The sequence below is a fragment of the Agromyces sp. ISL-38 genome (assembly GCF_018613935.1).
Classification (GTDB): Bacteria; Actinomycetota; Actinomycetes; order Actinomycetales; family Microbacteriaceae; genus Agromyces.
On sequence record NZ_JAGGPF010000010.1, the window covers coordinates 457,821 to 573,163 of the forward strand.

Genomic DNA, 115,343 nt, shown 5'->3' on the forward strand with positions numbered 1-115,343 from the left:
GTCTGCATCCACACCTCGGCGCGCGAGCCGTGATCGGGATACTCGGCATGCGCCACGGGTTCGAAGCGCAGTTCGAGTCCCTCGCCGTCGGGTCCGCGCCAGGCGATCGATCCGGTGGCGTCGGCGAAGCCCCGCTTTCCGATCACGTCCTGCACGGGGACCTCGACATGTCCGTCGACCCGCCTCGTGGCGAGCGTGCCGTGATGGTCCCCGAGGTCGATCGGCTCGAGCCTGCCCTTGACCGCGACGACGACCGCCGCGTCCTGCGCTCTCGCGCCGGCGTCGATGTCGACCTGGCAGACTTCCCACGGCGCCCACCGCACGGGACGGTCCGACGCATTCGTCAGCGCGAGCGTCTCGACGAACTCGGCTCCCGCGTGCGGGATCTCGAACCGTCGCTCGATGCGCAGGCCCGTGCGCGGGTCGTCCGCGCTCGTGAGGCTCAACAGCAGGCCATCGTCGGTCGGCGACTCGCGCCAGGCGTACTCACCGGAGTCGAGCACCGCGTCGGGCGGCCCCTGCCACTGATCCGCCCCGTTCCAGCCCTGCGGCGCGGGCCACGACTTCGAGCCGCCGACGTTGGCCCAGCTCGCGAAGGTGCCGTCGACGACAGGCCATGACGACATCGGCACGACTGTTCGCGACTCGTCGTCGAGCAGGGCCGGGTTGTGCCAGAGCAACTCGCGCCCGTCGACGCGCAGGGAGATGAGCCGTCCGCCGATCGTCGGCAGGAAGACGAGCCGCAGACGGTCGTTCGCCACCGCGTGCAGGGGCAGAGCCGGATCGCCGGAGTCGAGCGTGCGGCTGAGCATCCCCTCAGGCTACGAGCGGTCGGGCGAGCGCGGAATCGGCGATCTCACGACGGACCTGTACGATTCGACGACGATGTCGTCGCCGATCTCCAGCCCCGCGTTCACCAGGCGGTCGCGGCACGCTCCCACCTCGAGCCTCGGCCTGAGCTAGGTCGAGGCAGTCCCGACGACGAGACGGAGGGCGTGCTCGACGACTTCCCGAGGGCCGTCGTGCTCGGCGAGCCGGGCGGCGAGTCGCTTCGCGTTCGCGCGGTAGTAGGCATCCGTCGACACTCGTCGCCAGGCCCGCAGCACCGACCGTGCCGACGGCCGGCCGGTGCGGAGGTCGACGCCCGCGCCCGCCCACGCCACGCGTGCAGCCACCTCGGGCTTGTCGAGGTCGCCACCTGCCACGATGAGCGGGATTCCGGCGGCGAGGGCGGCGAGCACTCCGCCCCAGCCGCCGTTGGTGATGACGACCTCGGTTCGGGGGAGCAGCGCGTCGTAGGGCACGACGCCTGCGACGCGCGCGTTCGGCGGCGCCGGGAACGGCAGGCTCGGATCGGCCGCCCGGCCGGTGGCGGCGACGAGCTGCACCTGCTGGCGGCCGAGCGCGCCGAAGGTCGGTTCGATGAGATCGTGCGGGTCGACGTTCTGCGTGCCCTGCGTGACGTGCACGACGGGCATCGCGGATGCCTCGACGTCGCCCCACCACGAGGGAAGCTGCGCGTCGCCATGACGCGGGCGAGTGAGCTCGCCGACGAACACGACGTGCGTCGCGAGGTCGGAGCGGGCGAACTCGAGCTCCGCAACACCGCTGGCGCACACGAGCATGGGCGAGTAGCACGCCTCATCGAACGTGAGCGAGTTCTGCCGGAGCCCCGCGCGACGGCGCTCGTCGGCGTACGCGCGCTGGATGCGGCTGCTGCCCACGCGCGCGAGCGCTCGCAGTGCGCGATCCCGCAGCCGTCCGATCGGTCCCGTCGCCGGGGTGAGCCCGAACATCGGCGGTGGAAGGTCGCGGCTCGGGATCGCGAGCGGCACGATGCTGACGGTGACCCATGGAGTGCCGGTCAGCTCCGATGCGAAGTGGCTGCCGAGGCTCAGGCCGTCGGCGACGATGACGTCCCACGGCTGCTCGTCGAACGCCGCCACGAGATCGGCGGCCTGGTCGGCGCCCGTGCGCACGAAGAGGTGCTCGACGTTCGCGAGCATCTGACGTGGCCCCTTCCTGCCGCGGAGCACGGGGAACGTCGCCGCGAGATCGTGCTCGTCGAAGTCGGCTGCCGCCCGCCACGGCACGACCCGCGCCCCGAGCGCGGCGAAACGCGACGCGTGCGCGGAGCCCGTGTACACGCGCACGCCGTGGCCCGCCTCGATGAACGCCTCTGCCACGGCGGCCATGGGCGCGACGTGCCCGTGGAACGGCATCACGGCGATCATCACTTCGGCCATGGTCGATTCGATCACGTGCGACAGCCGAGGCGACAGCCCCAGTGCTGGCCTCACTCCGGTCCCAGTACTCGCCCCTGTGCCGGCTGCGTGGCAGCCCTCTCCGGATTCCCGCGCCCACCCTGATCTGGCGGCCGAGCGCTGGCGATTCACTGGTTGACGGTGCAGAACGCGGCATCCCGACCACAACCCGTGAACCGCTCTGGAAGGAGCACCCGACCATGTCATCCATCCCCGCCCCGACTCCCGGCCTGCAGCCCGTCGGCCCCCGTCCCGTCCCCGTCAGCCCGATCGCGGTGCGCGAGCGCCTCACCGCGGCCGAGGCGATGCTGAAGTCGCTGCTCGAGCGCTGGAGTGCCCCCGCGCTCCGCATCGCCCTCGGCACGGTGTTCGTCGTCTTCGGCGTCCTCAAGTTCTTCCCCGGTGTCAGCCCGGTCGAGTCGCTCGTCACCGCGACCTGGGGAGTGCTGACCTTCGGCGTCGTCGGCGGGCAGCTGGCCCTCGTGCTGACGGCGACCATCGAGACCGTCGCCGGCCTCGCCCTCATCTCGGGCGTCTTCGCGCGCTTCGGCCTCGTGATGCTCGCCGTCGCATTCGTCGGCATCTTCTCGCCGCTCGTGTTCTTCCCCGCCGAACTGTTCGCCGACGGGGGACCGACGCTGCTCGGACAGTACGTGATGAAGAACATCGTGCTCGTCGCGGCGGCACTCGTCGTCGCCTCGCGCGTGCTCCACGGACCGTCGCGATCCTCGAATCCGTCGTGATGATCGCGGTTCCCCGTGAACCCGACGGGAGGGCGAGGCGCAGAGCGTCTCGCCCTTCTGCATGTCCGGGCGGGCCACGGCGACGCTGGTATGATCGGAGGCACTGACAACCTTGAAGCCCGTCCTGTGAGGCGGAGAAGGGAGTCCGCATGGCTGTGCGCATCGTGCTACAGCAAGCTGACCTCGACCGGGCGCTCACTCGCATCGCCCATGAGATCCTCGAGTCCAACCGCGGAGCCGATGGCCTCGTGCTCCTCGGCATTCCGACCCGCGGGGTCGTGCTCGCCGAACGGCTCGCCGCGATCGTCGGCCGTATCGCGGCATCCGACATCCCATCCGGCGCCCTCGACGTCACGATGTATCGCGACGACCTCGGCCGCAACCCCGTGCGTGCGCCGCACCCGACGGCTGTTCCCGAGGGCGGCATCGACGGCAAGACCGTCGTGCTCGTCGACGACGTGCTCTACTCGGGCCGCACCATCCGCGCGGCCTTCGACGCGCTCGCCGACCTCGGGCGTGCTCGCGCGGTGCGCCTCGCGGTCCTGGTCGATCGCGGTCACCGCGAGTTCCCGATCCGAGCCGACTTCGTGGGCAAGAACCTGCCGAGCTCGGCGCGCGAGCGCATCAACGTGCGGCTCGCCGAGATCGACGGCGACGACGCCGTCACGATCGACGGGCGCGACGACTGATGCGGCACCTCCTGAGCACCCGCGATCTCGAACGCCCGGAGGCGATCGGCCTGCTCGACGTGGCCGAGGACATGGCCGCCGTGCAGGAGCGCGAGGTGAAGAAGCTCCCGACGCTCCGCGGCAAGACCGTCGTGAACCTCTTCTTCGAGGACTCCACGCGCACGCGCATCTCCTTCGAGGCCGCGGCGAAGCGCCTCTCGGCCGACGTCATCAACTTCAGCGCGAAGGGCTCGAGCGTCTCGAAGGGCGAGAGCCTGAAGGACACCGCGCAGACCCTCCAGGCGATGGGCGCCGACGGCGTCGTGATCCGGCACCACGCCTCGGGGGCGCCGCAGACGCTCGCCACGAGCGGCTGGATCGACGCGGGCGTCGTGAACGCCGGCGACGGCACGCACGAGCATCCGACCCAGGCGCTCCTCGACGCGTTCACCCTCCGGCGCCGCCTGCACGGGCCGGCCTCGCGCGGGCGCGGCCTCGACGGCACCCGAGTCGTGATCGTCGGCGACATCCTGCACTCCCGCGTCGCGCGATCGAACGTGTGGCTGCTCACGACGCTCGGCGCCGAGGTCGAGCTCGTCGGCCCCCCGACCCTCATGCCCGTCGACACGAGTGCATGGCCGGCACGGATCGGCTACGACCTCGACGCCGCGCTTCATGAGGTGCCCGACGCCGTCATGATGCTGCGCATCCAAGCCGAGCGCATGAAGGCCGCGTACTTCCCGAACAGTCGCGAGTATGCGCGCACCTGGGGTCTCGACGACGCCAGGTTCGACCGGTTGCCCCCGACTACGATGGTCATGCACCCGGGCCCGATGAACCGCGGGCTGGAGATCGCCGCCCGCGCCGCAGATTCGCCGCAATCCACGGTGCGCGAGCAGGTCGCGAACGGAGTATCAGTGAGAATGGCCGCCCTCTATCTCCTGTTGTCGGGCGAACGGGGGGAGTCGTGATGCGCGAGTCCCACCTGATCACCGGCGCGACGCTGCCGAACGGCGAGCGCGCCGACATCCTCCTCGAGAACGGCCTCATCGCGAAGGTCGGAACGGTGACGGATGCCGCCGGCGCGACGATCGTCGACGGCGACGGGCTCATCGCCCTGCCCGGGCTCGTCGACCTGCACACGCACTTGCGCGAACCCGGCTACGAGCAGAGCGAGACGGTGCTCACCGGCACGCAAGCCGCCGCAGCGGGCGGGTTCACGGCGGTCTTCGCGATGGCGAACACGTTCCCGGTCGCCGACACGGCGGGCGTCGTGGAGCAGGAGGCGAGCCTCGGCCGCGCCGCCGGCTACGCGACCGTTCAGCCCATCGGCGCGGTCACGGTCGGCCTCCAGGGTGCCGAACTCGCCGAGCTCGGCGCCATGGCCCGCTCCCGGGCGAACGTGCGCGTCTTCTCCGACGACGGCTTCTGCGTCTCCGACCCGCTGCTCATGCGCCGCGCGCTCGAGTACGTCAAGGCCTTCGACGGGGTCATCGCCCAGCACGCCCAGGAGCCGCGCCTCACCGAGGGCGCGCAGATGAACGAAGGCGCCCTCTCGGGCGAGCTCGGCCTCACGGGCTGGCCTGCCGTGGCCGAGGAGTCGATCATCGCCCGCGACGTGCTCCTCGCCGAGCACGTCGGCAGCCGCCTGCACGTGTGCCACGTCTCGACCGCGGGCTCGGTCGAGGTGATCCGCTGGGCGAAGGCGCGCGGCATCGACGTGACGGCTGAGGTCACGCCGCATCACCTGCTGCTCACCGAAGACCTCGTGGCGGGCTACGACCCCCGCTTCAAGGTGAATCCGCCGCTGCGGCGCACCGAAGACGTGCAGGCGCTGCGCGCCGGCCTCGCCGACGGCACGATCGACATCGTCGCGACCGACCATGCACCGCACCCGGTCGAAGCCAAGGAGAGCGAGTGGGACGCCGCCGCGAACGGCATGGTGGGCCTCGAGTCCGCTCTCGCCGTCGTGCACGCCGCGGTCGTCGAGACGGGCCTCATGGGCTGGGCGGATGTCGCGCGAGTGCTCTCCGAGGCGCCGGCCCGCATCGGTCGCCTCCGCGGTCACGGCGGCGCGCTCGTCGCCGGTGCGCGGGGTGAGCTCACGCTCTACGACCCGAATGCGGCATCCGCGTTCGATCTCGATCGCCTCGCCGGCCGGAGCACCAACTCGCCGTACCTCGGGCGAACCCTGCCGGGCGCGGTCGTCGCGACGTTCCACGCGGGGTACCCGACCTATCTCGACGGAGCACTGCGACCCGCCGACGAGGTGGCCCAGCGCGCCGCCGAAGCGCCGGAGGACTCCCATGGATAAGTGGATCGGCGCGATCGTCTCCCTCGCCATCGTCTCCCTCGCCGTCTGGCTGATGTACCGCTCCTGGCGTCGCCGCACCGTGCGCGACGAGTCGCTGTCGGCCTACCCGGTTCCGGTGAGCCACGCCGAGCCGCTCCTCGAGACCGAGGTGCTGTACGTCGCGACGACCCCCATCGGCGAGCCGCTCGAACGGCTCGCGGTGCAGGGGCTCGCGTACCGAGGCTCCGCGCGGATCGAGGTGCTGCCCGAGGGCCTCATCCTCCGCATCGCGGGGGAGTCGACGAGCTTCATCCCCGCCGACCGGCTGGCCGGCGCCGAGCTGGCGAGCTACGCGATCGACCGCGGTGTGGAGCCCGAGGGCCTCATCGCCGTCACCTGGATCGCCAGCGAGCGCGCCATCGAGGCGCCGCCACGCGTCGACAGCTACCTCCGGGCCAGGTATCCGGGCGACCCGGCCAGGATCATCCAGGCCATCAACGACATCGCCGCCGCGCCCGCCGCGTCGCGGCCGAAGCAGAACCAAGAGAGTGAGGCCTCGGATGACTGAGACCACCACCACCGCGACCACCGCGCGCACGAGCGAGCCCGCCGTGCTCGTGCTCGAAGACGGACGCCGCTTCGAGGGGCGTGCCTACGGGGCACGCGGACGCACGCTCGGCGAGGCCGTCTTCGCCACCGGCATGACCGGCTACCAGGAGACCCTCACCGACCCGTCGTACGCCGACCAGATCGTCATGATGACGGCGCCGCACATCGGCAACACCGGCATGAACGATGAAGACATGGAGTCCGCCCGCATCTGGGTCGCCGGCTTCATCGTGCGCGACCCCTCCCGCGTGGTCTCGAACTTCCGCTCGCAGCGGAGCCTCGACGACGACCTCGCCGAGGCGGGCGTCGTCGGCATCAGCGGCATCGACACCCGCGCGGTCACCCGACACCTCCGCTCGGCGGGTGCGATGCGTTCCGGCATCTTCTCCGGAGAGGATGCCGCGCTCACGGCGGGCGAGCAGCTCGACCTCGTGCGCGGCGCCGCCGAGATGACCGGGCGCAACCTCTCGGGCACCGTCTCGACCCAGGAGCCCTACACGCTCGCCGCGGAAGGCGAGCGGGTCGGGTCGGTCGCGGTGCTCGACCTCGGGGTGAAGACCTCGACGCTCCGCTTCCTCGCCCAGCGCGGCTTCGACGTGCACGTGGTGCCGCAGTCGATCACGGCCGAGGAGGTGCTCGCCATGGCCCCCGACGCGCTGTTCTTCTCGAACGGGCCCGGCGACCCCGGGGCATCCGATCGCCATGTCGACCTGCTGCGCACGACGCTGCGCGCGGGCCTGCCCTACTTCGGCATCTGCTTCGGCAACCAGCTGCTGGGCCGTGCACTCGGCTTCGGCACCTACAAGCTGCCCTTCGGCCACCGCGGCATCAACCAGCCAGTGCTCGACAAGGCCACCGGCCGCGTCGAGATCACGTCGCACAACCACGGCTTCGCGGTCGACGCGCCCATCGAGGGCGTGAGCGACTCGAGTGAGGGGTTCGGCCGCGTCGAGGTGAGCCACTACGACCTGAACGACAATGTGGTCGAGGGCCTCAGCTGCCTCGACATCCCGGCGTTCTCGGTGCAGTACCACCCCGAATCGGCCGCCGGGCCACACGACGCCAACTACCTGTTCGACCGATTCCGCGACATGGTGCTCGCCAGCAAGGAGACCGAAGTCTGATGCCCAAGCGCGACGACATCAACAGCGTCCTCGTCATCGGCTCGGGTCCGATCGTCATCGGCCAGGCGGCCGAGTTCGACTACTCGGGCACGCAGGCGTGCCGGGTGCTCCGGGCCGAGGGCGTGCGCGTCATCCTCGTGAACCCGAACCCGGCCACGATCATGACCGACCCCGACTTCGCCGACGCGACGTACATCGAGCCGATCACGCCCGACATCATCGAGTCGATCATCATCAAGGAGCGACCTGACGCGGTGCTGCCGACGCTCGGCGGCCAGACGGCGCTGAACGCCGCGATCGCACTGCACGACGCGGGCATCCTCGAGAAGCACGGCGTCGAGCTCATCGGCGCCAAGGTCGAGGCGATCCGCAAGGGCGAAGACCGCCAGCTCTTCAAGGACCTCGTGATCGAGGCCGGCGCGGAGGTCGCCCGCTCCCACGTCGCGAAGACGCTCGATGAGGCCAAGGCGTTCGCGCAAGACCTCGGCTACCCCCTCGTGGTGCGCCCGTCCTTCACGATGGGCGGACTCGGCTCGGGCTTCGCGTACACCGAGGAAGACCTCGTGCGGTACGTGACGCAGGGCCTGCACGACTCGCCGACCACCGAGGTGCTGCTCGAGGAGTCGATCCTCGGCTGGAAGGAGTACGAGCTCGAGCTCATGCGCGACATGCACGACAACACGGTCGTCGTCTGCTCGATCGAGAACGTCGACCCCGTCGGGGTGCACACCGGCGACTCCATCACCGTCGCGCCCGCGCTCACCCTCACCGACCGCGAATACCAGCAACTGCGCGATATCGGCATCGACATCATCCGCGCCGTCGGTGTCGACACCGGCGGCTGCAACATCCAGTTCGCGATCGACCCCGCCGACGGGCGCATCATCGTCATCGAGATGAACCCGCGGGTGTCGCGTTCGTCGGCGCTCGCCTCGAAGGCCACCGGATTCCCGATCGCGAAGATCGCCGCGAAGCTCGCGATCGGCTACCGGCTCGACGAGATCCCGAACGACATCACGCGTGTCACGCCCGCGAGCTTCGAGCCGACGCTCGACTACGTCGTGGTGAAGGTGCCCCGCTTCGCGTTCGAGAAGTTCCCCGCCGCCGATCCCACCCTCACGACGACCATGAAGTCGGTCGGCGAGGCCATGGCGATCGGCCGCAACTTCTCGACGGCGCTGCAGAAGGCGCTCCGCTCGCTCGAGAAGCGCGGCTCCTCGTTCCACTGGGGCGACGAGGAACGCAGCGCGGCCGAGCTCGTCGAGGCATCCAGCATCCCGACCGACGGGCGCATCGTGCTCGTGCAGCAGGCACTGCGCAAGGGCGCCACGGTCGCAGAGCTCTTCGAGGCGACGAAGATCGATCCCTGGTTCCTCGACCAGATCGTGCTGATCAACGAGGTGGCCGAGACGGTCGCCTCCGCCGAGAACCTCGACACCGACCTCCTCATCCTCGCGAAGGACCACGGCTTCTCCGACGCGCAGATCGGCCAGCTCCGCGGCTTCGGCGAAGCAGACGCACGCGAGGTGCGCCACATCCTCGGCATCCGCCCGGTCTACAAGACCGTCGACACGTGCGCGGGGGAGTTCCCGGCGCTCACGCCCTACCACTACTCGAGCTACGACCTCGAGACCGAGGTCGAGCCCTCCGACCGCCGCAAGGTCGTCATCCTCGGCTCGGGGCCGAACCGCATCGGCCAGGGCGTCGAGTTCGACTACTCGTGCGTGCACGCGTCGTTCGCGCTCTCGGCCGCGGGCTTCGAGACGATCATGATCAACTGCAACCCCGAGACCGTCTCGACCGACTACGACACGAGCGACCGGCTCTACTTCGAGCCGCTCACGCTCGAAGACGTGCTCGAGGTGATCCACGCCGAGTCGCAGTCCGGCGAGCTCGTCGGCGTCGTCGTGCAGCTCGGCGGCCAGACCGCACTCGGCCTCGCGAAGGGCATCGAGGCGGCGGGCATCCCGATCCTCGGCACGAGCCCCGACGCGATCGACCTCGCCGAGGAACGCGGGCTGTTCTCCGGCATCCTCGACGCGGCGGGCCTGCTCGCCCCGAAGAACGGCACCGCGATCGACGTCGCCGGTGCCGTGCACGTCGCCGAGGGGATCGGCTACCCGGTGCTCGTGCGGCCGAGCTACGTGCTCGGCGGCCGCGGCATGGAGATCGTCTATGACTCCGCCTCGCTCGCCGACTACTTCGTGCGCATCGAGGGCCAGGGCATCGTCGGCCCGACGCATCCGCTGCTCGTCGACCGCTTCCTCGACGACGCGATCGAGATCGACGTCGACGCGCTCTACGACGGCACCGACCTCTACATCGGCGGCGTCATGGAGCACATCGAGGAAGCCGGCATCCATTCCGGCGACTCGAGTTGCACGCTCCCGCCCGTGACGCTCGGCCGCGCCGAGGTCGACCGGGTGCGCGAGGCGACCCGCGGCATCGCCGAGGGGATCGGCGTGCGGGGCCTGCTCAACGTCCAGTTCGCCGTCGCGGCCGGCGTGCTCTACGTGCTCGAGGCGAACCCCCGGGCGAGCCGCACCGTTCCCTTCGTCTCGAAGGCACTCGGCATCCCGCTCGCGAAGGCGGCCTCACGCGTCATGGTCGGCGCCACGATCGCCGAGCTCATCGACGAGGGCATGCTCCCCGCGTCAGACGGGTCTCGAGTGCCGCTCGATGCACCGGTGTCCGTGAAGGAGGCCGTGCTGCCGTTCCACCGCTTCCGCACCCGCGAGGGCATCATGGTCGACTCCGTGCTCGGCCCCGAGATGCGTTCGACGGGCGAGGTCATGGGCATCGACAAGGACTTCCCGACGGCGTTCGCGAAGAGCCAGCTCGCCGCATACGGCGGCATGCCGCTCTCGGGCACGGTCTTCGTGTCGGTCTCCGACCGCGACAAACGGGCGATCATCCTGCCGGTGCTCCGCCTGAAGCAGCTCGGCTACGAGATCGCGGCGACCGAGGGCACCGCTGAGGTGCTGCGCCGCAACGGCATCGAGGCGGGCGTCGTGCTGAAATTCAGCGACAAGCCCTCGCCCGACGCGGCATCCGTCGTGGAGCTGATCCACCGGGGTGAGATCGACGTCGTGGTGAACACGCCGAGCGGCCGATCGGCACGTGCCGACGGCTACGAGATCCGCGCCGCGGCCGTGGCATCCGACATCCCGCTGTTCACGACCATCGCCGAGCTCTCGGCCGCGGTCGCATCGCTCGACGCGGTGCGCACCGGATTCGAGGTCACGAGCCTGCAGGAGTACCAGGCCCGGCGGGAGGCGCACGTATGAGCGGCCCGACGTCGTTCGGCGATCGACTCGACGCGATCTTCGCGATCCGCGGGCGGCTCTGCGTCGGCATCGACCCGCACGCCTCGCTCCTGGCCGAGTGGGGGCAGTCCGACTCCGCCGACGGCGTGCGCGAGTTCGGCCTGCGGGTCGTCGAGGCCGCCGCGAACCACACCGGCATCGTGAAGCCGCAGGTCGCCTTCTTCGAACGCCACGGTGCGGCGGGCTACGCGGCGCTCGAGCGGGTTATCCGCGAAGCGCGCGCCGCCGGGCTCCTCGTGATCGCCGACGTGAAGCGCGGCGACATCGGCTCGAGCGTCGAGGCCTACGGCGAGGCGTGGCTGCGTCCGGGCTCCCCGCTCGAGGCCGACGCGATGACGATCAGCGCCTACCAGGGCCTCGGCTCGATCGAGTCCGTGCTCGTCGCCGCCGAGTCCGCGGACAAGGGGCTCTTCGTGCTCGCCGCGACGTCGAATCCCGAGGCTGCCGCCATTCAGCGCGCAGTGCTCCAGCAGTCGAGCCGTGCCGGATCCACGGTCGCGCAGGCGATCACCTCCGGCGTCATCGCATGGAACGAGGGACGAGCGGATGCCGCGACCCGGTCGTTCGGCTCGGTCGGCGTCGTGCTCGGCGCCACGAACGAGCTCGCCCTCGCCGGCATCGACACCGAATCGGAGCCCTCGCGGCCAGGACTCCCGGTGCTCGCGCCGGGCTTCGGGTACCAGGGCGCCGAGCTCTCCGACTTCCGCAGGATCTACGGGTCGCTCGGAGCGGGCGTGATCGTGAGCGAGTCGCGCTCGATCCTCGGCGCAGGCCCTGACGGCATCGCCGACGCGATTGCGCGTCGCGTCGACGAGGTCGGAGCCGCGAGTGCCTGAGCGGGTATCGGTATCACCGTCGTCGCCGCCCGAGGTCGATCGCGTCGCCGCATCCCGCGCCGCGGTGGCGGCACGTCGCGCCCGAGCGGCCGTGAAGGCCGACGTCGCGAGCGCGGCGCGGAGCCCGCTCGACGTGCTGCGCGTGGCGTACGAATCGCCGGAGGGCGTCGAGGGGCGCTTGCGCGTGAGCGAGTTCCTCACGTCGATCCCGGCGATCGGCGCGACGAAGAGCGCGCGCATCATGCATGAGTTGCAGATCTCCACGTCGAAGCGGCTCGGCGGCCTCGGTCGCCTGCAGCGCAAGCGGCTTCGCGAGTTCGTCGCCGACTGGGTGGCCGCGCATGGCGGCACCGGCGACCGGCTCGTCGTGCTCGCCGGCCCCACTGCCGTGGGCAAGGGCACCGTCGCCTCCTACATCCGGCGGCACCATCCCGAGGTGCGGCTCTCGGTCTCGGCGACCACGCGCGCGCCCCGGCCCGGCGAGGTCGAAGGCGAGAGCTACATCTTCGTCGACGACGCCGAGTTCGACCGCATGATCGCGGCCGGCGAGTTGCTCGAGTGGGCCACGGTGCACAACGCGTCGCGGTACGGCACGCCGCGTGCGGCCGTCGAGCGGGCCATCGCCGCGGGCAACAGCGTGCTGCTCGAGATCGACATCCAGGGTGCGCGTTCCGTGCGCCGGGCCATGCCCGACGCCACGCTCGTGTTCCTGCTCCCGCCGAGCTGGGAGGAACTCGTGCGCCGCCTCGTCGGCCGGGGCACCGAGAGCCCCGCCGAACAGCAGCGCCGGCTCGAGACCGCGAAGGTCGAATTGGCGGCCGTCGACGAGTTCGATCACCAGGTGGTCAACCACGACGTCGCCGATGCCGCCCAGAAGGTCGTAGACTTGATGAGACCTCGCAAGGGTCGGCGTTGAGCTGCCCTCGCCACGACTTTTCGCGCACCGAGGGTGCGCACCCCACGATCAAGGAGTCACTCCATGGCTGAGAAGCTGTCCGGAATCATCGACCCGCCCATCGACGACCTGCTGTCGAAGGTCGACTCGAAGTACCAGCTCGTCATCTTCGCGTCGAAGCGCGCGCGCCAGATCAACGACTACTACGCAGACCTGCACGAGGGCAGCCTGTTCGACAACGTCGGCCCGCTCGTGGACTCCTCGATCGACGACAAGCCCCTCTCGGTCGCACTGCACGAGATCAACGAAGACAAGCTCCGGCTCCGCCCGATCGCCGACTGAGCCGGGGGTCCGATGTCGCCGCTCAACATCGTCGTCGGCATCACCGGGGGCATTGCGGCGTACAAGGCCGTGGGCGTCGTGCGTGCGCTCGTGCTCGCCGGTCACGACGTGCACGTCGTCCCGACCGAGGGTGCGCTCCGCTTCGTCGGGCGCCCCACCCTCGAGGCGATCTCCCGCAACCCGGTTCACACAGACCTCTACGAGGGCGTCGCCGAGGTGCGGCACGTGGCCATCGGCCAGGCTGCCGACCTCATCGTGATCGCGCCGGCGACCGCGAACACCATCGCCAAGCTCGCGACCGGCCTCGCCGACGACCTGCTCGGCAACACGGTGCTCGCGAGCGAGGCGCCCGTCGTCATCGCGCCGGCGATGCACACCGAGATGTGGCGGCATCCTGCCACGAGGGCGAACATCGCCACGCTCCGGTCTCGCGGCGTCACCGTCGTCGGCCCGGCCGTGGGCCAGCTCACCGGCAGCGACAGCGGCCCTGGCCGCATGGCGGAGCCGGAGGTCATCGTCGCAGCCGCGCTCGACCGGGTCGCGGCATCCGCTTCCGCCGCGGCGCATCACCCCACCGGCGATCTCGGGGGGCGGCGAGTCGTCGTCTCGGCCGGCGGCACGCGCGAGCCGCTCGACCCCGTGCGCTTCCTCGGCAACCGGTCGAGCGGCAAGCAGGGCATCGCGATCGCCGAGGCGGCGCGATCACGAGGAGCCGAGGTCATCCTCATCGCCGCGAACCTCGAGGTCGCCGATCCCGAGGGGTGCGATCTGCGCCGGGTCTCGACTGCGCTCGAGCTCCGCGACGAGGTCGTGGCCGCCGCGCAGGGCGCCGATGTCGTCGTGATGGCCGCTGCCGTCGCCGACTACCGGCCGGTGAGCGTGAGCGACGCGAAGATCAAGAAGGACACGAGCGATGCCGGCCTCACGCTCGAGCTCGTGCGCAACCCCGACATCCTCGCCGGCCTCGGCAGCGAGCCGCACCCCGGAACCCTCCTTGTCGGATTCGCCGCCGAGACCGAGCCCGACGACGAACATCTCGTCGCACTCGGGCGCGCCAAGCGCGAGGCGAAGGGCGCCGACCTGCTCGTCGTGAACCGCGTCGGATGGAACGAGGGGTTCGCGAGCGACGAGAACGCGGTCGTCGTGATCGGCGCGAACGGCGACGTCGTCACACGAGCACACGGAACGAAACTGTCGGTGGCGCACGACATCCTCGACGTGGTTGTCTCAGAGCTGACGACCACGGCGCGAGCCGCGACGACACCGAAGGAACCCGAGCCCACATGAGCGCACTCCGCCTCTTCACGTCCGAGTCCGTCACCGAGGGCCATCCCGACAAGATCTGCGACCAGGTCTCCGACTCGATCCTCGACGCGCTGCTCACGGTCGATCCGCACAGCCGCGTCGCCGTCGAGACGCTCGTCACCACGGGTCTCGTGCACGTGGCGGGCGAAGTGACGACATCGGGCTACGTCGAGATCCCGGCGATCGTGCGTGAACGCGTGACCTCGATCGGCTACAACTCCTCCGACGTGTGGTTCGACGGTCGTTCGTGCGGCGTCTCGGTGTCGATCGGCGGACAGTCGCCCGACATCGCGCAAGGCGTCGACCGCGCCTTCGAGGCTCGCGAGCGTGCGAGCATCGACGCGCTCGACCTGCAGGGCGCCGGCGACCAGGGCATCATGTTCGGCTACGCCACGCGTGAGACCCCCGAGCTCATGCCCGTGCCGATCTGGCTCGCGCACCGGCTCGCCGAGCGGCTCGCCGCCGTTCGCAAGGCCGGTGAGCTCGACTACCTCCGGCCCGACGGCAAGACCCAGGTCACCGTCGGATACGAGGGCCAGGTCCCTCGCACGATCGAGACGGTCGTGCTGTCGACCCAGCACTCGCCGAGCGTGTCGACCGAGCAGTTGCGCGCCGAGGTCGAGGAGCTCGTGATCCGGCCCGTGCTCGACCTGGTCGAGCTCTCTCGGCCCGAGCTCGCGGTGCTCATCAACCCCACCGGCCGGTTCGAGATCGGCGGCCCCCAGGGCGATGCCGGCCTCACGGGCCGCAAGATCATCATCGACACCTACGGCGGCGCGAGCCGGCACGGCGGCGGCGCGTTCAGCGGGAAAGACCCGTCGAAGGTCGACCGCTCCGGGGCCTACGCCATGCGCTGGGTCGCGAAGAACGCCGTCGCCGCGGGCCTCGCCGATCGCCTCGAGGTGCAGGTCGCGTACGCCATCGGCAAGGCCACTCCGGTCGGCCTCTACGTCGAGACGTTCGGCACCGCGCACGTTCCCGAAGAGCGCATCATCGCCGCGATCCGCGAGGTGTTCGACCTGCGCCCCGCAGCGATCATCCGCGATCTCGACCTGCTCCGGCCCATCTACGCGCAGACCGCGACCTACGGGCACTTCGGCCGCGAGCTTCCCGACTTCACCTGGGAGCTGCTCGACCGCGTCGACGACCTGCGCACCGTCGCCGGGCTCTGACGGTGCCGGGCGGCCCGATCGCCAGGGTGCTCGTCGACTCGCCGCTGCCGCAGCTCGACCAGCTCTTCGACTATCACGTGCCCGATCGACTCCGCGACGCGGCCCGGGCCGGCGTGCGCGTGCGCGTTCCGCTCCGATCGGGGGGCCGCATCGCCAACGGCTGGCTCGTCGAGCTCGCCGAGTCGAGCGAGTACACGGGCACGCTGAGCGAGATCGAAGACGTCGTCTCCGAGGTGCCGCTCCTCACACCCGAGGTGTGGGCGCTCGTGCGCGCTGCGGCCGATCGTGCCGCAGGCAATGCGAGCGACATCCTCCGCATCGCCGTGCCGAACCGGTACGTGCGCGTCGAGCGCACCTGGCGGGCAGCGGAATCCGACCCCGGCGAGCTTCCGACGGCGGTCGCCCCGATCGGGGGATACGAGGCGGGTCGCGTCGAGGGGGGCATCGACGGCGGCGAACGGATGGCGCTCGCGGCCGACCCGCGACCGGTGCGCCTCCCCTCGGGCGAATGGGTCGGCGCGTGGGCCGTGACGCTCGCGCACGCCGCGGCGTACACGCTCGCGGGCGACCGGTCGAGCCTGCTCATCGTTCCCGACTACCGCGACCAGGAGCAGCTGCAGGCCGCTCTCGCCGCCTTCGTCGATTCCCGCCGGGTGCTGCGCACCGACGCCCGGCAGGCGGGCGGAGAGCGGTTCCGCTCCTTCCTCGAGTCCACGGGCGCGCATGCCCGTATCATCATCGGCAACCGCTCGACGATCTACGCGCCGGCCGCACGGCTCGGCCTCATCGCCTTCTGGGACGACGGCGACAGCCTCCAGAACGAGCCGCTCGCGCCGGGCGTGCATCCGCGTGACGCGGCGCTCATCCGGCAGGGGCAGTCCGGAGCGGCGCTGTGCTTCCTCGGCCACACTCGCAGCGTCGAGGTCGAGCGGCTCGTCGAGATCGGCTGGGTGCGTGCGATTGCCGCCGTGAAGCCCGTGCGGCCACGAGTCATCCCGACCGAGCAGCAGGCCAACCCCGAGCCCGGCTCGGCTCGCATCCCGTCCGCGGCCTGGCGACAGGCGCAGGAGGCCGTGCGCGAGGGCCCGGTGCTCGTGCAGGTGGCACGGCCCGGTCATGCGCCGCTCCTCGTCTGCGACCGCTGCCGCGAGCCGGCGCGGTGCAACGCGTGCGGCGGTGCGATCACGGTGCCCCGCAGCGGCGGCGACGCCCGGTGCGTGCTGTGCGGAACGAGCGCGAGCGGCTGGCGCTGCACGGTGTGCGAGGCGACGAAGCTCCGCGCGGCCACCGTAGGGGCGAGTCGTACCGCCGAGGAGCTCGGACGAGCGTTCCCCCGAGCGCGCGTGTTCCTCTCCGACGGTGAACACCCGCTCCTGCGGGTCGGCGCCGAGTCCGCGCTCGTCGTCGCCACACGAGGGGCCGAGCCCATCGCCGACGGCGGCTACCGTGCCGTGCTCCTCCTCGACGGCGAGCGGATGCTGCTGCGCGAGTCGCTCCGCGTCGCTGAAGACTGCCTGCGCTGGTGGTCGAACGCGACCGCCCTCGCCGCGCCGGGCGCCCCGGTCTTCCTCGTGGGGGTCGCGGGCGCTCTCGCGACCGCGCTCTCCACATGGCGGCAGGCGGAGTGGGCGGCCACCGAACTCGAGTCGCGGCGGTCCCTGCGCTTCCCACCCTCGGTTCGCGTCGCGAGCGTGACGGCACCACCCGCCGCCGTGGCCCGTGCGCTCGACCAGGCACGCGCAGCCGCCGACGAGGTCGACGCACTCGGCCCGACGGCGTTCGGCGATGGGCTCGAGCGGGCGATCGTGCGGTTCGACTACTCCGCAGGAGCCGCGGTCGCCAAGGCGCTCCGCGCTGAGATGATCCGCGCGGCCACCGAACGCCGGCGCCCGGTCGGCGGGCGCCCACCGAAGCGTCCTCCCGTGCTGCGGGTGCGGTTCGACGACCCCGACGTGCCGTAATCGCCGGTGGTGCGCCGGGCGAGCGGCGAGCTGCCGCATCCGAGTCGGCGACAATGGAGTGTGCAGAACCTTCGCCTCGTCTTCGCCGGCACTCCGGCCGCCGCCGTCCCGGCGCTCGAACGCCTCGCTGCGAGCGATCATGAGCTCGTGGGCGTCGTGACGAGGCCGCCTGCGCCGCTCGGACGGAAGCGGGTGCTCACGCCGTCGCCGGTCGCGCAGGCGGCCGAGCGGCTCGGGCTGCCCGTCATCGAGGCCGCACGGCTCGATGCCGCGCCGACCGCAGCGATCGAGGCGCTCCGTCCCGATCTCGGAGTCATCGTCGCCTACGGCGGATTCGTGCGCGAACCGCTGCTCTCCGCGCCGGCCCACGGCTGGGTGAACCTGCACTTCTCATTGCTGCCCGCATGGCGCGGCGCCGCGCCCGTGCAGCACGCACTCATCGCCGGCGACGCCCGGACCGGGGCATCCGTGTTCCGGCTCGTGCCCGAACTGGACGCGGGCGACGTGTTCGCGATGCGGCCGCGCGCGATCGACGGCAGCGAGACCTCGGGCGAACTCCTCGACGATCTCGCGGTGTCGGGTGCCGAGCTGCTCACCGAGGTGGTCGACGCCATCGCCGCCGGCACCGCGATCGCGACCGCCCAATCAGGAGAGCCGAGCTTCGCTCCCAAGCTCACGATCGACGACGCGCGCCTCGACTGGAGGCGCCCGGCTGCAGAGGTGCTCGCCCGGTACCGCGGCGTGACGCCCGAGCCCGGGGCCTGGACGACCCTCGACGAGCAACGGCTGAAGGTGCTCGAGCTCGCGACTATCACCGATGCCGCGGATGCCGCGACGTTGCCGCCCGGCATGATCGCGATGCGCGGTCGTCGGGTGCTGATCGGCACCGGCAGCGCGCCGCTCGAGCTCCGGCGCGTGCAGCCGTCAGGACGCACCGCGATGGCCGCCGCCGACTGGTGGCGCGGCGCCGCCCGCGAAGAGGCGGTCGCGCGATGAGCGGCGGCGCACGATCGAACTCACGCGGCGGGGGAACGGAGCGCGTCTCGCCGGCGCGCCGCGTCGCTTTCGAGGTGCTCGAGGCCGTGCGGGCCGACGAGGCCTATGCGAACCTCCTGCTGCCCACGCGCATCAGCCGGGCCGGCCTGAATCGCGCCGACGCGGCCTTCGCGACTGAGCTCACCTATGGCACCCTGCGCATGATGGGCTTCTACGATCTCGTCATCGAGCTCGCGGCCGACCGGCCCACCGAGCGCATCGACCCGGGAGTGCTCGACGTGCTGCGACTCGGGGTGCACCAGTTGCTCGCGACCCGGGTGCCGACGCACGCGGCGGTCTACGAGCAAGTGGCACTGGCCCGCAAGGTCGCCCCGAAGGCCGCGGGGTTCGCGAACGCCGTGCTGCGCACCGTGTCGCGCACGTCGGCCGAATCCTGGCGTGAACTCGTCGCCGAGGGGGCCGCCGACGGCGACGACCGGCTCGCCCGGCTCTCGAGCCACCCCGCGTGGATCGTGCGCGCCTTCCGCACCGCGCTCGCCCGCGAGGGTCGCGAGTCCGAGCTCGAGGCGCTCCTCGAGGCCGACAACGACTCACCACGGGTCAATCTCGCGGTGCTTCCGGGCCTCGAGGGCGGCCGCGAGGGCGACCGCGACGGCAACGGCGAAGAGGCCGAGTCGGATGACGGCGCCATGCTCGAGCCCGACCGCTACTCGCCGATCGGCGCGGTCACCGATGACCCGATCGGTGTCGCGCGAGCATCAGGCGGCCGCATCCGCGTGCAGGACGAGGGCTCGCAGCTCGCGGCGCTCGCCCTCACTCGTGCGGCTCCCATCGCGCCGGGGGAGCGCTGGCTCGACCTCTGCGCCGGCCCGGGCGGCAAGACCGCCGTGCTCGCCGCCGAGGCGCTCGCCGGTGGCGCGAGCGTCGTTGCGAACGAGGCGGTGCCGGCGCGCGCAGACCTCGTGCGGAACGCGATCGCCGGAGTGCCGATCGAGGTCGACGTGCGGGTCGGCGACGGCCGCGATCTCGACCTCACGGCCCTCGGCGCTCCCGGCGGCTTCGACCGCATCCTCCTCGACGCCCCGTGCACCGGCCTCGGCGCCCTCCGTCGCCGGCCCGAGGCGCGATGGCGCAAGTCGCCGGCGGATGTCGCCGAGCTCACGAAGCTCCAGGGCGACCTGTTCGACGCCGCGGTCGGTGCGCTCGCGCCCGGCGGAATCCTCGCGTACGTCACATGCTCCCCGCACACCGCCGAGACGCACGGCACGCTCGGCGCGGCGCTCGCCCGGAGCGACGAGCGCGTCGAGCAGCTCGACACGCGAGCAGTGGTCGAGGCGTTGTCGCGGCATCCGCTCGACCTCGCCGGAGACTCCGCCACAGTGCAGCTCTGGCCGCACCGGCACGGCACCGATGCGATGTTCATCGCCCTCGTCCGGCGCACCGGCGCCGATGCCGCCGTCGCCGATCGATAGGGTGAAACCATGACGACGCGGATCAACCCGAGCATCCTCGCTGCCGACTTCGCGAACTTCGAGCGCGAGCTCGGTCGCATCGCGAGCGCCGACCTCGTGCACGTCGACATCATGGACAACCACTTCGTGCCGAACCTCACGTTCGGCCTGCCGATGGTCGAACGCCTCCAACAGGTCTCGCCGATTCCGCTCGACGTGCACCTCATGATCGACGATCCCGAGCGCTGGGCACCCGGGTATGCCGAGGCGGGCGCGTTCTCCGTGACGTTCCATGTTGAGGCGACGGCCGATCCGGTCGGGCTCGCCCGGCGACTCCGCGGGCTCGGCGCGCGCGCCGGCATCGCCCTGAAGCCGGACACCGCGGTGGAGCCGTACCTCGAGCTGCTGCCCGAGTTCGACCAGGTGCTCGTGATGACCGTCGAGCCGGGCTTCGGCGGCCAGTCATTCCGGCCCGAGACGATGCCCAAGCTCGAGCTCGTCGCCGACTCGGTGCGCGCAGCCGGCCTCGACGTGTGGCTGCAGGTCGACGGCGGCATCTCGCTCGAGACGATCGCCGTCGCCGCCGCGGCGGGTGCGAACACCTTCGTCGCCGGATCGGCCGTCTTCGGTGCGGATTCACCGGCCGAGCAGATCGAGGCGCTGCGCCGGGCTGCGTCCGTTCACCCTCACGTGCACCGGTAGCCTATACGGGTGAAGACATTCGACGACCTCTTCGTCGAGCTCAGCGAGAAGGCCCGCACCCGCCCAGCGGGGTCCGGCACGGTGCGCGAGCTCGATGCGGGCGTGCACGCCATCGGCAAGAAGATCGTCGAGGAGGCCGCAGAGGTCTGGATGGCCGCCGAGTACCAGAGCGACGACGAGACGGCTGAGGAGATCTCCCAGCTCGTCTACCACCTGCAGGTGCTCATGCTCGCGAAGGGCCTCACGACCGCCGACGTGTACCGACATCTCTGATCACGCTCATGACCGATCAGTACCGTCGACACGAAAGTCAGGGAATGCTCCGAATCGCCGTGCCCAACAAGGGCTCGCTCGCCGAGACCGCCGCGCAGATGTTGTGGGAGGCCGGGTACACCGGTCGCCGCGATCCGCGCGACCTGCACACCGCCGATCCGCGGAACGGGGTGGAGTTCTTCTACCTCCGCCCCCGTGACATCGCCACCTATGTGGGGTCGGGCGCGCTCGACGTCGGCATCACGGGCCGCGACCTCCTGCTCGATTCCGGATCGGATGCCGCCGAGATCGCCTCGCTCGGATTCGGCGACTCCACGTTCCGCTTCGCGGGGCCGGCGGGCGACTTCACCGAGCTCGCCGAGCTCGACGGCGTGCGGGTCGCCACGAGCTATCCCGGCCTCGTCGGCGGGTTCCTCGCGGGCCACGGCGTGACCGCGAATCTCGTCAAGCTCGACGGAGCGGTCGAGTCGGCCGTGCGACTCGGTGTCGCCGACGCCGTCGCCGACGTGGTCTCCACCGGCTCCACGCTCCGCCAGGCGGGCCTCGAGATATTCGGCCCGGTCATCCTCGAGTCCGAGGCCGTGCTCATCGGCTCCGGCGTCGAGCGGCCGGGCACCGACACCCTCGTGCGCCGCCTCCAGGGCGTCCTCGTCGCCCGCCAGTACGTGCTCCTCGATTACGACGTGCCGGTCGAGCACCTCGAACGCGCGACCGCCGTGGCGCCCGGGTTCGAGTCGCCGACGGTGTCGCCACTGCACGATCCGGAGTGGGTGGCCGTCCGCGTCATGGTCCCGCGCATCGACATGAACCACGTCATGGACGAGCTCTATTCGCTCGGCGCACGGGCGATCCTCGTGAGCGCGATCCACGCGGCACGGTTGTGAGGTGACCCGATGTCGCTTGCCGTCCGCGTGATCCCGTGCCTCGACGTGGCTGCCGGCCGCGTCGTCAAGGGCGTGAACTTCCAGAACCTCCGCGACGCCGGAGACCCCGTCGAGCTCGCCGCCCGGTACGCCGAGCAGGGCGCCGATGAGCTTACGTTCCTCGACGTCACCGCGACCGTCGACGACCGTTCCACGACCTACGACATGGTGCAGCGCGTGGCCGAGCAGGTGTTCATCCCGCTCACGGTGGGCGGCGGCATCCGCTCGGTCGACGATGTTGCGCGCCTGCAGGGGCACGGCGCCGACAAGATCGGCGTGAACAGCGCCGCGATCGCCAGGCCGCCGCTCATCGGCGAGATCGCCGATCGCTTCGGCGCGCAGGTGCTCGTGCTCTCCCTCGACGTGAAGCGATCGCAGCGCACTCCGTCGGGCTTCGTCGTGACGACGCACGGCGGCCGCACCGAGACCGACCTCGACGCCCTCGAATGGGCGCGACTGGGCATCGAGCTCGGCGCCGGCGAGCTGCTCGTCAACTCGATCGACGCCGACGGCACGAAGGCCGGGTTCGACCTCGAGCTCACCGCGCTCATGCACGAGCTCGCGAGCGTCCCCGTGATCGCCTCGGGCGGCGCCGGACGGGTTGCCGACTTCGCGCCGGCGATCGCAGCCGGCGCCGACGCGGTGCTCGCGGCATCCGTGTTCCACAACGGCGAGGTGACGATCGGCGAGGTCAAGGCCGCCCTCGCCGCCGACGGAAGGATCGTGCGATGAGCGAGCCCGGCGACGAGGAACTCGAGCGCGACGAAGAGCCATGGACCGACGGTGCGACGGCGATCGACCGTGCGGCGTTCACCGCCGACGGGCTGCTCCCGGCGATCATCCAGCAGTGGGACACGGGTGAGGTGCTCATGCTCGGCTGGATGGACCGCGAGGCGATGCGCCGCACCCTCACCGAGGGGCGAGTGAGCTTCTGGTCACGTTCGCGCCAGGAATACTGGCGCAAGGGCGACACCTCCGGACACGTGCAGTACGTGCGCTCCGCGGCGCTCGATTGCGACGCCGACACGTTGCTCGTGCAGGTCGAGCAGGTCGGCGCGGCATGTCACACGGGCACCCGGCGCTGCTTCGACGGCGACCCAATCGCGGTCGTCCAGGGCTTCCCGCCGGCAGACTGACGACGAGGAGAGACCGTTGGCCGACGCCACCACCAGTTTCGAGGACTTCACCGCGCTCCTGGCCGGGCGGCGGGTCGTGCCCGTCGTGCGTGAGCTCTTCGCCGATGGCGAGACACCCGTGGGCATCTACCGCAAGCTCGCAGGCGGCCGGCCCGGCACCTTCCTCCTCGAGTCCGCCGAGCAGGGCGGCATCTGGTCGAGGTACTCGTTCGTCGGCGTCTCGTCGTACGGGGTGCTCACCCAGCGCGACGACGACGTCGAGTGGCTCGACTACGGACTCCCGGCCGAGCGCGCGCTCGGTGATGCTGCCGGCCTTGCACCTCTCGCCGCCCTCGAGGCGCTCTACGAGCGGTGGCGCACCGAGGATGTCCCGGGCGCGCCTCCGCTGACCGGAGGGCTCGTGGGCTTCATCGGCTGGGAGGCGATCCGCCAGATCGAGCGCCTGCCGAACCGGCCCCCAGCGGAGTTCTCGATGCCGGGACAGGCGTTCGCCTTCGTCTCCGAGCTCGTCGTCATCGACCATCGCACCGGCACCGTGCAACTCATCGCCTCAGTCCTCAACGACGACGTCGAGGCTCCCGAGCGACTGTGGGCCGACGCGCAGGAGCGCCTCGACCGGATGCAGCGCGACCTCTCGCGGCCCTCGGAGGCGTGGCTCGCCGAGATCGACCTGACCCGCGCCGCCGAGCCGGTGCACCGCACCGAGAAGGCCGACTTCCTCGCCGCCGTCGAGCGCTCGAAGGAGTACATCCGCGACGGCGACATCTTCCAGGTGGTCATCTCGCAGCGCTTCGAGCAGGAGGCCACGGCGCATCCGATCGACGTGTACCGCGTGCTCCGCAGCCTGAACCCGAGCCCCTACATGTACCTGCTGCACCTCGAGGACACGGCGGGGGAGTCATACTGGATCGTCGGCTCGTCGCCCGAGGCGCTCGTGAAGGTGCAAGACAGGCGGGTGTTCACGCACCCGATCGCCGGATCGAAGCCGCGCGGGGCGACACCCGAAGAAGACGCCGACCTCGAAGCCGAGCTCATCGCCGACCCGAAGGAGCAGGCCGAGCACCTCATGCTCGTCGACCTCGCGCGCAACGACCTCGCGAAGGTGTGCACGGCCGGGTCGGTCGAAGTGACCGAGTTCATGCGCGTCGAGCGGTTCAGCCACATCATGCACCTCGTCTCGTCGGTCGAGGGCGACCTCTCACCCGGTGCGAACGCCGTCGACGTGTTCCGGGCCGCCTTCCCGGCCGGCACGCTCTCGGGCGCGCCGAAACCACGGGCCCTCGAGATCATCGACGAGCTCGAACCCGCCCAACGAGGCCTCTACGGGGGAGTGGTGGGCTACTTCGGGTTCGGCGGAGACGCCGACCTCGCGATCGCCATCCGCACTGCCACCATCGCCGGCGGCGTCGCGCGGGTGCAGGCCGGCGGCGGGCTCGTGGCCGACTCCGACCCCGAGTCCGAGTTCCGCGAGTCGCAGAACAAGGCCGCAGCGCCGCTGCGTGCGGTCGCGGTGGCCAATGCCATGCGACGGGTCGAGTCGTGAACGCATCGCGCATGAAGTCGCCCGCGATCATCGCGACGATCGTCGGCGCAGGCCTCACGCTGCTCTCGTGGAGCCAGAACTGGTTCGACCTCCGCATCGCCGACGGGGCAGTGGCCGGCACGATCGCCGAGGCCATCCCGGTCGCCGGGAGCGTCGCGTCGCCCGCCCTCGCGGCCCTCGCACTCGCCGGGCTCGCCCTCGTCGCCGCGCTCGCGCTCGCCGGCCCCGGCATCCGCGTGGTGCTCGGCGTGCTCGAGGTGGTGCTCGGCGCGTGTATCGTGTTCGCCGCGTGGGTCTCGATCGGCGACCCGGTCGCCGCCGTGTCGCCGGCGGTGACGGATGCCACGGGCGTCTCGGGCGCCGGGCCGACCGCCGAGCTCGTGGCATCCGTGACCGCATCGGCCTGGCCCGCTGCGGCGATCGCGGGCGGCGTGCTCGTGGTGATCGCGGGCGTCGTCGTGCTCGCGACGGGCCACACATGGCCCGCCTCCTCACGCCGTTACCGCGGCGTTCGACTCGCCGAGGCCGACGACCACGCCGAACCCACGGCGCGCGCGGCCTCGGATCGCGCCATCGACGACTGGGACGAGCTCAGTCGCGGCGACGACCCCACGGGGTGATCCGGCGCCGCCCGAACCGGGCGGCATGCCTCGTCCGGTGCGGATCGCGAGCGACGGTCCCCCGTTCCCTGCGGGAAGTCCGTGCCCGGTAGACTTGCCGTCGAATCTTGCAACGAAGGAGCATCATGAGCATTGAGACCGACGATCCCGGCCACGGACACTCGCCCGCGGCGTGGACCTCTGTCACGATCATGCTCATCGCGTTCGTGGTCGGCACGGTCTCCTTCTTCCTCGACGTGCAGTGGCTCGTGTGGGCTTCTGCGGTGCTGCTCGTCATCGGTCTCGTGGTCGGCTGGGTTCTCGCGCGCGCCGGCTACGGCGTCGGCGGCGAGAAGGTCACCACGAAGGTGCACTGAGTCGTGCTCTCCGAACTGACCGCGAACGCGGTCGCCGACTCACTCGTGCGCCGCGAGACGCGCCCCCTTGCCGAGGTCGAAGCCGCCGCGCTCGCGCGCCCGGCCGCCCTCGATGCGCTGGAGGCGCTCCGGCCGTCGTCGCACGTGAAGGTGATCGCCGAGATCAAGCGATCGAGCCCCTCGCGCGGCTCGCTTGCGGCGATCGGCGATCCCGCAGCGCTCGCTCGCAGCTACGAGCTCGGCGGTGCCAGCGCGATCAGCGTGCTCACAGAGGGGCGTAAGTTCGGCGGATCGCTCGACGACCTCGAAGCGGTGCGCGCGGCCGTGGCCCTTCCCATCCTGCGCAAGGACTTCATCGCGACGCCCTACCAGGTGTTCGAGGCGCGCGCCGCCGGCGCCGACCTCGTGCTCCTCATCGTCGCGGCCCTCGACGATCGTGAGCTCCGCGAGCTCTACGACCTCATCGTCGAACTCGGCATGACGCCGCTCGTCGAGACCCACTCGGCCGAGGAGCTCGATCGTGCCGCGGCGCTCGGCGCCCGGCTCATCGGCGTGAACGCCCGGGATCTCTCGAGCTTCGAACTCGATCGCGACCTGTTCGGCCGGCTCGCCGGCCGATTCCCTGAGGGCGCGATCCGCGTGGCGGAGTCCGCGGTGAAGGCGGCCGAAGACGTCGCCCACTATCGCGCAGCGGGCGCCGACGTCGTGCTCATCGGCGAGGCGCTCGTCACGGGCGACCCGATTGCCAATCTCTCAGCTTTCCTGGCGGTGTGACATGGCGCTCAGAGCGCAGACCGGTCCGTACTTCGGCGACTTCGGCGGGCGTTTCGTTCCCGAATCGCTCATTGCAGCGCTCGACGAGCTCGGCGAGGCCTACGACCTCGCGAAGCTCGACCCCGGATTCGGAGCCGAGCTCGCCGAACTGGGCCGCAGCTACACGGGGCGCCCGTCGATCATCACCGAGGTGCCGCGATTCGCCGCGCACGCCGGCGGTGCCCGCGTCATCCTGAAGCGCGAAGACCTGAACCACACGGGCTCGCACAAGATCAACAACGTGCTCGGCCAGGCGCTGCTCACGAAGCGCATCGGCAAGACCCGCGTGATCGCCGAGACCGGCGCCGGCCAGCACGGCGTCGCGACCGCCACGGCCGCCGCGCTCTTCGGCCTCGACTGCGTGATCTACATGGGTGAGGTCGACACCGAGCGCCAGGCGCTGAACGTCGCCCGCATGCGCCTGCTCGGCGCCGAGGTCGTCGCGGTGAAGGCCGGCTCGCGCACCCTGAAAGACGCGATCAACGAGGCCATGCGCGACTGGGTCACGAACGTCGCCACCACCAACTACATCTTCGGCACCGTCGCCGGTCCGCACCCGTTCCCCGAGATGGTGCGCGACTTCCAGAAGATCATCGGCGAAGAGGCCCGCCAGCAGGTCCTCGACCTCACGGGTGCGCTCCCGACCGCGGTCGCCGCGTGCGTCGGCGGCGGCTCGAACGCGATCGGCATCTTCCACGCGTTCCTCGACGACGCCGACGTCGCGCTCTACGGCTTCGAGGCCGGCGGCGAGGGTGTCGACACCGAACGCCACGCCGCGACCATCACGCGCGGCCGCCCGGGCGTGCTGCACGGCGCCCGCAGCTACCTCCTGCAAGACGACGACGGCCAGACGATCGAGTCGCACTCGATCTCAGCCGGCCTCGACTATCCGGGCGTCGGCCCGGAGCACTCCTGGCTCTCGGCGATCGGGCGGGCGACCTACCGGCCGGTGACGGATGCCGCTGCGATGAACGCGCTCCGGCTGCTCACCCGAACCGAGGGCATCATCCCCGCGATCGAGTCGGCGCACGCGCTCGCGGGCACCCTCGAGCTCGGCCGCGAGCTCGGCCCCGAGGCGACGATCCTCGTGAACCTCTCGGGCCGCGGCGATAAAGACATGGACACCGCCGCGACCTACTTCGAGCTCTACGACCAGGAGAACCCCAAGTGAGAACCGCGGGCCCCGTCATCCGCCGGCGCAACGACGAGGCGAATGGCGCGCTCATCGGCTACCTGCCGGTCGGGTTCCCAACCCTCGACGAGAGCGTGGAGGCTGCCGTCGCGCTCGTCGAGAACGGCGTCGACGTGCTCGAGCTCGGACTTCCGTATTCCGATCCCGTCATGGACGGCCCCGTCATCCAGGCTGCGACCCAACAGGCGCTCGCCAACGGATTCCGGCTCACGCATGGATTCGAGGCGGTGCGCCGCATCACCGAGCGCACGGATGCCCCGGTGCTCATCATGACCTATTGGAACCCCGTCGTGCAGTACGGCGTCGACCGGTTCGCCGACGATCTGGTAGCCGCCGGGGGAGCGGGGCTCATCACGCCCGACCTCATTCCCGACGAAGCCGGCGATTGGATCGCCGCCGCGGAGCGCACCGGTCTCGACCGAGTGTTCCTCGCCGCGCCCACGTCGAGCGATGCCCGCATCCGGCAGGCCGTCGACGCGAGCCGCGGCTTCGTCTACGCGGTGTCGACGATGGGCATCACCGGAGCCCGCACCGACATCGACCAGGCGGCGCGGCAGCTCGTCGCACGCCTCTCCGACGCCGGCGCCCCGGCGAGTTGCGTCGGTCTCGGCATCTCCACCGCGGCCCAAGTGGCCGAGGTGCTCGAGTACGCCGACGGGGCGATCGTCGGCTCGGCACTCGTGAACGCGCTCGCGACGGGCGGCGTTCCGGCGGCCGGGGCGCTCGCGGCCGAGCTCGCGCGCGGCACGCGTCCGAGTGAAGTACGCTGACTGAGGCCCTCGTGGCCGTCGGATCCATGAGGAAAGGCAGCAGCCCGCCGTGATCGCAGCGTTCAGCATTCCGAGCCCTGACTGGGACGGCTTCGAGATCCCAGTGCCGTGGGGCACGCTTCCGATCCGCGCCTACGCGCTCTGCATCCTGCTCGGCATCATCCTCGCGACGATCATGACCTCGCGTCGCCTCACGAAGCGCGGCGCGGAGCCGGGCATCGTGCTCGACATCGTGCTCTGGGCGGTGCCGCTCGGCATCGTCGGCGCGCGGCTCTACCACGTGCTCACGCACCCTGGTGACTACTTCTACGAGGGCGCGAACGTCTGGAATCCGTTCGAGCACGGTGCGATCTGGAATATCTGGGAGGGCGGCAACGCCATCTACGGCTCGCTCATCGGCGGAGCGATCGGCGCGTACATCGGATGCCGCATGACCGGCATCCGCTTCTGGTCGTTCGCCGACGCCCTCGCCCCTGGCCTCCTGCTCGCGCAAGCCACGGGCCGGCTCGGCAACTGGTTCAACCACGAGCTGTTCGGCTCGCCGACCGACCTGCCGTGGGGCCTCGAGATCTCCTCCGACAACGCCGCCTTCCCTGCTGGGCTCGAAGACGGCACGCTGTTCCACCCGACCTTCCTCTACGAGATCGTCTGGAACCTCGCCGGCGTCGCACTCATCCTCTTCCTCGAGCGAAAGATCAACCTGCGCTGGGGCAAGGCGTTCGCCGTCTACCTCATCTGGTACGGCCTCGGACGCTCCGTCTTCGAGTCGATCCGCGTCGACCCGAGCGAGATGTTCCTCGGCGTCCGGGTCAACGTGTGGGCGTCGTTCGCGGCCATCCTGCTCGGCATCGTCATCTTCCTGCTGCAGCGCCGACGGCACACCGGTGACGAGCCGACGCCCTACGAACCGGGCCGTGAATGGAAGGGCGCCGACGCTGAGGTAGACTCGGACGAAACCGAGTCCGACTCCGACTCTCTCGACGATGACGTCGAGGGCGGGAACGACACGGGCGAGACCGCAGCCACAAGCTCGAGCCGGTCAACCTCACCATAGGACGCCCATTCACCACGTTCACCGAACGCGACGCCGCACCATGCGCCGCGACATCCCCTTGCAGGGCCGACGACGTCCCCCGCTGACAACTAGTTGATGAGGACGGTCCAAGTGTCGCTCACCCCACCCTTCTCGAGGTTCGGCTCCGTTCCCGCCGCGCAGGGCATGTACGACCCTGCCGACGAGAAGGACGCCTGCGGCCTTGCGATGGTTGCGACCCTTCGCGGCACGGCGGGCCATGACATCATCACGACCGCGCTCGACGCGCTCCGCCACCTCGAGCACCGTGGCGCCGTCGGATCCGACGCCGGCACCGGTGACGGCGCGGGCATCGTCACGCAAGTGCCCGACGCGTTCCTGCGCGCCGTCGTGCCCTTCCCCCTGCCTGCTGCCGGCGCCTACGCGGTCGGCAATGCCTTCCTCCCCGTCGACCCGACGTCGCGCAGCGCGGTCAAGCAGCGCGTGCAGGAGATCGCTGCATCCGAGGGCCTCTCGGTCATCGGATGGCGCGAGGTGCCGGTGCGGCCCGATGAGCTCGGCACGCTCGCTCGCGCCGCGATGCCCGTCGTGCAGCAGCTGTTCGTGCAGTCGTCGGCGACGACGTCGACGGGGGAGCACCGCGAGGGCATCGCCCTCGATCGGCTCGCGTTCCGCTTCCGCAAGCGGGCCGAGCGTGAGCTCGAGCTCTACTTCGCGTCGCTGTCGTGCCGAACCCTCGTCTACAAGGGCATGGTCACGACGCTCCAGCTCGAGCCGTTCTACCCCGATCTGTCCGACGAGCGGTTCGCCTCGAAGCTCGCGCTCGTGCACTCGCGCTACTCCACGAACACCTTCCCGTCGTGGCCGCTCGCGCAGCCGTTCCGCATGATCGCGCACAACGGCGAGATCAACACGATCCAGGGCAACCGCAACTGGATGCGCGCCCGCCAGTCGCAGCTCGAGTCGCAGCTGCTCGGCGACCTCGCGCCCATCCTGCCGATCGTGACGCCCGGGGCGAGTGACTCGGCGTCCTTCGACGAGGTCGTCGAGCTCCTGACCCTGTCGGGACGCAGCCTTCCCCACGCGATCATGATGATGGTGCCCGAGGCGTGGGAGAACCAGACCGAGATCGCCCCGGCCCGTCGCGCCTTCTACGAGTACCACTCGATGCTCATGGAGCCGTGGGACGGCCCGGCGGCGATCGTGTTCACCGACGGCTCCCTCGTCGGTGCGACGCTCGACCGCAACGGGCTCCGCCCCGGGCGCTACGTCGTCACCGACGACGGGCTCGTGGTGCTCGCGAGCGAGATCGGCGTGCTCGACATCGAGCAGAGCCGAATCGTTCGGAAGGGCCGACTGCAGCCAGGGCGCATGTTCCTCGTCGACACCGAGGCGGGGCGCCTCATCGAAGACGACGAGATCAAGGCCGAGCTCGCCGCATCCGAGCCATGGGACGACTGGCTCGAAGAGGGCCGCATCCGGCTCACCGAGCTTCCCGAGCGCGAGCACATCGTGCACCCGCCGGCATCCGTCACCCGGCGGCAGCGCACCTTCGGCTACACCGAGGAGGAGGTCAAGATCCTGCTCGCGCCGATGGCGCGCACCGGACAGGAGCCCCTCGGTGCGATGGGATCCGACACGCCGATCGCCGTGCTCTCCGAGCGCCCGCGACTGCTGTTCGACTACTTCACGCAGCAGTTCGCGCAGGTCACGAACCCGCCGCTCGACTCCATTCGCGAAGCGGTCGTCACCTCGCTCGGCTCGTCGCTCGGCCCCGAACGCAACCTGCTCACGGCCGGGCCCGACCATGCCCGCCAGGTGTCCCTCGACTTCCCCGTCATCGACAACGACGAACTCGCGAAGATCGTGCACATCGATCCGCGCGTCGGCTCGTCGACGACGAAGTCCCTGAAGGGCCTCTACCGCGTCGACGACGGCCCCGAGGCGATGCGGGCGCGGCTCGACGCGCTCTGCGCCGAGGTCGACGAGGCGATCGACGAGGGCGCGTCCTTCATCGTGCTGAGCGATCGCGACTCCACGAAGGACCTCGCGCCGATCCCGTCGTTGCTCATGCTCTCGGCCGTGCACCACCACCTGATCCGGTCCGAGAACCGCATGAAGGTCGGGCTCGTCGTCGAGGCCGGCGATGTGCGCGAGGTGCATCACGTGGCACTGCTCGTCGGCTTCGGGGCATCCGCCGTCAACCCCTACCTCGCGATGGAGACATGCGAAGACCTCGTGCGGTCCGGCGTCATCACGGGCGTGACCCCCGAGCAGGCCGTTCGCAACGTCATCAAGGCGCTCGGCAAGGGCGTGCTGAAGATCATGTCGAAGATGGGCATCTCGACGATCTCGTCGTATGCCGGCGCGCAGGCGTTCGAGGCAGTCGGCCTCTCGCAGGAGTTCATCGACGAGTACTTCACCGGCACGACCTCGAAGCTCGGCGGCATCGGCATCGACGTCGTCGCGGCAGAGAACCTCGACCGGCACGCCGCTGCGTACCCGCAAGACGCCGCGGTGCGCGCACACGAGCGGCTTCGCACCGGTGGCGAGTACCAGTGGCGTCGCGACGGCTCGCCGCACCTCTTCAACCCCGAGACGGTCTTCCGCCTGCAGCACTCGACCCGCAATCGCCGGTACGACGTGTTCCGCGAGTACACCTCGATGGTCGACTCGCAGGCCGAGGAGCTCATGACGCTGCGCGGCATGTTCGCGCTGCGCACCGGCACCAGGCCGGCAGTGCCGATCGACGAGGTGGAATCGGTCGAGTCCATCGTGAAGCGGTTCTCGACCGGAGCGATGAGCTACGGCTCCATCTCGCAAGAGGCGCACGAATCGCTCGCGATCGCGATGAACCGGCTCGGCGCGAAGTCGAACACCGGTGAGGGCGGCGAAGATCTCGACCGGCTGCTCGACCCCGAGCGCCGCAGTGCGATCAAGCAAGTGGCGTCGGGCCGCTTCGGTGTCACGAGCATGTACCTCACGCACGCCGACGACATCCAGATCAAGCTCGCCCAAGGTGCGAAGCCCGGTGAGGGCGGCCAGCTGCCGCCCACCAAGGTCTACCCGTGGGTCGCGCGCACCCGTCACGCGACCGCCGGGGTCGGGCTCATCTCGCCGCCGCCGCACCACGACATCTACTCGATCGAAGACCTGAAGCAGCTCATCTTCGACTTGAAGCGGGCCAACCCCAAGGCGCGCATCCACACGAAGCTCGTGAGCCAGTCGGGCATCGGCGCCGTCGCTGCAGGTGTCGCGAAGGCGCTCTCCGACGTCATCCTCGTTTCCGGGCACGACGGCGGCACGGGTGCGAGCCCGCTGAATTCGCTCAAGCACGCGGGCACGCCCTGGGAGCTCGGCCTCGCCGAGACGCAGCAGACGCTCATGCTCAACGGCATGCGCGACCGCGTCGTCGTGCAGGTCGACGGCCAGCTGAAGACCGGCCGCGACGTCATCATCGGCGCGCTGCTCGGCGCAGAGGAGTTCGGGTTCGCCACGGCTCCGCTCGTCGTGCAGGGCTGCGTCATGATGCGCGTGTGCCACCTCGACACCTGCCCGGTGGGTGTCGCGACGCAGAACCCCGAGCTCCGCAAGCGGTTCAGCGGCAAGCCCGAGTTCGTCGTGAATTTCTTCGAGTTCATCGCCCAGGAGGTGCGCGAGTACCTCGCAGCGCTCGGCTACCGCAGCATCGACGAGATCATCGGGCGCCGCGAGCTGCTCGACATCGACCGCGCCGTGTCGCACTGGAAGGCCTCGGGGCTCGACCTGTCCCCGGTGCTCGTCGGTCCCGACTTCGCGGAGTCGGAGCCCCGCCGGAACGGCCGGTCGCAAGACCACGAGCTCGACGAGCACTTCGACAACGAGCTCATCCGCCGCAGCCAGATCGTGATCGACGGCGGCGGGAACGTGCAGATCGAACTGCCGATCAAGAACACCGAGCGCGCGGTCGGAACGATGCTCGGCCATGAGGTCACGGTGCGTCGCGGCGAGCACGGGCTGCCCCCGGGTTCGATCGACGTCACGCTCACCGGCTCGGCAGGGCAGTCGTTCGGCGCGTTTCTGCCGAGCGGCATCACCCTGCGCCTCGAGGGCGACTCCAACGACTACGTCGGCAAAGGCCTGTCGGGCGGTCAGCTCGTGCTGCGTCCTTCGCGCGACAGCGGCTTCGTCGCCGAGCACAACGTCATCGCCGGCAACGTCATCGGATACGGCGCCACACAAGGGAGCATGTTCATCCGCGGCATCGTCGGTGAACGGTTCCTCGTGCGCAACTCCGGTGCGACCGCGGTCGTCGAGGGCGTCGGCGATCACGCGCTCGAATACATGACCGGCGGACTCGCGCTCATCCTCGGCGAGACCGGCCGCAATCTCGGTGCCGGCATGTCGGGCGGCACCGCATACGTGCTCGGGTTGCGAGAGGGCCGGGTGAACCGCGAATCGCTCACGAGCGGCGAGCTCGAGTTGCTGCCGCTCGGCAGCGCTGACCGCGAGATCGTGCGCGACCTGCTCGAGCAGCACCTCGAGACCACCGACTCCGCGGTCGCGGCGCAGCTCCTCGCCGAGGGCGACGCGGCGCTCGATCGCTTCACGAAGGTGCTGCCGCGCGACTACGCGGCCGTGCTCCGTACCCGACAGAGCGCCGTCGACGAGGGGCTCGACCCCGACGGCGACGTCGTCTGGACAAGAATTCTGGAGGTGACAGGTGGCTGAATCGACGGTCGTCTCGACCCCGACTGTGCCCATGAACCGCATGGAGGTGACGGGTGGCTGACCCGAAGGGCTTTCTGAAGGTCACCGAGCGTGAGTTGCCCAAGCGGCGGCCCGTTCCGGTGCGCATCATGGACTGGAAAGAGGTCTATGAACAGGGCGACCCCGCCCAGCTCCGCCGACAGGCCGGCCGCTGCATGGACTGCGGCATCCCGTTCTGCCACCAGGGCTGCCCGCTCGGAAACCTCATCCCCGAGTGGAACGACCTCACGTGGCGCGGTGAAGGGCGGGCCGCGATCGAGCGGCTGCACGCGACGAACAACTTCCCCGAGTTCACGGGCCGGCTGTGCCCGGCGCCGTGCGAGTCGGCATGCGTGCTCGCCATCAACCAGCCGGCGGTGACGATCAAGCAGGTCGAAGTGTCGATCATCGACGAGGCGTTCGGCAACGGCTGGGTGCAGCCGCAGCCGCCCGGCCGGCTCACCGGCAAGACGGTGGCGGTCGTCGGCTCTGGCCCGGCCGGACTCGCGGCGGCCCAGCAGCTCACTCGTGCCGGTCACACGGTCGCCGTCTTCGAGCGCGACGACCGCATCGGCGGCCTGCTGCGCTACGGCATCCCCGACTTCAAGATGGAGAAGAAGCACATCGACCAGCGTCTCGCGCAGATGACGGCCGAGGGCACCCGGTTCCGTGCCGGCGTCGACATCGGCGTGGACATCACGTGGGAGCAGCTCCGCGCGCGCTATGACGCCGTGGTGGTCGCGACGGGTGCGATGGTGCCTCGCGACCTGCCGATCCCGGGTCGCGACCTGCCCGGCGTGCACTTCGCCATGGACTACCTCACGCAGTCCAACCGCCACCTCGCGGGCGACAACGTGTTCGACCAGATCACCGCAGAGGGCAAGCACGTCGTCGTCCTCGGCGGCGGCGACACCGGCGCCGACTGCATCGGCACGGCACACCGGCAGGGTGCGCTCTCGGTCACGAACCTCGCGATCGGCAAGGAGCCGAGCGCGGTTCGCCCGCCCGAGCAGCCCTGGCCGATGCACCCGACGATCTTCGAGGTCCAGAGCGCCCACGAGGAGGGCGGCAACCGCCATTACCTCGTCTCGACCGTCGAGTTCGTCTCGAACGACGTGGGCGAGCTGCGGGCGATCCGCGTCGCCGAGACCGAGTACCTCGACGGGCGCCGGGTGCCCAAGGCCGGCACCGAGCGTGAGATCCCCGCCGACCTCGTGCTCCTCGCCCTCGGATTCACGGGCCCCGAGACCCGCACGCTCGACGAGCAGTTGCAGCTTCCGGTCACCGACCGGGGCAACATCGCCCGTGACGACGACTACGCCACGGCGCAGCCGGGAGTGTTCGTCGCCGGCGACGCCGGCCGCGGCCAGTCGCTCATCGTGTGGGCGATCGCCGAGGGTCGCGCTGCGGCATCCGCCGTCGACCGGTACCTTGAAGGCGAGACCCTGCTGCCGAGCCCCATCCCCGCGACGGCTCGCGCGTTCTCCATCTGAACCCCGACGCGCCGCACGGCGCGCCCCGACCCCCGAACCAGCGCTTCGGCGCGGAACACCAGGAGCACAACCACATGAGACGAGCGAAGATCGTCGCCACCCTCGGCCCGGCGACGTCGAGCTACGAACAGATCCGGGCGATCATCGATGCGGGCGTCGACGTCGCTCGCATGAACCTGAGCCACGGCACCTACGACGTGCACGAGGGGGTCTACCAGAACATCAGGAAGGCCGCGAACGACTCGGGCCGGGCGGTTGCCGTGCTCGTCGACCTGCAGGGGCCGAAGATCCGGCTCGGCAAGTTCGAGGGCGGGCCGTACGAGCTCGCTGAGGGCGACACCTTCAAGATCACGACCGACGACATCGTCGGCACGAGGGAGATCGTCAGCACGACCTACAAGGGCCTGCCCGACGACGTGAGCGCGGGCGACTTCCTCCTCATCGACGACGGCAAGGTTCGCGTCGAGGTGCTCGAGACCGATGGCACCGTCGTCACCACCCGCGTCGTGGTGGCCGGCCCCGTGTCGAACAACAAGGGCATCAACCTCCCGGGTGTCGCGGTCAACGTTCCCGCACTCTCCGAGAAGGACGAGGACGATCTCCGCTGGGGCCTCGAGCTCGGCGCCGACCTCATCGCCCTGTCGTTCGTGCGGAACGCCACCGACATCACACGCGTGCACGAGATCATGGACGAGGTCGGCCGGCGAGTGCCGGTCATCGCGAAGATCGAGAAGCCGCAGGCCGTCGACGCGCTCGAGGAGATCGCCGAGGCGTTCGACTCGATCATGGTGGCTCGAGGCGACCTCGGCGTCGAGCTCCCGCTCGAGGCCGTGCCGATCGTGCAGAAGCGAGCGGTCGAGATCGCCCGTCGCCTTGCGAAGCCCGTCATCGTGGCAACGCAGATGCTCGAGTCGATGATCCACAGCCCGGTGCCCACCCGCGCCGAGACCTCGGATGTCGCCAACGCCGTGCTCGATGGCGCGGACGCCGTGATGCTCTCCGGTGAGACGAGCGTCGGCGACTATCCCGTGATCACAGTGCAGACCATGGCGCGCATCGTCGAGTCGACCGAAGAGCATGGTCTCGATCGCATCCTGCCGCTCGGCACGAAGCCGCGCACCCAGGCCGGCGCGATCACCCTCGCCGCCGTCGAGGTCGCCGACTTCGTCGGGGCGAAGTATCTGTGCGTGTTCACCGAGACGGGGGAGTCGGTTCGACGGATGTCCCGCATCCGTTCCGTCATCCCGATCCTGGCGTTCACGCCCGACCCCGCCATCCGGCGCCGCATGGCGCTGAACTGGGGCGTCGAGTCGTTCGTCGTCGACCGCGTGACCCACACCGACCAGATGGTCGGACAGGTCGACGATGTGCTCGCGAAGACCGGCAAGGCGGCCAAGGGCGAGAAGGTCGTCATCATCTCGGGTTCCCCTCCCGGAATCCCGGGCACCACCAACGACGTGCGCGTGCACGTCGTCGGCGACGTGCTCTAGGCTGCAGCCCGTCGGGCCCGGCATCCCACGGGGTGCCGGGCCCGACTCATGTCAGAATGCGGCTATGACCGTCGAGTTCGAATGCCGCACTCGCCTGCCGCTCAGCGTGCAGGAGGCATTCGACCGGTCGAGGAGCATCGACGCGCACACGGCGTCGATGGCCGCCTCGCGCGAGCGCGCTGTCGCGGGCGTCACCTCGGGTCTCATCGGCCTCGACCAGGAGGTGACGTGGCGCGCCTGGCACTTAGGCCTGCCGATCCGCATGACGAGCCGGATCACGCGGATGTCGCCGCCCGACGTGTTCGTCGACGAGCAGGTGAGGGGACCGTTCCGGTCGTTCCGCCATGAGCACCGGTTCGTGCCCGATCACGACGGTGGCACCATCATGATCGACCGGGTGCGGCTCGTGGCGCCGTTGGGAGTGCTCGGACGGGTTGCAGAGCTCGTCGTCGGCCCGTACCTGCAGCGTCTCATCGAGCGGCGCAACGCGTTCCTCCGCGACGCGACCGCGGGCTGAGCGCACTCGCGGGTCGGCATCGGGTGCCGGTGGTGGGGGTCGAACCCACACGCCCTTTCGGGCAAAGCATTTTGAGTGCTCCGCGTCTGCCATTCCGCCACACCGGCCAAGGGCCCTGCTCAGAATACCGTAGGCTTTCCTGCGTGACAGACACCGAAAGCACCCAGTCGGCGCCGCGCCGCGTCGTCGTGGCGGAGGATGAGTCGCTCATCCGCCTCGACATCGTCGAGATCCTTCGCGACAACGGCTTCGAGGTCGTCGGAGAGGCCGGTGACGGCGAGACCGCGGTGGCACTCGCGACCGAGCTTCGTCCCGACCTCGTGATCATGGACGTGAAGATGCCCCAGCTCGACGGCATCTCCGCGGCGGAGCGCCTCTCGAAGGGCCACATCGCTCCGGTCGTGCTCCTCACGGCGTTCAGCCAGAAGGAGCTCGTCGAGCGCGCGACCGAAGCCGGCGCCCTTGCCTACGTCGTGAAGCCGTTCACGCCCAACGACCTGCTGCCCGCGATCGAGATCGCCCTGGCCCGGCACGCGCAGATCATCGCGCTCGAAGCCGAGGTCGGCGACCTCGTCGAGCGTTTCGAGACCCGCAAGCTCGTCGATCGGGCGAAGGGCCTGCTCAACGAGAAGATGGGCCTCACCGAGCCTGAGGCGTTCCGCTGGATCCAGAAGGCGTCGATGGACCGCAGGCTCACGATGAAAGACGTCTCGCAGGCGATCATCGAGCAGCTCTCGCAGAAGAAGTAACGCCGACGCCGATCATCGGATGCCGCGACGACCCGTTCGTCGCGGCATCCGTCGTCTGCGGGACTAGGCCTGCTGCAGGTCGCGGATCAAGTTCGTGATACGGATCGTCGAGCACCGCCGGCCCTCTTCGTCGGTGACCGCGATCTCGTGCGTCGTGAGAGTGCGGCCGAGGTGGATCGGCGTGCAGACACCCGTGACCCAGCCGCTCGTGGCCGAGCGCGTGTGCGTCGCATTGATCTCGATGCCCACGGCGAGCCGGCCCTCGCCCGCCCACAGGTTCGCGGCCATCGAACCGAGCGACTCGCCGAGCACGACGTAGGCCCCGCCGTGCAGGAGCATCGCGGGCTGCGTGTTGCCCTCGACCGGCATCTTCGCGACCGAGCGCTCGACCGAGAACTCGAGGAACTCTATGCCCATCTTGTCGGCCAGCGCGCCGATTCCCCGGGCCAAGAGGTAGTCGATCGGATCGGTCGTCTGCGTCATGCTCGCCTTCGAGATCGGCCCGGCGAACCGTGTCGTCGGTCGCTTGTAGGCTTGGGGGGTGTCGGACGCAGAAAAGCCTACCCTCCTCGTGATCGACGGCCATTCGTTGGCGTTCCGGGCGTTCTACGCCCTCCCGGTCGACAGTTTCCAGACCCGCGATGGCCAGCACACGAACGCCATCCACGGGTTCCTCTCGATGCTCCTCCTGCTGCTGCAGAACGAGAAGCCAACGCACCTCGCGGTCGCGTTCGACATCTCGCGGTTCTCGTTCCGCAACCGCGACTACGCCGAGTACAAGGGCACCCGCAGTGAGACGCCGCCCGAGTTCAAGGGGCAGGTGCCGCTGCTGCAAGATGCGCTGAAGGCCATGCGCGTGCGCACGCTCGAGAAGGAGGACTTCGAGGCCGACGACATCCTCGCGACGCTCGCCGCGCGTGGCGTGGCCGAGGGCTACCGCGTGCTGCTCGTCTCGGGCGACCGCGACACCATCCAGCTCGTGAACGACGACGTCACACTGCTGTACCCGAACACCCAGGGTGTCTCGCAACTGAAGCGCTACGACACCGCCGCGGTCATCGAGCGCTACGGCATCCGTCCCGAGCAGTATCCCGACGTCGCGGCGCTCGTCGGCGAGTCGAGCGACAACCTCATCGGCATCACGAAGGTGGGCGAGAAGACCGCCGTCAAGTGGCTCGGCCTCTACGGCGACCTCGACGGCATCCTGGCCCACGCCGACGAGATCAAGGGCGTCGTCGGGCAGAACCTCCGCGACGAGAAGGAGAACGCGATCCGCAACCGGCGGCTCAACAAGCTCGTCAGCGATGTGCCGCTCGATGTCGCGCTCGACGAGTTCGCCACCCAGCCGATCGACGAAGACGCGGTGCGCGAGCTCTTCGGCCGTCTCGAGTTCAGAACGCTGCTCGAACGCGTGATGAAGATCGCCGCGGCGAACGGCAACGGCGGCATCTCGGCACCGGCCGAGGTCGAGGCGATCGAGCCGGTCGTCGAGGCCGTGGCAGCGCCATCCGCCCCCACACCTCGTCTCCTGCTCGACGAAGAGCTGGCGCTGTGGCTCGAGCGCGCGGTCGTGGCAGAACCTGCTGGTCTCGGGCTCAGTCTCGAGATCGTCGACGGCAAGGTCATCGGCGCCGGCATCGCGACCTCCGACGAGACCGTGCATCTGCCCTGGCAGCCGGGGCGCGCCGACTACGCCGCGTTCGAACGCTGGCTCGCAAGCGAGTCGCCGAAGATCATGACCGACGCGAAGACGCAGTTGAAGGCGCTCACCCGGTCGGGGCTCGCGTTCGACGGCCTCGTCGTCGACACGCTCGTGGCCGGATGGCTCGTGCGTCCGATCCTCGCCGAGAAGACGCTCGCCGACCTCGTGTCGCAGTATCTCGGCGAGACGGTTCCGCAAGCCGATCCGACCCAGCTGCTGCCCGAAGAGGGCACCGACGCAGGTGCGCCAGAGTATGCGTGGTACACGCTCCGCCTCGCACCAGTGGTGCTGCGCTCGCTGTCTGAGAGCTCCCGACGCCTCCTCGCCGAGGTCGAGATGCCGCTCGTGTCCGTGCTCGCGGCGATGGAGCTCCGCGGGGTCACGGTCGACCATCCTGAGCTGGCCACGCTGTCCGGCCAGCTGGCCGAGCGAGCCGCGGCATTGGCCGAGTCGGCGTTCGCCGAGATCGGTCGCGAGGTCAACCTCGGCTCGCCGAAGCAATTGCAGGAGGTGCTCTTCGACCAGCTCGGAATGCCGAAGACCCGCGCGACGAAGACCGGCTACACGACCGACGCGAGCGCCCTCGCCGACCTGCAGGAGTCGAACCCGCATCCGTTCCTCGGGTACCTGCTCGAGCACCGCGATGCGACGAAGCTCCGGCAGATCGTCGAGTCGCTCGACAAGGCGATCGCCGCCGACGGTCGCATCCACACGACCTACTGGCAGATCGGTGCGGCCACCGGCCGCATGTCCTCGAACGACCCGAACCTGCAGAACATCCCCATTCGCACTGAAGAGGGTCGCCGCATCCGCAAGGCCTTCCGTCACGGGCCCGAGTACACCGAGCTCCTCACGGCCGACTACTCGCAGATCGAGATGCGCATCATGGCGCACCTCTCGGGCGACCCGGGGCTCATCGAGGCGTTCAACGCCGGCGAAGACCTGCACCGATTCGTCGGTGCCCGGGTGTTCTCGGTCGACCCGGCCGATGTCACGCCGCTCATGCGCACGAAGGTGAAGGCGATGTCGTACGGCCTCGCCTACGGGCTCAGTGCGTTCGGACTCTCGAAGCAGCTCCGCATCGACCGCGCCGAGGCGACGCAGCTCATGAAGGAGTACTTCGAGCGCTTCGGCGCCGTGCGCGGCTACCTCCGCGGCGTCGTCGAGCAGGCGAAGATCGACGGATACACCGAGACCATTTTCGGCCGGCGTCGCGCGTTCCCCGATCTCGCGAGCCCGAACCGCGTCCACCGCGAGAATGCCGAGCGTGCTGCGCTCAACTCGCCGATCCAGGGATCCGCCGCCGACATCATCAAGGTCGCGATGTCGCGCGTCGAGGCCGACATCGCCGCGAGAGGGCTCGGCAGCCGCATGCTCATGCAAGTGCACGACGAGCTCGTCTTCGAGGTCGCGCCGGGGGAGTCCGAGGTGCTCGAAGAGGTCGTGCGCGATCGGATGTCCAACGCCGCCGAGCTCCTCGTTCCCCTCGATGTGCAGATCGGCCAGGGCGCGAACTGGGACGACGCGGCGCACTGAGCCGAGCACGCGCACCCCGAGGCATCCCCATCGTCGCGGTCTCCGATCATCCCTCGCCGTGCGTCGGAGGTGTGTCATAGGCTCGCTCCATGGCAGCGAGTGAACGCATTCCGACCGACATCGACCGCATCGCAGAGGAGTGGGTCGACACCCTCGTCGAGCTGAGCCCCACGCTCGGCACCTACATCGGTCGTGCCGAGGCCGACTCCCGCTTCGGCGACTACTCGCCCGAGGGCCTCGAACGGTCGGCCGAGGCCGTGCGTCACACCCTCGCGCAGCTCGACGCGGCGGCGGCGGTCGATGAGATCGACGCCGTCACACTCGCCGACCTCCGCAGCGAACTCACGCTCGACCTCGAGGCGCACGAGGCGGGCTTGCCGCTCCGCGACCTCAATGTCATCGCGAGCCCGGCACAGGAGATCCGCGAGGTCTTCGACCTCATGGCGACCGACGACCCCGACGACTGGTCCACGATCTCCACTCGTCTCGGCGCCCTGCCTGCTGCACTCGACGGCTACATCGAGACGCTCCGGCTCGGCATCGAGCGCGGCATCGTCCCGGCGGCGCGGCAGGTGCGTGAGGTCGCGGCGCAAGCGCACAAGCTCGAGCGCAACGGCGGCTTCTTCGCCGAGTTCACCGGGGGAGCGCCGGCCGAGTTGCCCGCCACCTTGCGTGCCGACCTCGCCGGGCGTGCTGCGCAAGCGGGGAGCGCCTATGCCCGGCTCGCCGCCTTCCTCGAGCAGGAGCTCCTTCCGGCAGCGGGCGAGCACGACGCCGTCGGCCGTGAGATCTATGCCCTCCAGTCGCGCCGCTTCCTCGGCGCCGTGATCGACCTCGACGAGACCTACGAGTGGGGCATCGAGGAGCTCGCTCGCATGGTCGACGAGCAGGAGTCCATCGCGCGCGAGATCGTGCCGGGGGCATCCGTCGCCGAGGCCATCGCCTTCCTCGACGGCGACGCGAGCCGCAAGCTCCACGGCACCGACGCCCTGCAGCGGTGGATGCAGGAGACGAGCGACCGGGCCGTCGCCGAGCTCGGTGCCACGCAGTTCGACATTCCCGCCGACATCCGTACCCTCGAGTGCATGATCGCCCCCACGCAGGAGGGCGGCATCTACTACACGGCGCCCACCGACGACTTCAGCCGGGCCGGCCGCATGTGGTGGTCGGTGCCCGAGGGCGTCACCGAGTTCGACACGTGGCGTGAGCTGACGACCGTGTACCACGAGGGGGTACCCGGCCATCACCTGCAGATCGGCCAGGCGGTCGTGAATCGCGGCAAGCTCAACACGTGGCGCCGGCAACTCGCGGGCACGTCGGGTCACGCCGAGGGCTGGGCGCTCTACGCCGAGCGGCTCATGGAGGGCCTCGGCTACCTCGACGACCCCGCCGACCGGCTCGGCATGCTCGACGGCCAACGGATGCGCGCGGCTCGCGTCGCGCTCGACATCGGCGTGCACCTCGGCAAGCAGCGCCCCGACGGTGAGGGTGTGTGGACAGGGGAGTACGCCCTCGCGTTCCTCCGCCAGAACGTCAACATGAACGAGGGATTCGTGCGGTTCGAGGTGAACCGTTACCTCGGCTGGCCGGGTCAGGCGCCGTCGTACAAGGTCGGCCAGCGCATCTGGGAGCAGTTGCGCGACGAGGTGAAGCGCCGCGAGGGCGCTGCGTTCGACATCCGCGAGTTCCACCGGCGTGCGCTCGACCTCGGCGGTGTCGGCCTCGACACGCTTCGCACGGCGCTCCTCGGCTGAGCGGAGGCCGGCCTCAGGTGCGGCTGGCGGAGCCTCAGGTGCGGCGGAGCCCTACTGTGACGGTTCCGGGCGAGCTCCACGTCGCATACAGGCGTGTTCCGCCCACGGCATCGGTGCCGTCGAGGAATGTGTACGCCTCGCCGGGGTGGTACTGCGGGGCGGGCGCGGCGCCCGTGGCGCCGTGCAGTGCGACCCGCACGGTGGTTCCCGCGGCCGTGATCGCGGCCGCGTCGTCGCCGAGGTGGTAGCGGCCGTCACCGAGGGGCGCTGCGCCGGCGACATCCGGTTCATCGCGCAGGGCGATCTCCAGCGCATGTGCAGTGGCGGGGCCGTCGGTCGTGACGGTGAGCTCGGCGCCGTCGTCGGTGAGCTTCGCCGTCATCGACGTGCGCAGGGGGAGAAGGTCCACCGACCGCTCGCTGAACGCCATCGCCGCCGCGAAGCGTCCTTCGAATTCGAGTGGATAGACGCCGTTCGATCGCCGGAGCTGCTCCGGCAGAGGTTGATAGTAGCCAGCGGCGAGTTCCTCGCGCAGCACGAGCCCGCCTGGATCAAGCGGGTCGTATTCGACCGATGAGGCGTGATCGCTCGTCCCTGAGCGTCCATGTGATTCTCGCCGTGGCTGTGTGCACCGGCAATTCGGGAAAACGCTTTCAGGTTTTCCGATACTTTGTCAAGATAAACTTACAAAGTCCGGACAAACGTCCACGGCGGTCGTTGACGTGGCGTCCGTTGGGTAGGAGACTCGGGCACGACGTGTGCCGCGCGCCCGTTCGAGGGGCCGCATTTCAGGCCACGCGCGTGCGTTCGACCCGCGGTTGCCGCTCGCGTCCGGATTCCGTTAGGATGGATCGTCACTCGTGTGACATCCCTGTCCGCATGCCCATCGCGGAACCAACAACACGCTCTACCTCTGCGACGGGCCCGATATTGTCCAATACGGAGCATTCACTACATGACAACCGCAACGACCAAGGCACCCAAGCAGGTCGCGATCAACGACATCGGATCTGCTGACGATTTCCTCGCCGCGGTCGAGAAGACTTTGAAGTTCTTCAACGACGGCGACCTCATCGAGGGCACCGTCGTGAAGATCGACCGCGACGAGGTGCTCCTCGACGTCGGATACAAGACCGAGGGTGTGATCCCCTCCCGTGAGCTTTCCATCAAGCACGACGTAGACCCCACAGAGGTCGTCAACGTCGGCGACACCGTCGAGGCACTCGTCCTTCAGAAGGAAGACAAAGAAGGCCGCCTCATCCTGTCGAAGAAGCGCGCGCAGTACGAGCGTGCGTGGGGCGACGTGGAGAAGATCAAGGAAGCCGATGGCGTCGTGACCGGTTCGGTCATCGAGGTCGTCAAGGGCGGCCTGATCGTCGACATCGGCCTCCGCGGCTTCCTCCCGGCTTCGCTCATCGAGCTCCGCCGCGTGCGCGACCTCACGCCGTACCTCGGCCAGGAGATCGAAGCGAAGATCCTCGAACTCGACAAGAACCGCAACAACGTCGTGCTCTCGCGCCGTGCGCTCCTCGAGCAGACGCAGTCCGAGTCGCGTTCGACCTTCCTCGCGAACCTCCACCCGGGCCAGATCCGCAAGGGCGTCATCTCCTCGATCGTCAACTTCGGCGCATTCGTCGACCTCGGCGGGGTCGACGGCCTCGTGCACGTCTCCGAACTGTCGTGGAAGCACATCGAGCACGCCAGCGAGGTTGTCGAGGTCGGCCAGGAGGTCACCGTCGAGGTGCTCTCCGTCGAGCTCGACCGCGAGCGCGTCTCGCTCTCGCTCAAGGCGACGCAGGAAGACCCGTGGCAGGTCTTCGCCCGTACCCACGCGATCGGTCAGGTCGCGCCGGGCAAGGTCACGAAGCTCGTGCCGTTCGGTGCGTTCGTCCGCGTGGCCGACGGCATCGAGGGTCTCGTCCACATCTCCGAGCTCTCCGGCAAGCACGTCGAGCTCGCGGAGCAGGTCGTGTCCGTCGGTGAAGAGGTCTTCGTCAAGGTCATCGACATCGATCTCGAGCGTCGCCGCATCTCGCTGAGCCTCAAGCAGGCCAACGAGGGTGTCGACCCCGAGGGCACCGAGTTCGACCCGGCCCTCTACGGCATGCTCACCGAGTACGACGAGCAGGGCAACTACAAGTACCCCGAGGGCTTCGACCCCGAGACCAACGAGTGGCGCGAGGGCTTCGAAACCCAGCGCGAGAAGTGGGAGCAGGACTACGCTGCCGCCCAGGCTCGTTGGGAGGCGCACAAGAAGCAGGTCGCGCAGGCGAACACCGCTGCGGCCACCGACGAGACGTTCGCCGGTGCTGCTTCGTACTCGAGCGATGCCGCCGGCGCGGGAACCCTCGCCGACGACGCGTCGCTCGCGGCGCTTCGCGAGAAGCTGTCGAGCAACAACTAGTCGTTCGCGACGAACGGAAGGCCGGTCCCCTCGGGGGCCGGCCTTCCGCCGTTTCAGGGCGCGGTCTGCGGATGTCGCGAGCGGCGGTTTCGCCGGCGCCGCACGAGTACGACCACCATGATCACGATGAGCACGATGCCGAGCACCACGAGCAGTGGGGCGAGCAATGCCGCGAAGGCGAGGGCGAAGCTGCCGACATCCTCCGCGGCACTTGCGACCGGTGCGCCGACGCCCCCGGTCGCGGCGTTGATGACCGGACGAGCGACCGCCTTCGCGAGGTGGACGAGGAGCGCGAGCACCACGCCGATGGCAATGGGCACCCAGTCCTGCGAGGCGACGAAGGCCTCGGGATCGGTCACCGCGGCCGTCGTGGCGCTGACTCCCGATCCGAATGCGAGGCCGCCAGCCGTGGGCCTCACGACCGTCTGCACGAGGTCGTTGGCGGAGTCGAAGCCCGGTATCTTGTCGGCGACGAACTCGACGATGAGCAGCACGACGAGAATTGCGAGGACCCACTCGTTCGAGAGCCACGCCCAACCCGGTGGCAGCTCGACGATCCCGGTGAAGCGGTCGAGGGCGCCGATGACCACGAGCGGTATCCACGCGTTCAACCCGGCCGCGAGTGCGAGCCCGGAGCCGGTGAGCAACTCGAGCATGGGCACCCCTCCCTGGCCTTCGCGTCGAGTGTCGCACGATTAGAGTGGAGGCGTGTATCTGATCGGTCTCACTGGCGGAATCGCCTCCGGAAAGTCCACCGTCGCGAGAAGGCTCTACGAGCACGGAGCAGTGCATATCGATGCCGACGAGCTCGCGCGTCGTGCAGTCGAGCCGGGCACCCCGGCACTCGCGGCGATCGCCAAGGAGTTCGGCCCCGACATCATCCGTCACGACGGCTCGCTCGATCGGGCGAAGCTCGGTGAACTCGTGTTCGGCGATCCGGAGGCCCGCGCCCGGCTCAACGCCATCGTGCATCCGGCGGTGCGAGAATTGTCCAGCCGGCTGATCGCGAAGGCGGAGCGGGAAGACCCCGATGCGGTCGTCGTGTACGACGTGCCGCTGCTCGTCGAGGCATCCGTCGATCACCCGTTCGATCTCGTGGTCGTGACGAGTGCACCGCGCCGCACGCAGGTCAAACGCCTCGTCGAGGAGCGCGGGCTCGACCCGATCCAGGCGGAGGCGCGCGTCGACGCCCAGACCGACAATGCGGCGCGTCTCGCGATCGCCGACGTCGTCATCGACACCGACGGTTCGGTCGCGCACACGATGAGCCAGACCGACGCGCTCTGGAACCGTATCGAGGAGGAGCGGGCCGGCCGCAGTGTCGGCGGGCGATCCTAGACTGGAGAGCATGCAGGCCACCCGATCCGTTCGACCGTTCGAGGTCGTCAGCGACTATCGCCCGAGCGGTGACCAGCCCGCTGCGATCGCCGAGCTCGCGGGGCGCATCAACGCGGGTGAGACCGACGTCGTGTTGCTCGGCGCAACCGGCACCGGCAAGTCCGCGACCACTGCGTGGCTCATCGAGCAGGTGCAGCGGCCCACGCTCGTGCTGGCGCACAACAAGACGCTCGCCGCGCAGCTCGCCACCGAGTTCCGCGAGCTCATGCCCAACAACGCCATCGAGTACTTCGTCTCGTACTACGACTATTACCAGCCCGAGGCCTACGTGCCGCAGACCGACACCTTCATCGAGAAGGACTCGTCGATCAACGCCGAGGTCGAGCGGTTGCGTCACTCCACCACGAATTCCCTGCTCAGCCGGCGCGACGTCGTCGTGGTCTCGAGCGTCTCGTGCATCTACGGACTCGGCACGCCCGAGGAGTATCTCGGCGCGATGATGCCGTTGACGGTCGGCCAACGGGTCGATCGCGACTGGCTCATCCGCAAGTTCGTCTCGATGCAGTACCAGCGCAACGACGTCGACTTCTCGAGGGGCAACTTCCGGGTGCGCGGCGACACGATCGAGATCATCCCGATCTATGAGGAGCTCGCGATCCGCATCGAGATGTTCGGCGATGAGATCGAGGCGCTCTACAGCCTGCATCCGCTCACCGGCGAGGTGGTGGCCAAGCTCGACGCCGTGCCCGTCTTCCCCGGCTCGCACTACGTCGCGAGCACCGATGTGATGCAGCGCGCGATCGGCACGATCCGCATCGAGCTCGAGGAGCGCCTTGCCGAGCTCGAGCGCGAGGGCAAGCTCCTCGAGGCGCAGCGCCTTCGAATGCGCACGACATTCGATCTCGAGATGATGGAGCAGATCGGGTTCTGCTCGGGCATCGAGAATTATTCGCGGCACATCGACGGCCGCGCCGCTGGTGAGGCACCGCACTGCCTGCTCGACTACTTCCCCGACGACTTCCTCGTCGTCATCGATGAGTCGCACGTCACCGTGCCGCAGATCGGCGCGATGTACGAAGGAGACTCGTCACGCAAGCGCACCCTCGTGGAGCACGGCTTCCGGCTGCCGAGTGCGCTCGACAACCGGCCGCTCAAGTGGGACGAGTTCAAGTCGCGCGTCGGCCAGACGGTCTACCTGTCCGCAACGCCGGGCCGCTACGAAATGGGCATCGCCGACGGCGTGGTCGAGCAGATCATCCGGCCGACCGGCCTCGTCGACCCCCAGATCGTCGTGAAGCCCTCGAAGGGGCAGATCGACGACCTGCTCGAGGAGATCCGGCTTCGCGCCGGGCGCGACGAGCGGGTGCTCGTCACGACGCTCACGAAGAAGATGGCTGAGGAACTCACCGACTTCCTCACCGAGGCGGGGGTCCGCGTGCGATACCTGCACTCCGACGTCGACACCCTGCGCCGGGTCGAGCTGCTCACCGAGCTCCGTGCGGGCGTCTATGACGTGCTCGTCGGGATCAACCTCCTGCGCGAGGGACTCGACCTGCCCGAGGTCTCACTCGTCGCGATCCTCGATGCCGACAAGGAAGGGTTCCTCCGCTCGTCGACGTCGCTCATCCAGACGATCGGTCGCGCGGCGCGAAACGTCTCCGGCGAGGTGCACATGTACGCCGACGTGCTCACCGACTCGATGAAGTCCGCGATCGACGAGACTACCCGTCGCCGCGACCGGCAGCTCGAGTACAACCGCGCGAACGGCATCGACCCGCAACCGCTGCGCAAGCGAATCGCCGACATCACGCAAGTGCTCGCGCGTGAAGAAGCCGACACCGCCGCTCTGCTCGCCGGTCGTGACGCGAAGCGGAAGGCGCCCGTGCCGAACCTCCGTCGTGAGGGCATCGCGGCAGCCGGGGCGAACGACCTCGAAGAGCTCATCCGTGACCTCAACGAACAGATGCTGCAAGCCGCGGGTGAGCTGAAGTTCGAGCTCGCGGCACGGTTGCGCGACGAGGTCTCCGACCTCAAGCGCGAGCTCCGCCAGATGGAGAAGGCCGGGCACCTCGGCTGAGGAACCTGCTGAATCCTCGCGGGCGACTGCTCGAGGGCGCGGCGCGTGAAACCGAGAATCGAACGTATGTTCGCTGACAGCACGCGCTGGCCGGGTAGGGGTGTCAGTGGGCTTCTCTAGACTCGTAGGGTGCCAGTTTCACGTCTCGATGCCCATTCGCGCCTGAGTGTTCGCGGTGCCCGCGTGCACAATCTGCAGAATGTCGATGTGGAGATCCCGCGCGACGCGATGGTCGTCTTCACCGGGCTGTCGGGGTCGGGCAAGTCGTCGCTCGCCTTCGACACGATCTTCGCCGAAGGGCAGCGTCGGTACGTCGAGTCGTTGTCGGCCTATGCGCGCCAGTTCCTCGGCCAGGTCGATCGTCCCGACGTCGACTTCATCGAGGGCTTGAGCCCGGCTGTGTCGATCGACCAGAAGTCGACGAACCGCAACCCGCGGTCGACCGTCGGCACGATCACCGAGATCTACGACTACATGCGACTGCTGTGGGCTCGCATCGGCGTGCCGCACTGTCCGGTGTGCGGCGAGCGAATCCAGCGGCAGACCGTGCAGCAGATCGCCGACCAGTTGATGGAGCTGCCCGAGGGCACGCGCTTCCAGATCGTCAGCCCCGTCGTCTCGCAGAAGAAGGGCGAGTTCGTCGACCTCTTCCGCGAGCTTGCGGCGCAGGGCTATTCGCGCGCGGTCGTCGACGGCGAGGTGATCCGGCTCTCCGAGCCGCCCACGCTGAAGAAGCAGGTCAAGCACGACATCTCGGTCGTGATCGACCGGCTCGTGGCCGGTCCCGATGTGCTCGGCCGGCTCACCGACTCGCTCGAGACCGCCTTGCGCCTCACCGACGGGCTCGTGCAGGTGAACTTCGTCGACGAGACCGGTCCTTCCGCGTGGAGCACGTTCTCCGAGAAGCTCTCGTGCCCGAATCAGCATCCGATCCAGCTCACTGAGATCGAGCCTCGCACGTTCTCCTTCAACGCGCCGTTCGGTGCCTGCCCCGAGTGCTCGGGTCTCGGCACGCGCATGTCGGTCGACGAGTCGCTCCTGCTCGGCGATCCCGCCCTCAGCATCTCCGAGGGTGTCATCCTGCCGTGGACCTCACAGGGCAAGAGCCTCTACAACTACTACGAGAAGCTGCTCGACGGCCTCTCCCGCGATCTCGGATTCTCACTCGCCACTCCGTGGGAGGAGCTCGCCGACGATGCACGCGCCGCAGTGCTCCGGGGCGACAACTTCGAGGTGAAGGTGCGCTGGCGCAACCGCTACGGTCGCGAGATGAGCTACAGCTCCGGATTCGAGGGCGTGGTGCCGTACATCGAGCGCCAGTACCTCCAGGCCGAGACCGATGCACAGCGCGCTCGCTGGTCGGAGTACCTTCGCGAAGTGCCGTGCCAGGTCTGCGACGGCAAGCGGTTGAAGCCCGAAGTGCTCTCGGTGCTCGTGCACGACATGAGCATCGCCGACGCGTGCCTACTGAGCCTCACCGACGCTCGTGCCTTCATGGACCGTCTCGACCTGACGCAGCGCGAGCAGACCATCGCGGCACAGGTGCTCCGCGAGATCAAGCTGCGCCTCGACTTCCTGATCCGGGTCGGGCTCAGCTATCTCGATCTGGCACGAGCCGCCGGCACGCTCTCCGGCGGGGAAGCCCAGCGCATTCGGCTCGCAACCCAGATCGGCTCAGGCCTGACCGGTGTGCTCTACGTGCTCGACGAGCCGAGCATCGGCCTCCACCAGCGCGACAACCGCCGGCTCATCGACACGCTCATCGCACTGCGCGACCTCGGCAACACACTCATCGTCGTGGAGCACGACGAGGACACCATCCGCACGGCCGACTGGATCGTCGACATCGGACCGGGTGCCGGGGTGAACGGCGGCACCGTCGTCCATTCGGGCAGCTATGCCGACCTCGTGAAGAACACGCGCTCGCTCACCGGCGATTACCTCTCGGGTCGCAAGGAGATCCCCATCCCGTCGCACCGGCGGCCGATCGATCCCGAACGGATGATCAGCGTGCAGGGCGCCGAAGCCAACAACCTCCGCGGTGTCGACGTCGAGTTCCCGCTCGGCACGTTCACCGCGGTCACGGGCGTGAGCGGATCCGGCAAGTCATCGCTCGTGAACGACATCCTCTATCGCGTGCTCGCGAACCGCTTGAACGGCGCCCGCAAGGTGCCCGGCAAGCATCGCCGCGTGACCGGCATCGATCAGCTCGACAAGGTGGTGCACGTCGACCAGGCACCGATCGGTCGCACCCCGCGTTCCAATCCCGCCACGTACACGGGCGTGTTCGACCGGATCCGCACCCTGTTCTCCGAGACGAATGAGGCGAAGGCACGCGGTTACCTGCCCGGTCGCTTCAGCTTCAACGTCAAGGGCGGAAGGTGCGAGGCGTGCTCGGGTGACGGCACGATCAAGATCGAGATGAACTTCCTGCCCGACGTCTATGTCGCGTGCGAGGTCTGCGGAGGCCAGCGCTACAACCGCGAGACGCTGCAGGTGCACTACAAGAGCAAGAACATCGCCGAGGTGCTCGCGATGCCCATCAGCGAGGCGGCGGAGTTCTTCGAGCCGATCTCGGCGATCCACCGCTTCCTGAAGACGCTCGTCGACGTCGGCCTCGGCTACGTGCAACTCGGCCAGAGTGCCACCACGCTCTCGGGCGGCGAGGCGCAGCGCGTCAAGCTCGCGACCGAGCTCCAGCGACGTTCGAACGGTCGAAGCGTCTATGTGCTCGACGAGCCGACCACGGGCCTGCACTTCGAAGACGTGCAGAAGCTGCTCAAGGTGCTCGGCAAGCTCGTCGAGAAGGGCAACACCGTCATCGTGATCGAGCACAGCCTCGATGTCATCAAGTCGGCCGACTGGATCATCGACCTCGGGCCCGAGGGCGGCTCCGGTGGAGGGCAGGTCGTGGCCACGGGCACACCCGAGCAGGTCGCAGAGATCCACGACAGCCACACCGGCTATTTCCTGCGTGAGATCTTCGGCGCGGCATCCGTGCGCGCCGAGGTCGCCAGCTGAGGCGATGAACGAGACCGTCGCGTACCGCCCGAGGGTGGGGGAGATCCCGACCTCTCCGGGCGTCTACCGTTTCCGTGACGCCGATCGACGCGTGCTCTACGTCGGCAAGGCGAAGAATCTCCGGGCGCGGCTGTCGAACTACTTCGCGCCGTTGCGGAGCCTGCACGAGCGTACGCGCCGCATGGTTACCACTGCGACGTCCGTCGAATGGACGGTGGTCGCGAACGACGTCGAGGCGCTCCAACTCGAGATCACGCTGATCAACGAGTTCAGCCCGCCGTTCAACGTTCGGTTCAAAGACGACAAGTCCTACCCCTACCTCGTCGTCACGCTCACCGATGAGGCGCCGCGGGCGATGGTGTCGCGTCGCCGCGGCATCCCCGGTGCGCGCTACTTCGGGCCGTACCCGAAGGTCTGGGCAGTCAACGAGACGCTCGAGGTGCTGCTCAAGCTGTTCCCGATCCGCACGTGCAAGGACTCCGACTACAAGCGCGCCATGGCGAGCGGCAGGCCCTGCTTCGCGGGGCAGATCGGGCGATGCTTCGGACCGTGCTCGAGGCTCGTCACGATCGAGGAGCACCGCGAGAACGTCGACAGGTTCGTCGCGTTCATGCAGAATCAAGACCGACGCATCATCGGAGAGCTGACACAGCAGATGAAGGCGGCAGCCGCCGCGCAGGACTACGAGACCGCGGCGCGCCGGCGTGATCAACTCCAGGCTGCCGAGTCCTTCTTCGAGAAGAGCGCGGTGGTGCTCGGCGAGTCGGTCGACATCGACGTGTTCGGCATCGACCACGACGAGCTCTCGGCAGCGGTGCAGCTCTTCATCGTGCGCGGCGGTCGGGTCCGCGGCGTGCGCTCCTGGACCGTCGACAAGGAGCTCGACGTTCCGCTCGGCGAACTCGTCGACTCGGTCGTGCAGAACGCCTACGCTGACGACATCCGTCCGCCTGGTGAAGTCGTCGTGCCCGAACTGCCCGACGACGCCGCCGCGCTCGAAACCTGGCTCGGAACGCTCGCCGGGCGCAAGGTGCGGCTCCGCGCCGCCCAGCGCGGCGACAAGGCGGCACTGCTCCAGACCGCGACGCAGAACGCGAAGCAGTCCCTGATGCTCTACAAGACGCGTCGGAGCGCCGACTTCACCACCCGGTCGCGCGCGCTCGAAGACATCCAGGAGGCGCTCGGCATGGCCGATGCGCCGCTGCGCATCGAGTGCTTCGACGTCTCGCATCTCAGCGGCACCAACATCGTCGCATCGATGGTCGTGTTCGAAGACGGGTTGCCGCGCAAAGACGAGTACCGCCGATTCACCATCCCGCAGTCGAGCGACGACACCGATTCGATCCACCAGGTGCTCACGAGGCGGCTCGCCTACCTTGCACGGCCGGAGTCGAACGGTGAGATCACCGGGGTCGGTGCGGCGGGCATCGATGGGCCGCACGCAACAACGGATGCCGCCGCCGCATCCGCATCTCGCAAGAAGTTCGCCTACCGCCCCAACCTCCTCGTCGTCGACGGAGGCCAGCCGCAGGTCGAGGCCGCGGCGCGTGCACTCGCCGAGTCCGGAGTCGAGGGCATCGCGCTCTGCGGCATCGCGAAGCGGCTCGAGGAGATCTGGACCCCCGATGCCGACTTCCCCGTGATCCTGCCGCGCAACAGCGACGCGCTCTTCCTCTTCCAGCGTGTTCGCGACGAGGCGCACCGGTTCGCCATCACGCATCAGCGGCAACGCCGCAAGCGCGATATCGGCTCGGTGCTCTCCGAGATCCCGGGTCTCGGCCCGTCGCGGGTGAAGCAACTGCTGCGTCATTTCGGCTCGGTCACGCGACTTCGTGCCGCGACGGAACTCGAGATCGCAGAAGTGAGCGGCATCGGGCCGGTGCTTGCGGCGACGGTGCATCGGCAGCTGCGCGCTGTCGGCGTGTCGGCGCCCCGGTAGGCTGGGGTGTCGACACGCGGAAGGGGACCTCGAGACGATGGCAGCTGAGGCCGAGCAGCAAGAGATGCTCATCGTCACCGGGATGTCCGGCGCGGGCCGATCCACCGTCGGCAATGCACTCGAAGACCTGGGCTGGTATGTCGTCGACAACCTGCCTCCGCAGATGCTGCGCCCGCTCGTCGAACTCGTCGAACGCGCCGGCGCGTCATTACCCCGTATCGCGGCGGTCGTCGACATCCGCGGCGGCAACTTCTTCTCGGAGCTCCGCGAGATCATCCAGGCGTTGCGCACGGGCGTGAACGTGCGCGTCGTCTTCCTCGATGCGACCGACGCCGTGCTCGTGCGCCGTTTCGAGTCGGTGCGACGACCGCACCCGCTGCAGGGGTCGGGCACGCTGCTCGACGGCATCGGCGACGAACGGGCACGTCTCGCAGAGCTTCGGGAGGCGAGCGACATCGTCGTCGACACCACCGACCTCAACATCCACCAGCTGGCGAATCTCATCACCGAGACCTTCGCCGAAGAGGGGCAAGCCGGACTCCGCGTGACCATGCTGAGCTTCGGATTCAAGTACGGCGTGCCATCCGACGCCGATCTCGTGGCCGACGCCAGGTTCCTGCCGAACCCGTTCTGGGTTCCCGAGCTCCGCCATCTCTCAGGTGAAGACAGCGCGGTGTCGGAGTTCGTGCTCGAGCAGGCGGGCGCACGCGAGTTCATCGACGCCTATGCCAAGGCACTGGAGCCGGTCCTGGCGGGCTACCAGCGGGAGAACAAGCGGCACGCGACGATCGCGATCGGATGCACGGGGGGCAAGCATCGCTCGGTCGCCATCATCCGGGAACTCCGCAAGCGGATCGAGCAGATGCCCGGTGTCGCCGTGAGTGTCAAGGATCGCGATCTCGGTCGCGAGTGACCCCGGCGTGACGTGGCATTCGAATGAGGCGTGACGACAAGATGACGAAAGATTGGACGTGAAGTGGCATTGACCGCGGATGTGAAAGAAGAGCTCGCGCGAGTCGACGTGCCGAAGACGAGCGTGAGGTCCGCGGAGCTCGCGTCGGTGCTGCGCTTCGCCGGCGGGCTCCACATCATCTCCAGCCGCATCGCGATCGAGGCGGAGCTCGACACGCCCACGATCGTGCGCCGCGTGACACGCGATCTCGGCGAGATCTACGGCGTGCGCCCCGACGTGTCGGTGATCTCCCCATCCGGCATCCGTCGTTCGAACCAGTACCTCGTGCGCGTGCTCGACGGGGGAGAGACGCTCGCCCGTCAGACCGGCCTCCTCGACGCGCGCCGCCGACCGGTGCGTGGGCTGCCGAACAAGCTCACGACGGGTTCACGTGACGAGGTCGCGGCCATCTGGCGCGGCGCGTTCCTCGCGCAGGGGAGTCTCACCGATCCAGGCAGGTCGGCTGCGCTCGAGATCACGTGCCCGGGCAATGAGACCGCGATGGCGCTCGTCGGCGCCGCCGGCCGGCTCGGCATCTCGGCGAAGGCGCGTGAAGTGCGTGGCGTGCACCGAGTCGTGATCCGCGACGGCGAAGCGATCAGCGCGATGCTCGCCGTGATGGGCGCCACCGAGACCGTGCGCAACTGGGAGGAGCTCCGGCAGCGCCGCGAGGTGCGGGCCACGGCGAACCGGCTCGTCAACTTCGACGACGCGAACCTGCGCCGCTCGGCCCAGGCCGCCGTCGCCGCATGCGCACGCGTCGAGCGTGCCATGGAGCTCCTGAGCGACGGCATCCCCGATCACTTGAAGTACGCCGGCGAGCTGCGCCTCGCCCACCGCGATGCAAGTCTCGACGAGCTCGGCCATTACGCCGACCCGCCCATGACGAAGGACGCCGTGGCCGGCCGCATCCGTCGCCTGCTCGCGATGGCCGACAAGCGCGCCGCCGAACTCGGCGTGCCGGGCACCGAGGCGAGCCTGCCCGCCGACCTCGACGACGTCTGAGCGGCTTCCGCCCGAGAGCGTCGCTGTGCGTCATGCGCCACGCGGGCGCCGCTCGCGACGGGCATAGACTCGAAACGCAGCCGCGGAACACCGGGCAGGAGCCCGGCACGCCCGGCATCTGAGAAGGAGAAGCAATGGCTGACTACACCCTCCCGGATCTCGCCTACGACTACTCGGCGCTCGAGCCGAGCATCAGCGGCACGATCATGGAACTGCATCATTCGAAGCACCACCAGGCCTACGTCACCGGCGCGAACACCGCGCTCGCGCAACTCGCTGAAGCCCGCGACTCGGGAAACCTCGCGAACGTCAACAAGCTCGAGAAGGACCTCGCGTTCAACCTCGGCGGGCACATCAACCACTCGATCTTCTGGACGAACCTCTCGCCCAACGGCGGCGACAAGCCCACCGGCGAGCTCGCATCGGCGATCGACGACGGATTCGGCTCGTTCGACAAGTTCCAGGCCCACTTCACGGCGACCGCGCTCGGTGTGCAGGGCTCCGGGTGGGCGGTGCTCGCCTGGGATTCGATCGGGCAGCGCCTCATCATCGTGCAGTTCTTCGACCAGCAGGGCAACCTCCCCGCGGGCATCGTGCCCCTCCTCATGCTCGACGTCTGGGAGCACGCGTACTACCTCGACTACAAGAACGTGCGTGCCGACTACGTGAAGGCGTTCTGGAACATCGCAGACTGGGCGAACGTCCAGGAGCGCTTCACCACCGCACGCGAGAAGACCTCAGGGCTGCTGCTACTGTCGTAGCGGACGGTGTCCCCGGACCCGTCCGGGGACACCGCTGTCCGATCAATTCACCCTTGCAATAGCGCGATCGCGCACCGTCAAACAGGAGACATCCGTGTCTGTAAAGATCGGCATCAACGGCTTCGGCCGCATCGGCCGCAACTACTTCCGCGCCGCCCTTGCGCAGGGCGCAGACCTCGACATCGTCGCGGTGAACGACCTCACCGACAACAAGACACTCGCACACCTGCTGAAGTACGACTCGATCACCGGGCGACTCGACGCGACCGTCGAGTTCGACGAAGGACAGATCATCGTCAACGGCAAGGCGATCAAGGTCTTCGCAGAGCGCGACCCCGCCAACCTGCCCTGGGGCGAGCTCGGAGTCGACATCGTCATCGAGTCGACCGGCTTCTTCACGAAGGCCACCGACGCGCGCAAGCACATCAACGCCGGTGCCAAGAAGGTGCTCATCTCGGCTCCCGCCACCGATGAGGACGCGACGTTCGTCATGGGCGTCAACGAGCACGAGTACGACGCTGAGAAGCACCACATCATCTCGAACGCCTCGTGCACCACGAACTGCCTCGCGCCGCTCGCCAAGGTGTTCAACGACGAGTTCGGCATCGAGCGCGGTCTCATGACCACGGTGCACGCGTACACGGCCGACCAGAACCTGCAGGACGGCCCGCACAAGGACCTGCGTCGTGCGCGTGCGGCCGCCGTCAACATCGTGCCGACCTCCACGGGCGCCGCGAAGGCCATCGGCCTCGTGCTGCCCGAGCTCGTCGGCAAGCTCGACGGCTTCGCGCTGCGCGTTCCCGTTCCCACCGGTTCGATCACCGACCTCACGGTCACCTCCTCGCGCCCGGTCACCGTCGACGAGGTCAAGGCCGCCTACAAGGCTGCCGCCGATGGTCCCATGAAGGGCATCCTGAAGTACACCGAAGACGAGATCGTCTCGAGCGACATCGTCAGCGACCCGCACTCGTCGATCTTCGACGCGGGCCTGCTGCGCGTCCTCGGCGACCAGGTGAAGCTCTCGAGCTGGTACGACAACGAGTGGGGTTACTCCAACCGTCTCGTCGACCTCACCGAGTACGTCGCCGAACGTCTCTGAGTCGAGTCATCGTGACCCTGCGAACGATCGATACCCTCGGTCCGCTCGCCGGCAAGCGCGTCGTCGTCCGTTGTGACCTGAACGTTCCTCTCCAGAACGCGGTCATCACGGACGACGGCCGCGTGCGGGCATCGGTCCCCACGCTCGAGGCCCTCGTCGGCCAGGGCGCCCGCGTGATCGTGGTCTCCCACCTCGGGCGGCCCGACGGCGCGCCCGACCCGAAGTACAGCCTCGCACCGGTCGCTGCGCGTCTCGGTGAGCTGCTCGACGCCCCGGTCGGCTTCGCCGCCGACACGGTCGGCACGGATGCCGCGGCCAAGGTCGCGGCGCTCGGCGACGGCGAGGTGCTCGTGCTCGAGAACCTCCGGTTCAACCCGGGGGAGACCAGCAAGAACGAGGCGGAGCGCACCGCCTTCGCGGGAGAGCTCGCCGCGTTCGCCGACGCCGTGGTGTCCGACGGATTCGGTGTCGTGCATCGCAAGCAGGCGAGCGTCTTCGAACTCGAGGACCTCCGGCCGAGCGCGGCCGGACTGCTGATCGCGACCGAGCTCGAAGTGCTCGACCGCCTCACCGAATCGCCGGAGCGCCCGTACACGGTCGTGCTCGGCGGATCGAAGGTCTCCGACAAGCTCGGGGTCATCGCACACCTGCTGCCCCGTGTCGACACCCTGCTCATCGGCGGCGGCATGCTCTTCACGTTCCTCGCCGCGCAGGGACACAAGGTCGGCTCGAGCCTCCTCGAGGAAGACCAGATCGAGACGGTGCGCGGATACCTCGCCGAGGCGACGCAGCGTGGCGTTTCGATCGTGCTGCCGACCGACGTCGTCGTGGCATCCGCCTTCTCGGCCGAGGCTGAGCACGTGGTGACGGCCGCTGATGCGATCGAGCAGACGCCGTTCGGGGCATCCGGACTCGGCCTCGACATCGGGCCCGACACTGCGGCGGTCTTCGCCGAGCACATCCGCGGCTCGAAGACCGTTTTCTGGAACGGGCCGATGGGCGTGTTCGAGCTCGCGCCGTTCGCTGCGGGCACCCTCACGGTGGCGGAGGCCCTCACCGCAGTCGATGGCCTCAGCGTCGTCGGAGGAGGAGACTCCGCGGCCGCGGTGCGGCAGCTCGGGTTCTCCGACGACCAATTCGGTCACATCTCGACGGGCGGAGGCGCAAGCCTCGAGTTCCTCGAAGGCAAGAAGCTCCCCGGACTGGAGGTCCTCGGATGGCAGTGAAGCGCACCCCGTTCATCGCAGGCAACTGGAAGATGAACCTCGATCACCTGCAGTCGATCGCGTTCGTGCAGAAGCTCGCGTGGAGTCTCTCCGACGCGAGGCATGACTTCGCCGACGCCGAGGTTGCGGTGTTCCCGCCGTTCACCGACCTGCGATCGGTGCAGACGCTCATCTCGGCCGATTCGCTCCCGATCTCGTACGGCGCCCAGGATGTCTCGGCGCACGACTCCGGGGCATACACGGGTGAGATCTCGGGGGCGTTCCTCGCGGCACTCGACTGCCGATACGTGATCATCGGACACTCCGAGCGACGCACCCTGCATGGGGAGAGCGACGACGAGGTCAACGCGAAGGTGCTCGCAGCGCATCGGCACGGCCTCATCCCCGTGCTGTGCGTCGGCGAGACCGCCGAAGACCTCGAGGCCCACGGCCCGAGCGCCGTGCCGGTAGCGCAGCTGCGCGCCGCCCTGGAAGGCGTCGACGGGTCGAAGGGACTCGTCGTCGCGTACGAGCCGGTCTGGGCCATCGGCTCGGGTCAGGCCGCGACGCCCGCCCAGGCCGAACAGGTCGCCGCAGCTCTCCGCGGCGTGCTCGCCGAGGTCTTCAGCGAGGAGACCGCCCAGGCGACGCGTGTGCTCTATGGCGGCTCGGTCAAGGCGGCGAACATCGCCTCGTTCCTTCGCGAGCCGAACGTCGACGGTGCACTCGTCGGCGGGGCGAGCCTCGACATCGACGAGTTCTCGAGCATCGCGCGGTTCAAGAAGCACGTCGGCGCCTGAGCGAAGCCTCCTCGGCCGCGGCTCGCGTGCCGTTATACTGATTGTCGGCCCGACCCCCTGCGTCGTGCCCGGAAAGGTTCACCGTGGAGATTCTCCAGGTCGTCCTGCAGGTACTGCTCGGTCTCACGAGCCTCCTGCTGACGCTGCTCATCCTGTTGCACAAGGGCCGTGGCGGCGGTCTCTCCGACATGTTCGGTGGAGGCGTCACCTCGAGCCTCGGCGCATCCGGTGTCGCTGAGCGCAACCTCAACCGGATCACGATCATCCTCGGCCTCATCTGGGTGACTTGCATCGTCGTGCTCGGTCTCATCACCAAGTTCGACGCCGGAATCTGACGGGGGAGAAGAACATGGCATCAGGAAACAGCGCCATCCGTGGCTCGCGCGTGGGCGCGGGGCCGATGGGCGAACAGGATCGTGGCTTTCACGCCGATCGCGTCGCGGTGAGCTATTGGGATGCCCAGGGCAATGAGACGGTGCGGTACTTCGCGGCGAACCTGCCCGAAGAGGAGATTCCCGACATCATCGACAGCCCGTCCACCGGGCTGCCTGCCGGGCGCGATCGCGAGAACCCGCCCTCGGTTTCGAAGCTCGAGCCCTACAAGACGCACCTCGCCTACGTCAAGGAACGTCGCACCGACGAAGAGGCCGCTGCCCTGCTCGACGACGCACTCACGCAGTTGCGCGCCCGCCGCGGACAGGCCTGACCTTCCCGAACGCGCACCAGACATGAAGCAGGGCCGGCCAAGTGGCCGGCCCTGCTTCATGTCTGCGACGAACGGGTTCAGTAGTCGGGCGCGATGAGCGACTCGGGAACTTCGGCTGCCGCTTCACGGTCGACGAAGAACACCGTGCGTCGGCGTCCCTTGATGCCGGCGACAGGCACTTCGTCGCGGCTGGCACCGGCGAGGGCGAGGCCGAGCGCTGATGCCTTGTCGGCTCCTGCGAGCACGATCCAGACTCGTTGCGAGGCGTTCAACACCGGTCGCGTGAGACTCAGTCGCTCGGGCGGCGGCTTCGGCGAGTTCCGCACTGGAATCACCGTGCGGTCGGTGACCTGGATTCCCGATCGGTGCGGGAACAGCGAGGCAATGTGCCCGTCTGGGCCGGCGCCGAGGAACGTGATGTCGAACACCGGATGCGGCAGGCCGTCGGCGCCGTGCGCGGCCAGTTCGGCCGAATAGACGTCGGCGGCCTCGTCGAGCGAGATGCCGTCATCGGAGGCCGGGAACGGGTGCACATTCGCCGCCGGTAGCTCGAGCCGGTCGAGCAGCGCGGCTCGCGACTGTGCGTCGTTGCGCTCCGCATCTCCGGTGGGAACCCACCGCTCGTCGCCCCACCAGAAGTGCACGCGTGACCAGTCGACCGACGTGTGGGCGGGGGACGAGGCGACCGCCTCGAGCACTGAGGCGCCCATCGTGCCGCCGGTGAGCACGATGTGTGCGACCGGTTGCGCGTCGAGGACATCGAGCGTCTTCGTGATGAATCGCGCCGCCACGGCTCCGGCGAGCGAGGCCTTGTCGGGGTGCACGAGCACGCGGCGCTCATTCGTCATGCTGCGCGGCCTCCTCCGGCGTCGGCGTCGGCGAGCAGGGCGAGCCCACTCGTGATCACTTCACCGTACAGCTCATCGGGGTCGAGGCGTCGGAGCTCATCGGCGAGGCAGTCGCGCAGATTGCGTCGCGGAAGGGCGAGATCGTGCACCGGCTGGCTGGGCTGACGAAGCGTCGCGATGCCGGGCACGTCGCGCACGAGCTCGATGGCGCCGCCATCTCGCCCGAGTCGCACGCCGTGAATTCCGTGCGAACCGGCTTCGACGCTCGTCAACTCGTAGGAGGTCGGAGCTGAGAGCTCCAGTTTCAGCCACGCGGCGAGCAGCGTCGTCGAGGGAGAGTCGATCGCCCCCGTCACGTGAATCTCCGTGACGGGCTCGTATGGCGGCTGGTCGAGCACGGCTGCGAGTTGCGCGCGCCACAGCGTCAGGCGAGTCCACGCGAAGTCCGCGTCGCCGGGAGTGTAGCTCGAGGCGAGATTGTGCAGGGCGGCTTGGGGATCGGGCTGCGTCGAGGCATCCGTGATCCTGCGGTGCGCGATGCGACCGAGCGGTGAACGCCCGGGAACCTCGGGTGCGGCGCCGGGCCACCAGGTCACCACGGGCGCATCGGGCAGCAGCAGGCCCATCACGAGGCTCTCCTCGTCGCTGGCCGCGTCGCCGCACGCTCGAAGCACGATGACCTCGCTCGCGCCGGCGTCGCCGCCCACGCGGATCTCGGCATCGAGCCGCGGCTCGACCGCTGAGGTCTCGGTGCCCGGCTCCCGTGAGACCACGATCACGCGCATCGGATGTTCGCGGGACGCGTCGTTGGCGGCCTCAATGGCCTCCTCCTCGGCGCCGGGGGAGGTGGCGATGACGAGCGTGAGGACTCGGCCGAGCGCAACGACGCCGCCCTCTTCCCGAATCTTCACGAGGGTCTTCGAGACCTGGCTCGTGGTGGTGTCGGGCAGATCGACGATCATGGGCGTCTCCAGCTTCGTCCGTCGCGTTGCAGCAGCTCATCGGCCGAGGCGGGCCCCCATGTGCCGGGGCGGTACTGCTCCGGCTGACCCTGGGTCTCCCAGAACTCCTCGATCGGATCGAGGATCTTCCAGGAGAGCTCGACCTCCTCCTGACGCGGGAAGAGCGGCGGGTCGCCGAGCAGCACGTCGAGGATGAGGCGTTCGTAGGCCTCGGGGCTCGCCTCGGTGAAGGCGTGGCCGTAGCCGAAGTCCATCGTCACGTCGCGCACCTGCATGCCGGCGCCGGGCACCTTCGAGCCGAAGCGGATGGTAACCCCTTCGTCGGGCTGCACCCGGATGACGAGGGCGTTCTGCCCGAGCTGCGAGGTCTGGCTGGCGGCGAAGACCTGCTGGGGTGCGCGCTTGAAGACGACGGCGATCTCGGTCACCCTGCGGCCGAGTCGCTTGCCCGCGCGCAGGTAGAACGGCACGCCGGCCCATCGACGGGTGCCGATCGTCAGCTTCATGGCCGCGTAGGTCTCGGTGGTCGACTCGGGGTTCATGCCGTCTTCGTCGAGGAAGCCGATGACCTCTTCGCCTCCCTGCCAGCCGCCCGCGTACTGTCCGCGCGCGGTGCCGGTGGCGAGGTCTTCGGGCAGTCGCACCGCGGCGAGGATCTTCTCCTTCTCGGCGCGGAGGTCGCTCGCCTCGAAGGAGATGGGCTCCTCCATGGCGGTGAGCGCGAGCAGTTGCAGCAAGTGGTTCTGGATGACGTCGCGAGCCGCGCCGATGCCGTCGTAGTAGCCGGCTCGGCCGCCGACCCCGATGTCTTCCGCCATCGTGATCTGCACGTGATCGACGTAGTTCGCGTTCCAGATCGGCTCGTAGAGCTGGTTGGCGAACCGGAGCGCCAGGATATTCTGAACCGTCTCCTTGCCGAGATAGTGGTCGATGCGGAACACGGAGTCGGGTGGGAACACCGAGGCGACGACGTCATTGAGCTCGCGCGCCGTCTGCAGGTCGGACCCGAATGGCTTCTCGATCACGACGCGGCGCCACTGGTCGCCGTTCTGCTCGGTGAGTCCGGATCGCTTGAGCTGCTCCGTGACGAGCGGGAACGACTTCGGCGGGATCGACAGGTAGAACGCGTGGTTGCCCATCGTGCCGCGCTTCTCGTCGAGTTCGGCGACGACCTCACGCAGTCGGTCGAATGCCGCGTCGTCGTCGAAATCGCCCTGCACGAAGCGGATGCCGCGGGCGAGCTGCTTCCAGACGTCTTCACGGAACTCCGTGCGGGCGTACTGCTTCACCGAGTCGTGCACGACCCGCTCGAAGTCCTCGTCGGCCCATTCGCGGCGCGCGAAGCCGACGAGTGCGAAGCCGGGCGGCAACAGGCCCCGGTTCGCGAGGTCGTAGACCGCGGGCATGAGCTTCTTGCGTGACAGGTCGCCCGTGACGCCGAAGATGATGAGGCTCGAGGGGCCGGCGATGCGATTCAGCCGGTAGTCCTTCGGGGAGCGCAGCGGATTGTGCTGCGCGGTGATCGGGGCCGGTTCCATGCGGTTCCTTCCGGCTCTCAGCCGACGGCGTCGAAGAGCGTGGCGATGTTCGCCTGCGGCTCGGTGAGCGTGAGCGTGAGCACGGGCCGGCCGTGCTCTGCGAGCACGCTCGCGTCGCCCGACGCCTGTGCGGCGATCAGCTGGCCGAAGGTGAACGGACGCTCGGGGATCTCGAGGTCGTCGGCGGCGGCCTGCGTGATCTGCAGGAACACGCCGACGGCGGGGCCGCCCTTGTGGAACTGACCGGTCGAGTGCAGGAACCTGGGGCCCCAGCCGAACGTGACAGGGCGGCCGGATCGCGCGGCGAGCGCGTCGCGGAGGCGCGCGAGCTCGGGATGTGCGACGCGGTCGACGTAGGCCTGCACCGAGATGTAGCCGTTCGCCGGCAGCTCTTCGAGCAGCACATCGATCGCCGAGACGAGATCGCTCGCCGCGCCGATGACCTCGGGAGTGCCGCGCACCTCGATGCCGTCGGCGACGAACGCCGCCGGGGCGGGCTCGGGCCGCGAGTCGAGGAGTCCGCGAGCGGCGATCTTCGCCGACTCGACATCGGGCTGGTCGAAGGGGTTGATGCCGAGGATGCGGCCCGCGACGACGGTCGCGTACTCCCAGACGAGCAACTGCGCGCCGAGCGTGCCCGAGACGCGGATCTCTCCGGTGTTGTCGTGCCCGAAGACGTGGTCGCCCGCGTCGCGGACGAGCCGCACGACCTGCAGGTCGGGGAGGTCGGCGCCGAGTTCGGGCGCGTCGACGTCGAGCACGACGGGCAGGATGCCGGTGCCGTTCTTTCCCGTCGACTCGGCGATGAGCTGCTCGGCCCAGTCGGCGAACCCGACGATGTGCGTGCCGTCGGAGATGATGCCGAGCTTGTCGCGCAGCGGTGCCGTGGCAGCCATGGCCGCACCCAGCACCAGGCCGGGGTTGTCCTCGGTGTCGACGGCGAGCGAGAGCTCGATCGTCTCGGCCTCGTCGAGGAGCTCGGCGATGTCGACGCCGGCGAGCCCCGACGGTACGAGGCCGAATGCGGTGAGCGCCGAGTAGCGCCCGCCGACGTTGGGGTCGGCGTTGAACACGCGGTAGCCCGCGGCGCGCGCCGATTCGTCGAGCGGCGAACCGGGGTCGGTGACCACGATGATGCGCGAGACGGGATCGATGCCCGCATCGCGGAACGCCTGCTCATAGACCCGGCGCTGGCTGTCGGTCTCGACGGTCGAGCCCGACTTCGACGAGACGACGAGAGCGGATGACGCGAGCCGGTCGGCGAGCGCAGCGCGCACCTGCCCGGGCTCGGTCGAGTCGAGCACGGTGAGGGGCACGCCGGTGGTGCGCGTGATGACCTCTGGGGCGAGCGACGAACCGCCCATGCCGGCGAGGACGATGTGGTCGACGCCGTCGGCGCGGAGGCTCTCGCGGAGCGCGACGATCTCGGGAACGAGCGGCCGCGAGATCGCGACTGCCTCGGTCCAGCCGAGTCGCTTCGAGGCCTCGTCTTCGGCCTCGGGTCCCCAGAGTGCGGCGTCGAGACCCGTGATGCCGCTTGCGACATAGTCGGCCACGAGGCCCGGCACGGTGCGGCGCACGGCATCGGCCGCGGCCCCGCTCACCGAGATGCGGAAGCTCATGCTGCTGCCTCCAGCGCGCCCCGGACGGTGTCGAGCAGTTCGTTCCACGAGACGATGAACTTCTCGACGCCCTCGCGCTCGAGGAGTGCGGTGACGTCGTCGTAGTCGACGCCCACGCGGGCGAGCGCGTCGAGCACGGCGCCCGCCTCGGCGTAGGCACCGGTGACGGTGTCGCCGACGATCTCGCCGTGGTCGAAGGTTGCCTCGAGGGTCTTCTCGGGCATCGTGTTGACGACGCCGGGGGCGACGAGCTCGGTGACGTAGAGGGTGTCGGAGAGCGACGGGTCCTTCACGCCGGTCGAGGCCCACAGCGGACGCTGACGGTTCGCACCGCCGGCGAGCAGCGCGGTTGCACGCTCGTCGGCGAAGACCTGCTCGAAGAGCTCGTAGGCGAGTTGCGCATTCGCGACGCCGGCCTTGCTCTTGAGCCCGAGCGCCTCATCGGTGCCGATGGCGACGAGTCGCTTGTCGATCTCGGTGTCGACGCGAGAGACGAAGAACGATGCGACGGAGTGGATGGTGCCGAGATCGATGCCGGCCGCCCGCGCACGCTCGAGGCCGGTGAGGTACGCGTCGATGACCTCGCGGTAGCGGTCGAGGCTGAAGATCAGCGTGACGTTGACGCTGATGCCGGCGGCGATCGTCTCGGTGATCGCGTCGAGCCCGGCGATCGTCGCGGGGATCTTGATCATGACGTTCGGCCGGTCGACCTTCGCCCACAGTTCCTTGGCCTGCTCGATGGTCGCTGCCGTGTCGTGGGCGAGGCCGGGTGCGACCTCGATCGAGACGCGGCCGTCGTATCCGCCGGTGCGGTCGTAGACCGGGCGGAAGTGATCGGCGGCGTCGCGCACGTCGTCGGTCGTGATCTCGAACACTGCGGTGTCGACGTCGGCGCCTGCGATGGAGAGGGCGTGCAGTTGCTCGGCGTAGGCGGCGCCGTTCGCGAGCGCGCCGGCGAAGATCGTCGGGTTGGTGGTCACGCCGACGACGTCACGCTCGGCGATGAGCCGCTCGAGCCCGCCGGAGACGATCCGCTGACGCGACAGGTCGTCGAGCCAGATGCTGACGCCGGCCTCGGAGAGCGCGGCGGTTGGGGTGTTGCTTGACATGAGGGTGTTTCTCCTTCGTGCTCGCGTCAGGACGCGAGCGATTCCTTCGCGGCGGCGACGACGGCTTCTGTCGTGATGCCGAACTCGCGGAACAGGGTCTTGTAGTCGGCGGATGCGCCGAAGTGATCGATCGAGACGCTGCGGCCCCGATCGCCGACGTAGCGCTGCCAGGTGAGTGCGATGCCGGCCTCGACCGACACTCGTGCCGTCACGGCCGATGGCAGCACCGACTCGCGGTAGGCGGCATCCTGCTCCTCGAACCATTCGAGGCTCGGGGCGGAGACGACTCGAGCCTCGATGCCGTCGGCAGCGAGCTCGTCACGCGCGCCGAGTGCGAGCTGCACTTCGGATCCCGTGGCGATGAGGATGACGTCGGGCGTGCCCGACGGTGCATCGGCGAGCACGTAGGCGCCCTTCGCGAGGTTCGAGGCGGCGGCGAGGGTGTCGCCGGATGCCGCGCCGTCGCCGCGCTCGAACACCGGGATGTTCTGGCGCGTGAGGGCGATGCCGACCGGGGCGTCGCGACGCTTCAGGATCTCGAGCCACGCTTGCGCGACCTCGTTCGCGTCGGCCGGTCGCACCACGGTGAAGCCGGGGATCGCACGGAGCGTCGCCAGCTGCTCGATGGGCTGGTGCGTCGGCCCGTCTTCGCCGAGTGCGACGGAGTCGTGCGTCCAGACGAAGATCGAGGGCACCTTCATGAGGGCGGCCAGGCGCACGGCCGGGCGCATGTAGTCGCTGAAGATGAGGAATGTGCCGCCGAACGCGCGCGTCTTGCCGTGCAGGACGATGCCGTTGAGGATCGCGCCCATCGCGTGCTCGCGGATGCCGAAGTGCAGCACGCGCCCGTAGGGGTTGCCCGCGAACTCGTGCGTCGACCACTCGGAGGGGATGAACGAGGGCGCGCCGTTGATCGTCGTGAGGTTCGACTCGGCGAGGTCGGCGGAGCCGCCCCAGAACTCGGGGAGCGCGCCGGCGAGGGCGTTGATGACCTTGCCGGATGCCGCGCGGGTCGACACCTCGGTGCCGCCCTCGAAGCTCGGCAGCACGGATTCGATGTCGTCGGGAAGCTCTCCGGCCTCGAGCCGGTCGAGCAGCGCCTTGCGGTCGGGGTTCGCCTCGGCCCACTCGTCGAAGGAGCGCTGCCATTCGGCGCGAGCCGCTGCACCCCGCTCGCCGGCACGCCGCGTGTGCTCGAGCACTTCGGGGTCGACGACGAAGTTCTGCTCGGGGTCGAAGCCGAGCACCTCCTTCGTCGCGGCGAGTTCGGCGGCGCCGAGCGCCGATCCGTGGATCTTGCCGGAGTTCTGCTTGCCGGGGCTCGGCCAGCCGATGATCGTCTTCAGGATGATGATGGAGGGCTTGGACGTCTCGCCCTTCGCGGCCGCGATCGCGGCGTCGAGCGCGGGCACGTCTTCGACGTACTCGCCGGTGCCCTTCCAGTCGACGGTCTGCACGTGCCATCCGTAGGACGCATAACGCTCGCCCACGTTCTCAGTGAAGGCGATGTTCGTGTCGTCTTCGATCGAGATCTGGTTCGAGTCGTAGATCACGACGAGGTTGCCGAGCTGCTGGTGTCCTGCGAGCGAGGAGGCCTCGCTGGTAACGCCCTCCTGCAGGTCGCCATCGCCGGCGATGACGTACACGAAGTGGTCGAAGGGGCTCGTGCCCGGTGCGGCATCGGGGTCGAAGAGACCGCGCTCGAAGCGAGCGGCGTAGGCGAAGCCGACCGCCGAGGCGAGGCCCTGGCCGAGGGGGCCGGTGGTGATCTCGACGCCCGCGGTGTGACCGTACTCGGGGTGGCCGGGCGTCTTCGAGCCCCAAGTGCGCAGCGACTCGAGGTCGCTGAGCTCGAGGCCGTCGCCGGCGAGGTAGAGCTGCACGTACTGGGTGAGCGAGCTGTGGCCCGCCGAGAGCACGAAACGGTCGCGACCGAGCCAGTCGTGGTTGGCCGGATCACGGCGCATGACCTTCTGGAAGAGCAGGTAGGCGGCTGGAGCGAGGCTCATCGCCGTGCCGGGGTGACCATTGCCGACCTTCTCCACGGCGTCGGCCGCGAGGACGCGGGCGGTGTCGACCGCGCGGTCGTCGAGGGGTTCCCATTGCAGAGGTGCCACGAGGTGCTGTTCCTTCCGATCGTGACGGCGTCGGGCAACCGATCTGCCCCCGACCCGCCGAGGACGTTGCGGCGCGGTTCCGCCTGGCGATCGACCCGGTCGGGTGCCTTGACAAAACGGCGATCCCGGGTCACGCCGCCGGGCGCGCTTTCCTCAGTATATGGACTTGACGAGGCTCTGTGACGGGGCGTGACTTCACAGCGAGCGTCTGAGATTGTGAGGTTTCGGGAGGCTCCGGAGCATCCGGATGACGCGCATGGCCTAGAATCGTCTGGGGTCGCGCGAGGTCCGCAGAAACCTGCACGCGCGCCGGAAGAGGAACGATGCAGGCAGCCGTAGACACCCGTGGCGCACGATCGGCGACGACCGCTCGGCGCAAGCTCGCCGCCTACCTCGCCCTCACGAAACCGCGCGTGATCGAGCTGCTGCTCGTCGTGACGGCGCCGACGATGATCCTCGCCCAGCAGGGTCTGCCCGATCTCTGGCTGCTCCTCGCGACCCTCATCGGCGGCGCGATGAGCGCCGGCTCGGCGGGTGCGTTCAACTGCTACATCGACCGCGACATCGACCGGCTCATGAAGCGAACGCGCGGTCGCCCGCTCGTCACCGGCGAGTTGAGCGACCGTCAGGCGCTCGTCTTCGCCTACGCGCTCGGCGCCGCCTCGATCGGCTGGCTGTGGCTCTTCACGAACTGGCTCGCGGCCGTGCTCTCACTCGCGGCGATCCTGCTCTACGTCGTCTTCTACAGCCTGATCCTCAAGCGCCGCACGTCGCAGAACATCGTGTGGGGCGGGGTCGCGGGTTGCATGCCCGTGCTGATCGGCTGGGCGGCGGTCACCGGGAGCCTCGACTGGGCGCCCTTCATCCTCTTCTTCATCATCTTCCTGTGGACCCCGCCGCACTACTGGCCGCTGTCGATGAAGTACAAAGACGACTACGCCGCCGCCGGAGTGCCCATGCTCGCCGTGGTGCGCGGCCGTGCACAGGTCGGCCTCCAGGTCATCCTCTACGCGTGGGCGACCGTGGCATGCTCACTCCTGCTCATCCCGATCGCCGGAATGGGGCTCGTGTACTCCACCGTCGCGGTCGTCACGGGCGTGTGGTTCATCGCCGAGACGCATCGCCTCTACAGCCTCGCGATCCGTCACGAGCAGGTGTCGCCGATGCGCGTGTTCCACGGCTCGATCGCCTACCTGTCGCTCGTGTTCCTCGCGATCGGGATCGACCCGCTGCTGCCGTTCTGACGGTCGCGCGGCCGGCGGCTACTCCTCGGAGATGATGACGTCGGCGTCGTGCGCCCCGTAGTACTCCGACTGCCGCCGCATGATCTCGCGCATGCCCGAGGGCGCCGGAGTGCCGTAGACGGTGCCCGTGAAGTCGAGGGTGCGCTGGATCGCCCAGATCTCATCGTGTCGCTCAGGGGACAGGATCGTGGCGGGGTCGCCCACGGCGACCCACCCGATCGGCACGACCGCACCGGGCTCCACTCGGCTGTTGACCTGCACGACGCCGTTGATCCGAACCTCGGCACCGGCTCCGACGACCGCTCCCGGGAAGAGCGAGGCTCCCGTCGCGATGAACGCCTCGGATTCGACGATCGCGCCGTTGACATGTGTGTGCGGGCCGATCATGACGTCATCGCCGACCACGGCAGGATGCGTCGCGCGGCCCCGGATGAGCGTGTGCTCCATGACGACGACGCGCGCCCCGATGCGCACCTCGCCGTCCTCGGCGGTGAGCACCGCTCCGTGGAGGATGCGGGCGCCCGCTCCGATCGTCACGGCGCCCGAGAGCACCGCCGTCGGCGCGACGTACGCGGACGGGTCGACCTGCGGCCGTTCGCCTCGGTGTTCGATGCGCAAGGCGGGTTCCTTTCCGTGCCGTGGGCGTCAGCGAGCGGATGCCGCAGCCGGCGCCTCTGCCAGCGAATACGGCGAGCCCGCGGGACGCTTGAGCCGCAGTACGACCACCGTCATGGCCGCGGCGGTGAGGGCTGCGAGCACCATGTGGATGCCGACGAGCAGGGGAGGCAGGCCAGTGCGGGCCTGGATGAGCCCGACGGCCACCTGCACGAGCTCGACCGCGAGGAGCGCGAGCGCCCAGCGCAGCGTCGGCAAGCGGAGCCGGAACGCTGCAGCGACGAGCACGAGCGTGAGCGCGAGCAGCGCGTAGCCGGGCCAGGCGTGCACGTGCTCGAGGAGCCCGGAGTCGAATCCGGTTCGACCGGCGTCGGCGTCTCCGGAATGGGGGCCGGAGCCGGTGGTGAGCACGCCGAAGACGATCGAGACCGCGAGCACCCCGCTCGTCGCATGGGTCAGGGCGGCGTACCAATCCGGCACGGCGCGTTCGCGCGGCGCGGGGGACTGGTTCATCCGGGCGATGAACGCCGCCGAGACGCACACGAGCACGAGTGAGGAGACGTAGTGGAAGCCGACGATGAACGGATTGAGGCCCGTCCACACGGTGATGCCACCGACGATCGCCTGCGCGACGACCCCGGCACCGACGATGAACGCGAGGGTGAAGAGGTCGCGCCGTTGGGCGCGGATGCGCCAGACGAGCACGAAGAGCACGAGGGCGATGATGCCGACGACACCCGTCATCATGCGGTTCCCGAACTCGATGAGGCTGTGGTAATTGAGCTCCGCGGTGGGGATCAGGGAGTCGGGAGTGCAGGTGGGCCAGGTGGGGCATCCGAGGCCCGAACCGGTCAGCCGCACGGCGCCGCCGGTGGCGATGATCATCGTCTCTGCGACGAACGAGAGCCATGCCACGAGGCGGATCTTCGCGTCGACTCGATCTGGCAGCCACTCGGTGAAGCGGTTCACGCTCGTTCGATCCTGATCCGGGCGCGCTGTGACGGTACTGGGAGTACTTACTGGACTGACCCACCGGCAGTGCGACCCTATAGACTTGAAGGGTTGGGTATCCCGCGAGGCGCGCGACAATGCGCGATGCGGGTTCCCAGCCATCTTAGGTTCGCACTGGAGCCACCCGCACATCATCGCCCGATCCCGAGCACCTCGACTCGCGAGGGGAATGAGCCGGACTCATATCCGGTTGCACGGGAGGAGAAGAGGGAGAGCATGACGGACGTACTGATCGACCGACCGGAACTCGAAGGACTCGGTACCTACGAGTTCGGCTGGGCCGACTCCGACGCCGCCGGGGCATCAGCCCGACGCGGAATCTCGCCCCAGGTGGTGGCCGACATCTCGGCGCTGAAGAGCGAACCCGAATGGATGCTCCAGCGCCGTCAGCGCGCCCTGCAGCTCTTCGAGCGCAAGCCGATGCCCACGTGGGGCGCAGATCTCTCGGAGATAGACTTCGACAACATCAAGTACTTCGTTCGCTCCACCGAGAAGCAGGCCCAGACCTGGGAAGACCTGCCCGACGACATCAAGAACACGTACGAGAAGCTCGGCATCCCCGAGGCGGAGCGCCAGCGCCTCGTCGCCGGTGTCGCCGCCCAGTACGAGTCCGAGGTGGTCTACCACCAGATCAACGAAGAGCTCGAGCGCCAGGGCGTCATCTTCATGGACACCGACACGGCACTTCGCGAGCACCCCGAGTTCTTCGAGGAGTACTTCGGCACCGTGATCCCTGCGGGCGACAACAAGTTCGCTGCACTGAACACCGCCGTGTGGTCGGGCGGATCGTTCGTCTACGTGCCGCCGGGCGTGCACGTCGAGATCCCGCTGCAGGCCTACTTCCGCATCAATACCGAGAACATGGGCCAGTTCGAGCGCACGCTGATCATCGCCGACGAGGGCAGTTACGTGCACTACATCGAGGGCTGCACCGCCCCGATCTACAAGTCCGACTCGCTGCACTCGGCCGTCGTCGAGATCATCGTGAAGAAGAACGCCCGCGTTCGCTACACGACGATCCAGAACTGGTCGAACAACGTCTACAACCTCGTCACCAAGCGCGCCACCGCTGCCGAGGGCGCCACCATGGAGTGGATCGACGGCAACATCGGCTCGAAGGTCACGATGAAGTACCCGTCGATCTTCCTCATGGGCGAGCACGCCAAGGGCGAGACGCTCTCGGTCGCGTTCGCGGGCCCGGGCCAGCACCAAGACGCCGGCGCGAAGATGATCCACATGGCGCCGTACACGCAGTCCTCGATCGTCTCGAAGTCGATCGCCCGCGGCGGCGGTCGTGCGGGATATCGCGGCGAGGTCCGCATCGATGCGAACGCGCATCACTCGGCCAACACCGTGCGTTGCGACGCTCTCCTCGTCGACACCATCTCCCGCTCCGACACCTACCCGGCGATCGACATCCGCGTCGACGACGTCAAGCTCGGCCACGAGGCGACGGTCTCGAAGGTGAGCGAGGAGCAGCTCTTCTACCTGATGAGCCGGGGCCTGCCCGAAGACGAGGCGATGGCCATGATCGTGCGCGGCTTCATCGAACCGATCGCCCGCGAGCTCCCGATGGAGTACGCGATGGAACTCAACAAGCTCATCGAGATGGGCATGGAAGGATCGGTCGGTTAAGAATGGCCGCCGCAACGCAGAGCACAGCTATGCCCACCGCTGAGCAGCACGGCTTCCGGCCGCACACCGACGGCCCCATCGTGCCCGTCCAGACGCGATCCGAGCGATTCCGCTCCGTGAACGTCGACGACTTCGCGCAGGTCACCGGCCGCGAGCACGAGTGGAAGCTCTCGCCCGTCGCCACGTTCGCCGACCTCACCGGTGGCGAACTCGACGGTTCGCGACTCGAGATCGAGACCTCGGATGCCGCGGGCGTCGAGGTCTCCTGGATCGGCCGCGGCGACGCCCGCATCGGCCGCGCCGGCATCCCTGAGGAGCGGGCCGCCGCCAACGCGTGGAGCTCGTTCGACGAGGCGCTGCTCATCGCCGTCAGCGGGGAAGACGAGAAGGTCGTCGCGGTCACCCGCTCCGGCCTCGGCGCCACGCCGCGCGCAGCGCACACGATCATCGAGGCGGCGCCGAACAGCCGCGGCCTCGTCGTGCTGCGCGGCATCGGCGACGCCCGGCTCTCGGAGAACGTCGAGATCATCGTCGGCGAAGGCGCGTTGCTCACCGTCGTCGCGCTCCAGGAGTGGAACGACGACGCGGTGCACCTCGCGAGCCATTTCGCCCGCCTCGACCGCGACGCTTTCCTCAAGCACATCGTCGTCTCGCTCGGCGGCAAGGTCGTGCGAGTGAACCCGTCGACCCACCTCGCCGAGCAGGGTTCCGACATCGAGGCGCTCGGCCTGTACTTCGCCGACGCCGGCCAGCACCTCGAGCAGCAGGTGTTCGTGCACCATGACGCCCCGCACACGCGCAGCCGCGTCACCTACAAGGGTGCGCTCCAAGGCCAGGGCGCCCGCACGGTGTGGATCGGCGACGTGCTCATCGGCAACGCGGCGGTCGGCACCGACAGTTACGAGCAGAACCGCAACCTCGTGCTCACCGACGGCACGCGTGCCGACTCCGTGCCGAACCTCGAGATCGAGACCGGCGACATCGCCGGCGCGGGGCACGCGAGTGCGACCGGTCGATTCGACGACGAGCAGTTGTTCTACCTGATGGCGCGCGGCATCCGCGAAGACGAAGCGCGACGCCTCGTGGTGCGCGGCTTCCTCCTGGAGATCGTGCAGAAGATCGGCTCACCCGACCTCGAGGAGCGGCTGACTGCCGCGATCGAGGCTGAGCTCCTGGGGAGCTGACGTGGCATTCGTTCGCGTCTGCAGCATCGATGAGCTGGCCGTCGACCAGGCGGCCCGCTTCGTCATCGACGGCGTCCCCATCGCGGTCGTGAAGGACTCGGCCGGCGACATCTTCGCGATCGGCGACACCTGCACGCACGGCGACATCTCGCTGGCCGAGGGGTTCGTCGAAGACGACACCCTCGAGTGCTGGGCGCACGGCTCCAAGTTCTCGCTCCGCACGGGCAAGCCGCTCACCCTGCCCGCCTACGAGCCGGTGCCGGTCTTCCGCGTCGAGCTCGTCGACGGCGGCGTCCACATCGATCCCGCGGTCACCCTGACCGTCTGACACAGCCTCCGGCCCGAGCGGCCGGCTACCGAAAGAGACCACACACGAACATGTCCGTTCTCGAGATCAAGAACCTGCACGTCAACGTCGAGACCGACCAGGGCACCCGCGAGATCCTCCGCGGCGTCGACCTGGTGATCAACGAGGGCGAGATCCACGCCGTCATGGGGCCGAACGGCTCCGGCAAGTCCACCCTCGCGTACACGATCGCCGGGCACCCGAAGTACCACGTCGTCCAGGGCGAGATCCTCCTCGACGGCGAGAACGTGCTCGCGATGTCGGTCGACGCTCGCGCGCGTGCCGGCCTCTTCCTCGCGATGCAGTACCCCGTCGAGATCCCGGGCGTGACGATCACGAACTTCCTCCGCACCGCGAAGACCGCGATCGACGGCGAAGCGCCGGCGATCCGCGGTTGGGTGAAAGACGTGCGCGAGTCGATGTCGGCCCTCAAGATGGACTCGGCCTTCGCCGAGCGCAACGTCAACGAGGGCTTCTCGGGCGGCGAGAAGAAGCGCAACGAGATCCTCCAGCTCGAGCTCCTGAAGCCGAAGTTCGCGGTGCTCGACGAGACCGACTCGGGCCTCGACGTCGATGCGCTGAAGATCGTTTCCGAGGGCGTCAACCGCGCGAAGGCCAACACCGGCCTCGGCATCCTCCTCATCACGCACTACACGCGCATCCTTCGGTACATCACGCCCGACTTCGTGCACGTGTTCGTCGCCGGCCGCATCGCCGAGCAGGGCGGCCCCGAACTCGCCGACCGTCTCGAAGACGAGGGCTACGACCGCTACCTCGAGCCCGCGGCGAAGTAGACTGCCGACATGGTCACCTCACTCGCACCTGAGCGCTTCGACCAGGTCACCGAGGCGCTGAAAGACGTCATGGATCCTGAGCTCGGCGTGAACATCGTCGATCTCGGACTCATCTACGACCTCGGCTGGGATGAGGAGAACGACGCCCTCATCATCCACATGACGCTCACGAGCGCCGGATGCCCCCTCACCGACGTTATCGAAGAGCAGACCGCCGAGGCGCTCGACGGCACCGTCGACGCGTTCCGCATCAACTGGGTCTGGATGCCGCCGTGGGGTCCTGAGCGCATCACCGACGACGGACGCGACATGATGCGCGCCCTCGGCTTCGCGATCTGATCAACCCGCCAGTCCCCGGCGTCTGAGCAGCGGCTCGATCGCGGCATCCTGCCCGCGGAACTCCCGGTACGCCTCGAGCGGGTCCTTGCTCCCGCCGATCGCGAGCAGGTGGCGCCGGAACCGTTCGCCGTTCTCTCGCGTGGCTCCGCCGCGCTGCTCGAACCACTCGACCGCGTCGGCGCCCGGCACCTCGCTCCAGATGTAGGAGTAGTAGCCGGCGTCGTAACCGCCCGCGAAGACGTGCGCGAAGTACGTGCTCGCGTACCGCGGCGGCACGAGCGCGTCGTCGAGCCCGGCCGCGTGGAGTGCCGAGTGCTCGAACGCCGCGACATCCGTGACGATGTCGTCGGCAGTCAGCCGATGCCAGGCCTGGTCGAGCATCGCCGCAGCGAGGTACTCCGTCGTGGAGAAGCCCTCGTTGAAGCCGCGCGACTCGAGGAGCCGGTCGACGAGCTCCTGCGGCATCCGCTCGCCCGTCTGGTGATGCACGGCGTAGTTGCCGAGGACCTCGGGGTGCAGCATCCACATCTCGTTCACCTGGCTCGGGAACTCGACGAAGTCGCGGTACACGTTCGTGCCCGCCTGCGACGGGTAGGTCACGCGCGCGAAGAGTCCGTGGAGGGCATGGCCGAACTCGTGGAAGAGGGTCTCGGTCTCATCGAACGTGAGCAGCGTCGGCTCGCCCGCAGCGGGCTTCGACACGTTGAGGTTGTTGACGACGACGGGCATCGTGCCGGCGAGCTCCGACTGCTCGACGAGGGAGCTCATCCAGGCCCCGCCGCGCTTCGAATCGCGCGTGTACGGGTCGATCAGGTAGAGGCCGACGGGCGAGCCGTCGTCTTCGGACACCTCGAAGATCCGGGTGTCGGAGTGGTACCCGACGAGGTCGGCGCGCTCGCTGAACTGGATCCCGTAGAGCAGCGTCGCCGCGTGGAACACCCCGTCACGCAGCACGCGCTCGAACTCGAAGTACGGGCGCATCGCCTGCAGATCGACGGCGTACCGCTCGGCGCGGACCTGCTCGGTCAGGAAGGCCCAATCGGATGCTGCGACGGGCCGTTGCCCGAGCCGCTCCGCCCGCGTTGCAAGATCCGCCGCCTCGCGGCGGGCGTTGTCGGCGGCGATCGGCGCGAGGCGTTCGAGCAGCGCCGCGACCGCTTCGGGCGTGCCGGCCGTCTCGTCGGCGGTGACCGCCGCCGCATGGTTCGGGAAGCCGAGGAGTCGGGCCCGCTCGGCGCGGAGGCGCACGAGCTCGAGGAGCGTCGCCCGTGTGTCATGCTCGCCTCCGCGGCATCCGCGAGCCTGCGAGGCCGCGAGGAGCCGGTCGCGCACCTCGGGCGACGTCAGGTTCGCGAGCGCCGGCTGGCTCGTCGGCAGCACGAGCGTGAGCAGCCAGCCGTCGAGGCCGCGGGCGGTCGCGGCTTCGCGCGCGGCGGACCTGGTGCCGGAATCGAGGCCCGCGAGCTCGGACTCGTCGGTGAGGTGGAGCGCGAGTTCGTTCGTGTCAGCGAGCAGGTGCTGCTGGAAGGCGGTCGTGAGCGTCGAAATGCGCTCGTTCAGCGCGGTGAGTCGTTCGCGCTCGGCGGCGTCGAGGGCGGCGCCCGCGAGGGTCGCCTCGCGGTGGTAGCGCTCGAGCAGGTATGCCGACTCGGCGTCGAGATCGAGGTGCCCTGCAGCTGCGCGGAGGGTGTCGATGCGGGCGTAGAGCCGCGGATCGAGACGGATCGCATCGCGGTGCGCCGAGAGCAATGGCGCGAACTCCGCCTCGATGGCGTCGATCGCTTCGTCTGAGTTCGCCGAGCTCGCATTCTCGAAGACGGGGAGCACTCGCCGCAGCAGTCGGCCCGATCGCTCGAGCTCGACGATGGTGTTCGAGAACGATGCGGGTTCGGAGCCGGCCGCGATCGCCTCGACCTCCTCGCGCTGCTCGCGCATGCCGATCGTGATCGCCTCGCGATAGTGCTCGGGCCCGATGAGGGCGAACTGCGGAAGCAGGTACGGGAGCGGACTCGGTTCGAGGAGCGGGTTCGTCTGGTCGCCCATGCGTCCACCATAGTTCGTGTCGCACGGCTCGCCCGGGAGCATAGGGTCGAGGTATGCACGAAGACGCCAGCACCGGTGAGACCGCACCCCGAGACGCATACACCCATGGTCATCACGAGAGCGTTCTTCGCATCCACTCCTGGCGCACCGTGGAGAACTCGGCCGCGTACCTCGTGCCCCACCTCAGGGAGGGTCTCCAGATCCTCGACGTCGGCAGCGGGCCGGGCACGATCTCGATCGACCTCGCCCGTCGCGTGCGGCCCGGCAGGGTCATCGGCGTCGACGCGTCGGAGGAGATCGTCGCGAAAGCCAACGGCCTCGCTGAGAGCGAAGACGTGCGCAATGTCGAGTTCCGGGCCGGCGACGCCTACGCGCTCGACTTCGGGGACGACACGTTCGACGTCGTGCATGCACACCAGGTGCTGCAGCATCTCGCACGACCGGTCGACGCGCTGCGCGAATTCCGGCGCGTACTGAAGCCGGGCGGCATCGTCGCCGTTCGCGACGTCGACTACGGCGGCATCATCTGGAGCCCCCCATCAGCGGGCCTCACCCGGTGGCTGTCGCTCTACCACGACGTGCACGACTGGAACGGCGGCGACCCCCACGCCGGTCGCCATCTGAAGCGCTGGGCGCGGGAGGCGGGGTTCTCCGACCTCGAGGCGGGCGGCACCACCTGGGTCTTCTCGTCAGCGCTCGAGCGCGAGTGGTGGGGCGGCGCGTGGGCCGAACGGTCGACCGAGTCGCAGTTCGCGGCGCACGCGATCGAGTCGGGTCACTCGAATCCCGAGGAGCTTCGCCAGATCGCCCGGGCATGGCGCGACTGGGCGGCCGACGACGACGGATGGTTCCTCATGCCGCACGGCGAGCTCATCGGTCGAGCCTGACGAGCGCGGGCTACCAGTCCTCGTCGGCGTCGTGGGCGTCGACGATGGTGTCGCGCACGACGGTGCCGTCGTCGAGTTCGGCGATCGGCCTCCCCTCGAGCCAGGTGAGGGTCCAGTGACGGTCGGCGCCGTCGCCCGGGTGCGAATCCTCCGCGGCCGCGATGCGATCTCGGAGCTCCGCCGGAACGGATGCCGGAGGCTCGTCGCCGAACGCCCATCGCGTGCCGAGTCGCATCACGCGTCCATCTCGTAGGTCACCCAGCTGGTGCGCCGGGCGAGCACGTCGTAGAGCCGCTGCGCCTCGGCGTTGTCGGCCGCCGTGGTCCAGGTCACGCCACCCGTGCCGAGCTCGGCGGCGCGAGCGTGCACGAACTCGATGAGCGCACGCCCGATGCCGGCGCCGCGGTGCTCCTCATCGACATAGAGGTCATCGAGGTGGATGCCACGGGTCGCACGCAGGGTGTCGGGAACGGCGCGGAACTGCGCGAGGCCCACCGGTCTCCCCTCCTCGTCGACTGCGAGCGCGGCGTCGAGCGGGTTGGCCTCGTCGCGAATCCAGGTCCACACGATGAGCGCCTTGGCGTCATCGAGTTCGGTCTCGTAGAAGTTGCAGTAGGCCTCGAAGAGCGGCAGCCAGCCGAAGAAGTCCTCATCACCGGCCATCCGGATCTCGTGCGTCATGGCTCCTCCTATTCCGACGAGGTCTCGAAGACGACGTCGCGGACATGGAACTCGTCGGCCTCGACGAAGTCGAGCTCGGCGATCCGCCCCACCGCGCGCAGGTCGGGTGCCGCTGCTTCGAGCAGGGTGATCGCAGCGGAGGGCGCAGCGATCGCGGCGCTCACGACCGGCGTCTTCTGGGATGCCTTGGCATCGGTCTTCGCGCGACGGATGCCCGTGAGCGCGAGGCTCGCGAGCTCGAGGAGTTCGATCCCGGCTTCGCCGCGCGCGGCGAGCTCGTTTTCGGTCGGCCAGGGAGCCGTGTGCACCGAGGTCGTGTTCGACCAACGCCAGGCCTCCTCGGTCGCGAACGGGATGACCGGGGCGAAGAGCCGGAGCAGCACGCTGAGCGCGGTCTTCAGTGCCGCGACCGCCGAGGCCTGCTCGGGGCTCGGCTCGCCATAGGCGCGTTCCTTCACGAGTTCGAGGTAGTCGTCGCAGAACATCCAGAAGAACGTCTCGGCGGTCTCGAGCGCGCGAGCGTGGTCGTAGCCGTCGAGTGCCCGAGTCGCACTGTCGACGACCTCGCCGAGCGCGGCGAGCATGCTGCGGTCGATCGGCACGGTGACCGGGGCATCCGCCGACCCTTCGAAGCCCAGGATGAACTTCGCCGCGTTCAGCACCTTGATGGACAGTCGCCGGCCGATCTTCACCTGCGTCGGGTTCTGCGGGTCGAACGCGGCATCGGTGCCGAGGCGCGAGGATGCCGCCCAGTAGCGCACCGCGTCGGAGCCGTGCTGCTCGAGCAGACCCGCCGGAGTGACGACGTTGCCCTTGGACTTCGACATCTTCTTGCGGTCGGGGTCGACGATGAATCCCGAGATCGCCGCGTTGGACCACGGCGCCACGCCGTGCTCGAGCTCGGCGCGAAGCGTCGTCGAGAACAGCCACGTGCGGATGATGTCCTGGCCCTGCGGGCGCAGCGAGTAGGGGAAGACGAGTTCGAAGAGCTCGGGGTCGCGCTCCCAGCCGCCCGCGAGCTGCGGCGTGAGCGACGAGGTCGCCCACGTGTCGAGGATGTCGTGCTCGCCGACGAACCCGCCGGGAACGCCGCGCTGCGCCTCGTCGAAGCCGGGAGCCGCCGTCGACGACGGATCGACGGGCAGCATCTCGCGGGTCGCGACGATCGGCTCGTCGAAGCGCGGCTCGCCGGCATCGTCGAGCGCGTACCAGACGGGGATCGGGACCCCGAAGAAGCGCTGGCGGGAAACGAGCCAGTCGCCGGAGAGGCCGCCGACCCAGTTCTCGTAGCGCACGCGCATGAAGTCGGGACGCCAGTCGATCTCGCGCCCGTGGGTGAGCAGGCGTGATCGGAGCTCTTCGTCACGCGCGCCGTTGCGCAGGTACCACTGGCGCGTCGAGACGATCTCGAGCGGCCGGTCGCCCTTCTCGTAGAACTTGACCGGGTGGGTGATCGCCTTCGGCTCGCCGATGAGGTCGCCCGAGGCGCGGAGGCGCTCGACGACTGCCTGGCGAGCGGAGAAGGCGGTCTTGCCCGCCAGTTCGGCGAAGGCGGCGCGGCCCGCCTCCGACGTGATCGCGGCAGGGGTGTCGGTGATGATGCGGCCGTCGAAGCCGACGATCGCGCGGTTCGGCAGGTCGAGCTCACGCCACCAGACCACGTCGGTGATGTCGCCGAACGTGCAGATCATGGCGATGCCGGTGCCCTTGTCCTTCTGGGCGAGGTGGTGCGCCACGATCGGCACCTCGACGCCGAAGACCGGCGTCGTGACGGTGGTGCCGAAGAGCTCCTGATACCGCTCGTCGTCGGGGTGCGCCACGAGTGCCACGCAGGCCGGGATGAGCTCGGGGCGGCTCGTCTCGATCTCGATGCCATCGCCGTCGGCTCGCCCGAAGGTCACCCGGTGGTAGTGCCCGGGCTGCTCGCGGTCCTCGAGCTCGGCCTGGGCGACGGCGGTGCGGAAGGTGACGTCCCAGAGGGTCGGGGCGAGCGCCTGGTAGGCCTCGCCGCGCTCGACGTTGCGCACGAAGGCGAGCTGCGACGCGAAGATCGACTCGTCGCCGATCGTGCGGTAGGTCTGCGTCCAGTCGACCGAGAGGCCGAGCATGCGCCAGAGGGCCTCGAACTGCTGCTCGTCTTCGACGGTGAGGCGCTCGCACAGCTCGATGAAGTTGCGCCGGCTGATCGGCACCTGATCGGCTGCCCTGCTGCTCTTGCCGTCGCCGCCCTCGAACGGCGGCACGAAGCCCGCGACGTAGGGAAGGGTGGGGTCGCACCGCACGCCGTAGTAGTTCTGCACGCGTCGCTCGGTGGGCAGGCCGTTGTCGTCCCAGCCCATCGGGTAGAACACGCTCCGGCCCCGCATGCGCTGGAACCGCGCGATGACATCGGTGTGCGTGTACGAGAAGACGTGGCCGATGTGCAGCGAACCCGAGGCCGTGGGCGGGGGAGTGTCGATGGAGTAGATCTGCCCGCGAGTTGCCGATTCGCGGTCGAAGCGGTAGATGCCCTCGCGCTCCCATGCGTCTCCCCAGACCGATTCGAGGCCCTCGAGAGCGGGCTTGTCGGGAATGCGCGGGGTGTCGGTCATGATGCTCCGGTTCGATATCGGCGGCACCGTGTCTGTGGTGAGGTGCCTGATTGTGACGATCCAGCCTAGCGGAGACCGTCGCACGCGCCGTTGGCGCGATCTGGGACCCTTGGCAGCTCTTCGGCCGTCAGTGCACGAGCCGCGGTGAATCGGCGACGAGTTGCGCGGTGTACGAGTGCACCGGATGCCCGAACACCTGCTCCGCGGCGCCGGTCTCCACGATCCTGCCGCCCTGCATCACCGCGACCCGGTCGGCCATGTGCTGCACGACGCCGAGGTCGTGCGAGATGAAGAGGCACGCGAGCCCGCGCGAGCGCTGGAGCTCGTCGAGCAGGTCGAGGATCTGCGCCTGGATCGTCACGTCGAGAGCCGAGACGGGCTCGTCGCAGATCAGGACGTCGGGCGACGCGGCGAGCGCGCGAGCGATGGCGACGCGCTGGCGCTGCCCTCCCGACAGGGTGAGCGGACGCCGGTTGGCAACGGATGCCGCGAGTCCGACCTGCTCGAGCAGTGCCGCCACGCCCGGGGCGGGAGCGCCGCGCTCGACGCTGGACATCGCATCCGCGAGGATCCGGCCGACGTTCCAGCGCGGGTCGAATGAGCTCAGCGCGTCCTGGTAGATGGCGCCGATCCGCTGGCGCATCGGACGCCGCTCCGCCTCGCGGAGCCGCGACCACTCGATGCCGTCGAGCACGACGTCGCCCGAATCGGGCTTCGTGAGCGCAAGCGCGAGTCGCGCGACGGTGGTCTTGCCCGAGCCCGACTCGCCGACGAGTCCGAGCGTCTCGCCGCGGTGGACGCTCAGCGACACGTCATCGACGGCGGTGAAGCGCCCGCCCGCGACCTCGAACGCCTTGGTGACGTGGTCGAGTTCCAGCAGCGGGCGGTCGTTCCCGAGGTCGGGCCATGCCGGCGCGGTCGCATGCGGAACGGAAGCGGCCACCCCGGGCGGCCGGTCGATGACGCTGAGCGGCACGCCGCGCGGCCTGCCGCTTGGGACCGCGGCGATGAGCGCGCGGGTGTACGCGGTGCGGGGCGCCCCGAGCACCTCGGCCGCCGTGCCCTCCTCGATGACCGTTCCGTCGCGCAGTACGAGGATCCGGTCGGCGAGCTCCTGGACGACCGCGAGATCGTGGCTGATGAGCAGCAGGCCGGTGCCGTTCGCCGTGAATCGGGCGAGGAGCGCGAGGATCCGCGCCTGCACGCTCACGTCGAGCGCGGTCGTCGGCTCGTCGGCGATGAGCAGGGGCGGGTCGAGAGCGATGGCGGCGGCGATGAGCGCGCGCTGGCGGAGTCCGCCCGACAGCTCGCCCGACCGCTGGCGCGCGGCGAGGTCCGGGTCGGGCATGCCGACGTGGTGGAGGAGTTCGAGCACCCGTGCGCGGCGGGCGGCCGGCGGCATCCGCTCGTGGAGCCGCAGCGGGTCCTCGATCTCGCGACCGACGGGACGGAGCGGATCGAGTGACACGAGGGCGTCCTGCAGGATGAGGCCGACGTCGCGTGCTCGCACCCGCTGCCACTCCCGCTCGCCGGCCGAACCGAGTTCTCGCCCCCGCACCCGCAGCCGCCCGCTCGACGTGCGAGCGTTCGAGCCGGCCAGCCCCAGGAGCGCACGCGCGGTGACGCTCTTGCCCGAGCCCGACTCGCCGACGATCGCGACGCATTCGCCGGGACTGATTCGCAGCGAGACGCCACGCACGACGTCGGTACCGCCGAACGCGACCCGAAGGTCGGCGACGTCGAGCACGGGGGAGTCGGGATCGATGGTCACGAGTGCATCCTGCCCCGCCGGGCGAGCGCTCGCCCGAGCACGGTCGTGGCGATCGTTGTGCCCACGATCATCAGGCCCGGGAACACGGTCATCCACCAGGCACCGGCAAGGTAGGTGCGGCCGGCGGCGAGCATCGCGCCCCACTCGGCGGCGGGCGGCTGCGCACCGAGTCCGAGATAGCTGAGTGCGGACGCCCACACGATCGCCTGGCCGATGCCGAGCGTGGCGAGCACGAAGATCGGCACGAGCGCGTTCGGCACGATGTGCCGGGTCAGGATGCGGGCGGGGGAGTGCCCGAGCACCCGCGCGGACTCGACGAATTGTGCCGAGCGGATCGAGACGAGCTGGCCCCGGATGATGCGGGCATAGCCGGGTGCGGTCGACAGCCCGACAGCGATGGTCGCGGTGACCGGGCCCGGCCCGTAGATCACGATCACGAGGAGCGCGAGCAGCAGGCCGGGGAACGCGAACAGCACCTCGACGAGCCGGCTGACGCTGAAGTCGAGCGCGCGCCCTCCGAAGCTCGCGAGCACGCCGAGGGCGAGTCCGAGCGCGAGGCCGATTCCCGTCGCCGTCACGCCGATGAGCAGTGACGTGCCGGTGCCGGCGACGACTCGGCTGTACACGTCGCGCCCCGATTCGTCGGTGCCGAACCAGTGCTCGAGCGAGGGCAGGCGGAATGCCTCGGCCGCCGCGATCTGGTTGGGGTCCTGGGTGGCGACGAGCCCGGGGAAGCACGTCGCGGCGGCGAGGAACAGCACGAACGCGGCGGCGAGCAGCGTGCCGATGCGCGGCAGCCGATCGCGTCGTCGGGTCGGAGGATGCTCGGCGGATGCCTCGACCGTCGTCTGGCGCAGTTCGAGCTCGCTCATCGATTCGCCTCCTGCCGCAGCCTCGGGTCGGCGATGCGCGACGAGACATCCGTGAGCACGGTCATCAGCACGTAGACAAGCGAGATGAGCAGCACGACGCCCGTGACGACCGGGATGTCGCGGAGGGTGACGGCTTGCAGCAGAGTACGGCCGAGTCCGGGCATCGCGAAGATGGTCTCGACGACGACGGCGCCGGAGAGCAGCCATCCGAGGGCCCAGCCCGAGAGGCTGATGCCCGGTAGCGCCGCGTGCCGGACGGTGTGCCGGAGCCGCACGCCGGTCGTACTCTCGCCGCGCGCCTGGGCGGAGACGACGAAGGGCTGCTGCATCGCGTCGAGGAGGCTCTCGCGCATCACCTGGGCGAGGAACCCGGCGAGCGGCACCGCGAGCGTGACCACGGGGAGCACGAGGCCTGCCGCCGTGCCGGTCGCGACCGGAGGCAGCCAGCCGAGGCCTGAGCTGAAGATCGCGATGAGCACCGCGGCGAGCCAGAAGTGCGGCAGCGCTGCGGCCGTCAGCTCGATGCCCTCCCCGACGGCCGTCGCGATGCGTCCGCGTCCGGTCGACCAGAGCGAGAGGCCGAGCGCGAGGATCCACGCGAGCACGAGGGAGAGGAGCGCGAGGAGCAACGTGCCGCCGAGCTGGGCGCCGAGGAGGTCGGCAACCGGCACCTTGAGGGCGTACGACGTGCCGAGGTCTCCGGTGAGCAGCCGGCCGAGCATCGCGAGGTACTGCACGATGAGCGGCTGGTCGAGGCCGTAGTCGCGGCGCACCTGGTCGAGCGCCTCCTGAGAGGCCTGCGAGCCGGGACCCCCGAGGATCGCTTGAGCCGGGTCGCCGGGGATCAGCCGGATCGCGAAGAAGGTGAGGGTCGCCACCGCCCACATGACGAAGACGGCGCCGGCGACGAGGAGGCCGGCGTGGCGGATCGTGCGACCTCGCCGCTGCCCCCGGGGGTCAGCCGGCGAGCCACGCGTCATAGAAGCTCGGCGTCGAGACGGTGGAGATGGCGCGTGCGCCCTGCACTTTCGTGCTCAGCAGGAAGCTGTTCTGCTGGTCGTAGAGCGGCAGGAGGTAGTACCCGCCCAGGATGATCTGTTGCGCCTGCTCGTAGAGCTCGGCGCGTGCGTCGGGGTCGCTCGTGGCGGCCGCCTCGGTGAGCAGCGCGTCGACGGCAGGATCGTTCAGCTGGGAGAGGTTCGCGAAGTACCCGCTCGGGGCCGGGGTGATGCTGTCGGAGTGGTAGACGATGCGCAGCACATCGGGTCCGACCTTGGTGTACGGGGCGCTCACGATCTCATACTCGTGTGCGAACAGGGCGCCGTACCACCCCGAGAGGTCGAGGAGCTCGATGACGACCTCGAAACCGGCGTCCTTCGCGGTGGCCTGCACCTGCTCGAACAGCGACTGTTCCGCGGGGATCGACTGGTTCGTGCTCACGGGGAAGCGGAGCGTCAGCCGGGCGCCGTCCCTCACGCGATAGCCCTCCGCGTCGCGCTCGGTCCAGCCGGCTTCGTCGAGGAGTTCGTTCGCCCGATCGAGATCGGTCTCGAACAGCGACTCGTCGGAGTAGGCGAGCGCCTCCACCGAGGAGAGCGCGGAGTAGGACCGCTCAGCGGTGCCGAAGAAGAGCGCCTCGATGCCGTCGTTGACGTCGACGGCGCGGACGAACGCCTCACGCACGCGCTCGTCGTCGAACGGGGCCTGGCCGGAATTCAATTCGATGCGGTTCGAGGCGCCGGGCCGGGGCGCGTCGATCCACTTGAACGCGTCGCCCTGCTCGGCGGCGGCGATCGTGTCGGGCTGCGGGTTGTCGATGACGTCGACCTGGCCGCCCTGCAGTGCTGCGTAGCGCGAGGCGGAGTCGGGCACGAACCGCCACTCGATGCCCTCGAGGTAGGCGGGGCCGTCGTGCTCGGCGTCGGCGGGCGGTGACGAGTAGTCGTCGTTGCGCACGAGTGAGATGTGGTCTTGCTTCACCCACTCGTCGACGATGAACGGGCCGGTGCCGACGGGCGCCTGGCAGTTCTCCTCCATGCCGCGCGCGATGCCGGCGGGGGACTGGATGGCGGTCCACGGCTGGCTCAGGGACTCGAGGAGCGCGCTGTCGGGCGTGCTCAGCACGAACCGCGCCTCGAGGTCGTCCACGACCTCGACCTGCTCGACCTTGCCGAGAGCAAGGTAGCCGGTCGACGACTGGGTCGCGGGGTCCTGCAGGTGCTCGACGTTCACCTTGACCGCCTCGGCGTCGAACGGCGTGCCGTCGGTGAACGTCACGTCATCGCGGAGCGTGAAGTCCCAGACGAGGCCGTCGGAGGAGACCTCCCACGAGTCGGCGAGCCACGGGATGATCTCGCCCGAGGCGTCACGCGAGACGAGCGACTCGAGGAATTGGCCGGCGATGAGCGCTTGCGGGTAGTTGCCGCCCACATGCGGGTCGAGGCACGTGGGCTCGGCGTCGCCGCTCGCGTAGGTGAGGGTGCCGCCCGAGACCGGGTCGCCGGATGCCTCGGGCTCGGCGGCCTGGCAGCCGGCGAGCGCGATCATCGACACGAGGCCGATGGCGAGGATGCCGAATCGGCGGTTCTGGCGGGTGGTCACGGGAGCAGCACGCATCGAGGTCCTAGCAGGAGGGAGAGATGAGTCGGGGCACTCTTCGACGTGGGCCCGGACTCATCCTGTCACCGCGCGTCGCAGGCAACAAGCGACTTGTTCTAGTTTAGATAGAACAATAGACTCAACGAGTGCTCATCCACATCGACCCGGCTCGTTCGACGCCGCTGTACGAGCAACTCGCCTCAGCGATCAGGGCCTCGATCATCGACGGCCGCATCTCGGGTGGCGAACGCCTCCCGGCGGCGCGCGAGCTCGCGTCCTCCCTCGACGTCAACATGCACACCGTGCTCCGTGCCTACCGGCTGCTGCGCGACGAGCACCTCATCGAACTGCACCGAGGGCGCGGCGCGGTGGTCGTCGTGCGCATCGGCGGCCACGTTGCCCTCGCCGGCGCCATCCACGACCTCGTCGACGAGGCGAAGGCGCACGAGGTACCCGAGCCTGCCCTGCTCGAGCTCATCAGCGAGGCGTACCGCTGGAGCCCGTCGGCCCACGGCGTGGTTCGGCCGGCGGCGACACGATAAGCTGGGGCGACCGACATCGATCCGGCCATCACCGGGGAGTCTTCGGAAGAACGCGAACGGATGCCTCGCGGCATCCGCTCGTCACTAGACCCGAACGGGCAGGCCCGTCACAGCCGAAATGAGGGGTTCCGGAGTCGCCAGACGCCGGAACAAGCGAGGTGGTACCGCGGCGGAGCTCGATCGAGTGGCCGGCGTCCTCGTGTGAGCATCCGTCCCCGCAAGGAGCGAGCGTGTACCCGCGTACCCCAGACGACCACGGCGTCGCCCCGTCGCCCGACTTCCCCGCCCTCGAGCGCGAAGTGCTGGCCTTCTGGAAGGCCGACGGCACCTTCCAAGCCTCGGTCGACCAGCGCGAGGGCGCACGCGAGTGGGTGTTCTACGACGGACCGCCGTTCGCGAACGGCCTCCCGCACTACGGTCACTTGCTCACGGGCTACGCGAAAGACCTCTTCCCGCGCTTCCAGACGATGCGCGGCCACCAGGTGCACCGCCGGTTCGGCTGGGACACCCACGGCCTGCCCGCCGAGCTCGAGGCGGAGCGCCAGCTCGGCATCACCGACAAGAGCGAGATCGAGGAGATGGGCATCGCGGCGTTCAACCAGGCCGCCCGCGACGCCGTGCTCCGCTACACGAAGGAGTGGGAGGAGTACGTCACGCGCCAGGCGCGCTGGGTGGACTTCCAGAACGACTACAAGACGCTCGACGTGACCTTCATGGAGTCCGTCATCTGGGCGTTCAAGACCCTGCACGACCAGGGCCTCGCCTACGAGGGCTACCGAGTGCTGCCGTACTGCTGGCGCGACCAGACGCCGCTGTCGAACCACGAGCTGCGCATGGACGACGACGTCTACAAGATGCGGCAAGACCAGACGGTCACCGTCACCTTCCCGTTGACGGGGCCCAAGGCCGAGTCGCTCGGCCTCACGGCCGTGCGGGCCCTCGCCTGGACCACGACGCCGTGGACGCTGCCCACGAACTTCGCGCTCGCGGTCGGTCCCGACATCGAGTACGCCGTCGTGCCGGCCGGCCCGAACGGCACGCCCGACGCGACGGTGCTGCGCGAACGGGTCGGGGCATCCGACACCGAGGTGCTCGGCGGCGAATACCTCCTCGCGCTCGATCTCGTCGGCAACTACGCCAAGGAGCTCGGCTACGAGACCGCCGACGACGCGCGCGCCGCGGTGTCGCGCACAGTGCGCGGCGCCGAGCTGGCCGACGTCACCTACGACCGCCTCTTCGAGTACTACGCCGACGTCGAGCACTTCGGGCTGCAGCACGCGTGGCGCATCCTCGTCGCCGACTACGTCACGACCGAAGACGGCACGGGCATCGTGCACCTGGCGCCCGCCTACGGCGAGGAAGACCAGAAGATCGGCGAGGCCTCCGGCATCCCGGTGATCATCTCGCTCGACGAAGGCGGCAGGTTCCTGCCCGACGTCACGGATGTCGCGGGGCTGCTCTGGAGCGACGCCAACAAGCCGCTCACCCAGGTACTGAAGGCCGAGGGGCGCCTGCTCCGCCAGGCGAGCTACGAGCACTCGTACCCGCACTGCTGGCGCTGCCGCAATCCGCTCATCTACAAGGCGGTGTCGAGCTGGTTCATTCGAGTGCCCGAGTTCCGCGATTCGATGGTCGAGCTCAACCAGCAGATCAACTGGGTGCCCGACAACGTGAAAGACGGCCAGTTCGGCAAGTGGATCGGCGGCGCCCGCGACTGGTCGATCAGCCGCAATCGCTACTGGGGCTCGCCCATCCCGGTCTGGAAGAGCGACGATCCCGCGTTCCCGCGCGTCGACGTCTACGGATCGCTCGCCGAGCTCGAGCGCGACTTCGGCGCACTGCCGGTGAACGCCGCCGGCGAGCCCGACCTGCACCGGCCCTACATCGACGAGCTCACGCGCCCGAATCCCGACGACCCGAGCGGTCGCGCGACGATGCGGCGCATCCCCGACGTGCTCGACGTGTGGTTCGACTCGGGCTCGATGCCGTTCGCCCAGGTGCACTACCCGTTCGAGAACCGTGAGTTCTTCGAGGCGCACAACCCGGCCGACTTCATCGTCGAGTACATCGGGCAGACCCGCGGATGGTTCTACACGCTGCACGTGCTCTCCACGGCGCTCTTCGGGCGCCCCGCGTTCAAGAACGTCGTGAGCCACGGCATCGTGCTCGGCAACGACGGCCAGAAGATGTCGAAGTCGCTGCGCAACTACCCCGACGTGAACGAGGTGTTCGACCGCGACGGCTCCGACGCGATGCGCTGGTTCCTGATGTCGAGCTCGGTGCTGCGCGGCGGCAACCTCATCGTCACCGAGGAAGGCATCCGCGAGGGCGTACGGCAGCTCATGCTGCCGCTCTGGAGCACGTGGTACTTCTTCTCCCTCTACGCCAACACAGCGCGAGAGGGCGGCTACGAGGCATCCCGCCGAACCGACTCGACGGATGTGCTCGACCGGTACCTGCTCGCGAAGCTCGGAGACCTCGTGGCCGCGGTCACGGCCGACCTCGAGGACTTCGACTCGCCCCTCGCGGCAGCGAAGCTCCGGGACTTCGGCGACGTGCTCACCAACTGGTACGTCCGGCGCTCGCGTGACCGGTTCTGGGCGGGCGTCGGCGCCGACGGCGCCGGCCGTGGGGCGTTCGACACGCTCTTCACCGTGCTCGAGACGCTCACGCGGCTCGCGGCACCGCTCCTGCCGCTCGTCTCCGACAAGATCTGGCGGGGCCTTACCGCCGGGCGCAGCGTGCATCTCGCCGATTGGCCCGAGGATTCGGAGTTCCCGGCCGACCCGGCGCTCGTCGCGGCAATGGATTCCGTGCGCGAGATCAGCTCGGCGGCACTCTCGCTGCGCAAGCAGTCCGGTCGCCGGGTGCGACTGCCGCTCGCGAGCCTCACGGTCGTCACGACGGATGCCGCGGCGCTCGCGCCGTTCGAGGGCATCCTCCGCGACGAGCTCAACGTCAAGGCCGTCGACCTGGTCGCCCTCGACGAGTCGAGTGCGGCAGCACACGGCGTCACGAAGCGGCTCACCGTCAACGCACGCGCAGCGGGGCCGCGTCTCGGCAAGACCGTGCAGCAGGCGATCAAGGCTGCTCGCGACGGCGACTGGATGCTCGACGGCGAGACCGTCGTCGCCGGTGGCATCGCCCTCGAGGCCGGCGAATACGACCTGGTGCTCGAAGCCGGGGGATCGGGCGACGGATCGCGAGCGCTCGCGCTCCTCGCCGACGGCGGATTCGTCATCCTCGACACCTCCACGACCCCAGAGCTCGAGGCGGAGGGTCTCGCTCGCGACGTCGTGCGCGCCGTCCAGGAGGCGAGGAAGTCGGCCGGGCTCGCCGTGGGCGACCGGATCCGCCTGGCCCTCACGCTCGACCACGCCGGCGCCGAGGCGGCGACCAGGCACCGTGGGCTGATCGCGGGCGAGACGCTCGCGGTGGAGCTCGACATCGCCGCGGCATCCGATGTCGCGAACGCCGTCGCCGCGAAGCCCGTGGGCGACGGATCCGCACTTCTCATCGACTTGGAGCAGCGATGACCGACGACCAGACCGAGGCCTTCGACCGCGACGAGCGCGAGGCTGCCGACGCCGTCTACGAGACGCTGCTCGCACGCGTCGGCGAAGGCTCGCCCGAGCCGCGACTGCAGCCCACGCGGCGTGCCGTCGAACTGCTCGGCGACCCGCATCGCGCGGCTCCCGTGATCCACATCACGGGCACGAACGGCAAGACCTCGACGAGCCGCATGATCGAGAGCCTCCTACGTGCCTCGGGCCTGCGCACGGGACTGCTCACGAGCCCCCACCTCGAGCGGTTCACCGAACGGATCCGCATCGACGGCGAGCCCATCTCCGACGAGGCGATCGCACGCAACTGGCACGAGACCGCGCCGTTCATCGACCTGGTCGACGCCGAGCTCGAGGCGACCGATTCCGCCCCGCTCACGTTCTTCGAGGTGCTCACCGTGCTCGCGTTCGCGTGCTTCGCCGACGCCCCGGTCGACGTGGTCGTGCTAGAGGTCGGCATGGGCGGCGAGTGGGACTCGACGAACGTCGCCGACGGGCAGGTCGCCGTGTTCACGCCCATCGCGCTCGACCACCAGAACCGGCTCGGGTCGACGATCGAGGCGATCGCACGCACGAAGTCGGGCATCATCAAGCCCGCGGCATCCGTCGTCTCGGCGAAGCAGCCCGACGCGGCGCGCACGGTGCTCGCCGAAGCCGCCGAGCTCACCGAGTCGAGCCTCGCCTTCGAAGGAGACGCCTTCGACGTGCTCGACTCGCGCGTGGCGGTCGGCGGTCAGCTCGTGTCGATCCGCGGCCTGGCAGGGGAGTACGCCGAGGTCGTGTTGCCGCTCTTCGGGCGCCATCAGGCCGAGAACGCGGCCGTCGCGGTCGCCGCCGTCGAGACGTTCATCGGCGGGGGAGCGCTGCGGCTCGCCGACGAGGTCGTGCACGAGGGGCTCGGCACCGCGTCGTCGCCCGGACGACTGCAGAGCGTCGCCGCCGACCCCGCCGTGCTCGTCGACGCGGCGCACAACCCTCACGGAGCCGCGGCGCTCGTGACGGCCCTCGACGAGTACTTCGACTTCGACGAGGTCGCCTTTGTGTTCGGCGTGCTCGCCGACAAGGACGCCGCCGGCATCGTCGACGCCCTCGCGGGCACCGCGGGCATCTTCGTCGTGACCGAACCCGAATCCGACCGGGCCCTGCCTGCGGCGGAGCTCGCCGCGCTCGTGGCCGACCGGGTCGGTGCCGGGCGCGTGCAGTTCGCCCAGCGCATCGACGACGCGCTCGAGGACGCGCGCGGGTGGGCGGCCGATGCGCCGAAGCGCGCCGTCGTCGTCACGGGTTCGATCGCCCTCGTGGGTGAGGCGATGGCCATCGCGGCCGACCGGGGCTGGGGCCGCGCATGAGCGAGGCTGCACCGGCCGCCACGCCGCGCTCTCTTCAGCAGACCCTCGCCTCGATCGTGCTCGCCTTCGAGGTGATCGTCGTCTTCCTCGCGTCCCTCGTCATCTGGGGGCTCGCGGCTCCGGCCGCGGAGGGCGACATGCCTGCCTGGGTCGCGCTCGTCGCGGGCGGCGTCATGATCGTCGGGCTCATCGCGACGATCGGCCTGCTGCGATTCCGCTGGGCGTATGCGCTCGGCTGGGTCCTCCAGGCGCTGATCCTCGCCGCGGGTTTCCTCAACCCGGCGATGTTCGTCGTCGGGGCATTGTTCGGCGGCATGTGGTGGTACTGCATGGTCGTCGGCGCACGAATCGACCGAGAACGGACGGCTGCAGCCGATCCAGGAAAGGAACAGGAATGACCACCCCGATCGAAGAGACCCTCGTGATCGTCAAGCCCGACGGCGTCGCCCGCAACCTCACCGGCGAGATCCTCCGGCGCATCGAGGCGAAGGGGTATTCCCTCGTCGACATCCGGCTCGTGCAGGCCGACCGCGAGATCCTCGCGAAGCACTACGCCGAGCACGAGGGCAAGCCGTTCTACGAGCCGCTCGTCGAGTTCATGCAGTCGGGGCCGGTCGTCGCCATGCGCGTCGCCGGCAACCGGGTGATCGAGGGAATCCGCTCGCTCTCCGGCACCACCGATCCCACCACCGCGGCACCCGGCACGATCCGTGGCGACTTCGGCCGTGATTGGGGCCTGCGCGTGCAGCAGAACCTCATCCACGGTTCGGACTCGGCCGAGTCGGCCGAGCGCGAACTCGACCTCTGGTTCACCTAAGCGGATGCCGCGCCGGCCGGTTCACCCGGTCGGCGGGCGCCCCTCGACTCAGCGGAACAGGTTCTGCAGGTCGATCATCACGAGCGGGATCGCGTTCATGTGCACCTGTGCGAGCAGGATGACGACGCCGTAGCAGATGACCGTGATGAGCGGGATCCACTTGAACCACGCGGCTGCAACCCGCTGCACTCGTGCCGATGAGGGAATGTTCCCGACGCGCAGGTTGTGCAGGGTGACCGCCCAGAACGTGGGGATCGTCACCGCCCAGGTGAGCATGCACCACGGGCAGAGCACGTAGAGCACGTAGATGCTCTGCACGATGAGCCAGATCACGAAGACGAGCGCCCCGGCCACGCCGAGGTTGAAGACGACCCAGAACCAGCGCGCGAAGCGGGCACCGGCGAGCACCGCCACTCCGACGACGATCACGGCGGGCCACGCCATGAGGCCGATGAACGGGTTCGGGAATCCGAAGACCGCTCCCTGGGCGGAGTCGAGGTTCACGCTGCATCCGACGAGAACGCCGACATTGCACGACGGAACGTGGCCGGGATCGGCAAGCGACAGCACCTTCTCGACCGACAGGTCGAAGGCAGCCAGGAGGCCGAGGGCCCCTGCGATCACGAGGAAGATCGCCAGGGCGACGGGCCGAGCCCGCCGGGAAGAGTCCGCCATGCTCGGATTATGGCATGCCGTTTCCACACCATGCTGTGAGACCGTGCGATAATCGAAGGAGTCGTCCGGGCCGCGCCCGGCACGACGCCAATGAAGGCTTTGAGGATGCACCGCATCCGAGTGGGCGGGCGAACGCACCGCGAGACGTGGCGACACAGGCAACCTGCCGGTCGCAGTAATGAAGGATTGGCGGGTCTGCGCACGGCGTAGAACCGCTCGAGACGAGTACGGAACGACGGCGCGGCCGTCGGAACCGGCGTAGGAGTGCACCAGAGATGGTGGAAGGCAACGAGAAGAACAACAACGAACCCGAAACCGGCAGTGGCGCACCGAAGCGACGTGGGGGCCTTTTCGGAGCCCGGCGCTCGGCTCGGAGCCGCGCGGGTCAGGAGCAGCGGCCTGCCGCGACGCTCGATCCCACGCCGCCGCCCATCGAGGTGACGGATGCCGCGACGCCCGAGGCCGTGCTGACGGCACCGGCGCTCGAGCGCACGACCGCAGCCGCAGGCGGCGGCGACGTGACGTCGGGGCGCAGCGCCGGGGTCACGGTGAGCGACGATGTCGCGGCATCCGACACCGATGGCGTCCCCGCCGCGGCGAAGCGCTCGCCGATCCCGGCCGTGCTCTCGACGACGTCCCTGATCTTCCACGCCCCGCCTGTGCTCGTCACGCCCGAGGGTGAAGAGCCCCAGGCGCGCGGCGATCGGCCCGAGCGCGGCGAACGGCAAGAGCGCGGTGGCGCGCCCGAGGGCGACGAGCCGTCGAGCGTGCGCCGCCGCACTCGGCGCCGGAGCGGTGAGGAGGGTCGCACCGCCGGCGAGGAGTCGGCCAACACGGTCGTCAAGGTGCGCAAGCCCCGCGAGCCCGAGCTCATCACCGAGCCGCAGAAGGTCAAGGGTTCCACGCGACTCGAGGCGAAGAAGCAGCGCCGTCGTGATGGTCGCGATGCCGGCCGCCGCCGCACCGTGATCACCGAGGCCGAGTTCCTCGCCCGCCGGGAGTCCGTCGATCGCAAGATGGTCGTGCGCTCGAAGGCCGGGCGCATCCAGATCGGCGTGCTCGAAGACGGCGTGCTCGTCGAGCACTACGTCGCCCGCAACCAGGAGTCCTCGCTCATCGGCAACGTCTACCTCGGTCGCGTGCAGAACGTGCTGCCGAGCATGGAGGCCGCGTTCGTCGACATCGGCCGCGGCCGAAACGCCGTGCTGTACTCCGGCGAGGTCGACTGGGATGCCGCCGCCGAGAACGGCCAGGCGAACCAGCCGCGACGCATCGAGCTGGCGTTGAAGCCCGGCGACCGGGTGCTCGTCCAGGTGACGAAGGATCCGATCGGCCACAAGGGCGCCCGGCTCACGAGCCAGGTGTCGCTGCCGGGCCGCTACCTCGTCTACGTGCCCAACGGGTCGATGAACGGCATCAGCCGAAAGCTTCCCGACACCGAGCGCGCCCGCTTGAAGAAGATCCTCAAAGAGGTGCTTCCCGACAACGTCGGCGTCATCGTGCGCACGGCGGCCGAAGGCGCCACCGAGGAGCAACTCACGCTCGACGTGAACCGTCTGATCGCGCAATGGGCCGACATCTCGAGCCAGCTCGAGAAGGTGCAGGCGCCTGCGCTGCTGCACTCCGAGCCCGACCTGCTCATCAAGATCGTCCGCGATGTCTTCAACGAGGACTTCCAGCAGATGGTCATCGCCGGCGACGAGGCCCGGCAGACGATCGAGTCCTACGTTCGTCAGGTCGCCCCCGACCTGCTCGAGCGCATGCAGCCCTACGAGGGCGAGCGCGACGCATTCGACGAGTTCCGCATCTCGGAGCAGATCGAGAAGGCGCTCGACCGCAAGGTCTGGCTGCCGTCGGGTGGCTCGCTCGTGATCGATCGCACCGAGGCCATGACCGTCATCGACGTCAACACGGGCAAGTTCGTCGGCTCGGGCGGCAATCTCGAAGAGACGGTGACGAAGAACAACCTCGAGGCGGCCGAGGAGATCGTGCGCCAGTTGCGACTGCGCGACATCGGCGGCATCATCGTCGTCGACTTCATCGACATGGTGCTCGAGTCCAACCGCGACCTCGTGCTGCGCCGGCTCGTCGAGTGCCTCTCCCGCGACCGCACCAAGCACCAGGTGGCTGAGGTCACCTCACTCGGCCTCGTGCAGATGACCCGCAAGAAGCTGGGCCTCGGCCTGCTCGAGTCGTTCAGCGAGCCGTGTGAGGTCTGCGCCGGCCGTGGCATCATCGTGCACCACGAGCCCGTCGTGAAGCACCGCCAGCCTCAGCAACAGCAGCAGCCCGAGCGCCGTCGTGGTCGTGGCGGTGCACCGTCGCAGCCGGCTCAGCAGCCCGACGAGCACAAGGCGCAGACGGGCACCCACGCGATCACCGACGACGTGAAGCACGCACTCGCGCAGATCGCGGCGTCGACGATCGTGCACCCCGAGCAGAAGCCCGAGACCGCGGCATCCAATGCCGTGAGCACGACGCGGTCGGCCGACAAGACCGGTGGCGCGCCTGCCGCATCGACCGCGAGGACCGCGGGCGGCCGTCGCAGCCGTCACCGCCGGGTGACGCAGGAGCAGGGGGCGGCGGAGCACGTCTCCGCAGCAGAGCCGAGCGGCTCGACCGCCACCGCGCCCGCCGATGACCTCGTTCACGACGCCGTGCAGCTTCTCGACCTGCCGGTGCCGCCCGCGGAGCGCAAGCGCCCGGCGCGGGCGCCCGAGGCCGAGGTGCTGCTCGATTCAGTGCTCGACGCGCTGCCGGCTCCGAAGAAGGCGGGCGAGGGTCGCGCACGCAGTCGTCGCGTGTCGACTGCGGCGCTCAGCGGTGCAGGCGGAGCGCCGGTGATCACGCGCGCCGACGGCTCCGATGTCTCGGAGTCATCCGTCGACCGCTGACCCCGACGAGCGGGCGCGCCGCTCACGCGGCGTGACCCGCAGCCCGCTGCGGCGGAGCCGGGCGACGAGTTCGCGCGGCGAGACCGGCTCTGCACCTGCCGCGACGAGCTCGTCGTATCGCTCGACGGGCACGTCGAAGTGGTCGAGGTCGAACGAACGCGGCGGCAGCCCGACGCGGCGGGCGAAGGCCTGGAGCTCCTCGATCGAGGCGTCGCTCACGAGATGCGCCCACACGGTGCCGTGCTTGGGCCACAGCGGCGTGTCGATGAGCACGGTCATGCGCCGATCCTACGCGGGAGTGTTCGCGACGCGCCGTAAGTGCTGCGTTTGACCGGCCACCCCTGATCGGATAAACTCGACCGTTGGTGCCACCGCTTATCACGGTGTGCCCGCACAGTTTTCTGGCAGTGACGACCCTCCTTCCCGCTGGGGTCCCGCGCAGTGACATCCCATCAGCAGCCGGAGCTCCGGCTCCCCAAAGATAGGTACGAGTAGTGGTTTACGCAGTAGTGCGCGCCGGCGGCCGGCAGGAGAAGGTCGAAGTCGGCACCATCGTGACGATGGACCGTATCAAGGCAGACAAGGACGGCAACGTCTCACTCGCCGCGGTCCTCCTCGTCGATGGCGAGAAGATCACCTCCGACGCCGAGTCGCTTGCCAAGGTCACGGTTACCGCCGAGGTCCTCAACGACCTCCGCGGTCCGAAGATCGTGATCCAGAAGTTCAAGAACAAGACCGGGTACAAGAAGCGCCAGGGGCACCGTCAGGAGCTCACGCGCGTCAAGGTCACCGGCATCAAGTAGCGGCCGCAAGGAGAATCAGACATGGCACACAAAAAGGGAGCGAGCTCCACTCGCAACGGTCGTGACTCGAACGCCCAGCGCCTCGGCGTGAAGCGCTTCGGCGGCCAGGTCGTCGGCGCGGGCGAGATCCTCGTCCGTCAGCGCGGCACGCACTTCCACCCCGGTGCAGGCGTCGGTCGCGGTGGCGACGACACGCTCTTCGCACTTGAGGCCGGTGCGGTCCAGTTCGGCAAGAAGGGTGGCCGCAAGGTCGTCAACATCGTGGCGGCCGGCGAATAGTCGACCGAACGATTCTGTGAGGGCGGGCTTCGGCTCGCCCTCACGCGTTTTCATCCGTGAGGAGGATGCAGCACATGGTCAGCTTCGTCGACGAGGTGACACTGTTCGTGCGTGCCGGTCACGGTGGGAACGGATGCGTCTCAGTACGCCGCGAGAAGTTCAAGCCCCTCGCGGGCCCTGACGGCGGCAACGGCGGCAACGGTGGCGACATCGTGCTCGTCGCCGACCCGAACGTCACCACCCTGCTCGGCTTTCACCGCCGTCCGCACCGTTCATCGGAGAACGGCGGACCCGGCATGGGCGACCACCGCTCGGGCGCGGCCGGCGAGCTTCTCGAGCTGCCGGTGCCCGTGGGCACCGTCGTGAAGGACCACGACGGTGAAGAGCTCGCAGACCTCGCCGAGCCCGGCATGCGATTCGTCGTCGCGCCCGGCGGCCAGGGCGGTCTCGGCAACGCCGCGCTCTCGTCGACGAAGCGAAAGGCTCCCGGCTTCGCGCTGCTCGGCACGCCCGGATTCGAGGGCGAGGTCATCCTCGAGCTGAAGACGATTGCGGATGTCGCGCTCGTCGGCTTCCCCTCGGCCGGCAAGTCGAGCCTCATCGCCGCACTGTCGGCGGCGCGCCCCAAGATCGCCGACTACCCGTTCACGACGCTGCATCCGAACCTCGGCGTCGTGCAGGCCGGCGAGAGCCGGTTCACCGTCGCCGACGTTCCGGGCCTCATCGAGGGTGCGAGCGAGGGCAAGGGCCTCGGGCTCGAGTTCCTCCGCCACGTCGAGCGCTGCTCGGCCCTGCTGCACGTCATCGACTGCGCGACGCTCGAGCCGGGCCGCGACCCGGTCAGCGACCTCGATGTCATCCTGGGCGAGCTCGGCGCGTATCCTGTGCCCGAGGGCCAGGTGCCGCTGCTCGAGCGGCCGCAGCTGATCGCGCTGAACAAGATCGACGTGCCCGAGGCACGCGAGCTCGCCGCGTTCATGCGGCCCGAGTTCGAGGCGCGCGGCTACCGCGTGTTCGAGATCTCCACGGTGAGTCATGAAGGATTGCGGCAGCTCGGGTTCGCCCTCGGCGAGGTCGTCGAGAACGCGCGACGCGAAGCGGCCGAAGCCCCCGCTGCACCGCGCATCGTCATGCGCCCGAGGAGCGTCGACGACGCCGGATTCACCGTGCGCGCCGAAGGCGGCAGTTACGGCACCCTGTACCGGGTGCTCGGCTCGAAGCCCGAGCGGTGGGTCGCGCAGACCGACTTCACGAACGACGAGGCCGTCGGCTACCTCGCCGACCGCCTTGCACGCCTCGGCATCGAGGATGCGCTCGTGCGCGCCGGAGCCGTCGCCGGCTCTGCCGTGGTCATCGGCCCCGGTGCCGGAGTCGTCTTCGACTGGGAGCCGACCCTCACCTCCACCGCCGAGCTCATCACGGCCCCGCGCGGTTCCGACCTCCGGCTCGACGAGCAACGACGTGCCACGCGCAACGAGCGCCGCAGCGACTACCACGAGCGCATGGACGCGAAAGCCGAGGCGCGAGCCGAGCTCGAGCGCGAGCGCGCGGCCGGCATGTGGTCGGAGTCGGATGCCGAGGGCGAGCCCGTCGTCGAAGGCGACGAGCCGTCGACCGCCGCTGTCTCCGCTCAGGAGGGTGCGGGCGAGGAGGGTCAACGGTGACACCCCGGCGGCGCACGGAGATCCCACACGCCACCCGCATCGTGGTGAAGGTCGGCTCCTCCTCGATCAGCGGAGACAACGCCGGCCAGATCGCGCCGCTCGTCGACGCGCTTGCCGCCGCCCATGAGCGTGGCATCGAGGTCGTGCTCGTCTCCTCCGGGGCGATCGCGACCGGCATGCCGTATCTCAAGCTCGACGAGCGGCCCACCGATCTCGCGACCCAGCAGGCCGCGGCATCCGTCGGGCAGAACCTGCTCGTGTTCCGCTACCAGGACTCGCTCGACCGCTACGGCATCGTCGCGGGGCAGGTGCTCCTCACCGCGGGCGACCTCGAGAACCCCACGCCGCGCTCGAACGCGCAGCGCGCGATGGACCGGCTGCTCGCGCTGAAGATCCTGCCGATCGTGAACGAGAACGACACCGTCGCGACCCACGAGATCCGGTTCGGCGACAACGACCGGCTCGCGGCCCTCGTCGCCGAGCTGATCGGCGCCGACCTGCTCGTGCTGCTCTCCGACGTCGACGCGCTGTACACGAAGCCGCCGCACCTCGACGGGGCGAAGCGCATCGAGCACGTGCCGTTCGGCGACGCCCTCACGGGCGTCGAGATCGGTTCGGTGGGACGCACCGGCGTCGGCACCGGGGGAGCGGAGACCAAGGTGTCGGCGGCGCGCATCGCGGCCGAGGCCGGTGCCGCGGTGCTGATCACGGCGACGAGCCTCGTCGCCGACGCGCTGGCCGGACGCGAGGTCGGTACTTGGTTCGAGCCCGCCCCCGAACGTCACACGGCCGACGGCGAACCGGCGCTCGCCTAGGCTGATTCCATGGAGCACCACGAAGTCGACACGAGCCTGATCGACGCGCGGCTCGCTGCCGCGAAGGACGCGTCATTCCGGCTCGCGCAGGCGACGACGGCCGAGAAGGATGCCGCCCTCGAACAGGTTGCCGCGATCCTCCGGGAACGGGCGGCCGACATCGTCGCCGCGAACGCGCTCGACCTCGCCGCCGGCCGCGATGCGGGTCTCGCCACAGGACTCCTCGACCGACTCGAACTCGACGAGCGCCGGGTCGACGCACTCGCCGAGGCGGTGCTCGAGGTCATCGCGCTCACCGATCCGATCGGCGAGACCGTGAGTGGCCGGTCGCTGCCGAGCGGGATCCGCATCGACCAGGTACGCGTGCCGCTCGGCGTCGTGGGCGCGATCTACGAGGCGCGACCGAACGTGACCGTCGACATCGCCGTGCTCGCGCTGAAGAGCGGCAACGCGGTCGTGCTCCGCGGCGGCAGCGCGGCCGAGCAGACGAACCGGGTGCTCGTCGGAGTGCTGCGCGACGCGCTCGACGCGGTGGGTCTCCCCGCCGACGCCGTGCAGACCGTCGACGACTTCGGCCGCGCCGGTGCGCGCCATCTCATGCAGGCCCGCGACTACGTCGACGTGCTCATCCCGCGCGGGAGTGCCGGGCTCATCCGGGCCGTCGTCGACGAAGCGCGGGTGCCCGTCATCGAGACGGGCGCCGGGGTCGTGCACATGTTCCTCGATGAGAGCGCGCGGGAAGACTGGGCCGTCGAGCTCGTGCACAATGCGAAGGTGCAACGACCGAGCGTCTGCAATGCCCTCGAGACCCTGCTCGTGCACGAGGCGGCGGCTGAGCGGCTGCTGCCCGCGGTGCTCGACCGGCTCGAGGCATCCGGCGTCACGATCCATGGCGACGAGCGGGTGCGCGCACTCCGGCCGAACGCCCTTCCCGTCACCGACGAGGACTGGGCCACCGAGCACATGAGCCTCGACCTGTCGGTCGGCGTCGTCGACTCGATCGACGACGCGCTGCGGCACATCCGTCGCTATTCGACGAAGCACACCGAGTCGATCGTGACGAACGACCTCGGCAATGCGGAACGCTTCCTGAAGGAGGTGGATGCCGCGGCGGTCATGGTGAACGCCTCGACGCGCTTCACCGACGGCGCGGAGTTCGGATTCGGCGCCGAAGTCGGAATCTCGACGCAGAAGCTGCACGCGCGAGGGCCCATGGGACTGCCCGAGCTCACGAGCACGAAGTGGATCGTGCGCGGCGCCGGGCATGTGCGTGCCTGACCTCGCTAGACTGTCCGGAGCGACACCCGCAGGATTCGAAAGGAACGGCGAATGAGCCTCGTGACCGCAGTGCTGACCGAGACGGTGCACGCCAGGGAACTGCCGATCGACTCGTGGGTCTACGGTCTCATCGCGCTCGTCATCTTCGCTGTGCTCGCCATGATCGTCGCGTCGTACCGCGACGTGGCCAACCGCCACAGCAGCAGATCGGCAGCCTACGCTGCCCGCCACTCAGGAGACGAGCACGGCGGTCACTGAGCGGGCGGTCGCGTGATCACGAGCGAGGAACGCCGACCACGGGTCGGTGTGATGGGTGGCACCTTCGATCCCATCCACCACGGGCACCTCGTGGCCGCGAGCGAGGTCGCTCAGCACCTCGAGCTCGATGAGGTCGTGTTCGTGCCCACCGGGCAGCCGAGCTACAAATCCGACGTCACGCAAGCCGAGCACCGGTATCTCATGACGGTCATCGCGACGGCGTCGAACCCGCGGTTCACCGTGAGCCGCGTCGACATCGATCGTCCGAAGCCGACGTTCACGATCGACACGCTCCACGACATCCGGAGCCAGCGCCCCGACGCCGACCTGTACTTCATCACCGGTGCCGACGCGATCGCCCAGATCCTCTCCTGGAAGAACGTCGGCGAACTCTGGGAACTCGCGCACTTCGTGGCTGTGAGTCGCCCGGGACATGTGCTCTCCGTTTCGGGTTTGCCAGAGCAAGACGTAAGCTTGTTGGAGGTTCCGGCACTTGCGATCTCGTCGACCGACTGCCGGGACAGGGTGCGCCGGGGATTCCCGGTGTGGTACTTGGTGCCCGATGGGGTCGTCCAGTACATCTCCAAGCACCATCTCTATCGGAGTGTCGAATGACGTCGTCACAGGAACCACCGCTCACGCGCCGCGAGGCTCGTGAGCGTGAGCGCCTGCGTGAGCAGCAGGCGCCCTCGACGACCCCCGAAGCCGCTCCCGCTCCGCGCGATCCGCAGGCCGATCAGCCCGTTCGGGCCGTCCCGCCGCAGCCTGCCGCACCGCCCGTGCAGCCGCCGCAGCAGCAGATCCCGGCCCCCACGCCTGCGCCGGCCGCAGCTCCGGCCTATGCCGCTCCGCGCCCAGCAGGAGCGTCCGGCCAGCAGCCGTCGCCGTTCGGGGGAGCCGTCGCCGCACCGCAGCAGAACCCGTTCGCACCCAGGTATCCGCAGCCCGCTGCACCTGCCGCGCCGCCGACGCCCGCCGCGCCCTCCCAGTTCGGGTCGCCGTTCCCGGCGCCGTCGTCGCCCGCGCAGCGCCAACCGAGCGTCGAGACCAGCGCCCCCGAGCGCACGCTGACGCGACGCGAGCTCCGGGCGATGCTCGATGCGCAGCACGAGCATGAACTCGACCTCGACGACGAGGTCATCGCGACACCGCCCGCTGCAGCAGCTCCCACGGAGCATCCGTTGCTGTCGCCTCCCGTTCCGACTCGAGCACCGGCGCCGCACCAGCCGGCCGCCGACGTGAGCCTCGCCGCCGACGCCGTCGTGGCGCAGAAGCCCGTCGGTCACTGGACTGCACAGCTGAACGTGCCGGCCGATCGCGCCGAGCCGTTCGACCAGTTGCTCTCACGTGGCGGCGTGAGCCACGGCGTTCCGACCACCACGAACGCGCTCATCCTGCCGTCGCTGCCGAATCAGGCGCCGGTCGGCAACAATCCGCTTGCATCGAGCGGTGAGATCATCGTCACCGGATCGATCAACCTGCCGCGCAGTTACGGCGCGACGGGCGTGCACCCGAGCCACATCGACTCGAGCGACGTCGACCGGCTGTTCGACCAGGTCGAAGACGGCGCAGGCACCGGCGGCGCGCCGATCGCAGCGACACGCGCCATCAGCACCCAGGGCGCCGCTCGCGCGATGATGGCTCCGCCGAAGAAGGAGGGCGTGAACGCCCCCCTCGTGCTCGCCGTCACTGCCGGCGTGCTCGCACTCGGCGTCGTCGCCACACTCGTCATCGGTGCCGTCGCCGGCCTCTTCTGAGCTGGGGCATCCACATCGACTTCTCAGAATCCGGAAAAGAGCGTATGACCGCATCACACGAGGCACTCGACTTGCTCGCCATCGCGGCGCGGGCGGCAGACTCCAAGGGCGGTGAAGACCTGGTGGCACTCGACGTGTCGGGTCCGCTGCCGTTCGCCGACATCTTCCTGCTGGTCACCGGCAACTCCGAGCGCAACGTCGTCGCCATCGCCGACGAGGTCGAGGAGGTGCTCGGCCGTTCCGGAACCCAGACCCGTCGTCGCGAGGGTCACGACGCCGGCCGCTGGATCCTGCTCGATTTCGGCGACCTGGTGGTGCACGTCTTCCACCAGGAGGAGCGCCTCTACTACGGCCTCGAACGGCTCTGGCTCGACTGCCCGTCGCTGCCCGTCGCACCGCTCCTGGCAGCGAGCAGCTGAGTACAGCCGCGAGCATCCGCCGAGCGGGCCTCGATTTCATCCGAGACCTGCGGCTGGTGTAAGCTCAATTCGTTGCCTCGAACGGGGCGTACGGGTCTGTGGCGCAGCTGGTAGCGCACCTGCATGGCATGCAGGGGGTCAGGGGTTCGAGTCCCCTCAGATCCACCAAGAACCCCTGATCCCAAGTTGATCAGGGGTTTTTCTCGTCTCACTCAGAAGAGATCCTCGCCGGGCAGCTCGGCGAGGATCGCGGATCCAGCTCGGAATGAGCTCCTCGTGGAGCTCCTCATCCTCATGGAGGTCGAGGTACCGTACGCGCTCATGCTTGGACTCGCCCGGAGGGAGCGGGCCCAGCGATGAGCCGTTGAGCTAGACACCGCGTTTCCGTCCCGGCATCGCGTCGATATAGGCCGCAGCAGGCTACCGGGTGGCAATCAGCTCGACCTGAGGCTCGTCGACACAATCGGAGCGTGGGCGCGTCGCGTCCGGGCACGGATGTCACGCCCAATAGGGTTGACCCGCCCGTCTCCACACCCGCAACACCTTGAACGATTGCCGCGCCCTGACATGCCCCGCTCCTCCCGAATCATCCCCGGCGCCATCGTCGCCTTTCTGTTCGTCGCACTCCTCGTCTGGACGGGCGCCTGGAATCCGCTGACGGAGGCGTTCGCCGACGCCTTCGGCATCGAGGTCGAGGCGAGCGGGGATGCTGCAGCCGCCCTCGCCGAGCTCGACACCGTCACGGTGAAAGGCAAGGCGCCGATGACGGGCTACGACCGTGAAGGCATGTTCGGCACCGCATGGATCGACAGCGACCGCAACGGATGCGACCAGCGCAACGATGTTCTCGACCGCGATCTGATGGCCAAGACGTACGAGCCCGACACGCGCGATTGCGTCGTGATCACCGGCACTCTCGATGATCCGTACACAGGCGTGACCATCCGATTCACGCGCGGGCAGGACACCTCCACTGCGGTGCAGATCGACCACATCTACCCTCTGGGCATGGCGTGGCGTCAGGGGGCGCAACAGTGGACTCAGGATCAACGCATCGCGTTCGCCAACGACTTCGACAACCTCGTCGCCGTCGACGGTCCCGCGAACGGGCAGAAGGGCGATTCCGGCCCCGCTGCCTGGCTGCCATCGAACAAGAGGTATCGCTGCGAGTACGTCATCGACTTCGTCGAGGTCACCGCGAAGTACGACCTCTCGATGCCGCAACCGGATGTCGACGCCGCCCGTCGCGTCCTCGAGGGCTGCTGACGCGAAGACGGGACGTATGCTGAAGCATGGACATTCGCGACATCCCCTTCACGACGATCGACGGCGACCCGACGTCACTGGCCGAGTGGGCCGACGACGTGGTGCTGGTCGTGAACGTGGCCTCGCGGTGCGGGCTGACGCCCCAGTACGAACAGCTCGAAGCGTTGCAGCGTGAATACGGCCCGCGCGGATTCACGGTCCTCGGGTTCCCGTGCAACCAGTTCGCCGGGCAGGAGCCGGGCGGCGCCGACGACATCAAGGAGTTCTGCTCCATGACCTACGGTGTGACCTTCCCGCTCATGGAGAAGGTCAAGGTCAACGGCCGGAACCGGCATCCGCTCTATGCAGAGCTCACGACCGTTCACGACGCCAGGGGCAAGGCCGGGCGCGTCAAGTGGAACTTCGAGAAGTTCGTGATCCAGCCCAGCGGAGAGGTGCAGCGGTTCCGCCCCGACGTCCTCCCGAATGATCGGGCGATCATCGCGGCGATCGAGCGTGGCCTCGCCGACGAAGCGGCCGCCTGACCGATCGTCCGAGCGGCATCGCATCGCACGGCGCGCTGTCTTGACCACTCATGGCGCGCGGCCCACAATTGGGGGTCTATCCGATTGCAGGGAGCGTGAGGAACGGATGTCAGACACGTACACTCGTCCGATCATCGATGAGGGAGCCGGCGCGGTCGTCGGCGGCGCCCCGCAAGGCGAGGAAGGCGCGCCGTCACAGTCGACCGGTGAGCCCGAGCGACGCAGCGCGGGCGCATTCTGGAGCCGCGACATCCGATTCATGCTCGTCGTGCTCGCCGCGATCGTGGTGCTCTTCCTCGCCTTCGCGCTGCTCATCGCGTTCAGCCCGACCGGCGCCGCGATCAGCGCACTCGCGATCATCGCGGCACCCATCGCCACGATGGTCGCCGCCTACTACGGCATCTCGCTCGCGTTGCGCCAGGTCAGCGACGCACGCGAGACCGCGGAGGCATCGGAGGGGCGCGCACGCGCCGCCGAGGTCACCGCTCGCGAGTCCGACGCCTGGGCGGCCCAGATGGAGTCGGGACTGCGCGTCGCCGTCGCCAAGCTCCGAGCAGCCGGCCAGGACACTCGCGATGTGGAGCGTGCCGCGGGCACGCCCGACGAGTTCTTCTGAGCCTCCTCTCCACGCGAGCGAGGGGCATGGCCTGGTGCGGGCGGCCTAGAGAGAGCGGCCTAGAGCTCTGCGAGCACCGACACCGGACGCTCGATGCACGCGGCGACGAATGTGAGGAACGCCGCCGCCTCCGCGCCATCGCACACCCGGTGGTCGAATGAGAGCGTGAGCTCGGTGACGCGGCGCACGGCGAGCTCGCCGTCCACGACCCACGGTCGCTCGATGAGCCTGCCGATGCCGATCATCGCCGCCTCTGGATGGTTGATGATCGCCGCCGAACCGTCGACGCCGAGCGTGCCGTAGTTGTTCAGCGTGAAGGTGCCACCCGTGAGCGACGCGGGCGAGAACGCGCCCGTCTCGGCCTCCTCGGTGCGGGAGGCGATGGCGTCGCGCAATTCGCGGAGCGTCATCCGCTCGGCTCCGTGCACCACCGGCACGAGCAGCCCGCGGGGGGTCTGCGCGGCGAGTCCCAGGTTCACGGCCGCGTGGTAGACGATCTCCTCACGAGCGGCGTCGAAGCTCGAGTTGAGAGCCGGATGCTTGCGCAATCCGGCGACGACGAAGCGCGCCACGAGCGCGGTGACCCCGAAGCGTTCACCCGTCGCCTCCTGCAGCTGCCGGCGCGCTGCGAGCAACTCGGTGGCGTCGACGTCCATCCACACGGTCGCCTCGGGGATCTCCCGGCGTGAGCGCGTGAAGTGGGCGGCGGCAGCTCGGCCCATGCGGTCGAGCGGTACGCGGCGATCGCCCTCGGCGGTCGCGACCGGTGCCGGCGCGGACACGGGCGCCTCGCCCGGGGCGCCGGCGGGGGATGCTGTCTGCGTGCCGGCCCGCTCGGAGATGAATGACTCGACATCGCGGCGCACGACGAGATGGTCGGGGCCGGACCCAACGAGCTGGCTCGCATCGAAGCCGTTCTCGCGCGCGATGCGACGTACGATCGGGGAGACGACGGGGGAGCGCCGAGCCGGATCGAGCCGCGCAGGTGCCGGTTGCCGCTGGATCGACGGGCCGCCCGAGGAGCGGCGTCCGAACCGGGACGGCGTGCCCGGAGCCCGCTTCGTGATCGTCGACTCGCGCGTGCCGTACCCGATGAGCACGGCGCCGGAGGCTTCGGACGAGCGTGATGCCGCGGCATCCGTCGCGTCGGCGACCTCGACCACATCGCTCTCCTCCGGCTCCGCGACGGCGACCTCGGCCTGCCCGCCGGCCGGCCCCGCATCGGTGCCGCCCGACAGGGTCATGAGCACGCTCCCCGCGTGCAAGACCTGCCCGACCTCGCCGCCGAGCGCCTCGACGACGCCCGCGTACGGGCTCGGCAGCTGCACGACGGATTTCGCCGATTCGAGCTCTACCACGGGCTGGTCGATCGCCACCTCGTCGCCGGGCTCGACGAGCCACGCGACGATTTCGGCCTCGGTGAGTCCCTCGCCGAGATCGGGCAGGATGAATGAACGGCTCATGCGAGTTCCCACTCCCAGGTCTCGAGCGCGGCGAGCACGCGGTCCGCGGTGGGCAGGTGGTATTCCTCGAGCTTCGGCGACGGATATGGGATGTCGAAGCCCGTGATCCGCAGCACGGGTGCCGCGAGGTGGTAGAAGTTCCGCTCCGTCACGCGCGCGGCGACCTCGGCGCCGAAGCCGCCGAACTGCGCCGCCTCGTGGATGACGGCTGCCCGCGAGGTCTTCCGCACCGAGGCCGACACCGTCTCATCGTCGAACGGGGAGAGGCTGCGAAGGTCGACGACTTCGATCGAGAGCCCTTCCTCAGCTGCTGCATCGGCGGCTTCGAGCGCGGTGCGCACCGTAGGGCCGTAACCGATGAGCGTCACGTCCGACCCCTCTCGCACGACGAGTGCACGGTCCATCGGTGCGGTGGTCACGGGCAGCGCGAGCGGCGCCTTCGCCCAGTAGCGGCTCTTCGGCTCCATGAAGATCACGGGGTCGTCGCTCTCGATCGCCTCCCGGAGCATCGAGTAGGCGTCGGCCGGGTTCGAGGGCATCACGACCGTGAGGCCGGGCGTGGACGCCCAGTACGACTCCGAGGAATCCGAGTGGTGCTCGACGCCCCCGATCGCGCCGGCGCACGGAATGCGCACCACGAGCGGCAGGCTCACCCGCCCCTTCGTGCGATTGCGCATCTTCGCGACGTGCGACACGATCTGCTCGAACGCGGGATAGCTGAACGCGTCGAACTGCATCTCGACGACGGGTCGCATTCCGTAGATCGCCATGCCGATCGCGGTGCCCACGATGCCCGATTCGGCGAGCGGCGAGTCCCAGATGCGTTCGTCGCCGAATCGCTCCTGCAGCCCGTCGGTCACCCGGAACACCCCACCCAGGGGGCCGACGTCCTCGCCGTAGACCACGACGCGATCGTCCTCGGCCATCGCATCGCGGAGCGCGGCATTCAGTGCGCCCGCCATCGTGAGCTCCGTGGGCGCGGATGCCGCGTCGGCGCCGGTTCTCGTCTTCGTCGCGGTCATCGTGGGTTCCTCGCGGCCTCGGCGAGCTCTGCCTCGAGACGGGCTCGCTGTTCGAGCAGGGCGCGCCGCGGGCGGGCGTACACGTGGTCGAACAGCTCGAGCGGATCGAGTTCAGACTCGGTGGTGATGACGTCGCGCGTGTGAGCGGCGAGCGCCTCGGCGGCATCCGTGATCTCGGATCTCGTCGCCTCGGTGAGCGCGCCCTCGGAGACGAGGTACTTCTCGAGTCGCTCGATCGGGTCGCGCCGCTTCCAGTGCTCGACGTCGCGGGCCGGGCGATAGCGGGTCGGGTCGTCGGAGTTCGTGTGCGCCTCGATCCGGTACGTGAGCCCCTCGATGAGCGTCGGGCCACCGCCTGCTCGCGCGCGGTCGACCGCGGCGCGGGTCACGGCGTACATGGCGGCGACGTCGTTGCCGTCGACGTGGAAGCCGGGCATGCCGTAGCCCACCGCCTTGTCGGCGAGCGTTGCCGCGTGCGTCTGCCGCGCGAGCGGGACGCTGATCGCGAATTGGTTGTTCTGCACGATGAACACCGTGGGCGTCTGCCATACCGCGGCGAAGTTGAAGGCCTCATGGGCGTCGCCCTCGCTCGTCGCGCCGTCGCCCAGGAAGGTCAGCGCCACGATCGGGTCGTGACGCAGCCGTGCAGCATGCGCCAAGCCGACGGCGTGCAGCGCCTGGGTCGCGAGGGGCGTCGTCTGCGTGGACGTGCGGTGCGACCGCTGGTCGTAGCCGCTGTGCCAGTCGCCTCGGAAGGATTTCAGGATGTCGCCGGGGTCGATGCCCCGCGTGAGCAATGCGACGCTCTCGCGATAGGTCGGGAAGAGCCAGTCGTCTGCCGAGATCGCGGAGACGGCACCGATCTCGCACGCCTCCTGCCCATACGCAGAAGGATAGGTCGCGAGCCGGCCCTGCTTCGTGAGCGCGGTGACCTGCACGTCGAACCGACGGGCGACCACCATCTTGCGGTACAGGTCGAGGAGGGTCTCGGTGTCGGGCAGGCTGAACCCGCCGGTGGCGGCCCCGGTGACCGCGTGCCCGGCATTGTCGAGCAGCCGGAGCGGCTTCTCGGAGGGAAGGGCTCGACGGGCTGCGTGATGCTCGACATTGAGGCTCATGGAGCCATGGTGCGCCTCTCGTGAGGCCGCCGCATCGCCTTTTCGGCAAGCGTGAACGATCGGCCCGGCGGGCACGAAAGCGGTGCCGCGCGTCCGGTTCGCGCCGCTCAGGCGTGCCAGATGTCCAGGGTCTGCGCGGGCGGATGTCCGTCGAGTTCGGCGAGGATCAGGTGCGATCTCGTCGAGATGACGCCGGGCATGTCGTGGATGTCCCGCAGGATCGCCTGGCTCAATTGCTCGTGGTCGGGAGCGCTGACGGTGAGCATGATGTCGATGTCGCCGGAGACGGCCTGCACCTTCTCGACGAAGGGCAGCGTCGCGAGCTTCGCGGCGATCTCCTCCCACGAGACCTCGCCGATGCGCACGACGACGAGCGCGGAGATGTGCAGGCCGATGGCCTTGCGGTCGATCTGTGCTCCGAAGCCGGTGATGACGCCGCGCTTCAGCAGCAACTGCACCCGATTGTGCGCCGCGGTGCGTGAGATGTGCACGCGCTCGGCGAGGGTTCGCACCGAGAGTCGCCCGTCACGGCTCAACTCGGCGACGATACGCCGATCGATGTTGTCGAGCGCCTCGTTCCGGTGCGGTGGTTGGGTCATCGTCGTCCTCATGCTCAAGCTCAGCGTACCGGCTGCGGCGTCGCGCGCGTCGGAGAGATGCGTGCATCGGGGCCTGGCGGATTCTCCGAGGCAGGAGCGGCCAGACGGTCGCGATCGCGTCGAGCCATCCGTTCGCGACGTGTTCGACCCGAGGGGTCCACCGGAATCCATAGGCTTCCCGCACGTCGGAGGGCAGCAGCGCCGCGGTGATGATGCGCACCGGTGGAAGGAGTGCCGCGGCACCGAATGGCAGGGCGGATGCTCCTGAGAGCAACGACCGGGCCACGGATCGAGCGTCGGCGCCGACCTCGAGCCGTGCGACGCGGTCGACCCACCACGCGTCGAACTCGGCTCGGGAGTCCGGCCAGCCGGCCCGGGCCGACTGCAGGCGGAGGCCGTACGGGGCATAGCCCCGTACGATCGCGTCTCCGGTCGCCGCGTCGAGTGGTCCCCAGAGTCGTTCGTGCAGTTCCAGTGCGACCGCGAGCAGCGTCGATGCGACCCAGCGCTGCGCATCGGCGTCGAATGCGTCGTACTCGGGACCCTCTGCGGACGCACGCCCACGCACCGGCGCATGACGCGCGTTCACCGTGCGCACGGCGGCTTCGGCGAGATCGTCGTCGCCGAAGCCGACTGCATAGACGTAGTCGAGCGTGCCGAGCAGGCGGTCGAGCGGTCGCTCCTGGAAACCGCTGTGACGTGCCACGCCTCGCGCCACACGGGGATCGGCGAGCTGCAGGAGGATCGCGGCCCCGCCACCGAGGAGCAGCACGCCCTCCGCCCCGTGCCGGCGGAAGGCATCGCGTTCATCCTGATGTGGCATCAATACCAGTTGTACGCCTCTGAGTGCGCCCATGCACCGCAGGGTGCGCCATAACGTGCCGCGATGTACGAGAGTCCCCACTCGATCTGCGTCGCGGCGTTGGTGCGCCAGTCGGCGCCCGCGGCGGCCATCTTGCTGCCCGGCAGCGACTGCGGGATGCCGTAGGCACCGCTCGACGCGTTGTAGGCGTCGGCGCGCCAGCCCGATTCGCGCGTCCACAAAAGCACGAGGCAGCGATACTCGCCGTCGCCCCAGCCGTAGCGGGCGATCGCACCGGCCGCGTACGCCTTCGCGGCCGCCGGATCGACGACGATGCCGGGCGGGGGAGCGCCGCCGCCGGTGTTGGATCCGCCGCCGGCGGCGGCTGCCGCTGCGGCTCGTCGCGCGGCTTCTTCGGCCGCCGCCTGTTGGCCGACCTTGAAGCTTCGCTCGAGCTCGACCGTGCGGTCGCGCAAGCTTGCGAGCTGCGCATACAACGTGTCGAGGGCCCCTTGCTGTTCGGCAACGCGCGCAGCGGCGGCCTCGTGCGCGGCGCGGGCCGACTCGGCGGTGGCGGCTGCCTCGAGCGCGAGGCGGGCACGTTCGCGTTCGGCGACCTCGGCTTGTGCGCTGAGGGCCGCCGCGTCCGCTTCGGCGGCGCGCGCTCGATCCACGACCGAGCCGTAGACGTTCGTCAGCTGCGCAGCCCGCGAGAGGCCGATGAGGAGGTCGCGGTCGTCGCCGGTTCCGAACAGGAGACGCAATGTGACATCCGCACCGCCTGATCTCGCGAGCACGGCGCCGACCCGGCCGAGCTGCCGGGCGGTCGATGCGGCTTCGGCTTCGGCGGCGTCCGCGCCCGCGCGCAACGTCGCGGCACGTGCCGAGGCGTCGGTGTGCGCCGCCTCCGCCGTCGCCGCTGCGGCCGCCGAGGCGACGGCGGCATCGCCGAGCCGGCCGGACTCCGCCTCGAGCTCGTCGACGAATGCCGTGATGCGGGTCACCTCGGCTTCGCGCGCCGCGACGTCGCGCTTGGCGGACTCCACTTCCTCCCAGCTCGGATAGTCCTCGGCGAGGGCGGCGACCGGCACCGAGAGCGTCGTCGCGAGCACCACCGCGAGTCCTGCCAGCACACGAATCCCCGTTCGCATCCCCACCCCCCTCGGGCCACGCGATTCTACACAGCGTCGACGGCGCGCTCGTTCGGACACGCAGCGTAAACTCGGGCCGGTGCGAGTGAAGCGAACGGCTGCGCTGCCGCTCCTGGTGACGGCAGTGCTCATCGGGTCGGCCGCGTGCGCCGGTGGTGTGGCGGAACGGTCACCTGAATCGACGACGCCCGCGCCCGCCGCGACGCGGACGCCGATTCCCGTCGATCCGATCGCCGCCTGGGTCGACGAGCGGATGTCGCAGCTCACCCTCGAGCAGAAGTCCGCCGCGTTGCTCATGCTGCATGCGCCCGGGCTCGACCCGGCGCCGCTCCGCGCGCTCATCGAGGACGGCGCATCCGGACTCATCCTGATGGGCGACAACATGCCAGCCACGCCGGCCGAACTCGCCGCGCTGACCACGGCGCTCGAGGTCGACCCCGAAGCCCCGCCGCTCATCGGCATCGACGAGGAGGGCGGTGAGGTGCAGCGGCTCGACTGGGACGACGCGGCGAGCGCTGAAGGCCTGCGCGCCGAGCCGCCCGCGGCGTCGCGCGACGCATTCTCCTCGCGTGCCGGTTACCTCGCCGACAGCGGGATCTCGGCGAACTTCGGCATCGTGGCCGACGTGACGGCCGATCAGGGCTCCTTCATCTTCGGCCGCGTGCTCGGCACCGATCCGGCAGGTTCGGCCGACCGCGTCGCCGCGGCGGTCGCGGGGGAGCGCGGGGTCGTCGCGAGCACACTCAAGCACTTCCCCGGCCACGGCGCCGCACCTGGAGATTCTCATTCGAGCGTTCCGAGTGCACCCCTCACGATCGAGGAGTGGCGCGCAGGACCGGCACTGCCGTTCCAGTCGGGAATCGATGCCGGCGCCGAGATGGTCATGACCGGACACTTGGCATATCCGGCGGTCGATGCCGCCCCGGCCTCGCTTTCCCCGGAGTGGCACCGGATCCTTCGAGACGACCTCGGCTTCGACGGCATCGTCGTCACCGACGACATGCTCATGCTGCAGCACAACGGCTTGCCCGAGTTCGCCGACCCGGGCGAGAACGCCGTTCGAGCCGTTGCGGCGGGTGCCGACCTGTTGCTCTACGTGCTGCCGGCGGATCCCGCTGAGTTCGGCATCTCAGTACCCTCACTCGCCGGATCGATCGCGGCGGCGGTGCAGAGCGGCCGCATCAGCGAGAAGCGCCTCGATGACGCCGTGGCGCGCGTGCTCACCATGCGCCGCGCACTCTCAACCTGAGTCGCAGCTGGGGATCGGGAATAGATCTCAGATTCATGTGTTTGCATGTGTGTGGCCGAACGGCCGCGCGACATCGACCTGGAGAGAGACCGCACTATGACGAGTACCGCCCCGACGATCGAGATCCCCGGCTACAAGGCTGGCACCTGGAAGATCGACACCGCGCACAGCGAGGTCGCCTTCAGCCTCCGCCACCTCATGATCAGCAAGGTGAAGGGCAAGTTCGAGCGCTTCGACGCGACGTTCGTGACCGGTGAGGACCCGCTCGACTCGACCGTGACGGCGTCGGCCGAAGTGGCATCGATCAGCACGAACGACCCGACTCGCGACGGGCACCTGCGCACGGGAGACTTCTTCGACGCCGAGACCTACCCGACGATCGATTTCGTGTCGACGGGAGTTCGCGTCGACGACGGCGACTTCAAGGTGGACGGCGACCTCACGATCCGCGGCGTCACCAAGCCCGTCACGTTCGACTTCGACTTCGGCGGCTTCGGCGGCGACCCCTGGGGCAACTACAAGGGCGGCGCCACGGCGAAGACCGTCATCAACCGCGAGGACTTCGGCCTCACCTACAACGCGGCACTCGAGACCGGTGGCGTGCTCCTCGGCGAAGCCGTGACGATCACCCTCGAGCTCCAGGCCGCGCTCGAGCAGTAGTTCGCGCGATCGAACGGGCGGTCTCGCTGGTCGGGGCCGCCCGTTCGCATGCCGTCACGCTCGTACGGTGATCTCGCCGAGTTCGACTCCCCAGAAGCGGGCCCATTCGCCCAGCGCATGGCGGTAGGCCGATGGTTCGAGCTCGGATGTCGCGTCGAAGCCCGCGAGCGTGACCGCTTGTCGCCCGCGGCCGGGCGTGCGCTTCCACGTGCCCACGACGCGTCCGCTCGAGACGAGTATCGGCTGGAAGACGCCGTTCGAACCCGGAACGACGCTCGTCGCGTGCGCAGGATCGCACACCGCCGTGCGATCCGCGTAGCCGAGGAAGTAT

Annotated in this window: 104 protein-coding genes and 2 tRNA genes (2 of these 106 cut by a window edge); 75 read left to right on the forward strand and 31 right to left on the reverse strand. The window is 69.2% G+C overall.

Annotation, left to right across the window (positions count from 1 at the left end; all coding sequences use genetic code 11):
* Positions 1–812 carry the 5' portion of a DUF4380 domain-containing protein gene (locus J7E25_RS12385; protein WP_214870425.1) on the reverse strand. 163 nt of this gene lie to the left of the window's left edge, so the window shows 812 of its 975 coding nt (coding positions 1–812); its start codon is at positions 810–812; its stop codon lies beyond the left edge, outside the window.
* A 147-nt stretch (positions 813–959) separates the two neighbouring features.
* Complete coding sequence (locus tag J7E25_RS18360; protein WP_214870426.1) at positions 960–2,261, reverse strand: glycosyltransferase; 1,302 nt, start codon at positions 2,259–2,261, stop codon at positions 960–962.
* A 203-nt stretch (positions 2,262–2,464) separates the two neighbouring features.
* Between J7E25_RS18360 and J7E25_RS12395 the strand changes: the two genes are divergently transcribed.
* The 31 genes from J7E25_RS12395 to J7E25_RS12545 all read left to right on the forward strand — a co-directional run bounded on the left by J7E25_RS12395 (position 2,465) and on the right by J7E25_RS12545 (position 37,574).
* A complete protein-coding gene (locus tag J7E25_RS12395; RefSeq protein WP_214870427.1) occupies positions 2,465–3,007 on the forward strand; it encodes a DoxX family protein in 543 nt (180 codons plus the stop codon).
* Positions 3,008–3,156: 149 nt separating this feature from the next.
* The gene (gene pyrR / locus J7E25_RS12400) at positions 3,157–3,696 is read left to right on the forward strand and encodes a bifunctional pyr operon transcriptional regulator/uracil phosphoribosyltransferase PyrR (protein WP_214870428.1); all 540 of its coding nucleotides are present in this window, start codon (positions 3,157–3,159) and stop codon (positions 3,694–3,696) included.
* A complete protein-coding gene (locus tag J7E25_RS12405; protein ID WP_214870429.1) occupies positions 3,696–4,646 on the forward strand; it encodes an aspartate carbamoyltransferase catalytic subunit in 951 nt (316 codons plus the stop codon). Before pyrR ends, J7E25_RS12405 begins: the two co-directional genes overlap by 1 nt.
* Positions 4,646–5,989 carry a dihydroorotase gene (locus tag J7E25_RS12410; protein ID WP_214870430.1) on the forward strand — a complete coding sequence of 448 codons (1,344 nt, stop codon included), beginning with the start codon at positions 4,646–4,648 and terminating at the stop codon, positions 5,987–5,989. The genes J7E25_RS12405 and J7E25_RS12410 overlap by 1 nt, the downstream gene beginning before the upstream one ends.
* The gene (locus J7E25_RS12415) at positions 5,982–6,536 is read left to right on the forward strand and encodes a hypothetical protein (protein WP_214870431.1); all 555 of its coding nucleotides are present in this window, start codon (positions 5,982–5,984) and stop codon (positions 6,534–6,536) included. Before J7E25_RS12410 ends, J7E25_RS12415 begins: the two co-directional genes overlap by 8 nt.
* Positions 6,529–7,701 carry a glutamine-hydrolyzing carbamoyl-phosphate synthase small subunit gene (gene carA / locus J7E25_RS12420; protein ID WP_214870432.1) on the forward strand — a complete coding sequence of 391 codons (1,173 nt, stop codon included), beginning with the start codon at positions 6,529–6,531 and terminating at the stop codon, positions 7,699–7,701. The genes J7E25_RS12415 and carA overlap by 8 nt, the downstream gene beginning before the upstream one ends.
* Entirely contained in the window at positions 7,701–10,988 is a 3,288-nt protein-coding gene (gene carB / locus J7E25_RS12425) for a carbamoyl-phosphate synthase large subunit (RefSeq protein WP_214870433.1), read from the forward strand. Before carA ends, carB begins: the two co-directional genes overlap by 1 nt.
* Complete coding sequence (gene pyrF, locus J7E25_RS12430; protein ID WP_214870434.1) at positions 10,985–11,863, forward strand: orotidine-5'-phosphate decarboxylase; 879 nt, start codon at positions 10,985–10,987, stop codon at positions 11,861–11,863. The genes carB and pyrF overlap by 4 nt, the downstream gene beginning before the upstream one ends.
* Positions 11,856–12,779 carry a guanylate kinase gene (gmk, locus tag J7E25_RS12435; protein ID WP_308164542.1) on the forward strand — a complete coding sequence of 308 codons (924 nt, stop codon included), beginning with the start codon at positions 11,856–11,858 and terminating at the stop codon, positions 12,777–12,779. Before pyrF ends, gmk begins: the two co-directional genes overlap by 8 nt.
* A gap of 63 nt (positions 12,780–12,842) precedes the next feature.
* On the forward strand, positions 12,843–13,100 hold the full coding sequence (gene rpoZ, locus J7E25_RS12440; protein ID WP_129522629.1) for a DNA-directed RNA polymerase subunit omega: 258 nt from the start codon (positions 12,843–12,845) through the stop codon (positions 13,098–13,100).
* A 12-nt stretch (positions 13,101–13,112) separates the two neighbouring features.
* Positions 13,113–14,387 (forward strand): bifunctional phosphopantothenoylcysteine decarboxylase/phosphopantothenate--cysteine ligase CoaBC, encoded by a 1,275-nt coding sequence (gene coaBC / locus J7E25_RS12445; RefSeq protein ID WP_214870435.1) that lies wholly within the window; start codon positions 13,113–13,115, stop codon positions 14,385–14,387.
* A complete protein-coding gene (gene metK / locus J7E25_RS12450; RefSeq protein ID WP_214870436.1) occupies positions 14,384–15,577 on the forward strand; it encodes a methionine adenosyltransferase in 1,194 nt (397 codons plus the stop codon). The genes coaBC and metK overlap by 4 nt, the downstream gene beginning before the upstream one ends.
* Before the next feature lie 2 nt (positions 15,578–15,579).
* Entirely contained in the window at positions 15,580–17,538 is a 1,959-nt protein-coding gene (locus J7E25_RS12455) for a primosomal protein N' (protein WP_308164543.1), read from the forward strand.
* A gap of 60 nt (positions 17,539–17,598) precedes the next feature.
* Positions 17,599–18,534 carry a methionyl-tRNA formyltransferase gene (gene fmt, locus J7E25_RS12460; RefSeq protein WP_214870437.1) on the forward strand — a complete coding sequence of 312 codons (936 nt, stop codon included), beginning with the start codon at positions 17,599–17,601 and terminating at the stop codon, positions 18,532–18,534.
* Positions 18,531–20,006 (forward strand): RsmB/NOP family class I SAM-dependent RNA methyltransferase, encoded by a 1,476-nt coding sequence (locus tag J7E25_RS12465; RefSeq protein ID WP_214870438.1) that lies wholly within the window; start codon positions 18,531–18,533, stop codon positions 20,004–20,006. The genes fmt and J7E25_RS12465 overlap by 4 nt, the downstream gene beginning before the upstream one ends.
* Before the next feature lie 9 nt (positions 20,007–20,015).
* Entirely contained in the window at positions 20,016–20,687 is a 672-nt protein-coding gene (gene rpe / locus J7E25_RS12470; protein ID WP_214870439.1) for a ribulose-phosphate 3-epimerase, read from the forward strand.
* Positions 20,688–20,696: 9 nt separating this feature from the next.
* The gene (locus J7E25_RS12475) at positions 20,697–20,960 is read left to right on the forward strand and encodes a phosphoribosyl-ATP diphosphatase (RefSeq protein WP_214870440.1); all 264 of its coding nucleotides are present in this window, start codon (positions 20,697–20,699) and stop codon (positions 20,958–20,960) included.
* Between the two features lie 44 nt (positions 20,961–21,004).
* A complete protein-coding gene (gene hisG, locus J7E25_RS12480) occupies positions 21,005–21,844 on the forward strand; it encodes an ATP phosphoribosyltransferase (protein ID WP_214870441.1) in 840 nt (279 codons plus the stop codon).
* Between the two features lie 9 nt (positions 21,845–21,853).
* Positions 21,854–22,615, forward strand: a complete 762-nt coding sequence (hisF, locus tag J7E25_RS12485) for an imidazole glycerol phosphate synthase subunit HisF (RefSeq protein ID WP_214870442.1) — start codon at positions 21,854–21,856, stop codon at positions 22,613–22,615.
* Positions 22,612–23,019 carry a phosphoribosyl-AMP cyclohydrolase gene (gene hisI / locus J7E25_RS12490; protein ID WP_214870443.1) on the forward strand — a complete coding sequence of 136 codons (408 nt, stop codon included), beginning with the start codon at positions 22,612–22,614 and terminating at the stop codon, positions 23,017–23,019. Before hisF ends, hisI begins: the two co-directional genes overlap by 4 nt.
* A 16-nt stretch (positions 23,020–23,035) precedes the next feature.
* Positions 23,036–24,562 carry an anthranilate synthase component I gene (locus J7E25_RS12495; protein WP_214870444.1) on the forward strand — a complete coding sequence of 509 codons (1,527 nt, stop codon included), beginning with the start codon at positions 23,036–23,038 and terminating at the stop codon, positions 24,560–24,562.
* Complete coding sequence (locus J7E25_RS12500; RefSeq protein ID WP_214870445.1) at positions 24,559–25,182, forward strand: Trp biosynthesis-associated membrane protein; 624 nt, start codon at positions 24,559–24,561, stop codon at positions 25,180–25,182. Before J7E25_RS12495 ends, J7E25_RS12500 begins: the two co-directional genes overlap by 4 nt.
* A 125-nt stretch (positions 25,183–25,307) precedes the next feature.
* Positions 25,308–25,538: a DUF6704 family protein gene (locus tag J7E25_RS12505; RefSeq protein WP_214870446.1), complete on the forward strand. Its 231-nt coding sequence runs from the start codon at positions 25,308–25,310 to the stop codon at positions 25,536–25,538.
* Between the two features lie 3 nt (positions 25,539–25,541).
* Positions 25,542–26,312: an indole-3-glycerol phosphate synthase TrpC gene (gene trpC / locus J7E25_RS12510; protein ID WP_214870447.1), complete on the forward strand. Its 771-nt coding sequence runs from the start codon at positions 25,542–25,544 to the stop codon at positions 26,310–26,312.
* A gap of 1 nt (position 26,313) precedes the next feature.
* Positions 26,314–27,522, forward strand: coding sequence for a tryptophan synthase subunit beta (trpB, locus tag J7E25_RS12515; protein WP_214870448.1), 1,209 nt, complete (start codon positions 26,314–26,316; stop codon positions 27,520–27,522).
* Complete coding sequence (trpA, locus tag J7E25_RS12520; RefSeq protein ID WP_214870449.1) at positions 27,519–28,313, forward strand: tryptophan synthase subunit alpha; 795 nt, start codon at positions 27,519–27,521, stop codon at positions 28,311–28,313. Before trpB ends, trpA begins: the two co-directional genes overlap by 4 nt.
* 49 nt (positions 28,314–28,362) lie before the next feature.
* Positions 28,363–29,367 (forward strand): prolipoprotein diacylglyceryl transferase, encoded by a 1,005-nt coding sequence (gene lgt / locus J7E25_RS12525; RefSeq protein ID WP_214870450.1) that lies wholly within the window; start codon positions 28,363–28,365, stop codon positions 29,365–29,367.
* Positions 29,368–29,463: 96 nt separating this feature from the next.
* Positions 29,464–34,056, forward strand: a complete 4,593-nt coding sequence (gene gltB, locus J7E25_RS12530; protein WP_214870451.1) for a glutamate synthase large subunit — start codon at positions 29,464–29,466, stop codon at positions 34,054–34,056.
* 53 nt (positions 34,057–34,109) lie between these two features.
* The gene (locus J7E25_RS12535; RefSeq protein ID WP_214870452.1) at positions 34,110–35,567 is read left to right on the forward strand and encodes a glutamate synthase subunit beta; all 1,458 of its coding nucleotides are present in this window, start codon (positions 34,110–34,112) and stop codon (positions 35,565–35,567) included.
* A gap of 74 nt (positions 35,568–35,641) precedes the next feature.
* A complete protein-coding gene (pyk, locus tag J7E25_RS12540; RefSeq protein ID WP_214870453.1) occupies positions 35,642–37,057 on the forward strand; it encodes a pyruvate kinase in 1,416 nt (471 codons plus the stop codon).
* A 64-nt stretch (positions 37,058–37,121) separates the two neighbouring features.
* Positions 37,122–37,574 (forward strand): SRPBCC family protein, encoded by a 453-nt coding sequence (locus J7E25_RS12545; RefSeq protein ID WP_214870454.1) that lies wholly within the window; start codon positions 37,122–37,124, stop codon positions 37,572–37,574.
* A gap of 24 nt (positions 37,575–37,598) precedes the next feature.
* Here J7E25_RS12545 and J7E25_RS12550 read toward each other — a convergent pair.
* A tRNA-Leu gene (locus J7E25_RS12550) sits at positions 37,599–37,681 on the reverse strand.
* A gap of 36 nt (positions 37,682–37,717) precedes the next feature.
* Here J7E25_RS12550 and J7E25_RS12555 point away from each other — a divergent pair.
* Positions 37,718–38,323, forward strand: a complete 606-nt coding sequence (locus J7E25_RS12555; RefSeq protein WP_129521215.1) for an ANTAR domain-containing response regulator — start codon at positions 37,718–37,720, stop codon at positions 38,321–38,323.
* A gap of 63 nt (positions 38,324–38,386) precedes the next feature.
* Here J7E25_RS12555 and J7E25_RS12560 read toward each other — a convergent pair whose 3' ends face one another.
* Complete coding sequence (locus J7E25_RS12560; protein ID WP_214870455.1) at positions 38,387–38,806, reverse strand: hotdog fold thioesterase; 420 nt, start codon at positions 38,804–38,806, stop codon at positions 38,387–38,389.
* Between the two features lie 58 nt (positions 38,807–38,864).
* Here J7E25_RS12560 and polA point away from each other — a divergent pair, with 58 nt between their 5' ends.
* Positions 38,865–41,561 (forward strand): DNA polymerase I, encoded by a 2,697-nt coding sequence (gene polA, locus J7E25_RS12565; protein WP_214870456.1) that lies wholly within the window; start codon positions 38,865–38,867, stop codon positions 41,559–41,561.
* Between the two features lie 89 nt (positions 41,562–41,650).
* Positions 41,651–43,315, forward strand: coding sequence for a DUF885 domain-containing protein (locus tag J7E25_RS12570; protein WP_214870457.1), 1,665 nt, complete (start codon positions 41,651–41,653; stop codon positions 43,313–43,315).
* A gap of 34 nt (positions 43,316–43,349) precedes the next feature.
* Here J7E25_RS12570 and J7E25_RS12575 read toward each other — a convergent pair whose 3' ends face one another.
* On the reverse strand, positions 43,350–43,724 hold the full coding sequence (locus J7E25_RS12575) for a hypothetical protein (protein WP_214870458.1): 375 nt from the start codon (positions 43,722–43,724) through the stop codon (positions 43,350–43,352).
* Between the two features lie 546 nt (positions 43,725–44,270).
* Between J7E25_RS12575 and rpsA the strand changes: the two genes are divergently transcribed.
* The gene (gene rpsA, locus J7E25_RS12580; protein WP_214870459.1) at positions 44,271–45,719 is read left to right on the forward strand and encodes a 30S ribosomal protein S1; all 1,449 of its coding nucleotides are present in this window, start codon (positions 44,271–44,273) and stop codon (positions 45,717–45,719) included.
* A 53-nt stretch (positions 45,720–45,772) separates the two neighbouring features.
* Here rpsA and J7E25_RS12585 read toward each other — a convergent pair whose 3' ends face one another.
* Complete coding sequence (locus tag J7E25_RS12585; protein WP_214870460.1) at positions 45,773–46,375, reverse strand: DUF4126 domain-containing protein; 603 nt, start codon at positions 46,373–46,375, stop codon at positions 45,773–45,775.
* A 52-nt stretch (positions 46,376–46,427) separates the two neighbouring features.
* On the opposite strand from J7E25_RS12585, the gene coaE reads away from it, so the two are divergent.
* From coaE to J7E25_RS12645, 12 genes are all read left to right on the forward strand, one after another.
* Positions 46,428–47,057 carry a dephospho-CoA kinase gene (coaE, locus tag J7E25_RS12590; RefSeq protein WP_214870461.1) on the forward strand — a complete coding sequence of 210 codons (630 nt, stop codon included), beginning with the start codon at positions 46,428–46,430 and terminating at the stop codon, positions 47,055–47,057.
* A 10-nt stretch (positions 47,058–47,067) separates the two neighbouring features.
* Positions 47,068–49,134 (forward strand): excinuclease ABC subunit UvrB, encoded by a 2,067-nt coding sequence (uvrB, locus tag J7E25_RS12595; RefSeq protein ID WP_214870462.1) that lies wholly within the window; start codon positions 47,068–47,070, stop codon positions 49,132–49,134.
* Between the two features lie 129 nt (positions 49,135–49,263).
* Complete coding sequence (uvrA, locus tag J7E25_RS12600) at positions 49,264–52,155, forward strand: excinuclease ABC subunit UvrA (protein WP_214870463.1); 2,892 nt, start codon at positions 49,264–49,266, stop codon at positions 52,153–52,155.
* 4 nt (positions 52,156–52,159) lie between these two features.
* Positions 52,160–54,094: an excinuclease ABC subunit UvrC gene (gene uvrC / locus J7E25_RS12605; RefSeq protein WP_214870464.1), complete on the forward strand. Its 1,935-nt coding sequence runs from the start codon at positions 52,160–52,162 to the stop codon at positions 54,092–54,094.
* 37 nt (positions 54,095–54,131) lie between these two features.
* The gene (gene rapZ / locus J7E25_RS12610) at positions 54,132–55,007 is read left to right on the forward strand and encodes an RNase adapter RapZ (protein ID WP_214870465.1); all 876 of its coding nucleotides are present in this window, start codon (positions 54,132–54,134) and stop codon (positions 55,005–55,007) included.
* A 63-nt stretch (positions 55,008–55,070) separates the two neighbouring features.
* Positions 55,071–56,051: a DNA-binding protein WhiA gene (gene whiA, locus J7E25_RS12615; protein WP_214870466.1), complete on the forward strand. Its 981-nt coding sequence runs from the start codon at positions 55,071–55,073 to the stop codon at positions 56,049–56,051.
* Positions 56,052–56,185: 134 nt separating this feature from the next.
* Positions 56,186–56,812, forward strand: coding sequence for a superoxide dismutase (locus tag J7E25_RS12620; RefSeq protein WP_214870467.1), 627 nt, complete (start codon positions 56,186–56,188; stop codon positions 56,810–56,812).
* Between the two features lie 94 nt (positions 56,813–56,906).
* Entirely contained in the window at positions 56,907–57,911 is a 1,005-nt protein-coding gene (gene gap, locus J7E25_RS12625; protein ID WP_214870468.1) for a type I glyceraldehyde-3-phosphate dehydrogenase, read from the forward strand.
* An 11-nt stretch (positions 57,912–57,922) separates the two neighbouring features.
* Positions 57,923–59,137: a phosphoglycerate kinase gene (gene pgk, locus J7E25_RS12630; protein ID WP_214870469.1), complete on the forward strand. Its 1,215-nt coding sequence runs from the start codon at positions 57,923–57,925 to the stop codon at positions 59,135–59,137.
* On the forward strand, positions 59,128–59,916 hold the full coding sequence (gene tpiA / locus J7E25_RS12635) for a triose-phosphate isomerase (RefSeq protein WP_214870470.1): 789 nt from the start codon (positions 59,128–59,130) through the stop codon (positions 59,914–59,916). The genes pgk and tpiA overlap by 10 nt, the downstream gene beginning before the upstream one ends.
* A gap of 83 nt (positions 59,917–59,999) precedes the next feature.
* Positions 60,000–60,251 (forward strand): preprotein translocase subunit SecG, encoded by a 252-nt coding sequence (gene secG, locus J7E25_RS12640; protein ID WP_214870471.1) that lies wholly within the window; start codon positions 60,000–60,002, stop codon positions 60,249–60,251.
* A gap of 14 nt (positions 60,252–60,265) precedes the next feature.
* Entirely contained in the window at positions 60,266–60,622 is a 357-nt protein-coding gene (locus tag J7E25_RS12645; protein WP_214870472.1) for an RNA polymerase-binding protein RbpA, read from the forward strand.
* Positions 60,623–60,699: 77 nt separating this feature from the next.
* Here the strand turns inward: J7E25_RS12645 and pgl are convergent, their stop codons facing one another.
* Genes pgl through tkt form a run of 6 tightly spaced genes read right to left on the reverse strand, consistent with a single transcriptional unit; the run spans position 60,700 to position 68,818 of the window.
* The gene (gene pgl / locus J7E25_RS12650; RefSeq protein WP_214870473.1) at positions 60,700–61,470 is read right to left on the reverse strand and encodes a 6-phosphogluconolactonase; all 771 of its coding nucleotides are present in this window, start codon (positions 61,468–61,470) and stop codon (positions 60,700–60,702) included.
* Complete coding sequence (locus tag J7E25_RS12655; RefSeq protein WP_214870474.1) at positions 61,467–62,432, reverse strand: glucose-6-phosphate dehydrogenase assembly protein OpcA; 966 nt, start codon at positions 62,430–62,432, stop codon at positions 61,467–61,469. The genes pgl and J7E25_RS12655 overlap by 4 nt, the downstream gene beginning before the upstream one ends.
* Complete coding sequence (gene zwf / locus J7E25_RS12660) at positions 62,429–63,970, reverse strand: glucose-6-phosphate dehydrogenase (protein ID WP_214870475.1); 1,542 nt, start codon at positions 63,968–63,970, stop codon at positions 62,429–62,431. Before zwf ends, J7E25_RS12655 begins: the two co-directional genes overlap by 4 nt.
* Before the next feature lie 17 nt (positions 63,971–63,987).
* Positions 63,988–65,592: a glucose-6-phosphate isomerase gene (locus tag J7E25_RS12665; protein ID WP_214870476.1), complete on the reverse strand. Its 1,605-nt coding sequence runs from the start codon at positions 65,590–65,592 to the stop codon at positions 63,988–63,990.
* The gene (tal, locus tag J7E25_RS12670; protein WP_214870477.1) at positions 65,589–66,701 is read right to left on the reverse strand and encodes a transaldolase; all 1,113 of its coding nucleotides are present in this window, start codon (positions 66,699–66,701) and stop codon (positions 65,589–65,591) included. Before tal ends, J7E25_RS12665 begins: the two co-directional genes overlap by 4 nt.
* Before the next feature lie 26 nt (positions 66,702–66,727).
* The gene (tkt, locus tag J7E25_RS12675) at positions 66,728–68,818 is read right to left on the reverse strand and encodes a transketolase (protein ID WP_214870478.1); all 2,091 of its coding nucleotides are present in this window, start codon (positions 68,816–68,818) and stop codon (positions 66,728–66,730) included.
* 323 nt (positions 68,819–69,141) lie between these two features.
* Between tkt and J7E25_RS12680 the strand changes: the two genes are divergently transcribed.
* Positions 69,142–70,062, forward strand: coding sequence for a heme o synthase (locus J7E25_RS12680; protein ID WP_214870479.1), 921 nt, complete (start codon positions 69,142–69,144; stop codon positions 70,060–70,062).
* A gap of 18 nt (positions 70,063–70,080) precedes the next feature.
* Here J7E25_RS12680 and J7E25_RS12685 read toward each other — a convergent pair whose 3' ends face one another.
* Together J7E25_RS12685 and J7E25_RS12690 are read right to left on the reverse strand one after the other, a co-directional pair.
* Positions 70,081–70,680, reverse strand: a complete 600-nt coding sequence (locus J7E25_RS12685) for a gamma carbonic anhydrase family protein (RefSeq protein WP_214870480.1) — start codon at positions 70,678–70,680, stop codon at positions 70,081–70,083.
* Positions 70,681–70,707: 27 nt separating this feature from the next.
* The gene (locus tag J7E25_RS12690; RefSeq protein WP_308164547.1) at positions 70,708–71,646 is read right to left on the reverse strand and encodes a COX15/CtaA family protein; all 939 of its coding nucleotides are present in this window, start codon (positions 71,644–71,646) and stop codon (positions 70,708–70,710) included.
* Positions 71,647–71,904: 258 nt separating this feature from the next.
* Here J7E25_RS12690 and sufB point away from each other — a divergent pair, with 258 nt between their 5' ends.
* From sufB to J7E25_RS12715, 5 genes are read left to right on the forward strand one after another with little or no spacing between them, the layout of a single operon-like run.
* Positions 71,905–73,323 (forward strand): Fe-S cluster assembly protein SufB, encoded by a 1,419-nt coding sequence (gene sufB / locus J7E25_RS12695; RefSeq protein ID WP_129521186.1) that lies wholly within the window; start codon positions 71,905–71,907, stop codon positions 73,321–73,323.
* A 29-nt stretch (positions 73,324–73,352) separates the two neighbouring features.
* Positions 73,353–74,507: a Fe-S cluster assembly protein SufD gene (gene sufD, locus J7E25_RS12700; protein WP_214870482.1), complete on the forward strand. Its 1,155-nt coding sequence runs from the start codon at positions 73,353–73,355 to the stop codon at positions 74,505–74,507.
* Between the two features lies 1 nt (position 74,508).
* On the forward strand, positions 74,509–74,835 hold the full coding sequence (locus J7E25_RS12705; RefSeq protein WP_214870483.1) for a non-heme iron oxygenase ferredoxin subunit: 327 nt from the start codon (positions 74,509–74,511) through the stop codon (positions 74,833–74,835).
* Positions 74,836–74,885: 50 nt separating this feature from the next.
* Positions 74,886–75,647, forward strand: coding sequence for a Fe-S cluster assembly ATPase SufC (gene sufC, locus J7E25_RS12710; RefSeq protein ID WP_214870484.1), 762 nt, complete (start codon positions 74,886–74,888; stop codon positions 75,645–75,647).
* Between the two features lie 9 nt (positions 75,648–75,656).
* Positions 75,657–75,986, forward strand: a complete 330-nt coding sequence (locus tag J7E25_RS12715) for a metal-sulfur cluster assembly factor (protein WP_129521182.1) — start codon at positions 75,657–75,659, stop codon at positions 75,984–75,986.
* Here the strand turns inward: J7E25_RS12715 and J7E25_RS12720 are convergent, their stop codons facing one another.
* Positions 75,987–78,029, reverse strand: coding sequence for a M3 family metallopeptidase (locus tag J7E25_RS12720; RefSeq protein WP_214870485.1), 2,043 nt, complete (start codon positions 78,027–78,029; stop codon positions 75,987–75,989).
* Between the two features lie 53 nt (positions 78,030–78,082).
* Here J7E25_RS12720 and J7E25_RS12725 point away from each other — a divergent pair, with 53 nt between their 5' ends.
* On the forward strand, positions 78,083–78,916 hold the full coding sequence (locus J7E25_RS12725; RefSeq protein WP_214870486.1) for a methyltransferase domain-containing protein: 834 nt from the start codon (positions 78,083–78,085) through the stop codon (positions 78,914–78,916).
* A gap of 10 nt (positions 78,917–78,926) precedes the next feature.
* On the opposite strand, the gene J7E25_RS12730 is transcribed toward J7E25_RS12725, so the two are convergent.
* The 7 genes from J7E25_RS12730 to J7E25_RS12760 all read right to left on the reverse strand — a co-directional run bounded on the left by J7E25_RS12730 (position 78,927) and on the right by J7E25_RS12760 (position 87,447).
* Positions 78,927–79,151, reverse strand: a complete 225-nt coding sequence (locus J7E25_RS12730; protein WP_214870627.1) for a hypothetical protein — start codon at positions 79,149–79,151, stop codon at positions 78,927–78,929.
* Positions 79,151–79,597 (reverse strand): GNAT family N-acetyltransferase, encoded by a 447-nt coding sequence (locus tag J7E25_RS12735; protein WP_214870487.1) that lies wholly within the window; start codon positions 79,595–79,597, stop codon positions 79,151–79,153. Before J7E25_RS12735 ends, J7E25_RS12730 begins: the two co-directional genes overlap by 1 nt.
* Positions 79,598–79,605: 8 nt before the next feature.
* Positions 79,606–82,188, reverse strand: coding sequence for a valine--tRNA ligase (gene valS / locus J7E25_RS12740; protein WP_214870488.1), 2,583 nt, complete (start codon positions 82,186–82,188; stop codon positions 79,606–79,608).
* Between the two features lie 127 nt (positions 82,189–82,315).
* On the reverse strand, positions 82,316–83,959 hold the full coding sequence (locus J7E25_RS12745) for an ABC transporter ATP-binding protein (protein ID WP_308164548.1): 1,644 nt from the start codon (positions 83,957–83,959) through the stop codon (positions 82,316–82,318).
* Complete coding sequence (locus J7E25_RS12750; protein WP_214870489.1) at positions 83,956–84,831, reverse strand: ABC transporter permease; 876 nt, start codon at positions 84,829–84,831, stop codon at positions 83,956–83,958. The genes J7E25_RS12745 and J7E25_RS12750 overlap by 4 nt, the downstream gene beginning before the upstream one ends.
* Positions 84,828–85,811, reverse strand: a complete 984-nt coding sequence (locus J7E25_RS12755) for an ABC transporter permease (RefSeq protein WP_214870490.1) — start codon at positions 85,809–85,811, stop codon at positions 84,828–84,830. Before J7E25_RS12755 ends, J7E25_RS12750 begins: the two co-directional genes overlap by 4 nt.
* Complete coding sequence (locus J7E25_RS12760; RefSeq protein ID WP_214870491.1) at positions 85,789–87,447, reverse strand: ABC transporter substrate-binding protein; 1,659 nt, start codon at positions 87,445–87,447, stop codon at positions 85,789–85,791. Before J7E25_RS12760 ends, J7E25_RS12755 begins: the two co-directional genes overlap by 23 nt.
* Before the next feature lie 128 nt (positions 87,448–87,575).
* Here J7E25_RS12760 and J7E25_RS12765 point away from each other — a divergent pair, with 128 nt between their 5' ends.
* The 5 genes from J7E25_RS12765 to ndk all read left to right on the forward strand — a co-directional run bounded on the left by J7E25_RS12765 (position 87,576) and on the right by ndk (position 93,700).
* The gene (locus tag J7E25_RS12765) at positions 87,576–87,971 is read left to right on the forward strand and encodes a GntR family transcriptional regulator (protein ID WP_214870492.1); all 396 of its coding nucleotides are present in this window, start codon (positions 87,576–87,578) and stop codon (positions 87,969–87,971) included.
* A gap of 230 nt (positions 87,972–88,201) precedes the next feature.
* Positions 88,202–91,507, forward strand: a complete 3,306-nt coding sequence (gene ileS, locus J7E25_RS12770; protein WP_308164549.1) for an isoleucine--tRNA ligase — start codon at positions 88,202–88,204, stop codon at positions 91,505–91,507.
* Positions 91,504–92,883 carry a folylpolyglutamate synthase/dihydrofolate synthase family protein gene (locus J7E25_RS12775; protein ID WP_214870493.1) on the forward strand — a complete coding sequence of 460 codons (1,380 nt, stop codon included), beginning with the start codon at positions 91,504–91,506 and terminating at the stop codon, positions 92,881–92,883. Before ileS ends, J7E25_RS12775 begins: the two co-directional genes overlap by 4 nt.
* The gene (locus J7E25_RS12780) at positions 92,880–93,281 is read left to right on the forward strand and encodes a DUF4233 domain-containing protein (RefSeq protein ID WP_214870494.1); all 402 of its coding nucleotides are present in this window, start codon (positions 92,880–92,882) and stop codon (positions 93,279–93,281) included. Before J7E25_RS12775 ends, J7E25_RS12780 begins: the two co-directional genes overlap by 4 nt.
* Positions 93,278–93,700 (forward strand): nucleoside-diphosphate kinase, encoded by a 423-nt coding sequence (gene ndk, locus J7E25_RS12785; protein ID WP_214870495.1) that lies wholly within the window; start codon positions 93,278–93,280, stop codon positions 93,698–93,700. The genes J7E25_RS12780 and ndk overlap by 4 nt, the downstream gene beginning before the upstream one ends.
* 48 nt (positions 93,701–93,748) lie before the next feature.
* On the opposite strand, the gene J7E25_RS12790 is transcribed toward ndk, so the two are convergent.
* Positions 93,749–94,375, reverse strand: a complete 627-nt coding sequence (locus J7E25_RS12790) for a vitamin K epoxide reductase family protein (protein WP_214870496.1) — start codon at positions 94,373–94,375, stop codon at positions 93,749–93,751.
* A 275-nt stretch (positions 94,376–94,650) separates the two neighbouring features.
* Here J7E25_RS12790 and J7E25_RS12795 point away from each other — a divergent pair, with 275 nt between their 5' ends.
* The gene (locus J7E25_RS12795; protein WP_214870497.1) at positions 94,651–97,269 is read left to right on the forward strand and encodes an Rne/Rng family ribonuclease; all 2,619 of its coding nucleotides are present in this window, start codon (positions 94,651–94,653) and stop codon (positions 97,267–97,269) included.
* On the opposite strand, the gene J7E25_RS12800 is transcribed toward J7E25_RS12795, so the two are convergent.
* Positions 97,252–97,548 (reverse strand): DUF4031 domain-containing protein, encoded by a 297-nt coding sequence (locus J7E25_RS12800; RefSeq protein WP_214870498.1) that lies wholly within the window; start codon positions 97,546–97,548, stop codon positions 97,252–97,254. The genes J7E25_RS12795 and J7E25_RS12800 overlap by 18 nt on opposite strands.
* Before the next feature lie 215 nt (positions 97,549–97,763).
* On the opposite strand from J7E25_RS12800, the gene rplU reads away from it, so the two are divergent.
* From rplU to J7E25_RS12865, 13 genes are all read left to right on the forward strand, one after another.
* A complete protein-coding gene (gene rplU, locus J7E25_RS12805) occupies positions 97,764–98,072 on the forward strand; it encodes a 50S ribosomal protein L21 (RefSeq protein ID WP_129521794.1) in 309 nt (102 codons plus the stop codon).
* Positions 98,073–98,093: 21 nt separating this feature from the next.
* Positions 98,094–98,351, forward strand: coding sequence for a 50S ribosomal protein L27 (rpmA, locus tag J7E25_RS12810; protein ID WP_129521795.1), 258 nt, complete (start codon positions 98,094–98,096; stop codon positions 98,349–98,351).
* Between the two features lie 74 nt (positions 98,352–98,425).
* A complete protein-coding gene (gene obgE / locus J7E25_RS12815; protein WP_214870499.1) occupies positions 98,426–100,015 on the forward strand; it encodes a GTPase ObgE in 1,590 nt (529 codons plus the stop codon).
* The gene (gene proB / locus J7E25_RS12820; RefSeq protein WP_214870500.1) at positions 100,012–100,830 is read left to right on the forward strand and encodes a glutamate 5-kinase; all 819 of its coding nucleotides are present in this window, start codon (positions 100,012–100,014) and stop codon (positions 100,828–100,830) included. Before obgE ends, proB begins: the two co-directional genes overlap by 4 nt.
* A 9-nt stretch (positions 100,831–100,839) precedes the next feature.
* Positions 100,840–102,108: a glutamate-5-semialdehyde dehydrogenase gene (locus J7E25_RS12825; protein WP_214870501.1), complete on the forward strand. Its 1,269-nt coding sequence runs from the start codon at positions 100,840–100,842 to the stop codon at positions 102,106–102,108.
* 51 nt (positions 102,109–102,159) lie between these two features.
* Positions 102,160–102,366: a hypothetical protein gene (locus J7E25_RS12830; protein WP_214870502.1), complete on the forward strand. Its 207-nt coding sequence runs from the start codon at positions 102,160–102,162 to the stop codon at positions 102,364–102,366.
* 12 nt (positions 102,367–102,378) lie between these two features.
* Positions 102,379–102,981 carry a nicotinate-nucleotide adenylyltransferase gene (gene nadD / locus J7E25_RS12835; protein WP_214870503.1) on the forward strand — a complete coding sequence of 201 codons (603 nt, stop codon included), beginning with the start codon at positions 102,379–102,381 and terminating at the stop codon, positions 102,979–102,981.
* Entirely contained in the window at positions 102,978–104,123 is a 1,146-nt protein-coding gene (locus J7E25_RS12840) for a hypothetical protein (protein ID WP_214870504.1), read from the forward strand. The genes nadD and J7E25_RS12840 overlap by 4 nt, the downstream gene beginning before the upstream one ends.
* Before the next feature lie 44 nt (positions 104,124–104,167).
* A complete protein-coding gene (gene rsfS, locus J7E25_RS12845; protein WP_214870505.1) occupies positions 104,168–104,542 on the forward strand; it encodes a ribosome silencing factor in 375 nt (124 codons plus the stop codon).
* Between the two features lie 92 nt (positions 104,543–104,634).
* Positions 104,635–104,710: transfer RNA gene (locus tag J7E25_RS12850), tRNA-Ala, on the forward strand.
* Positions 104,711–105,109: 399 nt separating this feature from the next.
* Entirely contained in the window at positions 105,110–105,808 is a 699-nt protein-coding gene (locus J7E25_RS12855; protein WP_214870506.1) for an HNH endonuclease family protein, read from the forward strand.
* 26 nt (positions 105,809–105,834) lie between these two features.
* The gene (locus J7E25_RS12860; RefSeq protein WP_214870507.1) at positions 105,835–106,332 is read left to right on the forward strand and encodes a glutathione peroxidase; all 498 of its coding nucleotides are present in this window, start codon (positions 105,835–105,837) and stop codon (positions 106,330–106,332) included.
* A 106-nt stretch (positions 106,333–106,438) separates the two neighbouring features.
* On the forward strand, positions 106,439–106,948 hold the full coding sequence (locus tag J7E25_RS12865) for a hypothetical protein (RefSeq protein ID WP_214870508.1): 510 nt from the start codon (positions 106,439–106,441) through the stop codon (positions 106,946–106,948).
* Between the two features lie 59 nt (positions 106,949–107,007).
* Here J7E25_RS12865 and J7E25_RS12870 read toward each other — a convergent pair whose 3' ends face one another.
* The 6 genes from J7E25_RS12870 to J7E25_RS12895 all read right to left on the reverse strand — a co-directional run bounded on the left by J7E25_RS12870 (position 107,008) and on the right by J7E25_RS12895 (position 113,103).
* Positions 107,008–108,411, reverse strand: a complete 1,404-nt coding sequence (locus J7E25_RS12870) for a dihydrolipoamide acetyltransferase family protein (RefSeq protein WP_214870509.1) — start codon at positions 108,409–108,411, stop codon at positions 107,008–107,010.
* Positions 108,408–109,433: an alpha-ketoacid dehydrogenase subunit beta gene (locus tag J7E25_RS12875; RefSeq protein WP_214870510.1), complete on the reverse strand. Its 1,026-nt coding sequence runs from the start codon at positions 109,431–109,433 to the stop codon at positions 108,408–108,410. The genes J7E25_RS12870 and J7E25_RS12875 overlap by 4 nt, the downstream gene beginning before the upstream one ends.
* Entirely contained in the window at positions 109,430–110,551 is a 1,122-nt protein-coding gene (gene pdhA / locus J7E25_RS12880; protein ID WP_214870511.1) for a pyruvate dehydrogenase (acetyl-transferring) E1 component subunit alpha, read from the reverse strand. The genes J7E25_RS12875 and pdhA overlap by 4 nt, the downstream gene beginning before the upstream one ends.
* Before the next feature lie 107 nt (positions 110,552–110,658).
* Positions 110,659–111,150 carry an Lrp/AsnC family transcriptional regulator gene (locus J7E25_RS12885; RefSeq protein ID WP_214870512.1) on the reverse strand — a complete coding sequence of 164 codons (492 nt, stop codon included), beginning with the start codon at positions 111,148–111,150 and terminating at the stop codon, positions 110,659–110,661.
* A complete protein-coding gene (locus J7E25_RS12890) occupies positions 111,077–111,973 on the reverse strand; it encodes an oxygenase MpaB family protein (RefSeq protein ID WP_214870513.1) in 897 nt (298 codons plus the stop codon). The genes J7E25_RS12885 and J7E25_RS12890 overlap by 74 nt, the downstream gene beginning before the upstream one ends.
* Positions 111,973–113,103 (reverse strand): hypothetical protein, encoded by a 1,131-nt coding sequence (locus J7E25_RS12895; RefSeq protein WP_214870514.1) that lies wholly within the window; start codon positions 113,101–113,103, stop codon positions 111,973–111,975. Before J7E25_RS12895 ends, J7E25_RS12890 begins: the two co-directional genes overlap by 1 nt.
* A gap of 79 nt (positions 113,104–113,182) precedes the next feature.
* On the opposite strand from J7E25_RS12895, the gene J7E25_RS12900 reads away from it, so the two are divergent.
* Both J7E25_RS12900 and J7E25_RS12905 read left to right on the forward strand, forming a co-directional pair.
* Positions 113,183–114,352: a glycoside hydrolase family 3 N-terminal domain-containing protein gene (locus tag J7E25_RS12900; protein WP_214870515.1), complete on the forward strand. Its 1,170-nt coding sequence runs from the start codon at positions 113,183–113,185 to the stop codon at positions 114,350–114,352.
* Positions 114,353–114,448: 96 nt separating this feature from the next.
* The gene (locus J7E25_RS12905; RefSeq protein WP_214870516.1) at positions 114,449–115,012 is read left to right on the forward strand and encodes a YceI family protein; all 564 of its coding nucleotides are present in this window, start codon (positions 114,449–114,451) and stop codon (positions 115,010–115,012) included.
* 54 nt (positions 115,013–115,066) lie between these two features.
* Here the strand turns inward: J7E25_RS12905 and J7E25_RS12910 are convergent, their stop codons facing one another.
* Positions 115,067–115,343, reverse strand: partial view of a winged helix DNA-binding domain-containing protein gene (locus J7E25_RS12910; RefSeq protein ID WP_214870517.1) — the 3' end only. 833 nt of this gene lie beyond the right edge of the window; the window shows 277 of its 1,110 coding nt (coding positions 834–1,110); its start codon lies beyond the right edge, outside the window; the stop codon is at positions 115,067–115,069.

Coding starts and splice junctions, on each gene's coding strand:
- J7E25_RS12395 (WP_214870427.1), top strand. CDS start 2,465: ATGTCATCCATCCCCGCCCCGACTCCCGGCCTGCAGCCCGTCGGCCCC.
- pyrR (WP_214870428.1), top strand. CDS start 3,157: ATGGCTGTGCGCATCGTGCTACAGCAAGCTGACCTCGACCGGGCGCTC.
- J7E25_RS12405 (WP_214870429.1), top strand. CDS start 3,696: ATGCGGCACCTCCTGAGCACCCGCGATCTCGAACGCCCGGAGGCGATC.
- J7E25_RS12410 (WP_214870430.1), top strand. CDS start 4,646: ATGCGCGAGTCCCACCTGATCACCGGCGCGACGCTGCCGAACGGCGAG.
- J7E25_RS12415 (WP_214870431.1), top strand. CDS start 5,982: ATGGATAAGTGGATCGGCGCGATCGTCTCCCTCGCCATCGTCTCCCTC.
- carA (WP_214870432.1), top strand. CDS start 6,529: ATGACTGAGACCACCACCACCGCGACCACCGCGCGCACGAGCGAGCCC.
- carB (WP_214870433.1), top strand. CDS start 7,701: ATGCCCAAGCGCGACGACATCAACAGCGTCCTCGTCATCGGCTCGGGT.
- pyrF (WP_214870434.1), top strand. CDS start 10,985: ATGAGCGGCCCGACGTCGTTCGGCGATCGACTCGACGCGATCTTCGCG.
- rpoZ (WP_129522629.1), top strand. CDS start 12,843: ATGGCTGAGAAGCTGTCCGGAATCATCGACCCGCCCATCGACGACCTG.
- coaBC (WP_214870435.1), top strand. CDS start 13,113: ATGTCGCCGCTCAACATCGTCGTCGGCATCACCGGGGGCATTGCGGCG.
- metK (WP_214870436.1), top strand. CDS start 14,384: ATGAGCGCACTCCGCCTCTTCACGTCCGAGTCCGTCACCGAGGGCCAT.
- J7E25_RS12465 (WP_214870438.1), top strand. CDS start 18,531: ATGAGCGGCGGCGCACGATCGAACTCACGCGGCGGGGGAACGGAGCGC.
- rpe (WP_214870439.1), top strand. CDS start 20,016: ATGACGACGCGGATCAACCCGAGCATCCTCGCTGCCGACTTCGCGAAC.
- hisG (WP_214870441.1), top strand. CDS start 21,005: ATGCTCCGAATCGCCGTGCCCAACAAGGGCTCGCTCGCCGAGACCGCC.
- hisF (WP_214870442.1), top strand. CDS start 21,854: ATGTCGCTTGCCGTCCGCGTGATCCCGTGCCTCGACGTGGCTGCCGGC.
- hisI (WP_214870443.1), top strand. CDS start 22,612: ATGAGCGAGCCCGGCGACGAGGAACTCGAGCGCGACGAAGAGCCATGG.
- J7E25_RS12505 (WP_214870446.1), top strand. CDS start 25,308: ATGAGCATTGAGACCGACGATCCCGGCCACGGACACTCGCCCGCGGCG.
- trpB (WP_214870448.1), top strand. CDS start 26,314: ATGGCGCTCAGAGCGCAGACCGGTCCGTACTTCGGCGACTTCGGCGGG.
- gltB (WP_214870451.1), top strand. CDS start 29,464: ATGAGGACGGTCCAAGTGTCGCTCACCCCACCCTTCTCGAGGTTCGGC.
- pyk (WP_214870453.1), top strand. CDS start 35,642: ATGAGACGAGCGAAGATCGTCGCCACCCTCGGCCCGGCGACGTCGAGC.
- J7E25_RS12545 (WP_214870454.1), top strand. CDS start 37,122: ATGACCGTCGAGTTCGAATGCCGCACTCGCCTGCCGCTCAGCGTGCAG.
- J7E25_RS12560 (WP_214870455.1), bottom strand. CDS start 38,806: ATGACGCAGACGACCGATCCGATCGACTACCTCTTGGCCCGGGGAATC.
- J7E25_RS12570 (WP_214870457.1), top strand. CDS start 41,651: ATGGCAGCGAGTGAACGCATTCCGACCGACATCGACCGCATCGCAGAG.
- rpsA (WP_214870459.1), top strand. CDS start 44,271: ATGACAACCGCAACGACCAAGGCACCCAAGCAGGTCGCGATCAACGAC.
- J7E25_RS12585 (WP_214870460.1), bottom strand. CDS start 46,375: ATGCTCGAGTTGCTCACCGGCTCCGGGCTCGCACTCGCGGCCGGGTTG.
- uvrB (WP_214870462.1), top strand. CDS start 47,068: ATGCAGGCCACCCGATCCGTTCGACCGTTCGAGGTCGTCAGCGACTAT.
- uvrC (WP_214870464.1), top strand. CDS start 52,160: ATGAACGAGACCGTCGCGTACCGCCCGAGGGTGGGGGAGATCCCGACC.
- rapZ (WP_214870465.1), top strand. CDS start 54,132: ATGGCAGCTGAGGCCGAGCAGCAAGAGATGCTCATCGTCACCGGGATG.
- J7E25_RS12620 (WP_214870467.1), top strand. CDS start 56,186: ATGGCTGACTACACCCTCCCGGATCTCGCCTACGACTACTCGGCGCTC.
- tpiA (WP_214870470.1), top strand. CDS start 59,128: ATGGCAGTGAAGCGCACCCCGTTCATCGCAGGCAACTGGAAGATGAAC.
- J7E25_RS12645 (WP_214870472.1), top strand. CDS start 60,266: ATGGCATCAGGAAACAGCGCCATCCGTGGCTCGCGCGTGGGCGCGGGG.
- pgl (WP_214870473.1), bottom strand. CDS start 61,470: ATGACGAATGAGCGCCGCGTGCTCGTGCACCCCGACAAGGCCTCGCTC.
- J7E25_RS12655 (WP_214870474.1), bottom strand. CDS start 62,432: ATGATCGTCGATCTGCCCGACACCACCACGAGCCAGGTCTCGAAGACC.
- zwf (WP_214870475.1), bottom strand. CDS start 63,970: ATGGAACCGGCCCCGATCACCGCGCAGCACAATCCGCTGCGCTCCCCG.
- J7E25_RS12665 (WP_214870476.1), bottom strand. CDS start 65,592: ATGAGCTTCCGCATCTCGGTGAGCGGGGCCGCGGCCGATGCCGTGCGC.
- tal (WP_214870477.1), bottom strand. CDS start 66,701: ATGTCAAGCAACACCCCAACCGCCGCGCTCTCCGAGGCCGGCGTCAGC.
- J7E25_RS12680 (WP_214870479.1), top strand. CDS start 69,142: ATGCAGGCAGCCGTAGACACCCGTGGCGCACGATCGGCGACGACCGCT.
- sufB (WP_129521186.1), top strand. CDS start 71,905: ATGACGGACGTACTGATCGACCGACCGGAACTCGAAGGACTCGGTACC.
- sufD (WP_214870482.1), top strand. CDS start 73,353: ATGCCCACCGCTGAGCAGCACGGCTTCCGGCCGCACACCGACGGCCCC.
- sufC (WP_214870484.1), top strand. CDS start 74,886: ATGTCCGTTCTCGAGATCAAGAACCTGCACGTCAACGTCGAGACCGAC.
- J7E25_RS12715 (WP_129521182.1), top strand. CDS start 75,657: ATGGTCACCTCACTCGCACCTGAGCGCTTCGACCAGGTCACCGAGGCG.
- J7E25_RS12720 (WP_214870485.1), bottom strand. CDS start 78,029: ATGGGCGACCAGACGAACCCGCTCCTCGAACCGAGTCCGCTCCCGTAC.
- J7E25_RS12725 (WP_214870486.1), top strand. CDS start 78,083: ATGCACGAAGACGCCAGCACCGGTGAGACCGCACCCCGAGACGCATAC.
- J7E25_RS12730 (WP_214870627.1), bottom strand. CDS start 79,151: ATGCGACTCGGCACGCGATGGGCGTTCGGCGACGAGCCTCCGGCATCC.
- J7E25_RS12735 (WP_214870487.1), bottom strand. CDS start 79,597: ATGACGCACGAGATCCGGATGGCCGGTGATGAGGACTTCTTCGGCTGG.
- valS (WP_214870488.1), bottom strand. CDS start 82,188: ATGACCGACACCCCGCGCATTCCCGACAAGCCCGCTCTCGAGGGCCTC.
- J7E25_RS12750 (WP_214870489.1), bottom strand. CDS start 84,831: ATGAGCGAGCTCGAACTGCGCCAGACGACGGTCGAGGCATCCGCCGAG.
- J7E25_RS12755 (WP_214870490.1), bottom strand. CDS start 85,811: ATGACGCGTGGCTCGCCGGCTGACCCCCGGGGGCAGCGGCGAGGTCGC.
- J7E25_RS12760 (WP_214870491.1), bottom strand. CDS start 87,447: ATGCGTGCTGCTCCCGTGACCACCCGCCAGAACCGCCGATTCGGCATC.
- J7E25_RS12775 (WP_214870493.1), top strand. CDS start 91,504: ATGACCGACGACCAGACCGAGGCCTTCGACCGCGACGAGCGCGAGGCT.
- J7E25_RS12780 (WP_214870494.1), top strand. CDS start 92,880: ATGAGCGAGGCTGCACCGGCCGCCACGCCGCGCTCTCTTCAGCAGACC.
- ndk (WP_214870495.1), top strand. CDS start 93,278: ATGACCACCCCGATCGAAGAGACCCTCGTGATCGTCAAGCCCGACGGC.
- J7E25_RS12790 (WP_214870496.1), bottom strand. CDS start 94,375: ATGGCGGACTCTTCCCGGCGGGCTCGGCCCGTCGCCCTGGCGATCTTC.
- J7E25_RS12795 (WP_214870497.1), top strand. CDS start 94,651: ATGGTGGAAGGCAACGAGAAGAACAACAACGAACCCGAAACCGGCAGT.
- J7E25_RS12800 (WP_214870498.1), bottom strand. CDS start 97,548: ATGACCGTGCTCATCGACACGCCGCTGTGGCCCAAGCACGGCACCGTG.
- rpmA (WP_129521795.1), top strand. CDS start 98,094: ATGGCACACAAAAAGGGAGCGAGCTCCACTCGCAACGGTCGTGACTCG.
- obgE (WP_214870499.1), top strand. CDS start 98,426: ATGGTCAGCTTCGTCGACGAGGTGACACTGTTCGTGCGTGCCGGTCAC.
- J7E25_RS12825 (WP_214870501.1), top strand. CDS start 100,840: ATGGAGCACCACGAAGTCGACACGAGCCTGATCGACGCGCGGCTCGCT.
- J7E25_RS12830 (WP_214870502.1), top strand. CDS start 102,160: ATGAGCCTCGTGACCGCAGTGCTGACCGAGACGGTGCACGCCAGGGAA.
- J7E25_RS12840 (WP_214870504.1), top strand. CDS start 102,978: ATGACGTCGTCACAGGAACCACCGCTCACGCGCCGCGAGGCTCGTGAG.
- rsfS (WP_214870505.1), top strand. CDS start 104,168: ATGACCGCATCACACGAGGCACTCGACTTGCTCGCCATCGCGGCGCGG.
- J7E25_RS12855 (WP_214870506.1), top strand. CDS start 105,110: ATGCCCCGCTCCTCCCGAATCATCCCCGGCGCCATCGTCGCCTTTCTG.
- J7E25_RS12860 (WP_214870507.1), top strand. CDS start 105,835: ATGGACATTCGCGACATCCCCTTCACGACGATCGACGGCGACCCGACG.
- J7E25_RS12865 (WP_214870508.1), top strand. CDS start 106,439: ATGTCAGACACGTACACTCGTCCGATCATCGATGAGGGAGCCGGCGCG.
- J7E25_RS12870 (WP_214870509.1), bottom strand. CDS start 108,411: ATGAGCCGTTCATTCATCCTGCCCGATCTCGGCGAGGGACTCACCGAG.
- J7E25_RS12875 (WP_214870510.1), bottom strand. CDS start 109,433: ATGACCGCGACGAAGACGAGAACCGGCGCCGACGCGGCATCCGCGCCC.
- pdhA (WP_214870511.1), bottom strand. CDS start 110,551: ATGAGCCTCAATGTCGAGCATCACGCAGCCCGTCGAGCCCTTCCCTCC.
- J7E25_RS12885 (WP_214870512.1), bottom strand. CDS start 111,150: ATGACCCAACCACCGCACCGGAACGAGGCGCTCGACAACATCGATCGG.
- J7E25_RS12890 (WP_214870513.1), bottom strand. CDS start 111,973: ATGCCACATCAGGATGAACGCGATGCCTTCCGCCGGCACGGGGCGGAG.
- J7E25_RS12895 (WP_214870514.1), bottom strand. CDS start 113,103: ATGCGAACGGGGATTCGTGTGCTGGCAGGACTCGCGGTGGTGCTCGCG.
- J7E25_RS12905 (WP_214870516.1), top strand. CDS start 114,449: ATGACGAGTACCGCCCCGACGATCGAGATCCCCGGCTACAAGGCTGGC.